General features: G+C 54.2%; 119 protein-coding genes (1 of these 119 cut by a window edge). 22 read left to right on the top strand and 97 right to left on the bottom strand.

Annotated elements, in window-relative coordinates; translation table 11 throughout:
• Window positions 1-72: 72 nt before the first annotated feature.
• The 11 genes from sigF to IAE55_RS07050 all read right to left on the bottom strand — a co-directional run bounded on the left by sigF (window position 73) and on the right by IAE55_RS07050 (window position 8,556).
• Entirely contained in the window at window positions 73-828 is a 756-nt protein-coding gene (gene sigF / locus IAE55_RS07100) for an RNA polymerase sporulation sigma factor SigF (RefSeq protein ID WP_089548075.1), read from the bottom strand.
• 11 nt (window positions 829-839) lie between these two features.
• Window positions 840-1,301: an anti-sigma F factor gene (gene spoIIAB, locus IAE55_RS07095; protein WP_076170048.1), complete on the bottom strand. Its 462-nt coding sequence runs from the start codon at window positions 1,299-1,301 to the stop codon at window positions 840-842.
• On the bottom strand, window positions 1,298-1,651 hold the full coding sequence (spoIIAA, locus tag IAE55_RS07090) for an anti-sigma F factor antagonist (RefSeq protein WP_076170047.1): 354 nt from the start codon (window positions 1,649-1,651) through the stop codon (window positions 1,298-1,300). Before spoIIAA ends, spoIIAB begins: the two co-directional genes overlap by 4 nt.
• Before the next feature lie 91 nt (window positions 1,652-1,742).
• Window positions 1,743-2,930, bottom strand: coding sequence for a D-alanyl-D-alanine carboxypeptidase family protein (locus IAE55_RS07085; protein WP_116229665.1), 1,188 nt, complete (start codon window positions 2,928-2,930; stop codon window positions 1,743-1,745).
• Window positions 2,931-3,200: 270 nt separating this feature from the next.
• A complete protein-coding gene (locus IAE55_RS07080) occupies window positions 3,201-4,025 on the bottom strand; it encodes a purine-nucleoside phosphorylase (RefSeq protein ID WP_200631479.1) in 825 nt (274 codons plus the stop codon).
• Between the two features lie 14 nt (window positions 4,026-4,039).
• A complete protein-coding gene (gene xerD, locus IAE55_RS07075; RefSeq protein ID WP_200631477.1) occupies window positions 4,040-4,954 on the bottom strand; it encodes a site-specific tyrosine recombinase XerD in 915 nt (304 codons plus the stop codon).
• Between the two features lie 93 nt (window positions 4,955-5,047).
• Window positions 5,048-5,281 (bottom strand): DUF4227 family protein, encoded by a 234-nt coding sequence (locus IAE55_RS07070; protein WP_105444655.1) that lies wholly within the window; start codon window positions 5,279-5,281, stop codon window positions 5,048-5,050.
• 185 nt (window positions 5,282-5,466) lie between these two features.
• Entirely contained in the window at window positions 5,467-5,934 is a 468-nt protein-coding gene (fur, locus tag IAE55_RS07065) for a ferric iron uptake transcriptional regulator (RefSeq protein ID WP_076170043.1), read from the bottom strand.
• 93 nt (window positions 5,935-6,027) lie between these two features.
• Window positions 6,028-6,678 (bottom strand): stage II sporulation protein M, encoded by a 651-nt coding sequence (spoIIM, locus tag IAE55_RS07060; protein WP_089548079.1) that lies wholly within the window; start codon window positions 6,676-6,678, stop codon window positions 6,028-6,030.
• A gap of 55 nt (window positions 6,679-6,733) precedes the next feature.
• Entirely contained in the window at window positions 6,734-7,924 is a 1,191-nt protein-coding gene (locus IAE55_RS07055) for an endonuclease Q family protein (RefSeq protein WP_200631710.1), read from the bottom strand.
• A 47-nt stretch (window positions 7,925-7,971) separates the two neighbouring features.
• On the bottom strand, window positions 7,972-8,556 hold the full coding sequence (locus tag IAE55_RS07050; RefSeq protein WP_234489335.1) for an NUDIX domain-containing protein: 585 nt from the start codon (window positions 8,554-8,556) through the stop codon (window positions 7,972-7,974).
• 125 nt (window positions 8,557-8,681) lie between these two features.
• On the opposite strand from IAE55_RS07050, the gene mciZ reads away from it, so the two are divergent.
• Both mciZ and IAE55_RS07040 read left to right on the top strand, forming a co-directional pair.
• Window positions 8,682-8,834, top strand: a complete 153-nt coding sequence (mciZ, locus tag IAE55_RS07045; protein ID WP_105444653.1) for a Z-ring formation inhibitor MciZ — start codon at window positions 8,682-8,684, stop codon at window positions 8,832-8,834.
• Window positions 8,835-8,992: 158 nt separating this feature from the next.
• The gene (locus IAE55_RS07040) at window positions 8,993-10,213 is read left to right on the top strand and encodes a tetratricopeptide repeat protein (protein ID WP_200631476.1); all 1,221 of its coding nucleotides are present in this window, start codon (window positions 8,993-8,995) and stop codon (window positions 10,211-10,213) included.
• 131 nt (window positions 10,214-10,344) lie between these two features.
• On the opposite strand, the gene IAE55_RS07035 is transcribed toward IAE55_RS07040, so the two are convergent.
• Window positions 10,345-11,472: a tripeptidase T gene (locus IAE55_RS07035; protein WP_145947597.1), complete on the bottom strand. Its 1,128-nt coding sequence runs from the start codon at window positions 11,470-11,472 to the stop codon at window positions 10,345-10,347.
• Window positions 11,473-11,568: 96 nt separating this feature from the next.
• Here IAE55_RS07035 and prli42 point away from each other — a divergent pair, with 96 nt between their 5' ends.
• Entirely contained in the window at window positions 11,569-11,670 is a 102-nt protein-coding gene (gene prli42, locus IAE55_RS34340) for a stressosome-associated protein Prli42 (protein ID WP_105444651.1), read from the top strand.
• On the opposite strand, the gene lipB is transcribed toward prli42, so the two are convergent.
• From lipB to lpdA, 5 genes are all read right to left on the bottom strand, one after another.
• Window positions 11,656-12,375 carry a lipoyl(octanoyl) transferase LipB gene (gene lipB, locus IAE55_RS07025; protein ID WP_145947596.1) on the bottom strand — a complete coding sequence of 240 codons (720 nt, stop codon included), beginning with the start codon at window positions 12,373-12,375 and terminating at the stop codon, window positions 11,656-11,658. The genes prli42 and lipB overlap by 15 nt on opposite strands.
• Window positions 12,376-12,425: 50 nt before the next feature.
• On the bottom strand, window positions 12,426-13,802 hold the full coding sequence (locus IAE55_RS07020; protein ID WP_200631474.1) for a dihydrolipoamide acetyltransferase family protein: 1,377 nt from the start codon (window positions 13,800-13,802) through the stop codon (window positions 12,426-12,428).
• Window positions 13,803-13,828: 26 nt separating this feature from the next.
• Window positions 13,829-14,815 (bottom strand): alpha-ketoacid dehydrogenase subunit beta, encoded by a 987-nt coding sequence (locus IAE55_RS07015; RefSeq protein WP_089548084.1) that lies wholly within the window; start codon window positions 14,813-14,815, stop codon window positions 13,829-13,831.
• On the bottom strand, window positions 14,815-15,846 hold the full coding sequence (locus IAE55_RS07010) for a thiamine pyrophosphate-dependent dehydrogenase E1 component subunit alpha (protein ID WP_200631472.1): 1,032 nt from the start codon (window positions 15,844-15,846) through the stop codon (window positions 14,815-14,817). The genes IAE55_RS07015 and IAE55_RS07010 overlap by 1 nt, the downstream gene beginning before the upstream one ends.
• A gap of 134 nt (window positions 15,847-15,980) precedes the next feature.
• Window positions 15,981-17,402 (bottom strand): dihydrolipoyl dehydrogenase, encoded by a 1,422-nt coding sequence (gene lpdA / locus IAE55_RS07005; RefSeq protein ID WP_200631470.1) that lies wholly within the window; start codon window positions 17,400-17,402, stop codon window positions 15,981-15,983.
• 215 nt (window positions 17,403-17,617) lie between these two features.
• Between lpdA and IAE55_RS07000 the strand changes: the two genes are divergently transcribed.
• Entirely contained in the window at window positions 17,618-17,917 is a 300-nt protein-coding gene (locus IAE55_RS07000; RefSeq protein WP_076170032.1) for a DUF2627 domain-containing protein, read from the top strand.
• A gap of 49 nt (window positions 17,918-17,966) precedes the next feature.
• Here the strand turns inward: IAE55_RS07000 and IAE55_RS06995 are convergent, their stop codons facing one another.
• Both IAE55_RS06995 and IAE55_RS06990 read right to left on the bottom strand, forming a co-directional pair.
• Window positions 17,967-18,293, bottom strand: a complete 327-nt coding sequence (locus IAE55_RS06995) for a hypothetical protein (protein ID WP_145158414.1) — start codon at window positions 18,291-18,293, stop codon at window positions 17,967-17,969.
• A gap of 123 nt (window positions 18,294-18,416) precedes the next feature.
• On the bottom strand, window positions 18,417-18,629 hold the full coding sequence (locus IAE55_RS06990) for a hypothetical protein (RefSeq protein WP_145023824.1): 213 nt from the start codon (window positions 18,627-18,629) through the stop codon (window positions 18,417-18,419).
• Between the two features lie 199 nt (window positions 18,630-18,828).
• Between IAE55_RS06990 and IAE55_RS06985 the strand changes: the two genes are divergently transcribed.
• Window positions 18,829-19,434: a thymidine kinase gene (locus IAE55_RS06985; RefSeq protein WP_084203876.1), complete on the top strand. Its 606-nt coding sequence runs from the start codon at window positions 18,829-18,831 to the stop codon at window positions 19,432-19,434.
• A 67-nt stretch (window positions 19,435-19,501) separates the two neighbouring features.
• On the opposite strand, the gene IAE55_RS06980 is transcribed toward IAE55_RS06985, so the two are convergent.
• The 29 genes from IAE55_RS06980 to IAE55_RS06840 form a co-directional block, all read right to left on the bottom strand.
• A complete protein-coding gene (locus IAE55_RS06980; protein ID WP_105444645.1) occupies window positions 19,502-19,714 on the bottom strand; it encodes a DUF3006 domain-containing protein in 213 nt (70 codons plus the stop codon).
• Between the two features lie 5 nt (window positions 19,715-19,719).
• Window positions 19,720-20,613, bottom strand: a complete 894-nt coding sequence (locus IAE55_RS06975) for a ComEC/Rec2 family competence protein (protein ID WP_105444644.1) — start codon at window positions 20,611-20,613, stop codon at window positions 19,720-19,722.
• A 59-nt stretch (window positions 20,614-20,672) separates the two neighbouring features.
• Complete coding sequence (locus IAE55_RS06970) at window positions 20,673-21,512, bottom strand: stalk domain-containing protein (RefSeq protein ID WP_200631468.1); 840 nt, start codon at window positions 21,510-21,512, stop codon at window positions 20,673-20,675.
• 285 nt (window positions 21,513-21,797) lie between these two features.
• Window positions 21,798-22,601: a sporulation transcription factor Spo0A gene (spo0A, locus tag IAE55_RS06965; RefSeq protein WP_200631466.1), complete on the bottom strand. Its 804-nt coding sequence runs from the start codon at window positions 22,599-22,601 to the stop codon at window positions 21,798-21,800.
• A gap of 184 nt (window positions 22,602-22,785) precedes the next feature.
• Window positions 22,786-24,111, bottom strand: coding sequence for a SpoIVB peptidase (spoIVB, locus tag IAE55_RS06960; RefSeq protein ID WP_105444641.1), 1,326 nt, complete (start codon window positions 24,109-24,111; stop codon window positions 22,786-22,788).
• 103 nt (window positions 24,112-24,214) lie between these two features.
• A complete protein-coding gene (gene recN / locus IAE55_RS06955; RefSeq protein ID WP_200631464.1) occupies window positions 24,215-25,951 on the bottom strand; it encodes a DNA repair protein RecN in 1,737 nt (578 codons plus the stop codon).
• A gap of 42 nt (window positions 25,952-25,993) precedes the next feature.
• Window positions 25,994-26,443, bottom strand: coding sequence for a transcriptional regulator AhrC/ArgR (ahrC, locus tag IAE55_RS06950; RefSeq protein WP_105444639.1), 450 nt, complete (start codon window positions 26,441-26,443; stop codon window positions 25,994-25,996).
• Window positions 26,444-26,473: 30 nt separating this feature from the next.
• Window positions 26,474-26,956, bottom strand: a complete 483-nt coding sequence (locus IAE55_RS06945) for a hypothetical protein (RefSeq protein WP_076170176.1) — start codon at window positions 26,954-26,956, stop codon at window positions 26,474-26,476.
• 187 nt (window positions 26,957-27,143) lie between these two features.
• Window positions 27,144-28,001, bottom strand: coding sequence for a TlyA family RNA methyltransferase (locus IAE55_RS06940; protein WP_105444638.1), 858 nt, complete (start codon window positions 27,999-28,001; stop codon window positions 27,144-27,146).
• Window positions 28,002-28,037: 36 nt separating this feature from the next.
• A complete protein-coding gene (dxs, locus tag IAE55_RS06935) occupies window positions 28,038-29,945 on the bottom strand; it encodes a 1-deoxy-D-xylulose-5-phosphate synthase (RefSeq protein WP_105444637.1) in 1,908 nt (635 codons plus the stop codon).
• A gap of 118 nt (window positions 29,946-30,063) precedes the next feature.
• Window positions 30,064-30,990, bottom strand: coding sequence for a polyprenyl synthetase family protein (locus tag IAE55_RS06930; protein WP_181153020.1), 927 nt, complete (start codon window positions 30,988-30,990; stop codon window positions 30,064-30,066).
• Entirely contained in the window at window positions 30,962-31,225 is a 264-nt protein-coding gene (gene xseB, locus IAE55_RS06925; RefSeq protein WP_076170021.1) for an exodeoxyribonuclease VII small subunit, read from the bottom strand. The genes IAE55_RS06930 and xseB overlap by 29 nt, the downstream gene beginning before the upstream one ends.
• A complete protein-coding gene (gene xseA, locus IAE55_RS06920; protein WP_145158404.1) occupies window positions 31,215-32,579 on the bottom strand; it encodes an exodeoxyribonuclease VII large subunit in 1,365 nt (454 codons plus the stop codon). The genes xseB and xseA overlap by 11 nt, the downstream gene beginning before the upstream one ends.
• Window positions 32,580-32,592: 13 nt before the next feature.
• On the bottom strand, window positions 32,593-33,450 hold the full coding sequence (folD, locus tag IAE55_RS06915; RefSeq protein ID WP_200631462.1) for a bifunctional methylenetetrahydrofolate dehydrogenase/methenyltetrahydrofolate cyclohydrolase FolD: 858 nt from the start codon (window positions 33,448-33,450) through the stop codon (window positions 32,593-32,595).
• 63 nt (window positions 33,451-33,513) lie between these two features.
• Window positions 33,514-33,957 carry a transcription antitermination factor NusB gene (gene nusB, locus IAE55_RS06910; protein ID WP_076170018.1) on the bottom strand — a complete coding sequence of 148 codons (444 nt, stop codon included), beginning with the start codon at window positions 33,955-33,957 and terminating at the stop codon, window positions 33,514-33,516.
• 165 nt (window positions 33,958-34,122) lie between these two features.
• The gene (locus tag IAE55_RS06905) at window positions 34,123-34,356 is read right to left on the bottom strand and encodes a DUF2273 domain-containing protein (protein ID WP_076170017.1); all 234 of its coding nucleotides are present in this window, start codon (window positions 34,354-34,356) and stop codon (window positions 34,123-34,125) included.
• 15 nt (window positions 34,357-34,371) lie between these two features.
• Complete coding sequence (gene amaP / locus IAE55_RS06900) at window positions 34,372-34,911, bottom strand: alkaline shock response membrane anchor protein AmaP (protein WP_076170174.1); 540 nt, start codon at window positions 34,909-34,911, stop codon at window positions 34,372-34,374.
• Between the two features lie 78 nt (window positions 34,912-34,989).
• Window positions 34,990-35,397 (bottom strand): Asp23/Gls24 family envelope stress response protein, encoded by a 408-nt coding sequence (locus tag IAE55_RS06895; protein ID WP_076170016.1) that lies wholly within the window; start codon window positions 35,395-35,397, stop codon window positions 34,990-34,992.
• A gap of 121 nt (window positions 35,398-35,518) precedes the next feature.
• A complete protein-coding gene (gene accC / locus IAE55_RS06890) occupies window positions 35,519-36,862 on the bottom strand; it encodes an acetyl-CoA carboxylase biotin carboxylase subunit (protein WP_145023808.1) in 1,344 nt (447 codons plus the stop codon).
• 28 nt (window positions 36,863-36,890) lie between these two features.
• The gene (accB, locus tag IAE55_RS06885) at window positions 36,891-37,373 is read right to left on the bottom strand and encodes an acetyl-CoA carboxylase biotin carboxyl carrier protein (protein WP_145158400.1); all 483 of its coding nucleotides are present in this window, start codon (window positions 37,371-37,373) and stop codon (window positions 36,891-36,893) included.
• Window positions 37,374-37,521: 148 nt separating this feature from the next.
• Complete coding sequence (locus IAE55_RS06880; RefSeq protein WP_200631460.1) at window positions 37,522-38,421, bottom strand: SpoIIIAH-like family protein; 900 nt, start codon at window positions 38,419-38,421, stop codon at window positions 37,522-37,524.
• A gap of 49 nt (window positions 38,422-38,470) precedes the next feature.
• Window positions 38,471-39,109, bottom strand: a complete 639-nt coding sequence (gene spoIIIAG / locus IAE55_RS06875; protein ID WP_105444633.1) for a stage III sporulation protein AG — start codon at window positions 39,107-39,109, stop codon at window positions 38,471-38,473.
• Between the two features lie 16 nt (window positions 39,110-39,125).
• Complete coding sequence (gene spoIIIAF, locus IAE55_RS06870; RefSeq protein WP_200631458.1) at window positions 39,126-39,890, bottom strand: stage III sporulation protein AF; 765 nt, start codon at window positions 39,888-39,890, stop codon at window positions 39,126-39,128.
• 15 nt (window positions 39,891-39,905) lie between these two features.
• Window positions 39,906-41,096 (bottom strand): stage III sporulation protein AE, encoded by a 1,191-nt coding sequence (gene spoIIIAE, locus IAE55_RS06865; RefSeq protein WP_105444631.1) that lies wholly within the window; start codon window positions 41,094-41,096, stop codon window positions 39,906-39,908.
• A 17-nt stretch (window positions 41,097-41,113) separates the two neighbouring features.
• On the bottom strand, window positions 41,114-41,503 hold the full coding sequence (gene spoIIIAD, locus IAE55_RS06860) for a stage III sporulation protein AD (RefSeq protein ID WP_076170009.1): 390 nt from the start codon (window positions 41,501-41,503) through the stop codon (window positions 41,114-41,116).
• 12 nt (window positions 41,504-41,515) lie between these two features.
• Window positions 41,516-41,719, bottom strand: coding sequence for a stage III sporulation protein AC (gene spoIIIAC / locus IAE55_RS06855; protein ID WP_076170008.1), 204 nt, complete (start codon window positions 41,717-41,719; stop codon window positions 41,516-41,518).
• 14 nt (window positions 41,720-41,733) lie between these two features.
• Window positions 41,734-42,252, bottom strand: a complete 519-nt coding sequence (spoIIIAB, locus tag IAE55_RS06850; protein ID WP_076170007.1) for a stage III sporulation protein SpoIIIAB — start codon at window positions 42,250-42,252, stop codon at window positions 41,734-41,736.
• On the bottom strand, window positions 42,245-43,288 hold the full coding sequence (gene spoIIIAA, locus IAE55_RS06845; protein WP_234489333.1) for a stage III sporulation protein AA: 1,044 nt from the start codon (window positions 43,286-43,288) through the stop codon (window positions 42,245-42,247). The genes spoIIIAB and spoIIIAA overlap by 8 nt, the downstream gene beginning before the upstream one ends.
• A gap of 78 nt (window positions 43,289-43,366) precedes the next feature.
• Complete coding sequence (locus IAE55_RS06840) at window positions 43,367-43,636, bottom strand: YqhV family protein (protein ID WP_373309594.1); 270 nt, start codon at window positions 43,634-43,636, stop codon at window positions 43,367-43,369.
• A gap of 367 nt (window positions 43,637-44,003) precedes the next feature.
• Between IAE55_RS06840 and IAE55_RS06835 the strand changes: the two genes are divergently transcribed.
• Window positions 44,004-44,741, top strand: a complete 738-nt coding sequence (locus tag IAE55_RS06835) for a 2-phosphosulfolactate phosphatase (RefSeq protein WP_105444629.1) — start codon at window positions 44,004-44,006, stop codon at window positions 44,739-44,741.
• Window positions 44,742-44,817: 76 nt separating this feature from the next.
• On the opposite strand, the gene IAE55_RS06830 is transcribed toward IAE55_RS06835, so the two are convergent.
• From IAE55_RS06830 to IAE55_RS06810, 5 genes are all read right to left on the bottom strand, one after another.
• On the bottom strand, window positions 44,818-46,071 hold the full coding sequence (locus IAE55_RS06830) for an aspartate kinase (protein WP_105444628.1): 1,254 nt from the start codon (window positions 46,069-46,071) through the stop codon (window positions 44,818-44,820).
• Between the two features lie 312 nt (window positions 46,072-46,383).
• Window positions 46,384-46,941 (bottom strand): elongation factor P, encoded by a 558-nt coding sequence (gene efp, locus IAE55_RS06825; protein ID WP_105444627.1) that lies wholly within the window; start codon window positions 46,939-46,941, stop codon window positions 46,384-46,386.
• A gap of 40 nt (window positions 46,942-46,981) precedes the next feature.
• On the bottom strand, window positions 46,982-48,058 hold the full coding sequence (locus tag IAE55_RS06820) for a M24 family metallopeptidase (RefSeq protein WP_076170003.1): 1,077 nt from the start codon (window positions 48,056-48,058) through the stop codon (window positions 46,982-46,984).
• A gap of 50 nt (window positions 48,059-48,108) precedes the next feature.
• Window positions 48,109-48,555: a type II 3-dehydroquinate dehydratase gene (gene aroQ, locus IAE55_RS06815; protein WP_116229636.1), complete on the bottom strand. Its 447-nt coding sequence runs from the start codon at window positions 48,553-48,555 to the stop codon at window positions 48,109-48,111.
• 81 nt (window positions 48,556-48,636) lie between these two features.
• Entirely contained in the window at window positions 48,637-49,146 is a 510-nt protein-coding gene (locus tag IAE55_RS06810) for a YqhR family membrane protein (protein ID WP_240913293.1), read from the bottom strand.
• Window positions 49,147-49,275: 129 nt separating this feature from the next.
• Between IAE55_RS06810 and IAE55_RS06805 the strand changes: the two genes are divergently transcribed.
• Window positions 49,276-50,271 carry a DUF1385 domain-containing protein gene (locus tag IAE55_RS06805; protein ID WP_076170001.1) on the top strand — a complete coding sequence of 332 codons (996 nt, stop codon included), beginning with the start codon at window positions 49,276-49,278 and terminating at the stop codon, window positions 50,269-50,271.
• Window positions 50,272-50,277: 6 nt separating this feature from the next.
• The gene (locus IAE55_RS06800) at window positions 50,278-50,598 is read left to right on the top strand and encodes a hypothetical protein (RefSeq protein ID WP_076170000.1); all 321 of its coding nucleotides are present in this window, start codon (window positions 50,278-50,280) and stop codon (window positions 50,596-50,598) included.
• 85 nt (window positions 50,599-50,683) lie between these two features.
• On the opposite strand, the gene IAE55_RS06795 is transcribed toward IAE55_RS06800, so the two are convergent.
• From IAE55_RS06795 to mntR, 3 genes are all read right to left on the bottom strand, one after another.
• Window positions 50,684-51,604 carry a patatin-like phospholipase family protein gene (locus IAE55_RS06795; RefSeq protein ID WP_105444624.1) on the bottom strand — a complete coding sequence of 307 codons (921 nt, stop codon included), beginning with the start codon at window positions 51,602-51,604 and terminating at the stop codon, window positions 50,684-50,686.
• Window positions 51,605-51,683: 79 nt separating this feature from the next.
• Window positions 51,684-53,267: a family 10 glycosylhydrolase gene (locus IAE55_RS06790; protein ID WP_145158392.1), complete on the bottom strand. Its 1,584-nt coding sequence runs from the start codon at window positions 53,265-53,267 to the stop codon at window positions 51,684-51,686.
• Between the two features lie 263 nt (window positions 53,268-53,530).
• Entirely contained in the window at window positions 53,531-53,956 is a 426-nt protein-coding gene (gene mntR, locus IAE55_RS06785; protein WP_076169997.1) for a transcriptional regulator MntR, read from the bottom strand.
• Between the two features lie 203 nt (window positions 53,957-54,159).
• Here mntR and splB point away from each other — a divergent pair, with 203 nt between their 5' ends.
• Complete coding sequence (splB, locus tag IAE55_RS06780) at window positions 54,160-55,230, top strand: spore photoproduct lyase (RefSeq protein ID WP_145158390.1); 1,071 nt, start codon at window positions 54,160-54,162, stop codon at window positions 55,228-55,230.
• Here the strand turns inward: splB and IAE55_RS06775 are convergent.
• From IAE55_RS06775 to IAE55_RS06740, 8 genes are all read right to left on the bottom strand, one after another.
• Complete coding sequence (locus IAE55_RS06775) at window positions 55,227-55,940, bottom strand: cytochrome c biogenesis CcdA family protein (protein ID WP_076169995.1); 714 nt, start codon at window positions 55,938-55,940, stop codon at window positions 55,227-55,229. The two genes, splB and IAE55_RS06775, sit on opposite strands and share 4 nt — an antisense overlap.
• Window positions 55,941-55,953: 13 nt before the next feature.
• On the bottom strand, window positions 55,954-56,757 hold the full coding sequence (locus tag IAE55_RS06770; protein ID WP_200631705.1) for a metal ABC transporter permease: 804 nt from the start codon (window positions 56,755-56,757) through the stop codon (window positions 55,954-55,956).
• Between the two features lie 56 nt (window positions 56,758-56,813).
• Entirely contained in the window at window positions 56,814-57,521 is a 708-nt protein-coding gene (locus IAE55_RS06765) for a metal ABC transporter ATP-binding protein (protein ID WP_438822515.1), read from the bottom strand.
• A gap of 76 nt (window positions 57,522-57,597) precedes the next feature.
• A complete protein-coding gene (locus IAE55_RS06760; RefSeq protein ID WP_105444736.1) occupies window positions 57,598-58,557 on the bottom strand; it encodes a metal ABC transporter substrate-binding protein in 960 nt (319 codons plus the stop codon).
• Window positions 58,558-58,810: 253 nt separating this feature from the next.
• Complete coding sequence (gene metG / locus IAE55_RS06755; RefSeq protein ID WP_145158388.1) at window positions 58,811-60,793, bottom strand: methionine--tRNA ligase; 1,983 nt, start codon at window positions 60,791-60,793, stop codon at window positions 58,811-58,813.
• Between the two features lie 447 nt (window positions 60,794-61,240).
• Window positions 61,241-61,522, bottom strand: a complete 282-nt coding sequence (yidD, locus tag IAE55_RS06750; RefSeq protein WP_200631457.1) for a membrane protein insertion efficiency factor YidD — start codon at window positions 61,520-61,522, stop codon at window positions 61,241-61,243.
• A 4-nt stretch (window positions 61,523-61,526) separates the two neighbouring features.
• The gene (locus IAE55_RS06745; protein ID WP_145158381.1) at window positions 61,527-61,994 is read right to left on the bottom strand and encodes a Fur family transcriptional regulator; all 468 of its coding nucleotides are present in this window, start codon (window positions 61,992-61,994) and stop codon (window positions 61,527-61,529) included.
• Between the two features lie 140 nt (window positions 61,995-62,134).
• Entirely contained in the window at window positions 62,135-63,112 is a 978-nt protein-coding gene (locus IAE55_RS06740) for an ABC transporter substrate-binding protein (protein ID WP_200631456.1), read from the bottom strand.
• A 300-nt stretch (window positions 63,113-63,412) separates the two neighbouring features.
• Here IAE55_RS06740 and IAE55_RS06735 point away from each other — a divergent pair, with 300 nt between their 5' ends.
• Both IAE55_RS06735 and IAE55_RS06730 read left to right on the top strand, forming a co-directional pair.
• On the top strand, window positions 63,413-64,426 hold the full coding sequence (locus tag IAE55_RS06735) for a FecCD family ABC transporter permease (RefSeq protein WP_200631455.1): 1,014 nt from the start codon (window positions 63,413-63,415) through the stop codon (window positions 64,424-64,426).
• Window positions 64,423-65,481 (top strand): FecCD family ABC transporter permease, encoded by a 1,059-nt coding sequence (locus tag IAE55_RS06730; RefSeq protein ID WP_234489330.1) that lies wholly within the window; start codon window positions 64,423-64,425, stop codon window positions 65,479-65,481. The genes IAE55_RS06735 and IAE55_RS06730 overlap by 4 nt, the downstream gene beginning before the upstream one ends.
• 148 nt (window positions 65,482-65,629) lie before the next feature.
• Here IAE55_RS06730 and IAE55_RS06725 read toward each other — a convergent pair whose 3' ends face one another.
• From IAE55_RS06725 to IAE55_RS06695, 7 genes are all read right to left on the bottom strand, one after another.
• Window positions 65,630-68,116 carry a copper amine oxidase N-terminal domain-containing protein gene (locus IAE55_RS06725; protein ID WP_145158373.1) on the bottom strand — a complete coding sequence of 829 codons (2,487 nt, stop codon included), beginning with the start codon at window positions 68,114-68,116 and terminating at the stop codon, window positions 65,630-65,632.
• A 287-nt stretch (window positions 68,117-68,403) separates the two neighbouring features.
• A complete protein-coding gene (gene nagZ, locus IAE55_RS06720; RefSeq protein ID WP_200631454.1) occupies window positions 68,404-70,017 on the bottom strand; it encodes a beta-N-acetylhexosaminidase in 1,614 nt (537 codons plus the stop codon).
• Window positions 70,018-70,062: 45 nt separating this feature from the next.
• Window positions 70,063-70,851, bottom strand: coding sequence for a response regulator transcription factor (locus IAE55_RS06715; protein ID WP_234489329.1), 789 nt, complete (start codon window positions 70,849-70,851; stop codon window positions 70,063-70,065).
• Window positions 70,826-72,673, bottom strand: a complete 1,848-nt coding sequence (locus IAE55_RS06710; protein ID WP_089548110.1) for a cache domain-containing sensor histidine kinase — start codon at window positions 72,671-72,673, stop codon at window positions 70,826-70,828. The genes IAE55_RS06715 and IAE55_RS06710 overlap by 26 nt, the downstream gene beginning before the upstream one ends.
• Before the next feature lie 25 nt (window positions 72,674-72,698).
• Window positions 72,699-73,526: a carbohydrate ABC transporter permease gene (locus tag IAE55_RS06705; RefSeq protein WP_200631453.1), complete on the bottom strand. Its 828-nt coding sequence runs from the start codon at window positions 73,524-73,526 to the stop codon at window positions 72,699-72,701.
• Window positions 73,526-74,410 carry a carbohydrate ABC transporter permease gene (locus tag IAE55_RS06700; protein WP_076169984.1) on the bottom strand — a complete coding sequence of 295 codons (885 nt, stop codon included), beginning with the start codon at window positions 74,408-74,410 and terminating at the stop codon, window positions 73,526-73,528. The genes IAE55_RS06705 and IAE55_RS06700 overlap by 1 nt, the downstream gene beginning before the upstream one ends.
• 126 nt (window positions 74,411-74,536) lie before the next feature.
• Window positions 74,537-75,922, bottom strand: coding sequence for an ABC transporter substrate-binding protein (locus IAE55_RS06695; RefSeq protein ID WP_181153019.1), 1,386 nt, complete (start codon window positions 75,920-75,922; stop codon window positions 74,537-74,539).
• Window positions 75,923-76,168: 246 nt separating this feature from the next.
• Here IAE55_RS06695 and IAE55_RS06690 point away from each other — a divergent pair, with 246 nt between their 5' ends.
• Together IAE55_RS06690 and IAE55_RS06685 are read left to right on the top strand one after the other, a co-directional pair.
• A complete protein-coding gene (locus IAE55_RS06690; RefSeq protein ID WP_145158365.1) occupies window positions 76,169-76,885 on the top strand; it encodes a Crp/Fnr family transcriptional regulator in 717 nt (238 codons plus the stop codon).
• A 436-nt stretch (window positions 76,886-77,321) separates the two neighbouring features.
• The gene (locus IAE55_RS06685; protein WP_089548113.1) at window positions 77,322-78,206 is read left to right on the top strand and encodes a hypothetical protein; all 885 of its coding nucleotides are present in this window, start codon (window positions 77,322-77,324) and stop codon (window positions 78,204-78,206) included.
• A gap of 62 nt (window positions 78,207-78,268) precedes the next feature.
• On the opposite strand, the gene infC is transcribed toward IAE55_RS06685, so the two are convergent.
• The 9 genes from infC to IAE55_RS06640 form a co-directional block, all read right to left on the bottom strand.
• A complete protein-coding gene (gene infC, locus IAE55_RS06680) occupies window positions 78,269-78,751 on the bottom strand; it encodes a translation initiation factor IF-3 (RefSeq protein WP_089548114.1) in 483 nt (160 codons plus the stop codon).
• A gap of 129 nt (window positions 78,752-78,880) precedes the next feature.
• Complete coding sequence (locus IAE55_RS06675) at window positions 78,881-79,609, bottom strand: hypothetical protein (RefSeq protein ID WP_116229621.1); 729 nt, start codon at window positions 79,607-79,609, stop codon at window positions 78,881-78,883.
• A 133-nt stretch (window positions 79,610-79,742) separates the two neighbouring features.
• Window positions 79,743-80,462: a hypothetical protein gene (locus IAE55_RS06670; RefSeq protein WP_200631452.1), complete on the bottom strand. Its 720-nt coding sequence runs from the start codon at window positions 80,460-80,462 to the stop codon at window positions 79,743-79,745.
• A gap of 165 nt (window positions 80,463-80,627) precedes the next feature.
• Window positions 80,628-80,948 carry a winged helix-turn-helix transcriptional regulator gene (locus IAE55_RS06665; RefSeq protein WP_076169977.1) on the bottom strand — a complete coding sequence of 107 codons (321 nt, stop codon included), beginning with the start codon at window positions 80,946-80,948 and terminating at the stop codon, window positions 80,628-80,630.
• 273 nt (window positions 80,949-81,221) lie between these two features.
• On the bottom strand, window positions 81,222-81,953 hold the full coding sequence (locus IAE55_RS06660) for a ThuA domain-containing protein (RefSeq protein ID WP_145023765.1): 732 nt from the start codon (window positions 81,951-81,953) through the stop codon (window positions 81,222-81,224).
• A 12-nt stretch (window positions 81,954-81,965) separates the two neighbouring features.
• On the bottom strand, window positions 81,966-82,934 hold the full coding sequence (locus tag IAE55_RS06655) for a sugar phosphate isomerase/epimerase family protein (protein ID WP_089548117.1): 969 nt from the start codon (window positions 82,932-82,934) through the stop codon (window positions 81,966-81,968).
• Between the two features lie 62 nt (window positions 82,935-82,996).
• A complete protein-coding gene (locus IAE55_RS06650; protein ID WP_076169974.1) occupies window positions 82,997-84,091 on the bottom strand; it encodes a Gfo/Idh/MocA family protein in 1,095 nt (364 codons plus the stop codon).
• A complete protein-coding gene (locus IAE55_RS06645) occupies window positions 84,084-84,851 on the bottom strand; it encodes a sugar phosphate isomerase/epimerase family protein (RefSeq protein WP_105444613.1) in 768 nt (255 codons plus the stop codon). Before IAE55_RS06645 ends, IAE55_RS06650 begins: the two co-directional genes overlap by 8 nt.
• A 49-nt stretch (window positions 84,852-84,900) precedes the next feature.
• Window positions 84,901-85,950, bottom strand: coding sequence for a Gfo/Idh/MocA family protein (locus IAE55_RS06640; RefSeq protein WP_200631703.1), 1,050 nt, complete (start codon window positions 85,948-85,950; stop codon window positions 84,901-84,903).
• 155 nt (window positions 85,951-86,105) lie between these two features.
• On the opposite strand from IAE55_RS06640, the gene IAE55_RS06635 reads away from it, so the two are divergent.
• From IAE55_RS06635 to IAE55_RS06625, 3 genes are all read left to right on the top strand, one after another.
• A complete protein-coding gene (locus IAE55_RS06635) occupies window positions 86,106-86,954 on the top strand; it encodes an AraC family transcriptional regulator (RefSeq protein ID WP_145158354.1) in 849 nt (282 codons plus the stop codon).
• Between the two features lie 179 nt (window positions 86,955-87,133).
• Complete coding sequence (locus IAE55_RS06630; protein WP_200631450.1) at window positions 87,134-88,309, top strand: glycosyltransferase family protein; 1,176 nt, start codon at window positions 87,134-87,136, stop codon at window positions 88,307-88,309.
• Between the two features lie 75 nt (window positions 88,310-88,384).
• Entirely contained in the window at window positions 88,385-89,458 is a 1,074-nt protein-coding gene (locus IAE55_RS06625) for a glycosyltransferase WbsX family protein (protein ID WP_145158348.1), read from the top strand.
• A 100-nt stretch (window positions 89,459-89,558) separates the two neighbouring features.
• On the opposite strand, the gene IAE55_RS06620 is transcribed toward IAE55_RS06625, so the two are convergent.
• From IAE55_RS06620 to IAE55_RS06610, 3 genes are all read right to left on the bottom strand, one after another.
• A complete protein-coding gene (locus IAE55_RS06620) occupies window positions 89,559-89,867 on the bottom strand; it encodes a hypothetical protein (RefSeq protein ID WP_145158345.1) in 309 nt (102 codons plus the stop codon).
• Between the two features lie 16 nt (window positions 89,868-89,883).
• On the bottom strand, window positions 89,884-90,825 hold the full coding sequence (locus IAE55_RS06615; RefSeq protein WP_186381896.1) for a Gfo/Idh/MocA family protein: 942 nt from the start codon (window positions 90,823-90,825) through the stop codon (window positions 89,884-89,886).
• Window positions 90,826-90,917: 92 nt separating this feature from the next.
• Window positions 90,918-91,604, bottom strand: coding sequence for a TerC family protein (locus IAE55_RS06610; protein WP_076169968.1), 687 nt, complete (start codon window positions 91,602-91,604; stop codon window positions 90,918-90,920).
• Window positions 91,605-91,944: 340 nt separating this feature from the next.
• On the opposite strand from IAE55_RS06610, the gene IAE55_RS06605 reads away from it, so the two are divergent.
• A complete protein-coding gene (locus tag IAE55_RS06605) occupies window positions 91,945-92,559 on the top strand; it encodes a TVP38/TMEM64 family protein (protein ID WP_145158342.1) in 615 nt (204 codons plus the stop codon).
• Window positions 92,560-92,643: 84 nt separating this feature from the next.
• Entirely contained in the window at window positions 92,644-93,609 is a 966-nt protein-coding gene (gene msrA / locus IAE55_RS06600; protein ID WP_105444608.1) for a peptide-methionine (S)-S-oxide reductase MsrA, read from the top strand.
• Window positions 93,610-93,739: 130 nt separating this feature from the next.
• On the opposite strand, the gene IAE55_RS06595 is transcribed toward msrA, so the two are convergent.
• Complete coding sequence (locus IAE55_RS06595) at window positions 93,740-94,528, bottom strand: lipid II flippase family protein (protein ID WP_200631702.1); 789 nt, start codon at window positions 94,526-94,528, stop codon at window positions 93,740-93,742.
• Window positions 94,529-94,659: 131 nt separating this feature from the next.
• Between IAE55_RS06595 and IAE55_RS06590 the strand changes: the two genes are divergently transcribed.
• Complete coding sequence (locus tag IAE55_RS06590; RefSeq protein WP_145158339.1) at window positions 94,660-95,133, top strand: DUF2188 domain-containing protein; 474 nt, start codon at window positions 94,660-94,662, stop codon at window positions 95,131-95,133.
• 151 nt (window positions 95,134-95,284) lie between these two features.
• Here the strand turns inward: IAE55_RS06590 and IAE55_RS06585 are convergent, their stop codons facing one another.
• A complete protein-coding gene (locus tag IAE55_RS06585) occupies window positions 95,285-95,989 on the bottom strand; it encodes a YitT family protein (protein WP_200631448.1) in 705 nt (234 codons plus the stop codon).
• Between the two features lie 653 nt (window positions 95,990-96,642).
• Between IAE55_RS06585 and hmpA the strand changes: the two genes are divergently transcribed.
• The gene (gene hmpA, locus IAE55_RS06580) at window positions 96,643-97,845 is read left to right on the top strand and encodes an NO-inducible flavohemoprotein (protein ID WP_145158333.1); all 1,203 of its coding nucleotides are present in this window, start codon (window positions 96,643-96,645) and stop codon (window positions 97,843-97,845) included.
• A gap of 288 nt (window positions 97,846-98,133) precedes the next feature.
• On the opposite strand, the gene IAE55_RS06575 is transcribed toward hmpA, so the two are convergent.
• Complete coding sequence (locus tag IAE55_RS06575; RefSeq protein ID WP_105444605.1) at window positions 98,134-98,631, bottom strand: Crp/Fnr family transcriptional regulator; 498 nt, start codon at window positions 98,629-98,631, stop codon at window positions 98,134-98,136.
• Window positions 98,632-98,976: 345 nt separating this feature from the next.
• On the opposite strand from IAE55_RS06575, the gene IAE55_RS06570 reads away from it, so the two are divergent.
• Window positions 98,977-99,360, top strand: coding sequence for a hypothetical protein (locus IAE55_RS06570; RefSeq protein ID WP_200631446.1), 384 nt, complete (start codon window positions 98,977-98,979; stop codon window positions 99,358-99,360).
• A gap of 134 nt (window positions 99,361-99,494) precedes the next feature.
• On the opposite strand, the gene IAE55_RS06565 is transcribed toward IAE55_RS06570, so the two are convergent.
• From IAE55_RS06565 to IAE55_RS06530, 8 genes are all read right to left on the bottom strand, one after another.
• Window positions 99,495-100,409: a hypothetical protein gene (locus tag IAE55_RS06565; protein ID WP_200631445.1), complete on the bottom strand. Its 915-nt coding sequence runs from the start codon at window positions 100,407-100,409 to the stop codon at window positions 99,495-99,497.
• A 16-nt stretch (window positions 100,410-100,425) separates the two neighbouring features.
• Entirely contained in the window at window positions 100,426-101,787 is a 1,362-nt protein-coding gene (locus IAE55_RS06560; protein WP_076169958.1) for a nucleotide sugar dehydrogenase, read from the bottom strand.
• Window positions 101,788-101,856: 69 nt separating this feature from the next.
• Window positions 101,857-102,663, bottom strand: a complete 807-nt coding sequence (locus IAE55_RS06555; protein ID WP_116229606.1) for a response regulator — start codon at window positions 102,661-102,663, stop codon at window positions 101,857-101,859.
• A 49-nt stretch (window positions 102,664-102,712) separates the two neighbouring features.
• A complete protein-coding gene (locus tag IAE55_RS06550) occupies window positions 102,713-104,080 on the bottom strand; it encodes a glycosyltransferase family 2 protein (RefSeq protein WP_181153018.1) in 1,368 nt (455 codons plus the stop codon).
• Between the two features lie 43 nt (window positions 104,081-104,123).
• Entirely contained in the window at window positions 104,124-105,317 is a 1,194-nt protein-coding gene (locus tag IAE55_RS06545) for a HEAT repeat domain-containing protein (protein WP_200631443.1), read from the bottom strand.
• A gap of 36 nt (window positions 105,318-105,353) precedes the next feature.
• Window positions 105,354-107,588, bottom strand: a complete 2,235-nt coding sequence (locus IAE55_RS06540) for a hypothetical protein (RefSeq protein WP_374954715.1) — start codon at window positions 107,586-107,588, stop codon at window positions 105,354-105,356.
• Window positions 107,589-108,457: 869 nt separating this feature from the next.
• Window positions 108,458-108,958, bottom strand: coding sequence for a hypothetical protein (locus tag IAE55_RS06535; RefSeq protein ID WP_200631441.1), 501 nt, complete (start codon window positions 108,956-108,958; stop codon window positions 108,458-108,460).
• On the bottom strand, window positions 108,955-110,223 hold the full coding sequence (locus IAE55_RS06530; protein ID WP_145947548.1) for a DNA polymerase IV: 1,269 nt from the start codon (window positions 110,221-110,223) through the stop codon (window positions 108,955-108,957). Before IAE55_RS06530 ends, IAE55_RS06535 begins: the two co-directional genes overlap by 4 nt.
• A 303-nt stretch (window positions 110,224-110,526) precedes the next feature.
• On the opposite strand from IAE55_RS06530, the gene IAE55_RS06525 reads away from it, so the two are divergent.
• Entirely contained in the window at window positions 110,527-111,201 is a 675-nt protein-coding gene (locus IAE55_RS06525) for an SOS response-associated peptidase (RefSeq protein WP_105444601.1), read from the top strand.
• Window positions 111,202-111,327: 126 nt separating this feature from the next.
• On the opposite strand, the gene IAE55_RS06520 is transcribed toward IAE55_RS06525, so the two are convergent.
• The 3 genes from IAE55_RS06520 to IAE55_RS06510 all read right to left on the bottom strand — a co-directional run.
• Complete coding sequence (locus IAE55_RS06520) at window positions 111,328-111,714, bottom strand: cupredoxin domain-containing protein (protein WP_105444600.1); 387 nt, start codon at window positions 111,712-111,714, stop codon at window positions 111,328-111,330.
• A 41-nt stretch (window positions 111,715-111,755) separates the two neighbouring features.
• Window positions 111,756-111,947, bottom strand: a complete 192-nt coding sequence (gene tatA, locus IAE55_RS06515; RefSeq protein WP_105444599.1) for a twin-arginine translocase TatA/TatE family subunit — start codon at window positions 111,945-111,947, stop codon at window positions 111,756-111,758.
• Between the two features lie 64 nt (window positions 111,948-112,011).
• On the bottom strand, window positions 112,012-113,255 hold the 3' portion of the coding sequence (locus IAE55_RS06510) for a GMC family oxidoreductase (protein WP_145159430.1). Its footprint extends 436 nt past the window's final position; 1,244 of the gene's 1,680 nt are visible here — the last part of the coding sequence; its start codon lies beyond the right edge, outside the window; the stop codon is at window positions 112,012-112,014.

Raw genomic sequence — 113,255 nt, 5'->3', positions numbered from 1 at the left:
TACTTTCTAGTCCGATTTGCATCGCTGCCCAAAAAAAGGAACCGCCTTCCTTTACGGAAGACGGTTCCTTGTTCACTGGGCAATCTGATCGCGGATCAGCTGCAGTATTTTTTTCTCGAGGCGCGAAACCTGTACCTGGGATATCCCGAGCCGGGTGGCTACCTCCGATTGGGTCTGGTCGCGGTAGTACCTTAAATAGACGATCAGCTTTTCCCGCTCCGACAGGCCGTCGATTGCTTCGTTCAGCGCCAGTTTATCAAACCAGCGTTCCTGGGATTCGTCGGCGATCTGGTCCATCAGCGTGATGGGATCCCCGTCATTTTCGAACACGGTCTCGTGGATCGAGGTCGGCGGCTTGTTGGCCTCTTGGGCGAACACGACTTCCTCCGGCGTTACCCCAAGCTCCTCGGCCACTTCCTTGACGGTCGGCAGTCGGTCCAGGTGCTTCGACAGCTCGTCCCTTTTCTTGCGTACCTTGTTGGCCATTTCCTTCAGTGACCGGCTGACCTTCAGCGTTCCGTCATCGCGGAGAAAGCGCTGTATCTCGCCGATAATCATCGGAACAGCATAGGTGGAAAACTTGACGTCATAGCTTAAATCGAATTTGTCGACCGATTTCAGCAGGCCGATGCATCCGATCTGGAACAGATCCTCGGGTTCGTACCCCCGGTTCATAAACCTTTGCACGACAGACCAGACGAGGCGGATGTTGCAGTTTACCAGCGTATCGCGGGCCAAGCTGTCCCCGGTCTGGCTGAGTGCGATCAGACGTTTGACTTCGGCATCATCCAAATAAGTCTGCGAACCTTTCTTCACATCAGCATCCATGCGCCCAACCCCTAATTATACAAAGCTTTCTTAGATTCGATCCTCTTCTTCATCTTGATTGATGTTCCGGAACCGGGCTCGCTGGATACCTCGAATTCATCCATAAAGTTCTCCATGATCGTAAAGCCCATGCCCGACCGTTCCAGCTCCGGCTTCGACGTATACAGGGGCTGCTTGGCAAGCTCCAGGTCTTCGATGCCTCTTCCCCGATCCTCCACGGTCAGAGTAACGGTATCTCCCACAATTTCCGCAGTGATCGTGACGATCCCCTCGGGATCGCTGTCGTACCCGTGAATGATGCTGTTGGTCACCGCTTCGGAAACGACCGTTTTCAGGTCGCTCAGCTCATCCATGGTCGGGTCCAGCTGTGAAATGAAGGCGGCCACCGTCACACGGGCGAACGATTCGTTTTCCGACTTGGCTGCGAACTGCAGCGTCATGAAATTGCGTTCCATGGCCTTTTCTTTACTCATGACACGACCTCCAGACCCGAGAGCGCATGACCCTCGTTATCGTAAATGGGCATAATTTTGAACAAGCCGGACATATCGAGCAGCCGGTAGACGGTAGGATTGACGTCGCACACCGCCATTTTGCCGCCCTTGGCCTTGATCAGCTTATACCTTCCGAGGATCACACCCAGGCCTGAGCTGTCCATGAACTGTAAATTTTTCAGGCTGAGCACCAGATGGTCTGTCAGTCCGCGCTGGATCGTCTCATCCATTTTCATGCGGACATGGTCAGCCGTATGGTGATCGAGCTCTCCCGATAAGCGCACAATCAAGATGTTGCGGTGATGCTCCATTTCCACTTGCAGATTCACGTTTGCTCACTCTCCTCCCTGTCATGAACAACGATTTCTACGGAGTAAAACCGGATTCCTGCATCACGACAAAACTAGAAGAAAACCGCTATCAATCTACAAGAAACAATTTTGATGTCGTCCGTTTGAACAGCTTCCACCATCCGGCCTTGCCCACCGTCTCCGGCGATTTCAGCTCAAATTCCTTCAGCACCTTGCCGCCTTCGTAGACGACCAGTTTACCGAGAACCTGTCCCTGCTGGACCGGAGCCTTGATCTCCTTCGGTACGACCATTTCGTGGCGGATGTCTGCTGCCTTGGCGTTTTTCTTTGTCAGAACGCTGTAGGTTTGTCCGGCCTTCAAGGTCAGTTCCTTCGTATTGCCCTTGTTCACCTTCACCGTACCCATCACGTCACCCGGGTTGAAAATGGTGTGCGTGCTGTACTGGGCAAACATATAGTCGAACATTTTGGACACTTCTTCGTTCCGCGTCTTGGTGTTAGGCTCGCCCAGCACCACGGCGATCGCTCTCAGGTTGCCGTTCTTGGCCGTAGCCGAGAGGCAGAACTTCGCCTCGGAGGTATACCCCGTTTTGAGACCGTCGGCCCCAGTATAGAAGCGGACCAGCTTGTTCGTATTCACGAGCCAGAAGGGCTTTTCGGAATCTTTTCGCAAATAGTCCTGATAGGAGCCGGTGTATTTCGTAATTTCCGAATGCTTCAACAGTTCACGGCTGATCACCGCGATATCGTGCGCCGAAGAGTAATGGTTCTCGGCAGGAAGCCCGTTACAGTTCACGAAATGGGTATCCTTCAGCCCCAGCTCCTGTGCCTTGTCGTTCATCATTTGGACAAAGGCCTGCTCCGTGCCGGCGATTTTTTCGGCCATCGCCACCGAGGCATCGTTGCCGGAAGCCATTGCGATGCCCTTGAGCATTTCGTTGACCGTCATCTCTTCACCCGGCTCAAGGAATATTTGCGAACCGCCCATAGACGCCGCATATTCGCTCGTCCGGACCATATCGGTCATTTTCAGCTTGCCCTCGTCGATGGCTTCCATGGTCAGCAGCATGGTCATAATTTTCGTAATGCTTGCTGGCGGAAGTTTATCATGGCTGTTCTTCTCATAAATGACCGTTCCTGTATCCGCATCCATAAGGATGGCTGACCTAGCATTCGCCGCCAGCTCCACGCCCGGAGCCTGACCGCCTTTTGGCGCTTCCTCGGCATACCCCAGATAAGGCAGCGCCACCGTGGACAGCCCGAAGGACAGCGCGAGCGCCAGTATCGTTTTTTTCAAAATAAGTCCCCTCCTGACCTATTGTATAGATTGAACTAAAGCTTTTTCATTGAACTTCCTGTTATTAAGGCCTGATACGGCCTATAACTTTCATTTCTTTAGTTCATTTCTATATGGTTCAATTGAAATGGTTACTGTCTTTCAGTTTCGTCAGGATCACAGGAAAATATTCCATGCCAGGGGCGGCTTACGCCGAATTATTTTTGATACACGCAAAAACCCCCGCAGGAGTCTCCTGCGGGGGCTGCTTTGAATAAACGGCCGTGCATATTACATATGAGGGATGACCGCAAGCACTAGGCCGAGGAACTTCTCGCGGACTCTCTCGGTCGTTTCCATGACCTCTTCATGGGACAATGGCTGGTCCAGAATGCCTGCCGCCATGTTGCTGATGCAGGAAATGCCGAGCACTTCCAGGCCGGCGTGCCGGGCCACGATCGTCTCCGATACCGTCGACATGCCGACAGCGTCTGCACCGATCGTACGCAGCATGCGGATTTCGGCCGGCGTTTCGTACGTCGGTCCAAGCAGGCCGGCATATACGCCTTCGCGAATCGGAATGTTCTTCGACGCAGCCGTGTCCTTCAAGAGCTGACGGAGCCGCCGGCTGTACGCCTCGGACATATCGGGGAAGCGGACGCCAAGCGCCGGTTCGTTCGCGCCGATGAGCGGATTTCGGCCGGTCAGGTTTAGATGGTCGGTCAGGACCATCAGGTCTCCCGGTTCGAAAGCCGTGTTGATCCCGCCGGCAGCATTGGTCACCAGCAGGCTCTTCACGCCGAGCTCTTTCATGACCCTTACCGGGAAAGCCGTCACTTCCGGGCCGTAACCCTCATACATGTGGAAGCGTCCCTTCATTAAGACGACACTTCGTCCTTCAATCGTACCGAGCAGGAGCTCTCCCGCATGGCCTTCCACCGTCGACACCGGAAAATGAGGGATATCCTCGTAGGCAATGGATATGCCGTCCTGGATCAGGTCAGCCAGTATTCCGAGACCGGAACCGAGTATGAGGCCCACTTCCGGTTGAACGCCTCCCTTGCTCTGGATAAAGGCGGCTGCCTCTTGAATTTGCTTCAGCTGTGTCGTTGACATGCGTATAATCTCTCCTAATCGGTATTGGAATGATCCCGTCCACGGGGATGGTGCTCTTCATAAACGTCCTTCATCGTTCTTTTCGTGCTTGTGGTGTACATTTGGGTCGTCGCCATATCGGCATGCCCCAGCATCTCCTGTACGGAGCGCAGATCGGCTCCGTTCTCCAGCAGGTGTGAGGCAAATGAATGCCTGAGCGTATGCGGCGTAATCTCGCCTTCGATCTCCGCATCGGCGGCGTATTTTTTCAACACCTTCCAGAATCCTTGGCGCGTCAGGCGGCTGCCGGTCAGGTTCAGGAACAGGGCTCTGTCGTCCGAGGAGGTTTCCCGTACGAGCGGATCCCGCATTCCGGTGATATACTCCTTGACCGCCCCGGCCGAAATCCCATTGATCGGAAGCACCCGTTCCTTGCCTGCGCTGCTTGTGCAGCGGAGGAAATGCATGTCCAAATTGACATCGTCCACGTTCAGGGAGATGAGCTCCGATACTTTCAAACCGGTACCGTAGAGCAGCTCCAGCATGGCTTTGTCCCGAAGCCCCTGCGGCGCGGTAACATCGGGAGCTTCCAGCAGCCGGTTCACTTCCCCGATGGACAGAACTCTTGGAGGCTTCTTCTCCAGCCGGGGAGCGTCGAGTCCAAGACTCGGATCCTGCCGGATGACGGATTCCCGGATCAAATAATGAATAAAAGACCGTACGGAAACCAGCTTGCGGGCGAGCGTCGCCGGGGCCATGCGCTCCTGCTTCTTCAGGTTCAAATACATTTGGATATGCGTCCGTTTGACCTGATCCGCCGAGTTCAGCCCTCGTTCCTCTACAAATTCCACAAACTGACGGACATCACGGGTGTACGATTCAAGTGTGTTACTGGACAGCCCTTTCTCCTCACGGATGTACCGAATGAAGGGCTGTACGTACTGCATCATGTTGTGAAACAGCTCCTTCGGGTTCTTTTTGGATTGACGTATCTTCGTCCTGTTCTACTTCGACAGCAGGGCGGACGTCCCCTGCCGGAGGCATTATTCACCATACCAAAAATAAAAACGGAGCCTGTCCCCCATCCGTTCACCGTTCTGCTTCCCGTCACCGGACTGGAACGCCTTGACGGCATGACCCTCCGGAATGCGGTAATGGTCAACCGGCGTGATCCAAGCGGTGAACAGGGTCAGCACATGGTAGAACATATAGGCCAAAGAAACAAACACGATCAGAAACTTTAGCACGGACAGCCATTTTCGCAGCGGAATGATCATCCCGGAAGCACCTCACATTCTTGAAGGAGACGCCTCTCCTTCCCGTTCATCCTTGCTATATCCAGCATATGAACGTTTGTCCTTATGTATGCCCCAGGACGCCCCGACCAAAAAAGCCCCCTTCCGGCAGCATGCCGGGCAGAGAGCTTTGATCGTCAAGATCATATTATAAAATCGTTGTATGATTACTTGTCATCGCTGCCGCCGTTGTCTTCCTTCGCCTTACAGCGGTAGCATACCCCGTGGAAATCAAGACGGTGGTCCGAGACGGTGAAATTGAATTCCCGTTCAACCCGCTCTTCCAGCGGTCCAAGCCAGTCCTCGCGGATCTCATCCATGCTCCCGCATTTCACGCAGATCATATGATGATGGTGATGCTTGGCCGTATCGGTGCGTAGATCGTATCTGGCTACACCGTCGCCAAAGTTGATCTTCTCGACGACATGCAGCTCGCTCAGCAGCTCCAAGGTACGGTACACGGTTGCCAGACCGATTTCCGGAGCCTTTTCTTTCACAAGCATAAATACGTCTTCCGCACTCAGATGGTCTTCTTCATTCTCCAATAATACTCTGAGGGTAGCTTCCCGCTGGGGTGTCAGCTTATAGCCCTGGGATTGTAACTGTTGTTTGATTTTATCGATCCGTGCTTCCATTGTCTCCCTCCCCACAGGAAAATCTCTGCACCTATCTATAACCGCTTCTCTCATTATATGGGGAGTTGCCAAACAAAGTCAAACGCTTTTGCCTCACATGCCGGAGATGGCCGGAGCGTGGATCAGCATGGGCGTCACCCATCTCATCATCGTGGGAGTCACCCAGGTTTCAAATGAGGAGATGCCGAGCATGATCAGGCCCATGACGAGCGTCATCCCGACATACGATGCAAATGGGCGGGTAATGTTGCCCGGACGCTGGAGCATCACCCGGTTTTTAATAATATGAAGCGAAAAGGCGATCGCCGATACGCTGCAAACGATCAGCACCGGAATGATAAGCAGGTTCGGCGGAGCTACCGACACCAGCGCAAACAGCAGACCGTGCCACGAAAACTGGCCGACCAGGTAGCCAACCGTAAAGCCGACCAGAACGCCTTTCAAAAAATCGAGGATCAGAATGCCCGGCAGGCCGATGACCGACAGGCCGAGAATCCAAATCAGACCAACCCATTTCAAATGCAGCCCGGCGATGTCCCAGTAGGAGTGCGCAGGCTGTCCGGCCTCCGCTCCCTGATTAACGGTTACGAAAAAATTGCCCAAATACCGTCCCAAGTCCTGCTGCTGTTCAAGGGAAAGAGCATTGACCATGAGCGCGCCGAAGATGACTCCAACCAGAAACAGTACGGCGACAAAAATATACAGGATGTTTTGTTCTTTCAGGGCATGGCGGAAAGCTCGCATGCAGTTTCTCCCCTTTCCAATCGCATACCCTTACTGTATGAAGGCAAGTCCCAAACTATGTCTTGGACACGGACGACCCTTCCACTTTCCCGTAAGTTCCCCCTCCGCCTGAGGTCAGCTTCAGGGTGCCGTTTCTGGCCATGACGATCATCCGCGCCAAATCGGTGCCCACAACCTCGGCAATTTCTGCTTCACCCGCATGGTGGAGAATCGACATTTCTGTACCGAACCCCTCCAGCAGCTGCTTCATTTTGGCCTTGCCGAGACCCGGAATGAACTCAAGCGGAACCTGGTAATGATATGCCGGCCGGAAGGCAGGCATGTACGGCTCTTTGCGGTCGGCGATATCGAGGATCCGGTCGAGCACCCCCTGTACCCGCTTGGTGCTGCCGCAGAACGGGCAGCCTGCGCCCCCATGTTCGATGTCCAACACGCGGCTGCAGCCATGGCAATAGGTACGGTGGTACTTGCCCAGACGCGGATTGAGGCCGTAGTTCCCTGTCACGCACCTGCCGTCCACCCTCTCCATCGCCTTGCGGAATTCGGCAAAGGTCGGCTCCGCCAAACGGATCCGGTTGTACTCGCGGGCGATTTTACCCAGGGAATGGGCATCGGAGTTGGTTACAAACGTATACGGATCGAGCTCCGATATCAGTCCGGCCATTTCCGAATCGGAGCTCAGCCCAAGCTCGATTCCGCTCACAAGCCCCGGGTCGAGCACATGCTCCATTCGCGGCGTCATGCTGCCGTACAGGCCTTTATGCGGAGTAAAAACGTGGGCGGGAATCATGATGCCTCCCATGTCGTACACCTTAGCCTGCAGCTCCCGTCCGGAAACGTAAATGCGCTGTGAGCTGAGGTTTACGTTTTTCATATGGCCTGACATCCAGGCCGTAAAGCGCTTCATCGTAGACAGGTCCGTAAAATAAACGAGCAGATGCGCAGCGCCCTTACCCTGTTCATAGATTTCAATTTCGGAGCCCAGAAGAATCGTGGTTCCCCGGTAGGCGATCCCACCGCCCTGCACTTCATTCATTTCACCGGATTCCAGGCAGTCGATAATGTCCTTCTGGACGACCGGCGAGTGGCAGTCGATAATGCCTACCAGCTCGATCCCTTTGCGCTCCGACGCTTCCTTGGCGATGTTCGCGAACGTCAGATTGGAGCTGCCGCTGATTTTGACCGCATGCCCGTCGTTCGTCCTGCCGATATGGATGTGCAGATCCGCAAAGTATTCGCTCAACATATCCGACTCGTATGCAAGCTCTTGGTGACTGACACGTTCCGGACTGCTCATACGCGGAATTCACCCGTCAGCTTGTTCAACTTCCAGGCGTACACCGCCATAAGTGTCTTAGCGTCGCTGATCCGGCCTTGCGAAATCGCCTCCAGCGCCTCTTCCATCGTCAATTCCAGCAGCTCCACGAACTCGTCTTCATCCGGCGCCGCATCGCCCCCTTGAAGATCATGTGCCACGTAGAGGTGGATCACCTCATCGGCAAACCCGGGAGAAGTATAAAAGGAGTGAAGCAGCTCCAGGCGGCCGCATGTATACCCCGTTTCCTCCACAAGCTCACGCTTGGCGGCTTCCATCGGGTCCTCCCCTGGCTCCAGCTTCCCTGCCGGGATTTCAAGCTCGCACCGTCCCATGGCCTGGCGATACTGGTCGACCAGAATCATCCGGTCATCCTTGATGGCCAGAACAGCTACCGCACCGGGGTGGCGGATGATTTCCCGTGAAGCCGTTTTGCCGTCGGGAAGCCGGACCTTGTCAATCTGCAACGATACGACCTTTCCCTGAAAAATAGATTCGGTGGACAGGGTCTCTTCCTCGAGATGTTTGGACGGTTTCTTCATATGTGGCAAAGACTCTTTCATTCTATGATCCTCCTTATTGTACGTGCTCAACAACCTCTTATATTTAAAACCTAGCATTTTTGGCCATGCTGACACATATGGTCTTATTATAACAAACTTCACCCCAAGGAAAGAGGGATCCCTTCATGAAAAGTTACCGTACAGCGAACTCGGTCCATATGGTAGGACGGGCCTGGCAGATTAAAATCATGCTCCGCCAATTGCAGAAGGAATGGAGCCCCGACACGCCGCTGCAGCACATTTTGCAATCGCTCGCGTCCTCCCGGCGGGATCATTAAGGGACGGATGAATCTTTATCCTTTAATATCCCCCGAAATTCCCAGGTTTTTCGGATATGATCTAAAAACGATAAGCGATTTAACTTTTTAAACATTTTTTTAGCATTCCTGCCAACTATTCACTCACCAGGTTGTTCTATATATTGGAGGGTACATTTATGACCAAAGATGAATTGATGACGCTGCTGCAAGCCTACCCGATTTCCCCGTCCCTGCATTTTAAGCTGGGATTATGGTATAAATCGCGCGGACACAACAGTGAGGCGATGACGCACATTCGGACGGCTCTGACGCATGCACATGATAACTCCGGAAGTTTGCCCCATGCTGAAAGCTTTGACGAAGCGCAGGGATGGCTCGAGTACGGAAGGCTCTTATATGCAAGCAGCCGTACCGAGGAAGCCGAAGAAGCTTTCCGCCGGGCGGTCAATCTCGGACAGCATCATCGGAAAACGCTCGCGGAATGGGGAGCACTGCTCTACGATGCCGGAAAGACAGATGCGGAAATATGCCGGCGCCTTCTGGAAATGGTCCCGCTCTCAGACACGACCGAACTGCAGGTCGGCCAAACGCTGGCGGATCTGGGCGCGTACGAGGAAGCCTTTGGCATCCTAAGCCGTTATACGGATGACATACGGTTCAATGAATCCGTTCAACTCATTTATATTTTGTGCCTCATTCACACCCATCAATTCAAGGAAGCGCACGCGCGGCTGACGCAGCGAACGATGGACCCGGACAAGGTCGTGGTCAAGTCCGCTTCCCATTCCGTTACCGCATCCCATGCGGCATATTTGTGCTGCCGTGCGCTTCAGGAGGGCCTTGGATTGCCCGAATTGTCCAGGTTTAACCGGCTGGAAACAGCCAAGTCCGCGATCGTGCTCGGCATGGTGGACATGGGGATGTCCCTTCAGCCCGAACCCTCGTTCCATGAATCCAGCGAATTGATTTATACCCTTTACCGGGAGGGCTATATTGAACAGGCCAAAGCGCTCCTGAACAAACTGGAGGGAATTCCGACGCACGAGAGAAGCCAGAGCTCGCTCGAACTTTGCTTTATCGCCGCTGAAATGCTGTACGATCAAGGTGACTTCGCCAAAGCAGCGCAGCTGTTCGAGTCGATCTATGCAACGGATCCGTCCCACTCCTTGGCACGGTTTGCGGCAGCCTCCTGCTTCCTGGAGGAGACCCGCAGCTCTTTGGATCACAGACAGGAACGTCAAGTGATCGGAAGTGAACTGTATTTTCAAATTGACGAATATTTGACGAATATCACCCTGGCTCTGCAAATTATCCAATCCACCAGCTGGCATACGGTATGGACCCCGGCACAGCGCAGAAATCATCCTGCCGCGGATCGCCGGCGTTATGTTCACTAACTTGTGAGCCTCCCCGTTATCGTTGGCCCGTGAAGAAGGATGAGCCCAGCAAAAAAGCTGTTCCAGCGCGGTTTGCCGCATGCATGGAACAGCCTGTTTGTGCAGGTTCATTCTGCTGTATAGAGTTAAAGCTATGATTTGACAGTTTCCTGAATGATGCTGAGCACCATTTCAGCCGCTTTGACCATATCCTCCGCACGGATCCGTTCCTTCGTCGTATGTATGTCCTCATAGCCGATGGCTAGATTCACCGTAGGAACTCCGAGCCCGTTGAAAATGTTGGCGTCGCTGCCGCCGCCCGAACGGAACACTCTTCCGCTCAGTCCAAGGCGCTCAATTGCACGTTTGGCCAGGCTCACCACAGGATCGTTTTCGTTGAAATTAAAAGCGGGATACACGATTTCGCTCCGGAACTCACACTGGGCGCCGAACTCGCGGACGGTCGTTTCGAGCGCTTCCCGCATGTGGGCGATCTGCTGATCGACCTTTTCCTGAACGATGCTTCGCGCTTCCGCATCAAGCTGGACAAAATCGCACACCACATTGGTCGCTCCACCACCGGAAAATTTACCGATGTTGGCTGTCGTCTCCTGGTCGAGCCGGCCAAGCTTCATTCGCGACACCGCTTTGGAGGCGACCTGAATGGCGCTGATTCCGTCTTCCGGATTCACGCCGGCATGCGCCGATTTGCCAAAAATCTTCATTTGGATTTTAGCCTGGGTTGGTGCCGCAACGGCAATCGATCCGACCTCTCCATTGGAATCGAGAGCAAATCCAAGCTCGGCATCCAAATGCTGCGGATCCATCGAACGTGCTCCCAGCAGTCCAGACTCCTCACCGACGGTAATTACGAATTGGATCTGTCCATGGGGAAGCTGCTGCTCCTGGATAACGCGGATCGTCTCAAGCAGAACCGCCAGGCCCGCTTTATCGTCCGACCCCAGAATCGTCGTCCCGTCACTGCGGATCCAACCGTCTTCTCCCAGGACTGGCTTGATCCCTTTGCCCGGGGCTACGGTATCCATGTGGCAGGTGAACAATAGCTTCGGAGCTTCCGCGCCGCCTTCCCCCTTCCAGGTCACGATCAGGTTGCCGGCGCCATGTCCGGTTTTGGCCTGGGAATCGTCTTCAACAACCTCCAGTCCAAGCTGCGTAAATTTCTGCTTGAGCAGCGCGGCGATCTCCGCTTCATGGCCTGTTTCGCTGTCCACCTGAACCAATTCCATAAACTCCTGTATCAAACGGTCTTGTTTAATCAATGGACTTTCCTCTCCTTCGGCGTTAAGTTACAATAGTACATAGGTTGTCCCGGCTCGACATCGAGCCTTCATTAATGATGAATAAAGGAGCTATTTATGCAACGAAAAAAATGGTTTCGCGTTTTTGTATACCTCATGCTCATTGCCATGGTCGGATCCGTCGTCTTTGGGCTCGTCGAGTCCTTAATAGCCCGCTGAATTCAGCGGGCTTTCCTCTGCCCCTTGGGCTGAAACGGCCTCAAATCCGAATACCTCGGTAAAGAACGGAACAATCTCCTCCGCCACCTGCTCGACCGCGATCGGCTTTCCAATACAGTCCTCAAGCGACGTTACGCCATACTCCTGAATTCCGCACGGTATAATTCCCTGAAAGCCTTCGTTTTGAATGCCGGACGTTATGTTGAAGGCAAACCCATGGCTGGTCACGAACCCTCTTTGGTGTTTGCATTTGTTGAATTTGACCCCGATAGCGCAAATTTTCAGATCGCCTACCCAGACACCCGTATATTCGGGCTTGCGGCCAGCCTCGATCCCGTAATGCGCAAGGTAATTGATAATGACCTGCTCCAGATTACGCAAATAGCCGTGCAGATCCAGTCCTTCCTTGCCCGCCAGCAGCAGCAGCGGATACCCGACCAGCTGCCCCGGACCGTGATAGGTAATGTCGCCGCCGCGGTCGATTTCAAACAGTCCGATGCCCTGCTGCTCCAGCTGTTCCTTGCTGAGCAAGAGATGCTCCGGATGCCGCTGCGATCCGATCGTATACGTCGGTGGATGCTGCAAGAGCAGCAGGGTTTCCTGCTGCTCTCCAAGGTCTATGCGGCCGACGATGCTTTTCTGCAAATCCCAGGCCGCACCATAATCCATCATCGGCGTATAGGATACTTCAAGTTTGGTTGTCATGACTGCTTCACGCCCTTTCAGATGATGACCAAGCTTTCAAAGACTTTTCATTAGTAAACTTTGGTATCCAGCGTATAGCCCTCCACGTTTTCCTTCACGCGCTGCAGGAAGCGTCCGCAGATGACTCCGTCCAAAATCCGGTGGTCCAGCGACAGGCAGATATTCGCCATCGAACGGACGGCGATCATGTCATTGATCACGACAGGCCGCTTCACGATCGATTCGAAGGTTAGGATGGCCGCCTGCGGATAGTTGATAATCGGGTAAGACAGGATCGAACCGAACGAACCGGTATTATTCACCGTAAAGGTGCCTCCCTGCATATCCTCCAGCTTGAGCTTGCCCTGACGCGTTTTGGTCGCCAGTTCTTCGATTTCACGGGCGAGACCGGCAATGTTTTTCTGGTCGGCCCGTTGAATAACCGGCGTCATGACGGAGTCTTCCGTCCCGACGGCGAGGGAAATGTTGATGTCCCGTTTCACAATGATCTTGTTGACCGCCCAGACCGAATTCATGATCGGGTAATCCTTGATCGCATTGACCACAGCCTTCAGAAGAAACGCCAGATAGGTTAAATTATAGCCCTCTCTGCGCTTAAATTCATCCTTCAATTTGTTGCGCAGCAGCACCAGGTTGGTTACGTCGACCTCGATCATCGTCCAAGCATGCGGAATTTCTGACACACTTTGGCGCATGTTCGTCGCAATGGCGTTACGGATCGGGGTGACGTCGATCATCGTCTCGGCGCGCCCGTTCTGGTCCTCGAGTTCCACAGCCGGAATACGCGGCGACTCGGTCATATGCAGACCTGACTGCCGGCTGGAAGCCGGCGGAACCGGGATGTACTGCTCCGGACGGACCGCAGGATTGGCATGCGGCAGCCCTACGAACGGAGAATGAACCTCTTTCTTCGCCGGAGCTTCGGCAGCTCGGCCGGTTTCCACTGCCTCACCGCCGTTTTCGATATAAGCAAGGACATCCTTGCGGGTAATCCGTCCACCCATGCCCGTTCCTTGGACGGCGCTCAAATTCACGCCATGCTCGGCTGCCAGGCTTTGCACCGCTGGAGAATACCGGCCGCGCATCGACTGGTCTCCAGAGGCTTCAGCCTGTACTGGGGCCGGTGTAGTACGCGGCTCCGCCTGCGGCCGTTCCTCCGCCGGAGCCCCTGCAGCGCCTGCCGCCGCAATGCGGCAGATGACCTCGCCGACGGCGACGGTCTGGCCTTCCTCGGCGACCCATTCTCCCATAATCCCGTCCACGGTGGACGGGATTTCCGCGTTGACCTTATCGGTGATGACCTCACAGATCGGCTCATACTGTTCCACTTTATCGCCAGGCTGCTTCAGCCATTTGGCGATGGTGGCGGACACGAGCGATTCTGCCAGCTGCGGCATCACCATATCGGTAAACTTTTGATTTGACATATTTTCACTCCTTCATACGGCAATTCTCAATAAACCGCCAGTTCGTGCATGGCTTGCTTGACCTTATCCTTGCTCAGCATAAAGAACTTCTCCATCGGCGGACTGATCGGCATGGCCGGTACGTCCGGACCACACAGCCGCTTGATCGGCGCATCGAGGTCGAACAGGCATTCTTCCGAAATAATAGCGGACACCTCGGCGCCCACACCGCCCGTTTTGTTGTCCTCGTGTACGATCAGCACCTTGCCGGTTTTGCGGACCGCCTCAATGATGGCGTCACGGTCCAGCGGCTGCAGGGAGCGCAGATCCAGAATATGGGCCGAGATGCCTTCTTCTTTCTCCAGCTCTTCGGCGGCTTGAAGGCAGAAGTGCAGCGGCATGCTGTAGCCGATGACCGTAATGTCGGTCCCCTCGCGCAGCACGTTAGCTTTGCCGATCGGTACAGTATAGTCGTCCAAAGGCACGTCGCCCTTGATCATGCGGTAGCATTTTTTATTTTCAAAAAACAGCACCGGGTCCGGATCGTTGATCGCAGCTTTCAGCAGTCCTTTCGCGTCATAGGCGGTAAAAGGCGCTACGATTTTCAAACCGGGGGTGCCGAAAAAGATCGATTCCGGGCATTGGGAATGGTATAATCCCCCGAAAATGCCTCCGCCGATCGGCGCACGAACGACGACCGGACAGCTCCAGTCGTTGTTGGAACGATAGCGGATTTTCGCGGCTTCACTGATAATTTGGTTCGTTGCCGGCAGCATGAAGTCGGAGTACTGCATTTCCGCGATCGGCTTCATGCCGACCATGGCCGCGCCGATCGCAACGCCGGCGATAGCGGATTCCGCCAGCGGCGTGTCGATGACCCGCTCCTCGCCGAACTGGTCCTGCAGGCCTTTGGTCGTCGTGAACACGCCGCCTTTAACGCCGACATCCTCACCGAGGACAAACACGTTTTCGTCTTTTTCCATTTCTTCTTTCATTGCCAGACGAATCGCATCGATATATTCCATTTCGGCCATTAGTATACCCCCTCTTCGCTATCGCCAGCATACACATGCTTCAGCGTATCCTCGGGTTTCGGGAACGGAGCATTGTCCGCCGAGTCGGTTGCTTCCTTGATCTCAAGAGCCAACTGCGCTTGCAAGTCCGCATCCTTTTCTTCATCCCAAATGCCGCAGCTGATCAAATATTGTTTAAAACGGACAATGCCGTCTTTTTTCCAGTTCTCTTCTACTTCTTCTTTGGTCCGGTACGCCAAGTCGTTATCCGAGGTGGAGTGCGGAGACAGGCGGTACATCATGGCTTCGATCAGTGTTGGTCCTTCGCCGCGGACAGCGCGTTCGCGCGCTTCCTTCACGGCTTTGTAGACCGCGAGCGCATCGTTGCCGTCCACCCGGATGCCCGGAAACCCATAGCCGAGCGCCCGGTCGCTGACTTTGCCGCTGATCTGCTTATGAAGCGGGACCGAAATGGCATACTGGTTGTTTTCGCACATAAAAATCACAGGCAGCTTATGAACGCCCGCAAAGTTGGCTCCCTCGTGGAAGTCCCCTTGATTGCTCGATCCTTCGCCAAAGGTTACAAACGAAACGATATCCTGTTTTCTCATCTTGGCGGACAAAGCTACGCCTACGGCGTGGGGCACTTGGGTCGTGACGGGGCTTGAGCCCGTTACGATCCGAAGCCGCTTGCTGCCAAAGTGTCCGGGCATTTGCCGCCCGCCGCTGTTCGGATCCTCAGCCTTCGCAAAAGCCGACAGCATCAGCTCGTACGGAGTCATTCCTACCGATAAAACAAGTGAATAGTCGCGATAATAAGGCAAAAAGTAGTCCTTTTCCCGATCCAGCGCAAACGCCGCAGCGACCTGGGCCGCCTCCTGACCGATTCCCGATACGTGAAAGTTAATCTTGCCAGCCCGCTGCAGCAGCAGGTTACGCTCGTCAAATTTGCGCCCGAGCATCATATATCTGTACATGTCGATGACTTGGCCGTTGGTGAGTCCAAGCTGTTCATGCTCATGTGGCGTGTGAACAGTACCCTGATCATTCATGGGAGGTACCTCCTTATTTTAGAGCCTGCAGTCTGTCCCTGATCTACTATTAAAACCTGGTACTAAGACTTGGCTTAACCCTATTATAATCATAACTGCGGTGAAAAGAAAAGAACCGATTCTAAATTTTGGTCTTACATTCCGATGGATTTGCCGTCAACAGCCAGCATCGCCTCTCCCAAAATTTCCGAGAGCGTCGGATGCGGATGCACCATCTGTCCGATCTCCCAAGGGGTTGCATTCAGAAACTGGGCCAATGCCGCCTCGCTGATCAGGTCGGTCGCATGGGCTCCAATCATTTGCACGCCTAAAATGTCGTTTGTCTTAGGATCAGCTACTACTTTTACGAATCCTTCCTTGCTCCCCTGTACCAATGCCTTCCCGATGGCCTGGAACGGGAATTTGCCGACCTTAACCTCGAATCCGCGGCTGCGGGCTTCCTTCTCGGTGATGCCGACGCTGGCCACTTCGGGTCTTGTGTACACGCATTTTGGAATCAGATCCGCATCCCCCGGGTGAACTTCTTCACCTGCCAAATGGTTGACGGCCGCAATTCCTTCATGGCTTGCCGCATGCGCGAGCTGCAGTCCGCCAATGACGTCGCCGATGGCATAAATATGGGATTCGCCGGTTTGATAATGTTTATTGACAGCTATAAAACCGCGCTCCACCCGGACATCCGTGTTCTCCAGACCAATGTTCTCCACATTCGCATGGCGGCCGATCGACACAAGCAGCTTGTCCGCTTGAAGCCGTTCGGTTTTTTCCCCAACACGCACATCGATGTGCACCTGATGATCCGCTGCTTCGTATGTCTCCGTCTGCAGCTGGGCCCCGGTAACCATTTTGATGCCCCGGCGCGAAAACGACTTCTGAAGCTCACGGGCCACCTCTTCATCTTCTGCAGGCAGCAGCTGGTCCGCCGCCTCCACGACGGTGACCTCCACGCCGAAATCGTTCAGCATCGAAGCCCATTCAACACCGATCACGCCGCCGCCGACGATGATGATGGACTTCGGAAGCTCCTCCATTTGTAGTGCCTCGTCGCTGGTCAAAATATGTATTCCGTCGGGTTCAAGTCCAGGCAGCACTCTTGGACGGGAGCCTGTGGCGATAATCAAATGCGTCGGAACCACCGTCTCCATCTCCCCATCCGCAAGCTCCACAGCAACGGCACCGCTTTTCGGCGAAAAAATGGAAGGACCGATGACTCGCCCTTTTCCATGAACCACCTGAATTTTATTTTTGCGCATCAGGTACTGAACCCCTTGGTGCAGCTGATCTATGATCGCTTCCTTCCGCGCCTGAACCTTGGGAAATTTGAGTGCGGCCCCTGCTGTTTCGATACCGTAGCTCTCGCTTTCTTTGATCTCTGCGTATACTTCCGCGCTCCGCAGCAAAGACTTACTTGGAATACAGCCGCGGTGCAGGCACGTTCCTCCCAGCTTGTCCACTTCGATAATAACGACTTCCTTGCCCAGCTGAGCTGCGCGGATTGCAGCCACATAACCGCCCGTACCGCCGCCCAGAACGGCTACGTCACATGATATTGTCATTGTCCATCCCCCATCTTAACATGTTTATATTGAAACCATTTGGCGCATAACTTATGACAAGTTGTGCCCGGAGTAAGAAGCACTCCATCGCTTTTATATTGTACTCGGTTTTCACCGCATTACAAAATGTTATCACATGTCCGGAAATAGACAAAGATTCGCCGGACGAGTTATGATATAGTGGACTAAAACAGGCCAACAGGAAGGGATTTTTCATGAAACTGATTATTTCCCGCTTTATCGCCATCCTGATCCTCGTCATTCCGGGACTGGCGGCAATGACCGGATTTTTGTTTATGAAAGATGCGGTATTCGAATATTATTCACTCCACGGCGATGCAAGCGTCGCCCATCCGTCGTTTGCGTGGGGACATTTTGTGCTCGGCCTGCTCCTGTTCGTGGCAGGGATGAGCTTTCTCGGCGGCTGGATTCTGTTCCGGGACCGCAAACGAAACTATGTAGGGCCACGTTTCAAGGAGAAGCGCAAGCCCAAACCGCCCGTACAATCTTCATAATGCTGGATTCCATGACCAGGAATCGAACAAAGAACCCCGGACTGCAGATTTATCTCAGAACGGGGTTTTGTTGTTGGTCCGACTCCTCATCGGATTCGCTCGCGATTATGTTAAGGACAGTATCCTCCTTCACCAATCCGTACTCCGGATTCCCCAGCACCGGAAGATTCGTCAGCATTCTGCTCGTTAAGACGACCTTCAGCTCGTTATCGCGGTTATAAAGCACAGATTCGACCACAAAGAAATTGTTCAGTAATCCCGCAATGATGGCGATTTGCTGCGGGCTCAATTTCGGCGGGGGCACGCCGGCTTTAGCGTACTTTACAACCGGCTTTGCCGGCTTGCGCCGTTTCTTGTTATCCGTGGACCGGTTCACCCAATCACCCCGCTTCAATGTATTCCTGCTTACTTTAGGATATAGCGGATCGTGCGAATTGGTGTATCCCAATTTGCCGCGAAAGCTGCAGCAAGCGACTAGACATGAACCGGACCGGATAAATTATTCGTACAGCGCCTCTCTCAGCTTGGTGGACATCCGTGATTCCTTCGATGAAGATTTCAGCAGGGTGAGCCGCAGTTTATGGTTTTGCTGAACCGCTTCTTCGAGGTCCGCGAGCAGACTGCTGACCAGTTCTTCCACTTGCGGATCCTTGCCGAGCTCTGCTGTCAGTTCAGCGATCCTTGCTTTATAAGCTTCTATTTTTTCCTGCATGATGCCGTCTCCTCCAAATGCTCATTCGATCCTTCTTCTATTAACCATACCACGGCCAAACGCCTGCACGCCACTTTCGGTTATTTTTGTAGCCATGTCCGTTTTAATTGTGGTACTCTATAAAAGTCGCAATTTTTCGTGTTTTGTCATCATATAGAACATGAACGGGTTATGCTAACGGGAAAGGAGCAGGCTGAACGTGAATAAAGGACGGATTACCGTAATTACGGGACCCATGTTTAGCGAAAAATCGGGTGAACTTATCCGCCGGTGCCAAAAACTGATCCAATACGGGCGGAAAAAGCTGGTGGCTTACAAGCCCGAGGAGGATCAGCGCTACGCGAAGGACGAAATCGTAAGCCGGATCGGATACCGGCTGCCAGCCATCTCCATTCCGCGGCAGTTGACCGCTGACATCACCGCCAAAATCTTGGCGGAAACCGCTGACGCGGATGTGGTCGCTTTTGATGAGGTTCAGTTCTTCAGCAAGCCGATCCTTGGCCTGGTGGAAGAGCTGGCATACAGCGGGAAGCATGTCATCGTGGACGGACTGAATCTGGACTATCGCGGAAAAGAATTCGGCTACATAGGCGGGCTGCTGGCCATGGCCGACGACATCCAGCTGCTGACCGCCTTTTGTGCGGTATGCGGCAGCCCGGAAGCCGTGTTCACACAGCGGATTGTCAACGGCCACCCCGCTCCGCTGGGCTCGGTAATCATGATCGGGGATTCCGATGATTACGAGCCGCGGTGCCGGTGCTGTTTTGTTCCACCGCATAAGGTCAGTGCCAAAGGAAGTGCCTGATCATACAAAAAAACTCTTCGGGATGATGAGCATGATCGATCAGCACATCATCCGGCGAAGAGTTTTTTTATGATTCCCAAACATCGTCCATCAGCTTTTTGATTTCGTCCGTGCGCCGTTTAGTTGCAGCCGGATCGGTCACCCATTTTCCGTCCTTCAGTTCCACAGCGTCTCCTACCTTCACTTGAGGATCCACTTGTTCACGGGGTACGGCCTGGATGTTACCGTCCACTTCAATGCGGCAATACGGTCCTTCATAGCCTTCGACATATCCCGTCATCGTTCTCACCTTTCCGTTCGGAATGTCACCTTCTGCCCATTCGACTCCGCTTCAATCGTTCCCTGAAGATCGTTACGGTATACCTTGACGCCCTGCTGCTTCAGCCGGTTTAGAATGACGCTTTTCGGATGGCCGTATGTATTGCCTGCACCTACCTGTATAACCGCATACTTCGGATGAACCCGTTTGAGAAATGCGAGCGTGGTCGACGATTTGGAGCCGTGGTGCCCCACCAGCATGACATCCGCCTGCAGATCCGTTCCGGCGTCAAGCATATCCCGTTCGCTGTCCGACTCCGCGTCACCGGTCAACAGAAAAGAAGTGCGGCCGTACGTTATTTTCACCACAGCGCTCATGTTATTCGAGTCGTCATAACTTTTGCGGGGCGCCAGCATATCGACATGAACCTCATCGTCCATATCCCAAGAGATCCCGGCCTTAGCCGTTTGTACCTTCAGTTTGGCATTTTTTACGGCACGCAGAACGGATTCAAACGTTTTCGTATTGGCCTGTGCTTTCGGCATATAAATGCGGCCCACCGGAATGTGGTTAATGACCGCATCCAGCCCGCCGATATGGTCGGCATCCGGATGAGTTCCGATGACCGTGTCCAGCTTGGTGATACCGTATTGCTCCATATATTGCAGCATCAGCTCTTCTTTGTCATTGTTCCCGGCATCAATCAGCATCGTTTTACCGGAAGGGGAAATAATAAGCTGAGAAGCTCCCTGCCCTACATCCAGAAAAACGACCCGAAGGTTACCCCCGCCGGTGCTCGCTGGGGTGCTGTTGTTCTCCGGTGCCGCCGGGTTGATCTCCAGACTGCATCCGCTCAGGATCAGCAACGCCGTGATGACGCCTGTCAGCAGTAAAGTGGTTATCTTGGATGTCTTCATCATCGTTCCTTTCACGGCTGTAGCCTTAACAAGTTAGTAATAACTGCCAGAACGTTATCTTATCACGAACCGTACTCGGGGTACAAGGCTAACTGAGCATCACCTGCTTGTAGAAGACCGTTTTTAAACGTGTAGCTTAAGGTTAAATCGCCGATAAATTCGGCGGGGGACACCTGCACGGCCGTAGTCGCTTTCAGGGTATTCCCCTCAAGGGTATAAGTCATAACGCTTCCGATCCCCGGCGGGTGCTTTACAGGGCCGGACTGCAGTTTGGATATAGGGATGACCGTCCGCTCGCCGCGAATATCCAGCTCAATTTGCTTGTCCGTCACTTTACTGTCGAACTGTTTTAAAAACGCCGTATATGCATCCTCTACAGGTATGGGTTCCGCTGTTTGGGCATACACGAGCGGATTGGAAGTATAAACGCCGGTTCCATATCCTGTCGTTAAAATGATAACAATATCCTTCTTGCCGTCACCCGTCAAATCGGCTCGATCGATGATTGGAGCATAGCTTGGATTGTCCACATTGTACCCAGGGATGTGACGGCTGAAAGTCTGAGTCTTCAGCGTTAAGTTTTCATAGGTTCCCGATTCGCTGGCATCTCCGCTGATCTGTATCGTCTGGTCATCGGATTGTGCAAAGGGGACCTGTTTCTTGTCGTCAATTCGAACCGTGTTGCTTTGGCTGTCATAGGTGACTTGTTTGCCAAAAAGCTTTCCGAAGGTTTGCAAGGGTATCATAATTTCATCATCTATGTGAACGGGTGCCGCTTCAGTCACCCGCTCGGTTCCGTTGAGCATCACTTTGATGGGGTCCGGTTTCGCCATGACCATAATTGACGTTGCCGACAACACCATCGCAGCCGTGGTGGCAATGATCCATCCTTTTGCTTTCAATGTTAAACTCCTTCCCGTATTCGCCCAGCAAGGTTTCCAATTTTTGATAATAACATAAGTGTAAATTTAATCAGGCTTGATATCCAGATAAAACTTTGTAACTATATGGAATGAACGAAGAAACTGCAAAATTTTAGTTCAATTTATATATCATTACCCTTTTCAAAATGAAAATAATGGATATCGGAATTTTTTTGGAACAGATGGATCTTCATCAAATAAAAAAACGCCATACTATGATCATCGTCATAGTATGGCGTATTCTTTAGGTTGATGCTATTCCTTTCACGACACCTTATGCTCAATGCGCAGCTTGTCGGCCACCATCGCGATAAACTCGCTGTTGGTCGGCTTCGATTTGCTGATGTTGATGGTGTAACCGAACAGATGGCTGATCGAATCGATGTTGCCGCGCGTCCAGGCCACCTCGATCGCATGACGGATCGCCCGCTCGACCCGGGATGGCGTCGTTTTGAACTTTTCGGCGATCGCCGGATACAGCGTTTTGGTAATGGCACCGAGAATTTCGATGTTGTTGTACACCATAGTAATCGCTTCGCGCAAATATTGGTAACCTTTGATATGGGCCGGAACGCCGATTTCATGAATGATGGACGTAATATTGGCGTCAAGGTTTTTCCCTTTCGCCATCGGAACCACATTGGATTTGTTCATTGATACCGTCATATTGCCTGTCGTGATATGCTGCTGCCCCACGAGCTGACGAATACGGCTGGCTAGAACCTCCATGTCAAACGGCTTAAGAATGTAGTATGAAGCACCGAGTTGTACCGCTCTTTGGGTGATGTTCTCCTGGCCGAAAGCAGTCAGCATAATGATTTTAGGCTGCGTGGACAGATTCATCTCGCGCAGTCTTTCGAGAACGCCCAATCCGTCCAGATGCGGCATAATAATGTCCAAAATCAGCACATCCGGTATTTTTCTCGATTCACTGATCATATTTAGCACTTCCTCGCCATTATAGGCGATTCCCGTTACCATCATATCGTCTTGCTCGGTAATATATTCCGCAAGCAAATTCGTGAATTCCCGGTTGTCATCCGCCAACAATACCTCTATTTTTTGCACTGGCTGCTTCCTCCTTAGAATCGTATTCCCTTATTTTTCTGCAGAGATAAGTTTTCGACACCCAGCATTAAATTCCTTCTGTCGAAAATTATTTTTGTTTATTTTTTTACCTTGTTGAATTATAATTAATATTTTCATCCATTATTCTAACTATTTCGCGATGAAACGACAAAAAGTCTTAAGGCTACACGGCCTTAAGACTTTTTTGAGTACTTCTCGATTGAGGGAGAACTCCGGAATCCTGAAGCATCCACTCGATGAAACATCCGTAACCGGACCGCGGATCGTTAACGAACACGTGGGTCACCGCTCCGACCAATTTGCCGTCCTGCACGATTGGGCTTCCGCTCATCCCTTGAACGATGCCCCCGGTCTTCTCCAGCAGCCGCGGATCAGTAATTCGGATGACCAGTCCTTTGGTGGCCGGTGATTCCTGCTTCGCCACATGTACAATATTGACCTTGAAACGTTCGACCTGCTGCCCATCCACCACAGTCAAAATTTCGGCCGGGCCTTCTTTAACCTCCTGGGCGAATGCTACCGGGATGCCTTCTTTATACAAGCTGTGCTCCGGATTCTGGTTCATCTTGCCGAAGATTCCGAAATGCGTGTTGCGCTCAATATTACCGAGGATTTTACTTTCCTTGAGAAAATGCGCTCTCTTCTCGCCAGGCTCGCCATCTTGGCTCTTCGATATCGAGGTTACGCTGGACTGCAAAATTTCACCGCTGCCGACGGAAATCGGCGTCTGCGTGTTCATATCCGTAATGACATGGCCCAGAGCCCCATAAACGCCTTGATCGGGAGCATAGAAAGTTAACGTTCCGACGCCTGCGGCTGAGTCGCGAATATACAGTCCTAATCGCCACACCCTGTCTTCCAGGTCATATGCGGGGGACAGCTTCGTGCTCATCTCTTTGTTTCCGCGTTTGAATTTGATTTCGACCGGTCGCTTGCTTTTGCCCGCCTCTTCGACTACTTTGGCAACTTTTGCGACATCGTCCATCGGAATCCCATTCATGTGGGTCATTAAATCACCCAGCTGGATTCCGGCATTCTCACCAGGGGACACCTTTGTATCGGCATCCACGCTGACCAGGTGATGCCCAACGACCAAAATGCCCGCCGATTTCACCTTCACTCCAATGGTTTGTCCTCCCGGTATAACCTTAAGTCCGGGTACGACATGGATCTGAACGGTTTTAAAAGGGATGGTTCCGAATAATTTCAAGGTTACTTTCGCCATTCCGCTGTGCTGCGGCGTCAGCTGCAATGGACGCCCTGGAGTCACCTTGGCGGTGACGGCGGAACCGTTGAGATGCAGAACGCCCGGACGGTCGACGGTAGCTTGGGCTGTCACCGGCATGGAGAGCGCTTGTGCCGTTCCCGCAAACATCCTGATTTCATTCGGGATGGCGGCCAGGCTTTGTACCGGCTCTGTTGTTCCTAAAAAACAAAGAAAGAAGACAATGAAAAGACCGAGCATTTTATTCCTGAGGCTGGAGTTCAATGGCTGTCACGCTCCCTTTTGCTTCTTTCGCTTGACGAAAGGTGGTCGCCAATTGCGTACCTTTAAGATTACCCCGCCTCTAGGCTTTTATTACTGTCAATCATTACTCTGGTGCGGATTTGACGGCTTTCCGCTCGTCCGCCAGCTTCAGCATTTCTTGGGCATGATGGAGCGTTTTCTTCGTAATTTCCACCCCGCCGAGCATCCGGGCAAGTTCTTCAACCCGGCCCTTCGTCGAGAGCTCTTCCACGTGCGTCATTGTACGTCCTTCATCCACATTCTTTTCGATTAAATACTGATGATCCGCCATGCAGGCCACTTGCGGAAGATGGGTAATCGAAAACACCTGGCAGGTCTCAGAGAGCTTGTTCAGCTTCTCGGCGATGGATTGTGCCGCTCTTCCGCTGACCCCCGTGTCCACTTCGTCAAAGATCAGGACCGGAATGCGGTCATGGCGGGCAAAGATGCTCTTCATCGCCAGCATCATCCGGGATAACTCACCGCCTGACGCGATCTTGCTGAGCGGCCGCAGCGGCTCGCCCGGGTTCGGGGATATCATAAACTCAGCGGTATCAAGTCCCTGTCTGGTGAGCCGGATCTTCCGGCCGTCGACCTCGAGCCCCCGCGGATCATCAAGCCGCTCCAGACGGACTTCCAGCGATGTTCGCTCCATGTGCAGGTCCTTGAGCTCGGCCTCGACCTGTCGGGCGAGATCCGCAGCACACTGCTGCCTTGCTTCGCTTAGCTCCAGCGCGGATTCAACCAGTCCGTTCAGCAGTCCTTCCCTTTGGGATTTCAGCTGCTCCAGACGCTCGTCCTTGTTCTCCAGCAGGCTCGTTTCCTGCAGGATCGATTCGTAATAGGCCAGAATCTGCTCCACGCTGTCCCCGTATTTACGGCGGAGTGTGGAGATGAGATCCAAACGCTGCTCCACCTCTTCCAGCCGCTCAGGGTTAAACTCCACCTGATCCCGGTAATCCCGGAGCTGAAAGGCAGCGTCCTCCAGCTGGTAAAAGGCGGACTGCAGCTGCTCAAGTACCGGCCTCAGACCCTTCTCATCATACTTCATGACGTCTTCCAGACGGGAAATGGCCGTGCTGATCACGCTGATTCCCTGATGCCCGTTCAGCAGCTCATAGGATCCCGATACCGCATCCATCATTTTCTCGCTATGGGATAGCTTGACCCTTTCTTCGCCCAGCCATTCATCTTCTCCGGATTTTAATGAAGCGGCTGAGATTTCTTCCAGCTGGAAACGATATAGATCGAGCATCTGATACGCTTTCTGGCTGGATTCCATCAGCTCCCGGAGCTCCTTCTCCACTTTGGAGAACGCCGCATACCGTTCCTGATATTCCCGTTTGATCGGTCCGATCAGCGTATCCCCATAAGTATCCAGCAAGCTGAGATGCCTGTCTGCGCGCAACAGGTTCTGATGCTCATGCTGGCCATGTATGTTGACCAGCTGCTCGCCGACTTCCCGAAGCATCGTCAAGTTAACGAGCTGCCCGTTGATTCTTGACGTGCTTTTGCCCTGAGACGTCAGCTCCCTGCGGATGATTAAATGCTCTTCATGACTTCCTCCGACACCGATCTTGGCCAAGGCCTCCCACACGGGATGGCCTTCCTGCAGCTCGAACATCGCTTCAATCTCCGCCTTGTCGCAGCCGTAGCGGATCAAGTCCGCCGAGCCTCTTCCTCCGGCAATCAGCCCCAAAGCATCGATAATGATGGATTTCCCGGCACCAGTCTCCCCGGTCAGGACGTGAAAGCCGGGATGAAAATGGACGTCGACGGATTCGACGACCGCCAAGTTTCGGATACTCAATGTTAAAAGCATGATAAAAAGCGCACCTCCGCTAAGGCAAATCTATAATTTGTACTATGAAATAAAGCTGTTGATCATCTGGACCAGCCGCTCGCTGTCCTCATTCGTCCGGCAAATGATCAGCGCCGTGTCATCGCCGCAGATCGTTCCCATGATTTCGTTCCATTCCATGTTATCCAGCAAGACGGCAACGGCATTGGCCGTTCCCGGAAGGCACTTCATGACGACCAGGTTGTTCGTGTAATCGATGTGCACGAAATTGTCCACCAGTGCGCGCTTAAGCTTCTGGATCGGATTGTAGCGCTGATCCGTCGGCAGTGAATATTTATACCTGCCGTCATCCATCGGCACCTTGATCAGCAGCAGTTCTTTGATGTCCCTGGACACGGTTGCCTGTGTCACCTGAAAACCCGCTTCACGCAGAGCCTCCACCAGCTCGTCCTGGGTCTCGATCTCCCGCTGGGTGATAATCTCGCGTATTTTGATATGGCGTTGTCCTTTCATAGTGGCCTCCCAAATGTTAGTTGCTCATATTTAATCATCATAACCATTCCAGTCCTCTTCATCCCAATCAAAATGAATACGCCGGATTTCCCCTTCGTCGGCATCGACGAAGAGCACGCCGCCTGAGCCCGGATACAGCAGAAAATAGGGCAGCAGACGGTCGCGCAGACCGGATCCGGTCCATTCCAGGGGCAAACGCCTTCTGGCGACTTTCACAAGGTACAATACCTCGTCATCGTCCCTCACGACATAATCGATAAACAGGCGGCTGTGATATTCCTCCCCGTCCGCCTCAAACAGCAGCGGGATCTTGATTTTGCCGCCGATCACTTCATAGCCTGCCTCCTCCAGCAGATCTACCGCGGGATGGTCATGTATCTGTTCGTTAATCGGCATTTCCGGTACGCGGGCAGGCAGAGGGTTAAACAGCCATGATCTCAGACCGTACGCGATCCAAACGATCAAGAGCACGCCGATCAGCACCATGACCAGCAAGTCTGCACGTCCCTCCATCCTCATCACCTCGCCTTGGTATTCGCGGAAATGCGGAAGAATCCCTTTTTTAAATGTATAAAAATCCGTTTTTCGAATGTATAAACGCATATAAACAAGCTCATTATAACCCAAACAAACGTTCTCATCAATCGTTATTCCAAAGTTTTTGTGTCAGTAGAATGATGACCGTCCCTACAAAAAGAACTCATCCCTTGGATGAGTTCCCTGTAAACGTATGGCGTGCCTGCGCAACTACATCAGAAACCAAAGCCTGCAGCTCTTCTTCGGCTACAGGTTGTCCGGCTGTATCCGATGGGCTCGCGGGCACATGCCAATGAGCGAGAAATTCGATATTTCCTTCACCGCCGGTGATCGGCGAAAACGTTAGTCCTTTTAGAATAAAGCCTAACTCAGCGGCAAAAGACAGCACGTTCATCAGTACCTCGCGGTGAACTTCAGGTTCCCGGACGACGCCGGACTTTCCGACCTTCTCCCTGCCGGCTTCAAACTGCGGCTTAATCAGCGCGGCCACGTCGGCCGGTTTGTTCAGAAGCGCCATCAGCGGGGGCAGGATGATGCGCAGCGAAATGAAGGATACATCGATGCTGGCAAAATCCGGGGAAGGGCCTTTCAGATCCTCGGGCGTCATGTAACGGAAGTTGGTCCGTTCCATCACGCACACCCGCTCGTCGTTTCGCAGCGACCAATCCAGCTGATTGTACCCGACATCAATGGCGTACACATAGCCGGCTCCGTTCTGAAGCGCGCAATCGGTAAAGCCGCCGGTGGATGACCCGATATCCAGCATCGTTCTGCCGGTCAGATCGATCCCAAAGGTTCGGAGCGCCTTTTCCAGCTTCAAACCGCCGCGGCTGACATAAGGATGCACCGCTCCCTTGACCCTAAGCGGCGTATCGCGCGGAATTTTAGTCCCCGCCTTTTCGACCGGTTCTTCTGCGGCTAAGACCAGCCCGGCCATAATCGCCGCTTTGGCTTTTTCCCGGCTCTCATAAAAGCCCTGCTCAACGAGCAGGACATCGATTCGTTCTTTAGGCAAATTCATCGTTATCTCCTGACTGCACGGCGATTTCGGCGTCCATTAGGAAGGAAACTGGGTTTTGCCGATCTCGTAAGGATGCAGGGACATCAGCTTCTTGATCTCGCCGACTACTCCTGCCGCCGTAAGACCGGTCTCCTCCCGCTGCTCCTTCACGCTGCCATGCTCGATAAAGCGGTCGGGCACACCCATCAAGGACACTTTCGTGTCAAATATATGCTTCGAAGCATAAAACTCCAGTACGGCACTGCCCAAGCTGCCCGCTTCGCTGGCTTCCTCAAGCACCACCATATTCGTGCCGTTCTCGGCAAGCTCCAGCAGCATTTCTTCATCCAGCGGCTTCATGAACCGGGCGTTGACCACCTGCAGATGAATACCTTCCCGTTTCAGCTGGTCCGCTGCCTCAAGCGCAACCTGAACCATCGGGCCGCAGGCCAAGACGGCGTATCCTTCGCCTTCACGGACGGTTTCCCATTTGCCGATCGGAATCGGCACAAGCTCCTCGTCCAGATGAACCCCCAGGCCGTTAATCCGCGGGTAGCGGTAAGCAATCGGTCCGTCGTTATACTCCAGGGCGGTTTTCATCATATGTCTCAGCTCGTTTTCATCCTTCGGCATCATCATGACCATATTCGGAATGTGGCGCATAAACGCGATGTCAAACACACCCTGATGCGTCTCACCGTCATCCCCTACGTAGCCGGCCCGGTCGATGGCGAACATGACGTTGGCGTTGTGGCGGCAAATATCGTGAACGATCTGGTCATACGCACGCTGCATGAACGTGGAATAGACGGCGAACACCGGCTTCATGCCCTCCATCGCCAACGCGGCGCACATCGTCGCCGCGTGCTGCTCCGCAATGCCGACGTCGATCATGCGGTCCGGAAACCGTTCGCTGAACGGAATGAGACCGGAGCCTTTGGGCATTGCAGGCGTGACAGCGATGATGCGGGAATCCTGTTCACCTAACTCGATCAGCGTCTTGCCGAACACGTCGGTGTACATCGGATTTCCTACCGATTTAAGGACTTGGCCAGATTCGATTTTGTACGGCGTAATCCCGTGCCATTTATATGAATCCGCTTCTGCGGGTTTATATCCTTTGCCTTTGGTGGTAAGCACATGCACGAATACCGGTCCGCGCACGTTGTCGGCCTGCTTGAACGTTTCGATCAGCTTGTGGATATCATGGCCGTCCACCGGTCCGAGATAAGTTAAGCCCAGCTCTTCGAACAGCACGCCGGGAACCATCATGTATTTGAGGCTTTCCTTCAGCCTGGATCCGGTCTTGGCCAGCATGCCGCCGATCGCCGGGATCTTCTTCAGCATCATCTCAAGCTCGTCTTTTGCACGCAAATAATGGCGGTCCGAGCGGATTTTGCTCAAATAGTTATGCATGGCGCCGACGTTCGGCGCAATCGACATCTCGTTGTCGTTCAGAATGACCATCAGGTCCTTCTGTTCATGTCCGATATGGTTCAAGGCTTCGAAAGCCATGCCGCCGGTGAGCGCACCGTCCCCGATCATGGCGATCACTTTGTTGTTTTCCCCTTTTAAGTCCCGGGCAACGGCCATGCCGATAGCCGCGGACAAAGAGGTGCTGCTGTGCCCGGCTTCCCAGACGTCATGCTCGCTTTCGCTTCGTTTGACAAAGCCGCACATCCCCTTGTATTTCCGCAGCGTGTCGAACTGATCCATTCGGCCCGTCAGCATCTTGTGAACGTAGGCTTGATGTCCTACATCAAAAATAAATTTATCGCGCGGGCTGTTGTAGCAATAGTGCAGGGCCAGCGTGAGTTCCACCACTCCCAGATTTGATGCGAGATGCCCCCCGGTGACCGACAGCTTCTCAATCAGAAATTGACGGATTTCGGCCGCCAGAGAAGTGAGCTCGTCAACCGATAGTGATTTCAATTGTCCTGGCTCGTTAATTTGTGGAAGCAGCACGGCAATCTCCCCGCTTTCCTTCGTAATTAGTGATATGGTTATCCATGACATTCTTCCATGATTAGATTCTTTTCGCCATTATATCATAAAATGCCCATCATACATAAAGCATCATGCTCTAATGGTCCCTGTGCATTAAATAATCGGCGATCTCCAGCAGGCGCTCCGGATCCTGAAAACCGGCGTTCAAGACAGCCGCTTTGGCTTCACGGGTCAGTGACTCGACCTGCTGCTGCGAAGCTTCCAGACCGATAAAATAAGGATATGTCACCTTCTCCTGCTTGATGTCGCTCTGTGTCTTCTTACCCAGTTTTGCCTCGTCTCCAACCAGGTCCAGGATATCGTCCTGAATTTGAAAGGCGAGCCCCAGGCGGCTGCCAAACGTACGCAGCGCTTCCAGCTCGCGCTCCGAGCCTCCGGCAATCCGTCCGCCGGCAAGGAGGGAGAAAATAATCAGATCGCCCGTCTTGTGCTGGTGGATATACTGAAGATGCTCCAGATCCGTGACTCCCTGCTCCCCTTCCATATCGGCCGCCTGTCCGCCAACCATGCCTCTTGGACCGGCCATCTCCGCGAGGTCCTGCACAATGGCCAAAATCGGGGCCGCATCAATGCCATGCTTCGCCGAGATTCGTGCGATCGTGTAAAAGGCATGCGTCAGCAGGGCGTCTCCGGCCAGAATGGCGGTAGCTTCGCCATATACTTTATGATTGGTCAGTTTGCCCCGGCGGTAGTCATCATTATCCATAGCCGGCAAATCATCATGAATGAGCGAGTAGGTATGTACCATTTCAACGGCGCATGCCGCATCAAGGGCCGCCTCCCCGTTGCCTCCGAGCGCTTCGCAGGCTGCAATCACCAGCAGCGGACGGAGCCGCTTTCCTCCGGCCATCAAGGAATACGTCATGGATTCCTTTAAGGAAGAAGGAACCTGCCAATGATGCGGCAGGCTGTCCTCCAACGAGGCGGTTACTTTCTCGGAAATCTGCTGCATGTATTCCTGGAACGAAACCCGGTCACTCAAAAACTTCACCGCCGCTCTGATCGAGCTGTCCGCCGCCGAACGGCTTCTTGCGAAGCTCCCCATCCTCTTCAACAATCATCTCGATTTTCCGTTCCACCTGTTCGAGCTTCTGCCCGCACAGCTGGGACAGCTTCATCCCCTGCTGGAACAGCTCGATCGCCTTTTCGAGCGGAACGTCGCCGTGCTCCAGTTCTCCGACGATATCCTCGAGCTGAATCATTGCGTCCTCAAAGCTGAGCTCTTTTTCATTCCCCATGTTCCTGTGCATCCTCCTTCAGTTCCCATACCTGGCAGGATAACTGGCCGTCGTTCACTTTGATCTGGACCACGTCGCCAGGCTGTACCTCATGAATCGATTTAATTAAACGCTTCTCCTGCTCGTCATAAACGAGGCTGTAGCCGCGGGCCATGACTTTCAGCGGACTGAGGGCATCCAGTTGGCGCACGCCGGAAGTAAGCTGGGATTTCTTGTCTTTCAGTATGTTCTGCATCGACTGAAGCAGCTGCCGGCGCGCCGCATCGTTGCGGCTCCGGGCCCCTGTGAGCTGCTCCTGCGGATTGTACCGCATCAGCGCATGGTACATGCGGCTTCTCTTTTCCCGGTTCAGCTGCACCCGGGAACGCAGGTTGCCGCTAAGCCGCTGGCGCAGCATATCCAGGCGCTCCGCATGCTGCAGCATGTAGCGCCGCGGATGCAGCAGCACGGGCGAGCGCTGCAGTGACGCCAGCTGCTGGCGGCTGCGCTTCACCCGCTGCTGAAGCAGCTGGAGCAGCAGCCGTTCCCGCTGCTGCAGCCGCGCCTTCAGCTCGCCTGCATGCGGCACGGCCAGTTCCGCGGCCGCGGTCGGAGTCGCCGCTCTCAGGTCTGCGGCGAAGTCCGCGATCGTGAAGTCGGTTTCGTGTCCGACGGCCGAAATGACCGGTATATGCGAGGCGCGGATCGCCCGCGCGACCATTTCTTCGTTAAAGGCCCACAGCTCCTCCAGTGAGCCGCCGCCGCGGCCGACGATCAGCACGTCCGCTTCATCCAGCTCGTTCATCGTGCGAATGGCCTTCACGATCGAAGGAGCGGCCCCTTTTCCCTGGACCAGGACAGGGGCGAGAATGATCCGCGCCCGCGGGTAACGCCGCTCAAGCGTCGTCATAATATCGCGTACTGCCGCACCTGTCGGCGACGTGATGACGCCGATCGTCTCCGGAAACTCCGGAATCGGCCGCTTGCGGTCTGCAGCAAACAGCCCTTCTTTCTCCAGCTTTTCCTTAAGCTGCTCATAAGCCAAATACAGGCTGCCGATCCCGTCGGGCTGCATTTGGGTGGCATAAAATTGGTACTGCCCATCCCGCTCGTATACCGTAACATTCCCTCTAGCGATGACCCTTGAGCCCTCCTTGGGTCGAAACGGCAGCCGCTGGTTGTGGGAGGCAAACATAATCGCTTTGATGCGGCTCCCTTCATCCTTGAGCGTGAAATACATATGCCCGCTGGAATGGTGGGTAAAATTCGATATTTCCCCCCGGATCCAGACGTCGGACAGCAGACTGTCCGAGTCCATCTTCATCCGGATATAACGGTTCAAGTCCTTGATTGAAAAAATACGCTGCGGCTCCATGGCATCCGCTCCGTTATGCCAATCCGTGATGGCGTTTGGCCGCGATCAGGGTGTTCTGCATCAGCATCGTAATCGTCATAGGTCCTACGCCGCCAGGCACCGGCGTGATCGGGCCCGATACTTCCTTAACGCTTTCGAAATCCACATCTCCGGCCAGCTTGCCGTTCTCCAGCCGGTTCATGCCCACGTCGATGACGACGGCACCCGGTTTGACGAAGCTCGCATCGATGAAATTGGCCCGACCGATCGCAACGACCAGGATGTCAGCCTGACGCGCAATATCCGCCATGCCGATCGTCCGGGAGTGGCACATCGTCACGGTCGCGTTTTCGCGCTGAAGCAGCAGCGAAACCGGTTTGCCGACGATATTGCTCCGGCCGATGACGACGGCATGCTTACCGGCCAGCTCTACACCCGCACGCTTGATCAGCTCGATGACACCTGCCGGCGTGCATGGAAGAAGGCTGTCATCTCCGATGACCAGATTGCCGACGTTTACCGGATGGAATCCGTCAACGTCCTTGTCTACCGCGATCGCGTTAATGACTGCCTTCTCGTCAATATGTCCGGGAAGCGGCAGCTGGACGAGGATGCCGTCAATGGTGTCCTGCTTGTTCAGCTTGTCCACCAATGCAAGCAAATCCTCCTGAGTCGTCGAAGCCGGAAGCCGGTGAACCTCCGAATAGTATCCGAGATCGTGGCACGCTTTTTCCTTGTTTCGCACATAAACCTGGGAAGCCGGGTCTTCTCCTACCAGCACGACGGCAAGCCCCGGAGTGACGCCTTTGGCGGCCAGCTCCTTGACTTCGGCGGCAATTCCGGCCCGGATATCCTCAGAAACCTGTTTTCCATTGATAATAGATGCTGTCATGTCGCTCTCTCTCCCCTATGTTTTAGATTGGCAAAGCGGACGGCTAAGCGTCCTTATGCAAGACTATGACTTCAATTGATCCAGCTCGCGGATCATGTTCCCCAGAACTCCATTAACAAACTTGCCCGAATCCTCGGTTCCGAAATGCTTGGCCAGCTCGATCGCCTCATTGACGGCAACCTTGGCCGGCACGTCGTCGCGATACAGCATTTCATAGGCGGCGAGGCGGAGGATTTGGCGGTCCACTTTGGAGAGGCGGCTCATTTGCCAGCCCTTCAAATAATTTTCCAGCAGGTCGTCCACCGCTTTTTTGCTGCCCCAAATGCCGTTTACGAGCCCCAGCACAAATTCCTTCAGTTCCGCTTCATCGGTGATGGTCCGCTCGGTATCATTTTCTTCGGCGGCATCCTCCAGCAGCATTTCCAGCGCTTCTTCGCTTGTTGCTTCGTTCATTTCCATCTGATACAGGCACTGAACGACCAGCTCCCTGGCTACACGTCTTTTCATCATGTTCCTCCTAGAACCTTGAAATTTCCTCTTGTCCTTATTATGGGTCACCGCGGGAATAAAAACATCGTGATTTGCACAAAAAAAACCGTGAGCATGTCAATCTCCAGAATATGGGCTTCAAGAAGCTGCAGCTCTTTTTCCGGAGAAAGGCATATCACGGGTTCATTTGAACGGGCGCCAGCGCTCGGAGAGCCACTGACCCATTTCCCGCCAGCGGAAAAAGGAATCCATCCGAAGATCCTTCCTTTTGCCGGCAGAATATCCTATGAACACTACCAATGCAAAGAACAACATATCCCAAAAACCCGCAAACAAATAAATAAAACCGAAAAAAATACCGCCGGCAATACCGGTAATCCGTCCTTTGTGACTCTCCCAAATTTCTTTCCAGATCACTCGGAGAATTCACCTCTATTCCACTCTACTCTTGATCACTGGTGCATGGGCCACATTCGCTATATATACCGCCACGTTAGAGACCGGAATGCCTGTCGTTTCCTGAAGGTGATCATGAACCTGCTTCTGCACGTCGGTGGTCATGGCCGGGATGGACACATCGCCGTCAACGACGGCGCGAATCATGATTTCAAGGCCCGCTTCCGTCACATGGATCCTGGCCTTCAGGTCCTTGACGCCCCGCACCCGCGAAGCCGCCTTGAGGCACAGGTTCTCGATCGTCTCCACCGAGATCTGAATGTCGCCGAATTCGGTCCTCTGGTCAATGGAGTGGACATGCGTTCTGTCCGGGCGAATCGAGATATAGAAGAAGCGGATACTGAGTAAAAAGAGGATCACCGCCGCCACGATGACCGTCAGCTGAAGCTCGGCTGTGTTCAGCAGTTCATCCGGAGACGGAACCAAATCACTCATGAGGAGGATGGCAAATACACATATTACTCCGATACTCAAGCTGTAAATAAACAGCAGAAGTCTGTCCAGTATCTTAGCCACGAACAGCACAGCCTCCTTAAATTAGAGTAAACCCTCGACATTTCGCGTGTCGGGGGTTATGGTGACCAATTGAATCCTTTATTTTACGCGCTGACTGTAATCAACGTCTTCGGCTCTCTCCGCGTTTTTGAAGTAAACATCATGGATATGCACATTGACTTCAATGACCGTAAGGCCTGTCATCATTTCGATGGAGCGTTTGACATTGCGCTGGATTTCCGTCGCCACTTCCGGCAGGCGGTTTCCGTACTCGATAATAACCGAGACGTCCACAGCCGCTTCGCGCTGGCCGACTTCCACCTTCACGCCTTTGGACAAATTTTTGCGGCCAAGCAGCTCGGCGATGCCTCCGGCAAATCCGCCGCTCATGCCGGCGACGCCCTTCACTTCCACCGTAGCCAGACCCGCGATCACTTCAATCACTTCAGGTGCTATTTGAATTTCACCGATGTCCGTACGTTCAAATTCACTCGGTAATGTGCTCATCCCTGAATCAACACACCTTTCAGATAATATATAAAACCGCTTCAGACGAAAGCAGGATTGCCCCTAATCATTCATACTATACCATTTGGGGAACTTTATGACAAACAATCCGAAGCAGGCGTCAGATTTCGTTTTCCTCCAAAAACTTGATGTCAAAATCGCCGCGGTTGAACACCGGATGCTCCATCAGCTTCTGATGGAACGGAATGGTGGTGTGCACGCCCTCGATGACGAATTCGGACAGCGCCCGCTTCATCTTGGCAATCGCCTCCTGACGCGTCGGCGCCCATACGATCAGCTTCGCGATCATGGAATCGTAGAACGGAGGAATGCTGTAGCCCGGATAAGCCGCGCTGTCCACCCGTACACCAGGACCGCCCGGTGGCAGGTAAAATTGGATTTTGCCCGGAGCCGGCATAAAGTTGCGGTCCGGATCTTCCGCGTTGACGCGGCATTCGATCGACCAGCCGTTAATTTGAACGTCTTCCTGCGTAAACGACAACGGGTGACCTTCCGCGACCGAAATCATTTCTTTGATCAAATCCACATTGGTAACCATTTCCGTAACCGGATGCTCCACCTGAATGCGGGTGTTCATTTCCATGAAGTAGAACTGGCCGTCGTTGCCGAGCAGAAACTCGAGCGTGCCCGCACCGGAGTAGTTAACGGCAAGGGCGGCGCGGACTGCGGCTTCACCCATCCGCTGACGAATGTCGGGGGACAGCACCGGACAAGGCGCTTCCTCGATCAGCTTCTGGCGGCGGCGCTGCACCGAGCAGTCGCGTTCGCCCAGGTGAACGACGTTGCCGTGGTTGTCGGCAATCACTTGAATCTCAACGTGCTTCATGCCGGTCAAATATTTCTCCAGATAAACGCCGGCATTGCCGAACGCCTTTTGGGCTTCCTGCTGTGCCGCCGTGATTTGCTTAATCAGCGCCTGCTCGTCCTCAGCGATACGGATTCCTTTTCCGCCACCGCCGGCCGTCGCTTTGATGATCAATGGGTAGCCGATGTCCCGGCCGATCATTACCGCCTCATCCAGATCCTCAACCAGGCCGTCAGACCCCGGAATGACCGGCACGCCGGCGCTCTTCATCGTCTGCTTCGCAACCGCTTTGTCGCCCATCTTGTTAATGGCGTCAGCCGAAGGTCCGATAAAGGTAATGTTGCAGGACTCGCAAATTTCCGCGAAATCGGCATTCTCGGCGAGAAATCCGTATCCCGGATGAACGGCGTCGCACTCCGTCAACGTGGCGACGCTCATAATGTTGGTGAAATTCAGGTAACTGTCTTTCGAAAGCGTAGGGCCGATACAATATGCCTCGTCCGCCAAACGGACGTGCAGCGCTTCCTTGTCGGCCTCCGAATAAACCGCAACGGTGGAAATGCCGAGCTCGCGGCAGGCCCGGATAATCCGGACTGCGATTTCACCGCGGTTGGCAATCAGAATTTTTTGAAATTTCATGCAAGTAACCTCCTCCATTGTGCGGTGCCTATTCCGACTTCACCAGAAACAGAGGCTGCCCGAATTCCACCAGTTGTCCGTTCTCCGCAAGAATCTCGACGATGGTGCCTTTTACTTCTGCTTCGAGCTCATTCATCAGCTTCATCGCTTCAATAATGCAAACCGTCGTTTTCTCGTCAACGCGGTCACCGACGCTGACAAACGGCGCGGCGTCCGGAGAAGAGGCTTTGTAGAATGTTCCTACCATCGGGGAGACGATTTTATGTAGTGAGGAAGAAGCTGCATCCGGTGCTGGGGCCTGCGCATTATCGGCGGGTGCCTGTACGTATTGCGGAGCCTGCTGTGCGGCAGGGGCCTGTACAAATTGAGGCGCAGCCTGAACGCTAACCACTTCGGTTTTGCCCGGCTTGCGGATGGAAAGGCGTGCTCCTTCTGATTCAAGTTCAAGTTCATGTACGGAGGTCTCATCGACCAGCTTGATCAATTCTTTTATCTCGTTCAATTTAAACATTCGCAATTCACTCCTTCAGCTGCGTGGAAGCCGTGGCTTCGGACAATTCATACACATAACGATAAGTATTATAACATAATCGGAAGAAATGGAAAGAGTCCTGGGCTGTCCCGGACTCTTTCGACGATATTTCTGTTTTTCCGCCATTTTACTCGGAGACGACTTTCACGCTGACTTTGTCCTGGGTCACTTTCAGCTCTTTCATCACCAGCTGAACGATGCCCGCTGCCTGCTTGGCATCCATTTTGTCGCTCAGGACGAGCACTTGGTACTTGTCGTCATTTTCCTTCACGAATGCGTTCGCAAAGGAGAATTTTTGCTCCAGCTCTTCCTCGATGCCTTCGATGATCGTCTCTTTGTTTTCGAGCGCCTGCAGTTCCTGGCTCGCCTTGGCCGAAGCTTCGCTGTCCTTGCTCATGTCATTGATCGCCGCCATCAGGTCGTTTGTTTTTTGAGCATTCGTCTGCGACCGCTGCCATTGAAGAGATTCGAGCATGCTGCTGCCTGTCGAAGCCTGTGAAGCCACTTCCTTCAGGATCTCATCGTCCGTTTTCTCCGTGCTTGCGGTTGTCTTGCCGGCGTCTGTTTTACTTGTGGATGCCGTTTTATCGTCCGCAGCCTTGTCGGTTGCCGCTGCGCTCTTTTGTCCGGCGTCAGCCGTATCCTTGGCTGTGTCTTTGGCTGCGGCGTCCTTATCGGCCGTGCTGCCAGCAGCGGCGGTATCCTTCGTCGCATCCTTAGCCGCGTCTTCCTTCGACGTATCCTGGGCTGTATCCTTCGCGGCGGAACCGTCGGCCTTGCCCGCATCCGCGGTCTTGTCACCCGATTGGCCCGATGTCACAACTTCGTCTACGACAACCCCGTTGTCTTTGCTGCCGGCCGAGGCCGTCGTCTTAGCGTCTTTGTCGGTCTTGCTGTCCACCTGCTGGCTGTCAGCGACAGGCGTCTTCGACGTCCCGGAGTCCTCGGTAAACAGATAATAAGCGGACAGGACTACCATCAAACTGAGCATCGACACCAACCAAATCGTTTGTCTTTTACTGTTCATTCGTTAAATCCTCCTCATAAGTCAACTGGATTATATCGGGGAAATCGGCTTACCCCTGCTTGCGCGGAACGACGGAGATCCGGTAATCCGGTACGTTCAGGCCTTTTTCCACCGCGTCCACAATCAAGTTGCGAACCACTTCGTTCTCTGCACCTTTGGCTACGATCAGCACCCCGCGAATTTGCGGCTTTACCTTTTTCGTAATGATCGGCGTCTGCGTTCCCGACTGCTCGTAGGTGACGATCTCGCCATCCCGGGTATACTGGGTCGTATGGCGCTGACCGCCGTTCGCGTCGTTTTCTTCCGACTGCTGCTGGGAGTCTTTCACATTCCGTTGATAGACGATCTCCTCCGTGGAATCCACCGTGACCATGACGTCCACCGTGCCTACGCCAACGATTTTCTCCAAAATGTCCTTCATCCTGCCTTCGGCCGCTTCCTCAATCGCTGCAAAGTCCGAAGTCTGACCTGCCGAGCTCTGGAACGTTTCCTGGGACTCAGCCCCAGCCGGAGGCTCCCTCCCTATATTTTCGTTATCGAGTTTCTTCACATTGACAAAGGAGTTGAACAGCACGATTGCCACCCCGATCAAGCCGACGATAATCAGCCACCTGAACGTATGTACTCGCTTCGTCCCTCCCTGTCCGCCCCCCAGCCATTGCTCAAGCTTCTTCAGCCACTTCCCCATCGTTTCACCTCCGCCTTCATAACCGGGACTCCTGCCCGGATCCGCTTCGTACCGTGATTACTTCCGGATCGATATTCCATTCGCTTGCCAGCAGCTTGCGGACTTCGCCGGCGCTTTTGTCATCCACAGCGCCTGCGGCCTCCTGCGCTTGATCCTCGACCGGATCGGAATTTAGCTGATCTGTTCCTGCCTGGTTCTCATCCGGCTCGATCGTGACCTGTACGTGAACCGGCTTCACCGGCTCGATCTGAATGCCGCTCTCCCCCTGGGTGCTGCCCGAACTGCTCGAACCGCTTTGCGAATGCCTCATTGTAACGGTCACCGCGCTAATGTAAGGCTGTGACTGGCCGGCTCCGGAATTCGGATCATCGTTAGACTGCGGCAGTCCCAGCACAACCTGCACGTTCGCGGGTTCCTCGCCGGTTTGCTGCTTGATCTGTTCCTTCATGGTGGAAGCCACCTGCTCTCCCGCCCACTGGAGCGTTTGTTTCTGCTGCCGATGCTTGATCTGTTCGGCCTCGTCCATAATCTTCTTGAGGCTTGTTTTGGAGCCGCCGCCTCCCGGCTGCCGGTCCATCTTGCTGATCGCTGCGCTCAGCTTGTCGAGCGGGTCGTCGGTCACGATCCGGATCAGGGGATTCAGTAGGGTGACCAGCACGAGCAGGCTCAGGACCAGCTTGACGTATCGTTCCATGGATCTGCTTGGCAGCAGCATATCAACGAAGGTGGCGAGCAGCACAACCATGATGACTTCTTTCAGCCAGTTTCCAAGCCATTCCACGGGCTTCCCCTCCCTTCACCGCATCATGACGGTCACGTTGCCAGCCGTCAGCATGATGGTGATCGCCAGGAAAAACATCAGTCCGACCGCCGCCAGAGCGGCAAAGACGTATATCATGCTTTTGCCGATCGTGTCCAGGCAGGCAGTGATCGGGGAATCGCCGAGCGGCTGCATGATGGCTGCCGATACTTTGTAGATCAGCGCAAGCGTCAGGATTTTGATGGCCGGAAAGGCACAAAGGAACAGGATGATGATGACGCCTGCCAGACCGATGGAGTTTTTCACCAGCAGCGATGCCGAGATCACCGTGTCCGTCGCATCTGCAAACATTTTGCCGACGACCGGAATGAAGCTTCCGGAGACGTATTTGGCCGCCCGGATCGTCACCCCGTCGGTGATGGATCCCGTGATTCCCTGCACGGAGATAACGCCGAGAAAGATCGTCAGCAGCACCCCGAGCAGCCCCACGCTGATGTTGCGCAGCAAGTTCGCCATCTGCGTCAGCTTGTACTTATCCGACAGCGAGCTGACCAGATGAAGCACGGCTGAGAAGAAGAGCAGCGGAAACACCATGACGTGGATCAACGTTCCGATCGTATTGATCATGAAGATGATCAGCGGATGCGTAACCGACACGGTGACGATGTTGCCCATCGAAGCCAGCAGCGCGAATAGCAGCGGTACCATCGCCATCATGAAGTCGATCATCCGGTCGATCGCCTCTTTGGCATAACCGATCGCGACGTTGAAGCTGTTGATGGCCAGCACGATAATAACCATATAGCATAGGGCGTATGCGACTTTGCTCACCGTTTTCCTCTCAAAAGCCGCCTGAAGCGTCTCCAGAATCATGCTCATGATGCTCAGGATGACGATCGTGACGAGCAGCTTGCCGTTGTACAGCACCTCATGCCACATAAAGGTCCCTGCCGCGGTCAGCACCGATTTGAGACTGAAGCCGCTGCCGCCGGGAAGGAGCATATCCATGAAGGATGGTGTTTTCTGGTCCGGAAAAAATCCCCCGTATTCCTTCATCAAGGTGTCCCAGTACTTCTCCACCTGATCCTTCGGCAAATTCTCCGCCTGGCTCTGGATCAGCTGATCCGTTGGTGAAGCCGCAAAGACCCGGGTGATTCCTGCCACCATGAACACGATAAACAAAATAACGATGTGCATCTTGTCCGGCAGCCTCTGCAGTCCCGGCATGTCTTCACCCCTCTCCTTCAGGCTGGCAGCAGCTTAAGCACCGTTTCGATGATAATGCCGATAATGGGGATAGCAAGCACCATGATCAGCACCTTGCCCGCGAGTTCGATTTTGGAAGCGATGCTTTCCTGCCCGGCGTCTCTGACGAGCTGCGCCCCGAACTCGGCGATATACGCGATCCCTATAATTTTCAGTATCGTTTTCAGGTAGATCATCTGGACTCCCGATGCCTCGGCCAGCCGCTGGAGCTCCTGGATCACCATACCGATTTTGCCGATCAGGAACATGAAGATCAGCACGCCGGTCGCGGCGGCCAGGACGAAAGCGAACATCGGCTTGTGCTCCTTGATGACGAGGATCAGAATCGTGGACAGAAGCCCAAGGCCTACCACTTGAATAATTTCCATGGTTAGCAACCCCTACTGGAACAAAAAGATGGTTTTGATCTCCTGCAGCAGGTTATCGAGCAGCCGGACGACCATGAACAGCACCACGACAAAACCAATGACCGTCACCCAATGAGCCATATCCTCTTTTCCCATTTGCTTCAGCACTGTGTGAATCATGGCAATGATGATGCCGATTCCCGCAATCTGGAAAATTGCGTTCACTTCAAAGTTCATTCCTAGGCACCTCGCTAAAAGATCAAAATAACGATCAATGCTCCGATGAGCAGCCCGAGACTTTTACTGATCTTCTCGTATTTGGCCTGGTCGTCCCTGGCTGTTGCTTCTTCATGCTTCAACTGCTCGACGGCCAGCTGGATGTGCTTGATTTGGTCCTGCCGGTCGCTTGTCCCGAGCGTGAAGCTGAGCTGATGCAGCACCTCGCGTTCAGGTGCCTTCATGGAGGTCCGCTTCCAGTTCTCATGGAGAGAACGCTGGAGGCTCTCCTGGGCGGTCAATCCTGTGGCCGGTCCCATCTCACGTGCTGCATTCAGAAAAAAGGTATGGAGAGGCTCCCGCATTTGATCCGCTATTTTGCGAAGTGCTTCCGGAAGTGGGGTAAATCCATAGGTGATTTCGGTCGACAGCCGCTGCAGAGCCAGGATCAGCTCCCGGATCTGCTTCGGCCGGCTGGCAAACTGCCTGGCCTGATGGAATCCGGCCAGTGTGCCGGACAGCAGAATCAGCACAGCGCCAAAAAGTTTAAGCAAGGAAGTTCACCTCTCTCTGGCTGCCCGTCTGAAGCTGCAGCGGCCGGTGCTGCTGGTCGAGGATCCGGCAGCTTAACCCTTGTGCCTTCCTTTTTAAAAGAACGTACCTCTCAAACATTCCGGTTTCCATGAGCCCGGCCAGGGCAGGCCGGTGCTTCAGCTCTTCGATGCCGCCGGCATGCGCCGTGGCGACGACCGTAATGCCCGCATGCAGCGCCTCCGTCACCGATTCGGCATCCTCTCCCCGGCCGATCTCATCCACCATCAGAACGTCCGGTGACATGGACCGGATCATCATCATCATGCCTTCCGCTTTCGGACAGGCATCCATCACGTCAGTGCGGGGTCCGACATCAAAGCTCGGCACGCCTTTGAGACAGCCGGCGATCTCGGAACGCTCGTCGACGATGCCCACCTTCATCCCCGGCAGGCTGGATTTGCCCTGCCCGGGCAGCCCGCTGCTGATCTGTCTCGCCAAATCCCGCAGGAGGGTCGTTTTGCCCTGCTGCGGTGCCGAGAGCAGAAGCGTATGCCGAATCCTGTTTCCTTCCCTATCGATCAGAAAGGGGAGGATGCCGTCAGCGGCACCCTTCACTTCCCGGGCAATCCGCACATTGAATCCGCTGATATCGCGGATATGCTCGACATGTCCGGCGTGAAGCACCGTTCTACCTGCCAAGCCGATGCGGTGTCCGCCGGGAATGGTGATAAAGCCTTTGCGAAGCTCTTCCTCCATCGTGTACAGCGAATGGTTGCTGATCAGATCGAGCAGCCTTCGGCTGACCTCCCGCTGCGGCTTGTACGCCTTGTCCGCATCCAGCGTCAGCGTGCTTTGTTCCGTAACATAGTGGTGTGAGCCTGCGCCGTTGATCTCCAGCGGCCTTCCTTCACGGATGCGTACCTCCTCCACGACGCTCAGAATATGGTGAGGGAGCTGGTGAAGGATCGATTTGACCGGCTCCGGAAATAACTCCAGCCAGTTTGGATTTGTAATAGGACCACCCCCGTGCTGCCTTTCTCCTGCAAGCTTGTTCAACTTCTGATGGATAAACTACTAGATGTTTTCTTACTTATGTCTATGCTTGGCCCCTAAATTTATGACCACTGTAATCTATCATTTTTTGAGAATGCCGATTAAGAGACAGGACACGCCGAAAAAGATCCACGCCATCTTTCCCCAGGAGAGCTTATCAGCCACGCCGATGAGCCCGATGGAAGTCGTCAGGATGAGCACCGTCGGCCCGACGAATGCCAGCAGGGAATTGACCGCCAGCGCCTTATCTACCTGAGCGAGCTTTAGCATCAGCAGCGCGGCGGCGATTTCCAGACTTCCGGAGATAAAACGCAGCGTAGCCATGCTGAGCACGAACTTGTCCACTAAAATGACCCCCTTTTGCGAGATTGTACTTCTAACCTCATAGATATGCGGGACTCTCTTTTTTTAGTTGTCTTTTACAAGAAAGATACGGAAAATAACTTGGCAAAAAGGAGCTGCCGCACTGATTATCAAAAGAGTCAAGTCAAAGCCTCTATTTAATAACTCCTATATTCGGAACAAAATGCTCCGGGCTTGCATATATTGTTTGGTGAAATACCTATCCGCTTGTCAGTTGCCTGGGTTGGATCCGTCTGCAGACAAACTGCCTGCATCCGGCCGACCAAGAGAGGACCGTTCAACCATCGGCATCTTCAGGGCTAAGCAGCTGAAAGAGGTGTCGTATTATTTACAGATGCATAAGGAGGATTTATCCATGCGGGTGGATGTCATTGCCAATGTGGACGAAGTAAGATCGGAGGAGTTTGTGCACAAGAGCGCCGTTGTGATTGACGTGCTGCGGGCAACCAGTACGATGATCACGGCTCTGGCCCAAGGCGCTACCGGGCTGATGCCCGTGGAGACGGTTCCTCAAGCCCAGCAGATGCGGGGAGACCAAACGTTTGTCGGTGGAGAACGGTATTATAAAAAAATCCCCGGTTTTCAAGCCGGGAATTCGCCGCATGATTATATGACCCCTGAGGTTGCCGGAAAGCTGGTGGTGCTGACCACATCGAACGGGACCCGAGGGCTGCTCAAATCCCATAAAGCCGCCAGAATATTTGCCGCTTCATTTATGAATGGGACGGCCTGTGCGTCAGCGCTGTTATCGTTCGGGAAAGATGCCATCCTGCTGTGCTCGGGATGCCGCAACGATTTTTCGCTGGAGGATGGCCTGTGCGCGGGAATGATCATCGATGCGATGGAGTCCATTTCGGAAGCGCCGCTTCAGCTGAATGATCTGGGCCTAGCGATGAAGCATGCGTACCGGCAGTGCAAGGGATCCCTGTTTGAAACCGTAATGGAAGGATGCGCGGCGAAGCAGCTGGTCAAGCTGGGATTTACGCATGACGTCGAATACTGCACAGGGATCGACACGGTCCCTGTCGTGCCGTATGCCAAGTCGGAAATGATCCTGACGCCGTTGTTCGCAATTGCTGCGGACCGCGGATAATCCGAGCCGCGCTGAAATAAACAAAGCCGCCCCCTGCTGTGGGGACGGCTTTTTGTATGAGTATTTGCATTCTGACCTAGCGGCGGTCCTGTGGGCCTCCCACAAACACCTGCGCATCGGTATCGAGGTTGTAGGCGGTATGAAGCGCACTGACGACCTGCTCCAGATTGCCGCCTTCGATGACGCAGGACGTTTTAATCTCGGACGTGCTGACCATTTTAATGCTGACGCCCTGCTTGGAAATGACATCGAACATTTCGGCGGCAACGCCGGGATGGCTGATCATGCCCGCACCTACGATCGATACCTTGACCAGATTGTCTTCCGAGGTGACTTCACGGTACGGAAGGGTGGATCTCAAATCCTTGATGACTTGAAGTGCCTGGCCGCTCTCCGACAGAGAGGTGGTAAAGGAAAAGTCCGCCTTGCCGTCCTGAACGCCGCTCTGCACGATGATGTCCACGTTGATGCCGGCGCCGGCGAGCGCTCCGAACACCGTGGCAAGAACGCCGGGAACGTCTTCCACTCCCAAAATACTGATTCTGGCCACATTTTTATCATAAGCGATACCGCTTACCACTACTCCCTGCTCCATGCTGGTTTCCTCCTTCACAACCGTGCCTTCATTATAGTTAAAACTGGATCTGACGACGAGCTTCACCTGGTGATGCTTCGCGTACTCCACCGCTCGCGGATGAAGAACGGCCGCCCCCAGGTTGGCCAGCTCCAGCATTTCGTCATAAGAAATTTCCTCAAGCTTGCGGGCGCATTTCACGATTCGCGGATCGGTCGAATAAATGCCGTCCACGTCGGTATAAATCTCGCACACATCGGCGCTAATCGCCGCAGCCAGCGCAACGGCTGTCGTATCGGATCCCCCGCGGCCGAGCGTCGTGATTTCCCCTTCTTCGGTCATGCCCTGGAATCCGGCCACGATCACGATGTTTCCTTCCTGCAGGGCTCCAATCACCCGGTCCGGAACGATATCCATGATTCTCGCTTTGCCGTGCACCGGCTCTGTCCGGAATCCCGCCTGCCAGCCTGTCAGCGAAACGGCGCTGCGGCCGAGCTGATGAATGGCCATCGACAGAAGCGACATGGAAATCTGCTCCCCGGTGGTCATCAGCATATCCATCTCGCGTGCAGGCGGATTTGGATTGAGCAGCATCGCCTGATCGATCAAATCATCCGTCGTATCCCCCATCGCGGAAACGACTACTACACACTGGTGTCCTTCGTCCTGTTTCTCGACGATACGTCGGGCCACGCGCTGCATGCGCTCAATATCTCCGACGGAACTGCCTCCGAATTTCATGACGTACAGTGACAACTTCGATTCACTCCCCACTCATTGTACAACTGGGCATTATGCAATCATTTCCCACGCCGGTAAAACCGCCCGATCCTATTTCTATATGCGATCAGCACCCTTTTCGCCAATAGACTGGCCATGGTGAAAAAAGCAGGATCTCATGTTGCAAAATGCTGACAACTGTCTAATTTTACGCTTTAAACTAGTATAATACGAAAGTATGCCCGATTGTTAATGTTTTTTCATGGGATTATACAAAAAATCCTCCTTTCAGAAGGAAAGGAGGATCGGCTTAGCCCTGTCGGGTGTTAAGCAATTCTATCGCCGGCTTTACGCGCGGGAGATATATTTGCCTTCACGGGTGTCGATCAGAAGCACATCGCCTTCATTGATGAACAAAGGCACCTGAACGTTCAGGCCGGTTTCCAGCTTCGCGTTCTTCGTCGCCCCTGTAGCCGTATTTCCTTTAATGCCCGGCTCGGTTTCAACAACCTTCAGCTCGACGCTGGTCGGCAGGTTGATCCCGAGAATTTCGCCCTGGTAGCTGACGATATTCACGTTCATATTCTCTTTGAGGAAGTTCAGTTCCCACTCCAGCTGATTGCTGTCCAGCGTGAACTGGTCGTAGGTTTCGTTGTCCATGAACGTATGCTCTTGACCGCTTGCATACAGATAAGAAACGCCGCGGTTTTCGATGATGGCACGGCCGATCGTTTCACCTGCGCGGAATGTGCGCTCAACGGTGTTGCCGTTGCGGAGGTTTTTCAGCTTCGAACGTACGAAGGCTGCCCCTTTACCCGGTTTAACGTGCTGAAAATCGAGAACGGTAAAGATGTCGCCATCGACTTCCACCGTCAGACCTGTTTTAAAATCGTTAACTGAAATCACTGAAATGCCCTCCTAAAGGTTTAAGTATATATTGCATTTATCACGCCGGTAATACGGTGAAATCTTTAGACGAATGCGTCAAGATCACAATTCCCGTCTCCGTGATCACAATATCGTCTTCAATGCGCACGCCACCGAGACCCGGCAGGTAAATACCCGGTTCCACGGTCACGACCATACCCGGCTTAAGTACATCGTCGCTCAGCTTGGACAGGCGAGGCATTTCATGAACCTCCATGCCGAGGCCATGCCCCGTGCTGTGGCCGAAATTGTCGCCGTAGCCGTACTTCGTGATGATATCGCGTGCAAGCGCGTCCGCTTCGCGGCCGGTCATCCCCGGCTTGATGTTCTGAAGTGTGTGGAGCTGGGCTTCCAGCACAATGTCATAAATTTCTTTAAGCTTCGGATCCGGATCCCCGATCGCAATCGTCCGCGTCAAATCGGAGCAGTATCCGTCAAGCAATGCGCCGAAATCGAACGTGATGAGCTCGTTTCCGGCAATCACCCGTTCGCTGGCAACGCCGTGCGGCATGGCGGAACGCTCTCCGGATGCGACGATCGTATCGAAGGAGGATGAAGTGGCACCGTGGCGGCGCATGTAAAACTCCATCTCCAGGTCGACTTCCCGCTCCGTCATTCCCGTCTTGATAAACCCGAGAATATGCTTGAACGTATCGTCGGCCAAGTCCGCCGCTCTCTGCATCACCTTCAACTCTTCTTCATCCTTGAAGATACGAAGCTTCTCCACAAGGCCGGAAACCGGCACGAGTTGGATTGGCTTAAGCTGCTCCGCGTAAGCGGTGTATCCGGCAAAAGATACGTCATCCTGCTCGAAGCCAAGCTTGCCGATGTTTGCGGAAATCAACAGCTCCTTTACCGTTTCCGTGACCTTCGGCCCGTGCTCGACGATCGTAAATCCCTTCGCTTGCTGCGGTGCCTGGGTCATGTAACGAAAGTCGGTCAGCAGGTACGCATCATGCAAAGTGATGAGGACGTATCCCGATGAACCGGTAAATCCCGTCAAATAACGGCGGTTAATGGAACTGGTTACAAACATGGCTTCCACATTGGATTGCTGCATCGCTTCACGCAGCTTGTTCACTCGATTGATGCTCATCGTTACACTCCTCTCTCATGTACAGCTTTCCCCGGGGAAAGAGGCAGCGACTACTGTCCCTGACTTTCCAAGTGGCGCAGCAGTGCCATCATGCCGAGTTCATAGCTGACAGCGCCGAATCCGGCAATTTGACCTACGGCCACGGGAGCAATCACGGAAGTATGGCGGAACGTCTCCCTTGCGTGAATGTTCGACAAATGGACTTCCACCGTCGGAATTTTAACGGAACTGATGGCGTCCCGGACGGCATAGCTGTAATGAGTCAGCGCGCCCGGATTCAGAACGATGCCGTCGGCATGACCCAGCGCGGCGTGGATCCTGTCAATGATATCTCCCTCATGGTTGGACTGATAAAATGTGACGGACACGCCCAGGGCCTCCGCTTTCTCAAGCAGGCCTTCTTCAATCGACGCAAGACTTTGAGAGCCGTACACGCCAGGCTCCCGGAGTCCGAGCAGATTCAGGTTCGGTCCGTTGATCACCCAAATGGTTCTCAAAATGGTATTCCCACCCTTTGTCGTCAAATAACCATCTGCTATTTTAACATAGGGGATGTCTTCTTGAGAAGTTTTTTTGCTCTAGTGCGCCTTCGCCCTGCCGGGTTCCCGTTTGCGCTCATCCGTAAATTCGAAAGCCGCTGTGTATCCGATGAACAGTCCCCACAGCAGGTACAAGCAAAATTCGGTGATGATCGTGTTCCAGGTCAGATGGTTGAGACGATTCATCATACCGAGTGCGGGACCCGCCACAAACAGGACAGCCCACCAGCAGATACCGTATACAATACCCGGCCACGGACCGGCCAGCTTCCGGAACAGCAGCGTATAGATGACCGCCGCGACCATGGAAAACGCAATAAAAAAGAGCCAGCCAAGCAGATCTCCTGACCCGCTTTTCAAAAAAGAATGCTTGAAGAAAGGCTCGGCCAAAAAGGCCGGGATGACGATGGTGAAACGCAGCCAATGGAAAACCCAGTGGACCGCCCCCCAGAGCAACCCGGCAAAAAAGCCGAGCTCCAGCGAAAAGCTGAGCGGATTGGTATGGCCAGTATTCGTATGCTGTCGGATGGCAGCTCCCTGTGAACTCACTTTGAATATCACCCTTTTTGTTTTTCTTAGTATGTTCATTTGGGCCCGGGGCTAATCCAACTAGAAATCGCACGGGAAATTCGTTACAATAAAGGCATCACAACTAATCATTCGGGGAAGGTGAATTGTTTGTCGGAGCAATCCAAAACGGTCAGCTACGGTGGCCAAGCCGTCATTGAAGGCGTTATGTTTGGCGGTAAGCACGTCAATGTCACCGCTGTGCGGCGGAAGAATCAGGAGATTACATTTTTGGAGGTGCCGCGCGAGGATAAGCCTTGGGTCGGCAAATTGCGCAAAATCCCTTTCCTTCGAGGTATTGTCAGTATTATAGATGCAAGCGCCAAAGGTACGAAGCACCTGAATTACTCGGCGGAATCCTACGCGGATGACGAAGTGGAGCCGGAGGAGCGCGCCAAGCAAAAGCAGAAAGAAGAATCCGGCTGGAGCTTAGGGATGATTATCGGCGTTGCCGCAGTCGGCGTGCTTTCGTTTCTCGTGGGCAAGCTGGTGCTGACGCTGGTGCCTGTATTTTTAGAGAATTTCATTTTCGGCAAGATGTTTGACAACTATATCCTGCATAACCTTATAGAAGGCGGCATTAAACTGCTGCTGCTGCTCGTTTACCTATGGGGCATTTCCCAGACCCCGGTGATCAAGCGGTTGTTCCAGTACCATGGAGCGGAGCATAAGGTGATCAGCACCTATGAAGCGGGTGAAGAGTTGACGGTAGCCAACGTGCAAAAGCACAGCCGTCTGCATTACCGCTGCGGCAGCAGCTTCATGATGCTGACGATCGTACTGGGCGTACTGATTTATTCGCTCGTTCCGTGGGATAATATGACGCAGCGGGTTCTGCAGCGGATCATTCTGCTTCCGGTCGTCATCGCCATTTCGTTTGAGTTTCTGAAACTGACCAACGCGCTTCGCGACGTACCGGTGCTGCGGTATCTCGGTTACCCGGGCCTTTGGCTTCAGCTGTTGACGACGAAGGAACCGAAGGATGACCAGGTTGAGGTGTCCATCGCCTCCTTCAACCGCATGCTTGAGCTTGACGCCCAGATGGAGAAAGCTCCCGGGGCGGAACAACCTGTGAGAAACGGAGTCTTGGATCCCCTGAAAGGATGAGATGACATGAAAAGGCAGGCTGTAATTTTCTGGATTGCCATTGTACTGGCAGCCATCGGACTGCTCGGCAACATTTTGTTTGGCGGTGCAGGATCGCTTATGAATTTGCTTGTGCCCTTGATCGTGTTCGGTGTCGTTTTCCTGCTGTACAAATTCCCGCCTGCCCGTTACAACAAGCGGCCCAAGGTTAAGCCGTCCCAGCGGACGATGGAGAAATACAATGCGTCCAAACGCGGTCAATCTTCGGCCAAGCGCAAAAATTACCCTTTCCAGGTGATTGAAGGCTCAAAGGGTAAGAATGACGATCAACAACCGAAATACCACTAAGCGCAGTTTGAACATATCAAAAACAAGGCATTCGCCCCTCCTTCTAATGGAGGACCAGCGAATGCCTTTTATTTTTTCTTCGATGTCACGGCTTCCAGCCCGCAAAAAACTTTTTCCCTGCCTGCATGCCGGACTCATACAGCTGCTGGCTTTCTTCCGGTGTAATATGAAACTGCGTCGTTCCAACGCCGAGAGTCGGAATTTTGATCGTCCGGAAACGGTTTTCCTGCTCGATATACCGCTCATCATGAGCGGACAGCATCGTTTCAAACATCGCCTGCAGCATGCTGATCGGCCCGCGGATCAGATGCGGCTTGTTTGTCGTCCTGCCGACCATTTGAAATCCGATCGTCGGAACCGGCTTCTGCCCGGCCCCTTCCGCAGCGTCGTCAAAGAGCCACAGCGGGAAGTTGCTGAGCAGCCCTCCGTCTACAATATAGACAAACTGGTCGACGAACGATTTTCCCCTTGCCGCTTCGCCCGTCATTCTCAGCATGACCGGATCAAAAAAGTACGGAATGCTCGTACTCATCCGGATGGCCTTGGAAACCGCAAACCTCGACGGGTTGGCGCCCAGCTTGCCCAGGTCTTCGGGGAGCACCAGAATGCGCCCGTTCGTAATATCCGAGGCGATGATCATCAGCTTGCCTTGTGGGATATCCGCAAACGTCTTGACCCCTTTGGCCGCCAAAATATGGTGGATCCAGACTTCGAGCGCTTCCCCTGAATACAGCCCTTTCTTCAGCAGCAAGCGCGCGGCGGGTCCGATCACTTTGGTACTGAATATGGGCGCGCGGTGAAGAAAGGACTCAAAAGGGGTCGTCTTCACGATCTCGCTCATCTCGTCTGCCGAAAACCCTGCCGCCAACAGCGCCGCCACAATGGAACCCGACGAGGTACCCGCCACCCGGTTAAACACAACGCCGGCTTGCTCCGCAGCCTTGACAGCCCCCGCCAGTGATATTCCTTTCACTCCGCCGCCCTCGAACACCGCGTTGACGATCATAATAAAACCCCCGTGTCTCAATATCCCACAGTAAGATATGAGCACGGGGGTTCATTCATGACAAGGTTCTATGAATTTATCATTGCTGGTAATAGGCGGTCAGTGCCTGAACGATGCCAAGCGGATTTTTGATCAAATCCTTGGCGCTGTAAAAAATGCTGCCTTTGACTGCATCGTATTTGGTATTGTATTGAAGCTGGTTGATGATCTCCTGCGCCGACTGCCATCCAGCCTCAGCGGTTCCCAGCTTGTACGGGGCATGGCCGATATAGAGATCCACGCCGGTGCCCTGCACTTCTTGCGCCCACCAGTCGACGAGCTTGTCGTACTGGGCGTTCTTGAAGGACATGCTCCAATAAATTTGCGGTGCCACGTAATCGATCCAGTGCTGCTTCACCCAGGTTCTCACATCCGCGGACATGGAGTCGTACGCCGTAACGCCCGCTTTGGTATCAGAACCCGTCGGATCGGTAGACTGGTTGCGCCATACGCCGAACGGGCTGATGCCAAACTGAACGGCTGGCTTGGACGCGTGAATCGATTGGCCCAGCTGCTGCACGAACTGGTTAATGTTATCACGGCGCCAATCCGCTTTGCTCAAGCCCTGCGTATTGTATGCCTTGAAAGCAGCATCATCGTTAAACGTTCCGCTCGACGGATAGAAATAATCGTCCAGATGAACGCCATCGATATCGTACTTGCTTACCACTTCCATCACGACGTCGATAATATGCTGTCTCGCCTCCGGAATACCCGGGTTGATGATCAGCTGGTTATTGACGGATACGACCCAGTCGGGATGCTGAACCGCCACATGATTGGCCGCCAGCTTGCTTGTGGTCGTGTCCAGATTCGCCCGGAACGGATTGAACCAGGCATGGAACTGCATCCCCCGCTTGTGGGTTTCCTCGATCATATACTGGAGCGGATCATATCCCGGATCCTTGCCTTGAGTGCCGGTAAGCACCTTCGACCACGGAACCAGATCCGACGGATACAGCGCATCGCCGGCCGTCCGAACCTGGACGAACACCGCGTTCAGCCCCATGGCCTGCAGCTTGTCGAGCAGAGCGGTATATTCCTGCTTCTGCTGCTCGATTTTGCCGTAAGAGGACGTTGTCGGCCAATCCAGGTTGTACACGGTCGAGATCCAGGCTCCCCGGAGCTGGCTGGAGCTGCTTCCCCCGCCCTCAGCAGGCGGCTCGGTAGGTATGTAAGCACTTGATGTTAAGGTAATCGTTCTTGCCACCTGGTCCCAGTCTACCTGCAGACCGAGCTGTTCGCCGACAAAACGGAGAGGGACCAGCACGCGGCCACCCCGAAGCTGCACGGAGGCATCAAGGGCGACAGAGGCTCCATCCACCAAAGCCGTCTTTTTGCCGCTGGTCAACGTAATCGTATGACCTCCGCCCGAAATATCAGCGGTTTTCGCGCTTTGTTTCCATGCGACGGCCGCCCCCAGCCCTTCGCTGATCACGCGGATCGGAACCATCGTCACATTCACTTTTGGCATGATGTACGGAGGGATATCGCTGACCAGCTGCTTCCCGTCCAGGACCATTGTGATGTTGTTTGCAGCCTTCGCCTGCTGCCCCGTAAACGGAATCAGCAGCACCAACAGCAGCGATGCCACAATCCACCTATGAAACTTCCGAAACGCCATTCTACTAATCCTCCACTTTTGATAGATTTGCGGGTAAAAAAATCGGTCATTCGCGCTCTATCTAGAGATCACTAGCCGGCATCAGACAACCTTGGAATCATGATCTGCTGAATAAAGCGCAAACGACCGATCGGGCAGAAAAGCTGTAACCTTTGCTGCGTGTGCAATCCGGGTTTTGCCAGTCTTAGCCCTAAAAATTACCGGATTACGTGCTGGGAATGAAAGAGGCACCTGTCGTTTGAGGGTGCGGACAGATGCCTTGTTTACGAATCGCTGACCAATTCATTATGAATGTTCCGCAGCTCCTCCAGACGCTGTCCATCCCGGCGGAAATACTCCACCAGCGTCTCGATACGCGTTATGGAATCCCAGCTTAAGTGATGCTCGATGCCTTCGACATCTCCATAAATATTTTCCTGCTGAACTCCGATCATCGTCAGGAATTCCTCCAGAAGCTGATGCCGGTCAACCAGGCGTTTGCCCATTTTCTTACCTTTGCTAGTCAGAACAAGGCCTCGGTATTTTTCATAAATCAAATATTCGTCCTTGTCCAATTTCTGGATCATTTTGGTAACGGATGAGGGATGAACCTCCAAGCCTTCGGCAATGTCCGAAACACGCGCGTATCCCTTCTCGTCAATCAATTTATAGATACGCTCCAAATAATCCTCCATGCTGGGCGTTGGCATTATATTCCCTCTTTTCTGTAATAAACGTCAATCATCTGGCCCGATTACCTGCTCTTGTAATGATACATGTTCTCAAGAGGACTTGGCAAGTCCTGCCGCCTGTCGCGCTTCCCATCCTGGTCAGTAATTGCCACGGGTTGCCCCTGCTACCCGCACACATACTAAACCGAAGCACTCATATTTTCCTCGAAAGGAGCCGTTCTATGGGTACTGGCGTTAAAGAAAAACCCAGGCGGACGCTGCGGCCGACCAAGCCGTTTGTCCCCGATCTTGTTTATTTTGAACCGGATGCGCTGAACTATCCCAAAGGCCAGCACATCATGGAATGGGTCAAGTCCAAAGACATCCCTTACCGTATGACCAGCTCTCATAACCGGATCACCAATTTACCAGGCGAAACCGATCAGGAAAAATACAGGAACGCCAAACGAACGCTCGTCGTCGGCGTGCGGAAAACGCTGAAGTTCGACCAGTCCAAGCCTTCGGCTGAATACGCCATCCCAATCTCAACCGGGTGCATGGGTCACTGCCATTACTGCTATCTGCAGACGACGCTCGGGGCCAAGCCCTATGTCCGTGTCTATGTGAACACACCCGATATCATTGGCGCCGCCAAGCAATACATCGAGGAACGCGCGCCGGAAATCACCCGGTTTGAAGCCGCTTGTACTTCTGACCCGGTGGGACTGGAGCATATTACGGGCTCCCTCGCGGAGCTGATTACCTTCATGGCTGGCGAAGAGTTCGGCAGACTCCGGTTCGTGACCAAGTATCATCATGTCGATCCGCTGCTCTCGCTGAAGCATAACGGCCATACCCGCATCCGGTTCAGCATCAACTCGGACTACGTCATCCGCAACTTCGAGCCGTCCACTTCGCACTTCGAGGAACGGATCGAGGCCGCGGGAAAGGTCGCCAGGGCTGGCTATCCACTCGGTTTCATCATCGCCCCGATCATTTGGTATGACGGCTGGCAGGACGGCTATGCCGAGCTTCTGAAGCGTCTGGCGGATACGCTCCCGACCGAGGCAACGAAGGATTTGACGTTCGAAATGATTCAGCACCGCTTCACGAAAACCGCCAAAAACATCATTGAGCAGCGCTATCCCAAAACCAAGCTGGAGATGGATATCGCGAGGCGCAAGCAAAAATGGGGACGCTGGGGCCAATTCAAATACGTGTACCCGGATGAACAGCAAAACGCCCTGCGCGAGTTTATCACAGAGCGGATTTTTGAGCACTTTCCGGAAGCTACCATCGACTATTTCACCTAAAACTTAAGCCATTCGGGCGTGATGGCCTGCAGCCAAATCGTAATTTTGGTCATTTGATTCGTGAACAGCAGTACACCCATAAACAGCATGAGCGCCCCACCGATTTTCATCATCATCCCCGAGTACTTCACAATCCACTTGGTGGACCCGATGAAGAAGGCAAGCACAAAAAATGGAATGGCAAATCCGACGGTATAGGCCGTAATCAGCGGAAACCAAGCACCGGGTTCGGTCGTTGCCAAAGCGATGATCGCCGCCAGGATCGGGCCAACGCAAGGAGACCATCCGGCAGAAAAGCCGATCCCGAAAATAAAAGAACCTATGTAACCTGCGGGCTTGAACTTCAGATCCATCTTAAACTCGCGCATCAAAAAGCGCGGCTGAAAGATGCCGATCAGAAACAGCCCCATCAAAATGATTAACAGCGCCGACAGCTGGCGGATCAGATCCCGGTTGTTGTTAAAGAAGCTGCCGAACAAGCCGGCTCCGACCCCGAGCGTATAGAATACGGCGGAAAAACCTAAAATAAAGGCCAGCGTATGACTCATCGTCCGGTAACGGACTTCTTTTTTGTTCTGCTCCGTCTTCAGCGTCTGTACCGACATCCCGGTAATGTAGGAAATGTAGGACGGATACAGCGGCAGGCAGCACGGAGAAATAAAGGAAGCCAGTCCGGCGAAGAAGGCAAGCCATATATTCAAGTTTGACAAGGACAAGTACCTCCTACGTTGATAATCCCTTCTTGCCCACCATCGTCAAGATCAGCAGCGCAATCAGCAGCAGCACGATGGTTGCTCCCGGAGCCAGGTTCCAAACGCCGGCAATCACAAGTCCCCCCACAACCGCAATCTCCGAAATGACCACCGACAGGATGACGGAAGATTTGAAGCTTCTGGCGATCAGGAGGCTGATAGCGACAGGAATGGTCAGCAGTGCCGATACGAGCAAAGCGCCGACGATTTTGATGGCCGTGCTGATGACGAGGGCCGTCAGGACGGTGATCAGCATGTTCATCATGCGCACAGGCAGACCGCTTACGCTTGCGGCGTCCTCTTCAAAGCTCAGCAGGAAAAACTCTTTGAAAAAGAGCGTAATAACGACCACGACGACCAGCGTCACAGCCCCTACCACGTACAGATCCTGGGTATCCAGCGTATAAATGCTGCCGAACAAATAGCTCATCACATCTGTATTGTAACCCATCCCGAGTGTGAAAAACAAAGAAGCCAGCGCAACACCGCCGGACATAATGATCGCTATCGACAGCTCGGCATAGCTTTTATAAGCTTTTCTGAGCTTTTCTATCGCAAAGGAAGCCAGAACCGCAAATACAAGACCTGCCCCCAGAGGATACAGATTAATCAGAAAACCAAGCGCCACCCCGGCGATCGTGACATGCGCCAGCGTGTCCCCGATCATGGACAGGCGCCGCAGCACGAGAAAAATGCCGATCAGCGGTGCGGTGATCCCGATCAGCAGACCGCCGGCAAGCGCCCTTTGAAAAAAATCACTGAGGATAATTTCTATAGCCAACAATAACGACTCCTTCGGATGCTTTTAATATGTTGTAAACGATCGTGCTTTTATGACAATGAGTGCTGCAGGTCCTGAGCCTCGCAGTCCTGAATCTCATGGGAATGTCTGACGAAAAATTCGATCTTGCCGTTCTTCTGCTTCGGCTTCTCGCCCAAATATCCCTCGATCATGTCCATATCGTGCGACACCATCAGCAGCGTCATATGATGATGCCTGTGCATGTGGGTAATCAGCTCGAAAAATCCGGCCTGCGTCTCCGCGTCAATGCCCACCGTGGGCTCGTCCAGTATGAGCAGATCTGGGTTGTTGATCAGCGCCCGCGCCAGAAAGGCGCGCTGCTGCTGACCGCCGGACAGCTCACCGATCCGTTTGCCGGCGATGTCTTGAATCCGCATCACCTCAAGCGCATCGTCACACTGCTGCTGCATGTGTCTGTTTACCCGGCGGAACAGGTTTTTGTTATTGTACAGCCCGGAAAGGACCACCTCGCGAACAGTAGCCGGAAACAACGGGTTAAACGAATTTTTCTGCGGGACATAGCCTACCCGCTCCCAGTCTTTGAACCTGCGGATCGGCTGGCCGAACAGCCGGATGCTGCCCTGGCCGCTGGGCAGAAGGCCGACGATCATCCGCAGCAGCGTCGTCTTGCCCGCCCCGTTGGAGCCGATAATGCCGACAAAATCGCGTTCTTTCACGGTAAAGTTCAGATCGTGGATGACTTTTTGGTCCCTGTATGAAAAGGAGATGTTCTCCATCTCGATAATCGGTTGATGACAATCGTCAATCATCGGCGTAAACATGCGAAATCCGCCTTTCTGTTAGTTGCTTCATTTATTGTAATGCGAGAATGAGATTATGCAAATTTTTGTCCATCAAGGTAAAATAGTCGTCGCCCTTCTCCTGCTCCTCCTTCGTCAGTCCTTCGAGGGGATTCAGGACGGACACCGTCGCTCCGGTCTCGGAAGCCAGCGTTTTGGCCAGCCGGTCGGAGACCAGCTCTTCGAAAAAGATATATTTGATTCCTTCCGACTTCACCAGGTTCGACAGCTCCACCAAATCGCGGGCCCGGGGCTCGGCATCCGGCGACAAGCCCATGATGGGATGCTGCTCCAAGCCGTAATCGCGGCACAAGTAGCCGAAGGCCTGATGGGATACGACGATTTTGTGATGCGGAACCTGCGACAGCTCCGTCTCGAACTTGCGGTCAAGCTCCTGCAGCTTCCGGCTGAGCTCTGCGTACCGCGCTTCGTAAGCCTGCGCATGCTGCGGATCGGCCTCCACGTAGCTGTTCTTGATGTTCTCGGCCATAATGATGGCCGATTTCGGGCTGACCCAGGTGTGGGGGTCGATGTGATGCTTGTGTCCGGTCCCCATGCCCTCGCCTTCGAGATCATGCCCGCCGTCTTCTTCGCCTTCGATCAGCTGGATGCCCTGGCTGACCTCAACGGCCTTCACCTTGGAGTCCCGGTTCAGCCCTTTCAGAAAATTCGGTACCCAGCCTTCGAGTCCGGCTCCGTTATATAAAAACAATTGCGACTTGGACGTGTTCACGATATCCTGGCTCCGCGGCGTCCAATCATGCGGTTCAACGCCCGCCGGCAGTAAATTGATGACGTTGGCGTCCTCGCCGCCGATTTCCTTGGCAAACTCATAAATCGGATAGAACGTCGTAATGACATTCACTTTATCCGGATCCAGCTGTGCGTTCCCTGAGTTATCGCAGCCGGCAAAAACCAGCATGGCCATCAGAAGAAACGAAGGCGCCAGAATCCGCTTGATCACATTTCTCATATTCACAGATGTACGCTCCCACTAATCGTAACTTTTACTAATAAGATTATGAATGGGCTTATTTTATTTGTCAACCTTGGGTGCAAAATTACCAAAGGAAAGCGAACGATACCTGCCGTGGAGTTCTTTGGAGCTTGTCGTGTCTCCCAAGAGATCGATATAACTGGACGACAAAAAGACGGAAGCCCGCTGCTAACGGGATTCCGTCTTCCTATCGACCATACTTACTTATAGGTGCACTATACTTCGCGCCCTACTTCACGACCGCTCCGTTCGGCATGCTGTCCGGCACCGTCGCTAGCGTCAGCTGATCGCCTTGGGATGCCGCCAGAATCATGCCCTGCGACAGCTCGCCGCGCAGCTTCACCGGCTTCAGGTTGGTGACGCAGATGACCTTGCGTCCGACCAGCTCTTCCGGCGTATAGAACTTCGCGATGCCCGACACGACCTGCCGCTGCTCGAAGCCGAGATCCAGCTGCAGCTTGAGCAGCTTGTCGGCTTTCTTGACAGGCTCGCAGGCGATAACCTGAGCTACGCGCAGTTCGACCTTGGCAAAATCCTCAATGCCGATTTCTTCCTTCAGCTCAGGCACTTCCTGCGGAGCAGCCGCTTCGGCCGCCTTGCCGGCTTCCGCTTCCTTCGCGGGAGCTTCGGATCCGGTCATTGCCTGCTTGATGTACGCCACCTCTTCTTCCGCGTCCAGGCGCGGGAAGATCGGGTTGCCCTTCACCAGCTGCGTTCCTTCCGGAATCAAGCCGAACGTCTTGCCGCTGTCCCATTCGGTCAGCTCGCCTTGCTGAATGCCCAGCTGCTCCCAAATCTTCAGCGGAGCCTGGGTCAGGAACGGCTGCAGCAGGATCGAGCCGATCCGCAGGCTTTCGACGAGGTGGGTCATGACAGACGCCAGCTCTTCGCGTCTCGCCTCATCTTTTGCCAGCGCCCAAGGCTGCGTTTCATCGATATATTTGTTGCTGCGGCTGATAAACTGGCCGATGGCCGTCAGCGCAACGGAGAACTCCATATTTTCCATCGCTTCTTCAACTTTTCCGTAAACATCCTTGGCCGCTTCCTCGAGCGACGCGTCAAACGGAGTTACGCCGGAGCGGTACGCAGGAACCCGGCCCTCGAAATATTTGTCGACCATCGCCACCGTACGGTTCAGAAGGTTGCCGAGGTCATTGGCCAGATCGGAGTTGACGCGCTCCACGAAGCTCTCCGGCGTAAACGTGCCGTCCGCGCCGAACGGAACCTCGCGCAGCAGGTAATAGCGGAGAGCGTCCAGACCGTAACGGTCGATGAGCGTGACCGGATCGACGACGTTGCCTTTCGATTTGGACATCTTGCCGTCCTTCATCAGCAGCCAGCCGTGAGCAAACACTTTCTTCGGCAGCGGCAGGTCCAGTGCCATCAGGATGATCGGCCAGTAGATCGTATGGAAGCGGACGATTTCCTTGCTCATGAGATGAACATCAGCCGGCCAGTATTTGTCGAACAGGCTCGTGTCTTCCGAGCCGTACCCCAGCGCGGTGATATAGTTCAGCAGCGCGTCGATCCAGACGTAAACGACGTGTTTCGGATCGCTCTTCACCTTGACGCCCCATTCGTAGGTCGTACGGGATACCGCCAGGTCTTCCAGTCCCGGCTTGATGAAATTGTTGATCATTTCGTTCTTGCGGGATACCGGCTGAATAAAGTCCGGATGGTCCTCATAGTATTGGAGAAGCCGGTCCACATATTTGCTCATCCGGAAGAAATAGCTCTCTTCCTTCACGCGTTCCACCGGCCGGCCGCAGTCCGGACATTTGCCGTCTACGAGCTGCCGTTCCAGGAAAAACGATTCATCCGGCGTACAGTACCAGCCTTCGTACTCGCCCTTGTAGATATCGCCCTGCGCCTGCAGGCGTTCGAACACTTCCTGAACGACCTTCGTATGGCGCGGTTCCGTTGTCCGGATAAAGTCGTCGTTGGAGATGTCGAGCTTCTTCCACAGCTCCTTGATCCCCGCCACGATGTCGTCGACGAACTGCTGCGGCGTTTTGCCTGCTTCAGCCGCTTTGCGCTCGATCTTCTGACCATGCTCGTCGGTTCCTGTCAAATAGCGCACATCGTAGCCGCGCAGCTTCTTGTAACGAACCATCGCGTCGCCGGCCACGGTCGTGTATGCATGCCCGATATGCAGCTTGTCGCTGGGATAATAGATCGGCGTCGTCAAATAAAATGTTTTCTTGTCAGCCATCGTTCATCTTCCTTTCCAAAATCGGCGTTCCTGTATCTTCTGTGTGAACACAAAATAACCCCACGAAGTGGGGCTTTTGCTGTGATACCCTGTTCAGGTACTGTGCGGGGGCCCCGAGGATACAAAAAACTCCCGCCCCTAATGGGACGAGAGATTCCTCACGTGTTACCACCCAAATTCCCTGCGCCTTCACAGGCGGCAGGCTCCATCAGTACCGGCCTGTCTCAGCCGCGCACTGTCCATTATCGCTGGATCACGCCGCTCCCTTACGCATTCTCTAATTAAGAATGCTGCTCGAAAGCGGTTCCTCCCGGACCATCTTCGGAGACTTCGCTTATACCGGCTCTCAGCTGCCCCGGCTCTCTGCAATAAGCTACCGTTCTCGTACTCATCCGTTCCTCGGAAATGTCATATATTCCATAATATACTGAACCCGGATGCCGCGTGTCAAGTCAGGTGTCCCTCGCTTTCGGAAGGATGAGGGGCGCCTGCGGCCCCCTTCTCCTTCCGCGGGGGAACCAGATCCACGCCCCCCGGATGAAACGGATGGCACTTGGCGATCCGTTTCATGGCGAGCCAGGATCCTTTGGCGGCCCCGTGCACCTCGATCGCTTCCATTGCGTACGCCGAGCATGTCGGGTAGAAACGGCAGGTCGGCGGTTTTAACGGCGAAATGTATTTGCGGTAAATGACGATGGGACATTGGACGATTCTTCGGGATACGCCCATGGCATTAATGCTCCCCGCTGCGCCCGGACACCGGATTGACACTCAGCCCCGCATCCGCAGGCTGCCGGCAGTCTTTACAATATCCGAATACTTCAAATTTATGCTTCACGACCTGAAATTCATCGGGCGTATCCGTCATCGACACCGGGCAAAAGCTGATCGGATACGTCTTCTCGCATTGCAGGCAGATCATGTGATGATGGTGGTGGTCTTCGCTGCAGCTGGCTTTGAATTTGACTCCGTCCTCAAACACGATCTGTTCGAGAACGCCAAGCTCCTGCATGACCCGCAGATTGCGGTATACGGTATCGAAACTGAGTCCGCTGTATTTTTTGCCCATAAACTCATAGACATCCTTGGCTGACAAATAACCCGAATGTTCACCAAATAATTTGGCGAGCGTCTTGCGCTGGTCGGTTATGCGCAGTCCCTGCTCGGACATGGCGTCAATAATCTTCTCCGTCGAAAGCATACGCTCATCCTCCCATTCTATGCTTAAAGCCGTAAGCCACTCTTGTTTACAACATTTGTCTACTATTAATAATGCCTCAAATCCGGGCCTCCGTCAATGAAGCAGGGGACCCCTGACGGAGCCCCCTGTGCGCTTAGATTTTATTTAAAGTAGGATGCCAGCTGGTCTAGCATCAGATTGGCCGCAAGGACCCCGCCTGCGGTGTTCCAGATGGCGTCGTCCACGCGGTGCGCGTTGCCTTTCTTGACCACCTCAAGGTTTTTCCAAAGTTTGTCTTCGGTCCATTCCTTCTCCATCTTGCTGCCTTCGCCGTCGCCGGTTTCATAGGTAAAGTAGAACAAAATGTCGCCGTTCATGTCCGGAATGCGCTCTTTGCCGACATCGTCGGAGAATCCGGGATTATCCTGCACCGCCGGACGGGCGAGGCCCACTTCCTTCAAAATGATGCCGGAGAACGTATCGTTATAGTAAATCCGTGCCTTGCCCGGCATAAACCGGACCATCGACACTTTCGTGCTCAATTTGTCGCCGATCTGCGCTTTCACGTCAGCCACATGCTTATCATAGTCGGCCAGTACCTGGTCGCCCTTCTCTTTCTCATCGACCGCATCGGCCCACAGCTTGAAGTTATCCTTCCACTCACCGCGGAGCGTTTCGGAAAATACGGTTGGAGCGATGGCGGACAGCTGCTCATAAATTTTCTCCTGGCGCATTTTCGTGCCCAGGATGAGGTCCGGTTCGAGCGCAGCGATCGCTTCCACGTTCGGCTGGCCCTCGTCGCCTACATTTTCTACGCCCTGCATTTGATCCTTAATATGCGGATACCATGGATCGCCGGTCCAAGATTTGACGGCACCCACCGGTTTGATGCCCATGGACAGCAGTGCCTCGGTTCCTTCGTTGGTCAAAACGACGATTTTCTTCGGATGTGCGGGTACTTTGACCTGCCCCATAACCGTCTCTATCGTGCGGTCTGCATCGTTCGCAGCTCCCGCTTCCGTACTGCTCTCTCCTGTACTTCCGGAAGCGGTGCTGCCGCTGCCGCTGTCTTTGCCGCATGCGGACAGTACCAGCACAGCAGCCAACAGCATAAGTATAAGGCCGTTCCATTTTCTCATAAGTAAAAGCTCTCCCCTTCTAATCTCCTGATAATGATTCTCAGTATCGTCCTAATCCTAATTCATAGCGCCTGTAATGTCAATAAACTTCCTGTATGGAAGTGCAAATAACAGATATTGAAATTGAGAATCAGCCTCATTGACAAGCCTATGCGCTCCACTTAAACTTTAATATGTTACTTAGAATGAACTAAAGAAATGAATGATATAGGCCGTATCAGGCTCTTATAACAGGAAGTTCAATGCACAACTTTAGTTCAATCTACTTATTTACAGCCTGATTGAAAAGAGGGGTATGCCGTGCAGCCGGAATGGTTACATAGATCATCTGCCAAATGGACCGGTTTGATCGCAGGGCTCGTCCTCCTGCTCTTATGTGTTGCTGCGAGCATCCTCTTAGGCGTGCACAGCACCAATTGGAGGGAAGTTGTCGAAGCCTTTACTTCGTTTAATGGAAGCAATGAGCACATTATCGTCCGGGACGTCCGCGTGCCGCGCGCGCTGATCGCCGCCTTCGTCGGCGGAAGCCTGGGAATTTGCGGCGTGCTGCTGCAATCCCTGACCAAAAATCCGCTTGCGGATGCTGGGATATTCGGCATTAATGCCGGCGCCTCCCTGCTTGTCGTAGCTTCATTTGTCCTGCTCGGCGTCAGCTCGCTCGCTTCCTTCACCTGGATCGCTTTCCTCGGGGCGGCTGTCAGCTGCCTGTTCGTATTTATTCTCGGCTCCGCCGGGAGGCAAGGCTTAACGCCGCTGAAAATCACGCTCGCCGGGGCGGCCATTACCGCCTTCTGCAGCTCGCTGACCAACGGCATGCTCATCATTAGCGGCCGGGCCATGGAGGAAGTGCTGTTCTGGATGTCCGGTTCCGTTGAAGGACGGAGCCTGAGCATTTTGCTGGGGCTTCTGCCTTACATGCTTGCCGCCTGGGTCGTCGCCCTTCTCATCGCGTCGTCCGTCAACACGCTCATGCTCGGCGAGGATGTAGCACGCAGCCTGGGCCAGAAAACCGTACTACTCAAGCTGACCATGGGACTGCTTATCGTCGTGCTGGCAGGCAGCTCGGTCGCCGTCGCCGGACCGATCGGGTTTGTCGGGCTCGTTATCCCGCATATCGCCAGAGCCCTCGTCGGCCGGGATACCCGCTGGCTGGTCGCCTACAGCGCGCTGCTGGGCGGCATTCTGCTCCTTCTTGCGGATATTGCGTCCCGCTTTATCGCCATGCCCAAGGAGATCCCCATCGGCGTCATGACGGCGATCTTCGGAGTGCCATTCTTCATCCACGCTGCGAGAAAGGGGTTGCTTCGCCAATGAGCCGTTCATCCAGACCGAAAGGCCCCATCAGCGTCCGCATGGGCGGGGATGCGGTTTCCTTTCTCACATCGAAGCGCCAGATTGCCATCCTGTGCATTCTAGCCATTGTCCTTTTACTTGCGGTCATCATCAGCATCGGCTTCGGCACCAAATACGTGAATCCCTGGGAGGTGACCCAGGCGATCTTCGGCCAAGGGAACAAGCTGGACGTTGTGGTCGTGCAGAAGCTCAGGCTTCCCAGAGTCATTGTCGGTGCATTGGTCGGGGCCTGCCTCGCCATGTCCGGGGCGATCACGCAGGGATTGATCCGTAATCCGCTGGCTTCTCCGGACGTCATGGGCGTCACGAGCGGCGCCTCTGTCGCGACGACGGCCATCATTACGCTGATTCCGTCGGCCAGCGTCTTCTGGCTGCCGCCGGCCGCCTTTGTCGGCGCCGCGCTCACCACGCTGCTGATTTATGTGCTCTCGTGGAAAAAGGGCGTCAACCCGCTCATGCTGGTCCTGATCGGCGTCGGCATCGGGGCGGTCGCTTCGGCCATCTCCACGATGCTGCTCGTCACAGGCCCGACCGACGTCGCCCAGAAAGCCTTCAACTGGCTGCTGGGCAGCGTGTACGGCAGTTCCTGGAAGCATGTCAACATGATGCTGCCCTGGTTCATCGTGCTGGGCGTGCTCAGCCTGATCTTCGCCCGACGCATCAACATGCTGCAGCTCGGCGACGACTTGGCCGCCGGGGCCGGCAGCCGGGTGGAGCGCGACCGGACGATCCTGCTCTTCACGGCCGTCGGGCTTGCCGGTGCGGGCATCTCCGTCGGCGGAGCGATCGGCTTTGTCGCCCTCCTCGCCCCCCACATCGCCCGGAAGCTGATCGGATCGTCTTACGGCTCCCTGCTTCCGGCCAGCGCTCTAAGCGGGGCCATCATCGTTGTCGTGGCGGATGTCCTCGCCCGCAACCTGTTCAACCCGCTGGATATTCCGGTCGGCGTGTTTACATCGGCTGTCGGCGCGCCGTTCTTCATATTTCTGTTATGGAAGAGCCGCAGCTCTTCCTAGTGCAATACGGCAGCGAATGCATTATAAAAAAGACAAAGAAGACCCCCATCTACCGCAGCTGCAGTGGATGGGGGTCTTTTCATTGCCTATAAGAATAAGAAAGAATAATTGCTGTCTTCCGTAAACATGATCCGTTTACCGCTTTCGTTTACTGCTTCATCTGAGGCATCGGCATCAGGAGCAGGTTAATCGGCAGGTTGCTGCCCGGCGCCGCCGTGTACCAAATTTCTACGCTTTGCTCATAGTTTCCGGTACGGTACAGAACGCTCGTTTCGTTCGGGGCGTTGACATCCTGGGTGTTGTTCGCTGCCTGAACCTGTTGGCCGTTAACCAGAAAAATGCCGTTGTATACGCCGCCGCGAGGGTTAAGCGTAATCAGCGTATTCGGAGCGACGTGGTTCAGCTTGATTTTGTACAATACACCAAAGTTGCCTGCATTCGAAGCTTCGGTTCCATAGATCCCGTCCAGTCCCTTCAGGTTCGGATCGATGTTATTGTCGCCGAGAACGATACGTGTCTCGGTGCTGCCAAGCACTTCGTCGGTCGACATGTTCACGACGGAATTCGGATACGTGCCCCGGTTGTGTACGTCGCGGTCAAGGGCCGGAAGGAATGGCAGCGACTGCAGCGGATCCTTCGTGGCGTCGAGCATAATGACGCTGTATTTTACCGGATAGTTGCTGAATGCGTCCGCCAGAACGGAAATGCCTTCACCCGGCTTCATTTTAATGTTGTTGATGTTCGTCATAATGACCTTGCTCTCGCCAGGGGCGAGGGTGATATCCTGACGGCCCGAACCGCTCGTCATGGAATCAAAGTAGCGCATCACGGATGCTCTGCCGTGGCCCGTCGCATACGGGCTAGGTCCCCCCATGCCGAAGTTCTGGATGTTGATCGTGCTGCTCATATCCAGCATCGTGTTGGTGGCGATGACGTAAACCTGCATGTTTTTATTCGTAGCATTGACATGGTGGAGCATAAACCGGGTGCTTCCGAGCGCCGTTTCCTGATACAGGAGGCCTTCGGAATATACCGTCTCCGGACTGTTGCTGCGGATCAGCGTGGCTGGATCGGAAGTTGTCGTAAAGGTCGCCGTTTTCCAGCTAGGCACCGATCCGCCGTTGAACGTAAATTTGTCTCCCACCGGCGTAAAGAGCTTGTTGAAATCGTCTTCGGTGTACAACGTTTCGTTCGTAATGACGACGGTTTTCTGGAATTCGCTTACCGCGCCGTGTTTGTCCGTTACTTTGAGCCGGATCGTCTGCGGTCCAGGCTGGAAGAACGCCTTGCGGTCGTTCAGCCATTCGCGGCTGACGATCGCGTCTTCATCATCCGTACTCTGGTCGGTAATGGTGATCAGTTCACCCATTTTGTATTGTTCTTTGTCGGTTGTAAAACTGGCCACCGGCGGCTCGTTCGGCTTGATCACGTTCACCGTGATGCTGTACGGATCACTCCACTGTCCGCTGGAATCCTGAACATAGTGAGTCACTGTATGCGGTCCGGCTTCTTGGAAAATGTCCTCTTTCCCTTCCCAGCGCTCGTCAACAATTGGCAGTCCGTTTGGAGAGGTCGCTTGGGAAATGTAGTTCACCGTCGTCTCACCTGCAAAAATTTCAGTTGGACCAACGCTGAACGTGGCTACCGGCTTCGTCGACAGGTTCAGAATGACGCGCTTTCCGGGCTGGTCGACCGTGTAAGGAATGCCAAGCGCCTGTGTGATCGACGTGAGCGGGACCATAAACGTATTTTTGTACTGATACGCAGGGCCCTTCATCGGTTTCGCCGCTCCGTTAACACGGTAGCTGCTGCTGTTCGTTTTGAACCGGAGCTCGTTGTTATCTTTAATAATAATCGTTTCTTTCGTCTTGGCGTCATATGTCAGCTTCAGGCCGACGCGCTCCACCATGGCGCGGATCGCCACGTAAGATACGCCGTTCTTGACGGCCATCGGCTGGCCGGCCAAGTACAGTTTGCCGTCCTGGTACATTTTGTTGCTGTTCATCATGAGGATCAGCTGGCCGGCCTGACCGGTTGTCGTGCTTCCCGTCGCCGTAATTCCCTGCGGATCGGTAGTTGTTGCCGTGCCGCCTGCCGTACCTTCGGACTGTCCTTCGTTTCCTTGCGTGCCTGCATTTTGGCCGTCCGCCGCTTGGCCACCGTCATTCGCGTTCCCGGTGCTGCCATCGGTTTGACCGGAAGTACTTGTTCCGTCTGTCGTGCCGCCGTTCTGGTCAGCGCCTTGCCCAGTGTTACCTGTGTTTCCGGTCGTTCCCGCGGTTCCCGAGCCTGTGGAGTCTTGGCCGGAAGTTGTCGTAGTGGTGCTTGTACCGCTTTCAGTTCCCGTCGTGCCTTTCGTTCCCCCTGCATTTCCGGTTGTACCCGTCGTGCTGGACGTGCCTGCAGTTCCTGTTGTTCCGTCCGTGCTTGCAGCGCCCGAATTGCTGGAATTGCCAGTATTGTTCGTGCTGCTCGTGATGTTATTGGTGACTGCGCTTGCCGCTGCATTGTCTACACCTTGGACCGTTCCCGCATTTTGCTGGACCTGTACCGCGGTTTCCGCGCCGGCCGGCAAGACCAGAGCGGTTTGTGATGCAGCTAACACTGCAATCATGGTCAATTTCTTGAAATTCATCTCCAGACTCCTTCTACTCCCATTTTTAAATCACGTTCTCTTCTAGCGAGCCTCCCGACCCCATACAAAAAAAGAGGCTGAAGCTAGTTCCCCCCGACATCAGATCCATCAAGCTTATTTTTTTTCTGATATCATTGAAAAGACATAGTATTAGACGCTTCATTCCCCGAAAAGTTGCTCTCGATTTTACAGATCTGCAAAAGAAAAAAGGAAGGATATCCCAAATGGACATCCAACCTTTGGTAAATCTATACCGCATACCTTTTTCTTGCGGATTATCACGCTCACTAGGACGCCGTGGTTTGACTGCCAAGGCTAACCGGCAGCGTCCCTCCGGCCTTAGCATGCCCCGTTAGAATGGAAGCCAGCCCTTCCATAAAATAAGGCGTATTTTCGTAGCAGCACAGGTATGCCGGCGAGGCCGGTACCGCCGCCAAATCGTACGGGTTGCGCGTGGAGGCCACCACGAGCCGCTGCGGCTGAAGCGCGATCAGCCCTTCGACGAGCCTGCGCTGACCTGAAGGAAGCTCGCTGCCGGCCGTGTATGTGGCGACGACGACCTGACGATATCCTTGGGCGGCGGCCAGCACCTTTTCGACCTCGTGCAGGTCCGGCTCCGCGCTGATCGTCAGCTCATTTACGTCCTGTATGTATTCCGACAACGCCTGCCCGAGGGTCTTCGCTTCCGTCCATGGCTCATCCACCTGTGTTTCCGAGCGGAGCTCCGGCCACACGACAAGAACCCGCTGGTCCTCCTGAAGCGGAAGCTGGGCTTCGTCTTTGACGAGCGTAATGCTGCCCGCTGCCACTTCCCTCAGCAGCCGTTCAGTTTCCGGCTTTTCGTGCCGTTCAAGAAAGGCTGGCGTGCTTTCATGGGTACCCGAAGGCTGCAGCCGCTTCTCCTTCAGCTTCAGGACCCGGTTCACGGCAGCGTCAATAACGCTCTCCGGAATTCTTCCGCTGAGCACAGCCGCCGTGACCACTTCAATCGCTTCGATTTGATCCTGAAGCGTATGGCTGACCAGGACGATGTCCGCTCCCGCTTCCACGGCAAGCACCGCGCTTTCGCCCACGCCAAAATGCTTGGCAATCGCGTGCATTTCCAGGCAGTCGGTCACGATGACGCCCTCGTAACCGAGCTGCTCGCGGAGCAGGCCGGTGAGCACCGCTTTGGACAGCGTCGCCGGAACCGCCTCCTTCTCGATGGCCGGGAAGACGACATGTGCCGTCATAATGACGTCCACCCCGTCCCGGATCGCCCGGACGAACGGCTTCAGCTCCACCTCGCGCAGCCGCTCCATGCCTTGCTCTACCGATGCCAGCCCCAGATGGCTGTCGACGCTGGTATCGCCATGCCCCGGAAAATGCTTCGCTGCCGCCGATACGCCGTGCTCCTGGTACGCCCGAATGGCGGCCGAGCCGTGCTCAGCCACCTGCTCCGGATCTTCGCCGAACGATCGGACGCCGATGACCGGATTCCGCGGGTTGTTGTTCACGTCAAGCACTGGCGCGAAGTTCATATTGATCCCCAGCGCATGCAGCTCCTGGGCACTGATGGCGGACACCCGGTAGGTAAAATCCGGGTTTCCGGTCGCCCCAAGTGACATGTTTCCCGGAATGCGGCTCACCCTGCGATGGTCGATGCGGGCCACCATGCCGCCTTCCTGGTCGATGGCGATCCACAGCGGCAGCTTCCCCTGCTTCGCAGCCATCTCCTGCAGGGAGGAAGACATCGCGGCCACCTGTTCCGGCTCGCCGATGTTCCGGCGGAAATAGATGACGCCGCCTACATGGTACTCTTCGATCAGACGGCGGATTTGCTCATCCGGCTCCTGCGCGTGGAACCCGCAGATGAACATTTGCCCGATTTTTTGCTCAAGCGTTAGATCCGATACTAACATGACATGCCCTCTCCCTATTCATATATTGCTCCGCCGATACGTCAGCTACCCCGCCGTTCTTCCCTTCGTCTGGTCACGGAATTCGGACGGTGTCAGCCCGGTATGACGCTGGAACACTTTGGTAAAGTACCTCCGCTCCTGGTAGCCGATGCTGCTGCCGATTTGCGTGATGCTTTTGTCGCTGTGGGTAAGGAGATATTTAGCGGTTTCGATCCGCTTCCCTGTCAAATATTCGACAAAGGTGACGCCGAGATGATTTTTGAACAGCAGGCAAAAATAGCTGCAGCTGATGCCCAGGTGTCCCGCCAGCTCCTCGATGCCCAGATCGCTGCCCAGCCGCTCGCCGATATAAAGAATCGCTTCCGACATCAGCTGCTGCGGGGTCTTTCTTGCCCCACTGTCGCTGCTGTCCTCCTCAATCCGGGCGACGGTCACCTGGAACGGATCGCTGCGCCGTTTCCGGAGAATATCCTCACGGGCGGAGCGAATCGTATTCTCGAGCTCCTTGTAGTGGATCGGCTTGCAGATGTACTCCCTGACATTATACTTGATCGCCTGCCGGGCATACTCAAATTCCTGATATCCCGTCAGCAGAATGATTTCGGCGGCGGATCCGCCTTTGCGCAGCTCGCCGATCAGGGTCAGTCCGTCCATCACCGGCATGCGAATGTCGCACAGCACGATATCGGGGGTATGGAGACTGCAAATGTCCAGCGCCTCCTGTCCGCTCCGGGCGGTGTACACCTGCATCTGCATGTCGTTCCACGGAATAACGCTCTTCAGATTGTTCAGAATCGGGGCTTCATCATCAACCAGCAGCACGTTCAGAATCATCCATGTCCCTCCACTCGTTGTCTGGTATGATACATTGGATTATCGTTCCGGTGGTCCCGGACGAACAAATGAACAACCCGTATACATCGCCGTAGTGAATCCGGATGCGGTCGGCCACGCTGCGTACGCCGAGTCCCCTCCGCTCGTGGTTTACCTGCATATCCTTCGCTTCCGGCGGTTCCCCGCCATCGCTCTTCATGTATTCAAAAGCCGCCAGCTGCCGCGGACTGATGCCGATGCCGTTGTCCTGTACCTGCAGAACGAGCCGGCCGCGCTCTTTCCAGCAGGACACATAAATCATGCCCTTATAGCCGATCCCTTCAAAGCCGTGCTGGATGCAGTTCTCGACGAGCGGCTGCAGGGTCAGCTTCAGCACGCTGCGGCTCCGCAGCTCCGGCGGAATATCGATCTCATATTCAAACAAATCCTGAAACCTGAATTTCTGGATTTCCAAATAGCTCTGCAAATGCTCGATTTCCTGGCCAAGCGTAATCTCCTCATTGTCCTGGATGCTGATCCGCAAAATGTTGCCAAGCCGGTGAACCATTTCGCTGACCTTCTCCCCTTCGTTCTGAACCGCAAGGACGTTGATCGACTCGAGCGTATTGAACAGAAAATGCGGCTTGATCTGGGCCTGGAGCACCCGCAGCTCCGCCTTCGCCTTCTGCTTCTGCTCCTTCTGGATCTGTTGGAACAGGCCGTTGACCCGTTCAACCAGATCGTTAAAGCCCTTTGCCAGAATATGCAGCTCGTCTTTGCCCCGGTGATGCACCTGGACATTGAAGTCCCCGCCTTCCACTTTACGCATGAAGCGGACGATGACCGCGATCGAGCCGGTAATCCGGTTCATGAAGACCATGTTGAAGGTCACCGCCGCCAAAAGGCAGACGAGCGTAATGCCGATAAACCATTTGGCAAAGACCAGCGTTTCCTGTGACAGGGAGCTCCACGAAGTGACGGAAACGAGACTCCAATTGTATTCTTTCATATGATAAATCGAAACGATGCTTTTTTCCCCGTTAAACGCCGTCTTGAAGCTCTGAAAATCACCGCCGAACTTGACGTCCCTCTTCATCACGGACTGGATGGGCTGGCCGTCCAGCACTTTATTCGGATCATACAGAATAAGTCCTTTATCGTTCACGAGCATAAAATCGGTGGACTGCATATCTCGGTTTAAAGACAGGTTGCGGAAGATCAGCTCGATATCCCAGTTTTTGATTTGGGTCACCAAAATCCCGATATTTTTAAAATAGCTCAGCTCCTTGATGAGCCGAATTTGTGTAAACACCGGGTCGGATCCGGTGATTTCCGGGTATTCATGCGGTCCGAGCCATTTGGGGACCCCGTTCAAGGCCATAACTTCTTGATATAACGGATGGGCTTTAAACTCTTCGAATGACAGCGTATTAAAGTCTTCTTTGGTGAAAATAGAGACCGTGCTCGACGGCCCGCTGCCCTGCAGGTTGTACAGATAGGCATAACTGATGGCAGGATGGTTGTACAGCAGGCTCCGGAAGTTGCGCTGGCTGTTGTTCAGGTTCAGCTGCTCGGCATCGTTCAAATCCTGTTTGGTCGGGTCCTTGGCGATGAGCGCCATATGAAACACCGAGGTCGCGATGCCGTTATCCGTCACGTTGTCCATCTGCTTCAGCACGCTGTTGATGCTGTAGCTGATGGCTTTAAGGGAATATTCCGTCTGCCGGCTGTATTTGGTCTCAATCGAGTGAGAGGTCACCATAAAGGTGACGACGCCCAGCACGCACAGCGGAACGATGATCAGTGTAACAAATGCCGTAAACAATTTTACCCGCAAATTCATTGGCATTCATCCGTTTCTTCGCATGTTATCCCTTAACACTGCCTGCTGTAACACCTTCAATGATTTTCTCCTGAAGGATCGCGTAAATCACGATGACCGGTACGACGCTGTAGACGATGCCGGCTGACATCTGCGCGTAATTCATCTGGTATTGATCCCGGAACTGCACCATCCCGACCGGGAGGGTCCGCAGCGAATCATCGGAGAGGAAGTAGTTGGCTAGCAAAAATTCGTTCCAGTTGCCGAGGAAGTTCACGATAAACACCGTAACCATGGCCGGAACCGTCAGGGGTACGACAATTCTAGCAAATATACCCTGGGCTTTCAACCCGTCCATGACGGCTGCTTCCTCGATTTCGCCGGGCAGGGACCGCATGAACGCCGCCAGAATGATGACCGAGAACGGGAGCGCGTTGGCGATGTACGGAATGATGAGCGCCAGATGCGTATCCAGGATCCCAAGCTTGCGCACGAGCAGATAAATCGGAAGCATAAGCGCGTTGTTCGGGATGAGCATGCCGACCAGGATCAGGCCGGACAGCAGCGCGCTGATTTTGAAATGCCGCATGCGGGTGATCGCAAACGCAAACATCGCGGCGATCAGGATCGATACGACGGCCGACAGAATCGAGATATACAGGCTGTTGAAAAAATAGGTGCTGATCTTGGCGTTGACCCATGCCTCCACGTAATTACCTAGCGCAAACTGCTTTGGTATGCCGAACGGGTTCAGGGCGATCGCATTGTTATCCTTTTTGACCGAAGAGAAAAGCACGAACAGGAACGGAAAAAGAATAACCAATAAGTAGGCCATCAGGACGATGTGGGGCAGCAGTTTTTTGAGCCTGGTCATCAGTATTCAATCCTTTCGCTGCGCCTTGCAATCAACAGTTGGTACAGGGCGGTCAGTATTAATGTAAAGACGAAGATGAGAACAGAAATGCTGTTGCCGTACCCGTATTTGAAGTTGGTAATGGCATATTTGATCATGTAGGTGGCCATCACGTCGGTCGAACCCGCCGGTCCGCCCTTCGTCATGACGATGACGATGTCCGCGGCTTTCATCGCACCGGCGATGGACAGCATAATGACGACGGAGATGATCGGCTTAATGAGCGGCAGCGTAATGGAGAACGCCCGCTGTACAGCCGTTGCGCCGTCGATGGCGGCGGCTTCGTCCAGCTCGCGGGGAATGGAAATAATGGCGGCGAGCACCATGACGATATAAAAGCCGGTCCACTGCCAGGCATTGGTAATCAGGATGGACAGCATCGCGTATTTTTCGTCGGACAGCCAATATAGCGGTTCGATGCCGAACACTTTCAGGATATTGTTCAGCAGCCCGATGTTCGGCTCATAAATAAATCCCCAGAGGATGCCGATCACGGCCGTGGACATGATCGAAGGCAAAAATACCGCCGTCTTGTACAGCCCCTTCAGTTTTTTGACATGGGCGATCAGAAGCGAAAAAAAGACGATCAGCGGCACTTGGATCCCGCAGGAAAACAAAATGAAATAGCCGTTGTTTCGGACCGCGGTCCAAAACCGCTTCTCCGTCAGCGCCTTCACGAAGTTGTCGAAGCCGATGAATTTCGGATCGCTGGATACGCCGTTCCAGCTCGTCAGGCTGTAACGGATCGAGCTTACAATCGGATACAGAAAAAACATGGCAAACAAAATCAAGCAGGGAAGAATAAACAGGACGTAGAGCGCAGGATTCTTCAATGCTTTGTTCATGGAGTTCCTCCCAACGCGGGCGCTTGGTCGTCCGCCCGAAAAAATGTCATGCTCCCTCAGACTTGAGGGGGTTGAGTAAAAAACAGGTGCCCCGGTTTGACCCGAGGCACACCGCATCAGTTGCCGTTATTCTTCCAGGGAATTCGCTTCCTCTTGTGCCTTCTGGAGCGCTTCGCCCATCTTCTCAGGCGTCGTCTGGTTGCCGATCAGCTTTTGAATCTGAATGTTGCTGATTTCCGTCGTCACGTCAGCCTGTACGAGCGAATCGAATGCCGGGAAGGAGGATTGGGCCGTGTTCAGCACGTCGACGATTTGCTTCATCAGATCGTCGGTAATGCTCGACTCCAGCACAGATGCGTCCAGCTTCATGGCCGGCAGGACCCCGTCTTCCACCAAGCCGCGGATCTGCATTTCCTCATTGAACATGTTCTTGATAAAGGCTTTCACCGCTTCCAGCTTGCGCGGATCCTTGGCGACAGCGGACGAGAAGCCGTAGCCGTTGTTGACGTCGCGCATCAGCGCCGTCTGATCGCCTACGCCGCCGTCCACCGGCGGAAGGTTGAAGAAGCCGACTTTACCGATCATGCCTTCGCCGGATTCCCCTTGCTTGAACACCGAAGACTTCCACGTTCCGTCATACATCAAAATGGCTTCCCCGCTCGTAAATTGGGTCGTGTACTCGGCGTATTCAAAGCCCAGCTCGCCCTTTTTGAAATAGCCCTTGTCGACCCATTCCTTATGCTTCGCAAACGCCTTGACCATGTTCGGGTCGTTCCATTTGGCTTCGCCGGTAGCGAATTTGTTCGTAATGTCCGGTCCCGCGTAGCGCGACCACAGATGGTTGGTCAGCATCAGCGGCACCCAGCCTGCCTTGGAAGCTGCCGCCATAGGCACCTTGCCGTCGGCCTTGATCGCGGCCAGCTGCTCTTCCAGCTCGGCGAACGTTTTAGGCGGCGCCCAACCCTTTTTATCGTAATACTCCTTGTTATAGAAGAAGCCTTCGCCAGATCCGCCGATCGGCAGTCCGTAGACTTTACCTTCGTAAGTGAACGGCTCGAGCGAGCTGAACTTATCCTTGATCCCCAGCTCCTCAATGATCGGCGTCAAATCAAGCAGCTTGCCCTCTTTGGCGTACACTTTGGAATCGGGGCTGCCGAACAGGTCGAAAATATCCGGCGGATTGCCTGCCGCCATTTCGCCGCGCAGCTTCTCTTTCCGGTTGACGTCGGATTCCACGCCATCCAGCTTGAACGTTAACCCTTCGATTTCGCCCTCCGTCTTTTTTACGACGTCCTGCAAAATGGCAAAACGCTTCTCTTTGTCCTGGCCAACCTGCGTATGTCTCAGTGTCAGCTCGAACGGTTCGGCCTTTTGCGCTTCCTCCGTCTTCGGCTCCGTTCCCGATGAACCCCCGCCCGTCTCTCCGGCCGATTTGTTATCGCTTCCACAACCGGATAACGCGAGCGACGCCGCAAAACATAACGAGATCAGCAGCATCAAACTTCTTTTCATCTTCATCTGCTTAAGCCCCCTTAGCAATCTGGTTTACATGCTTAATTATAAGAAGCGGCCGCCAGATCCGTAAGGAGAATATTCCGCTAATGCAGGGGGAAAATCCTCTACACCAAGTGAAAATAATCACATTGTTAGAAATTTGACACTTTTCGCCGGCCCGGCGCGCACTCAGCCGCTCGTATTCCCGCTATAATATGGATAAAGGCAATCACATTACAGAAAGCCAAAAAGGGGAAATGAACGATGAGCACACTGCCTGCACTCGAGGACACGGTCCGGAATACATGCTGCTTCTCGGACGCCAACTTCACACGGATGCTTTCCATGATGACGGAAATAAAGATGCCTGCGGGTTCCCACCTGTTCTGGGAAGGGGATGCTGCCGACAGATTTTACTATATCTACAGCGGATGCGTTAAATTAAGCAAATCCTCGGTCGAAGGGAAAGAGCTTATCGTCTATATGTATACAAGCGGCGATATCGTCGGCCAGGCCGACCCGATCGGCAGCCGTACGCACAGTTATACCGCCGAGGTGCTTGAGGACAGCGTCGTCGGCGTGATCGACCAGCAGGATATGGAATTCCTCATTTGCCAGGACGGCGCTTTTGCGATGGACTTTATGAAATGGATGGGCAACCATCACCGCCTCACGCAGACCAAGTTCCGGGATCTCATGATGTACGGCAAGCCCGGCGCGCTTTGTTCGACACTGATCCGGCTCGGCAATACGTATGGAGAACATGCCGGAGGACGTATCATCATCCATAAAAAGCTTACCAACACGGATCTGTCGAACCTGATCGGAGCTACACGCGAAAGCGTCAACCGGATGCTGGGCGACCTCCGCAGATGCGGTGCGGTGGACATTGTGGACGGCCTGATTGTCATTAACGACATTTCTCATCTGCAGGGCATCTGTCACTGTGAGTATTGCCCGAAGGAAATATGCCGGATTTAAGAGAAATCATCGCTTCCCTCTGCGTGCAGCGCAGGGGGTTTTTCATTGCGCTAAAAGGAGGCTGTATCCCTTCGATTCCTTTCTCCCCCTCTAATTATTCTCTTTTCACCCTTCCAAATACCTATATTCATTAAAGCGCTTTCTTCATATACTATTAAATGATTCTTAAGACCTATATATAATGCGGAATAAAGAACCGATCAATTGGATAGCACCTATTTCCAAGGACTCATCCACTACGCAGATCTACCTATTATGTCGTGGGCCTGCTATCAGACTACAGATCCTTGTAAGGAGGACTGAGATCCGCCAAAACCAGGAACATCATAAGTATTACCCGCTGCCAGATCTGGTCATAAGGAATCGTGTTTGTCGTGAAAGAGGGTCCATCGAATCAGGTAGTACCGCACATCACATAAAGGAGTGTACGATTGTCATGTCAAGTAAATATTCATTGCGTTCAGGATGGATTGCCGCCTTCGTTGTATTATGGTTTGCCGCGGGTCTCTTCCCCGGAAATGAGGCTAAAGCGGAAGGTTACACCAAAGCCACCTGGCTGTGGAACACGGTGCTGATCAAGACGGAAGCCAAGGAGATGCTGAAATTTTCGGCCGATCACGGCGTCCGTACGATTTATCTCCAGACCAACAGCGATATTCCTGCTTCCTACTATAAGAGCTTCATTAAACAGGCCGGAGCTTTGGATATCCGGGTCGATGCGCTCAGCGGCGCCCCGTCCTGGGGACTTACGTCGGAACGTTACAAAATCACAAGCTTCCTCGATTGGGTGAAGGCGTACCAGAACGGCGCTGCAGAGGACGAGAAGTTCCAGGGCGTTCATGTCGACATCGAACCCCACGTGCTGCCTCAATGGAAGTCGGACCAGACCTCGGTCATCCGCCAATGGCAGGAGAACGTCCAGTATTTAACCGATAATGTGCGTGAAATGAATCTTCCAGTTGCCGCCGATATTCCGTTTTGGCTCTGCAACTATACGACAGCGGACGGAACAAGCACGCTGAGCCGCTTCATGATCAGCCAATATGACGCCGTTGCGATCATGTCCTACCGGGATACCGCCGACGGCATCTACAGCACCGCCAAGCGCGAACTGGAAGAGGCGAACTATCTCGGCAAGCCGGCCTTTGCTTCTGTCGAAACGAAACCGAGCAGCGAAGGCGAATTTATTACCTTCTATGAGGAAGGAAAAGCTTATATGGACTCCCAGCTGGGCAAGCTGCAGCAATTGGCGCAGGTCAATACCTCATTCGCAGGGGTGTCCGTTCACGACCTCGACGGCTGGAGATCGCTTAATGACTAACCCGAACCGCAGAAAAGCCCCTGAGTGCCTGAATAAACGGCGCCCGGGGGCTTTGTCTTTATTTATGCGACCGGATCGATCTGTACGGCAGCCTGCTTGCCGCTCACCTGGATGCCTGTTTTGGCGCGGCCCCACTCCTTTAATTCCCGAACCAGGTCCTCCAGCAGGACCTTGGCGGCGGCGCCCTCCTTGCCCTGCACCCGGACCACCAGCATGACGGCATTTCCCGCTTGTAATATTCGCGCGGCCTGCTGCTTCTTCGTATCCAGATCGTGCTCCTCGATGTTCGGGGTCAGCCGGATCTCCTTCACCTTTACTACCCGGTCGGAAGATTTGGCTTTGGCTGCCTGGGCTTCCTTCTTGGCGTCGGCGGCAGCCACCAGCCGGCAAGGCGGCGGACTGCTCATCAGCGACGTGCAGACGAGGTCTACTTTCAGCTTGCGGGCCATGGCCAATGCTTCCCTGGTCGGGACGATTCCGATATCCTCGCCGTTCAAGCCGGTTAATTCCACCTCAGAAGCCTTGATCTTCTCATTCATCCACATAGGGGTACCCTTCCTTTTACACACGACATGTATCATTTAAACCAGACGTTCATTTCACATTCGCTGTCTGCCCAATTCGGGCTTGTCCATTTGCTTGTCCGTTTGCTTGTCGATTTGCTTGTTTTGCTATTATACGCTTGCCCGTTCCAGCCTGATTTCCACTTCATCCTGCGGCGTCAGCTTCATCTCCAAACCGCTGTCCACCAGTTCCTTCCCGTTCACCTTGACGACCCACTTCTCCACCGATTTGGGACTGTACCCCTGGACGGTGTCTACGTACATTTTATTGTCCGTCAGCTTCACGAAACCGCTGTGCGCCATAACGTCTCTGACGCTTTGATTATTGGTGTACGGAAATACATAAGAATGCGTCATATCAGGCTTCATGGACCCGCCGTCCAGCTTCAGCACGGTAAATTCGGGAGCCTTTGCATCTTTCCCGTCCTTTTTGGGATCAGCGTACTGAATGTTGATGGAAATTTCGTCATGGTCCTGCAGCACGGTGTCGAGATTATCTTTGCCCAGCTTCTTGCCATTGATTTCAAATGCCCACTCAAATAAAGGATCCAGGGACACCTGGCTGATCGTCAGGACGCTGCCGTTGTCGCTGAAACCGACGATGCCGCTTCTCTTCAGCCCTTCCCGGACCGTCACGCCCTGCTGCAAATATTGTCGTAAATTTTGGATGACCGCCGGTGAGAAGAAGCCGTCTTTTTCCGAGAGAGAGACCTCCCCATTGACGTCATTCGAATAAACGTTGGCCGATGCCTCCTCCTGGTCGGCTTGTTTGCAGCCTGTCAGCAGCAGTGTTGCTATGATCAACATGATGAATGCAGCGTGTAAAACCGGCTTCCTCATCGAATAACCACCTTTGCTTCCGCAATCTCGCAGGACTCTTCCAAAACGCAAATAGAGCCCTCCCCTGAGGACTCTATTTTACCATATTCGAGCCGGGCCCGCATAATCCGCGCATTCCGGCAGATGTTTCCTATTAATCGATAAGAGGCTCCATGAACGTCCGTGTGCCGTCGGTATTTTTCAAATAAGGGCCCAAACCGAGAAAATTCGCCTGATCCACGTATACGCCTGTCATCCACGTGCCTTCCAGCACCTCTCCCCCAAACTGCAGCATTAGCGGCGGAGCTGAAATATATTCCTGGTAGATCGGAAATTTCGTGTTGTGTTTCTTGTAACTTTTGCCAAGCTGGATCAGAGGGGCTTCATGGACATAGGTAGGCACAAAATAAGTGGAGATGACCTCCAGTTCTTCTTCTGTGAAAAAAGGAGTGTCGCCGAGAAAGGGGTGAAACATGGTGATTTCTTCGTATTGGGACCAGATGATGACCTGCAGCAGCATGCTCTGATGCCGGCCGTTATGAAAGATGTATTCATGCTTGGACGTTCCGTCCGAGGCATGATTTGCATCAAGACTCTCGACATTATGCCGCTCGCAGCCGATGCATTTCCAGCCCGTAGGACCTTGAATCCATTTCTGAAAAATCGTACTGCTCTTGTCTTTGTCTTCGTCGGCAGGTGACGCCTGAGCAGGCCTGTCTAAGGTCCAGCGTTTCCAAATCGATTCCGGCCAATACCGGCTCAGCATGCTGAGTGTCTTGTCGTAAATGCCCCGAACCTTGACCGAAGCGCTTTCAAGCTCGTGTACATCGTCCTTGCCGTACCCGATTCCCTGGGAGAATATGATCTTCCTCATCGTCATCCGCCTCCTTATACGCCGAAAAGGCAGTTTTTTACCAATTATACTACAGACTCCGTCATTTGGTGCAAGTCTTTTCCTATAATTAACAAAAACCCTCCTTAATGGAAGGAAGGTTTGTCGTTAACGGGGTTCCCGCAGAACCGTACCTTACGGACGGTTTTACAGCTCAACCCACTGTTCTGCCCACTCTTGAACCTGCTCCATAACGGGACGCAGCGCTCGGCCTTTATCCGTCAGCTCATATTCGATACGGACAGGCGTTTCGGGATAAACGTGCCGAACCAGAATTCCTTCCGTTTCCAAGTCTTTCATGCGTTCGGACAGCATCTTATCGCTCATCGAAGGAATTAATTTCGATATATCCTTGAACCGTTTCGGACCATCCATCAGGGAAAAGACGATCAAGCCGTTCCAGCGTTTTCCTAATATGGAGAAAGCATTTTCGAATCGCGGACACATGTTAAATTGTTGTTGATTCATGATCTTCACCTCTTTACAGAATCCATGTAAACAGTTACGTCTCATGAACGCTTACATTAAGTTAGTATATTTCATTTTACCACATTTTTGCGCAAAATGAAACAAGACAACTGCTGGAAAGCTCCGCAAATGTTCTTTCCCTTTCAAAACGGGACTCCCGATTCCTTGCTGATCCCATGATTTGCAGATCATCCGAAAATCATGCATGCTCTGCAAGCAAGCAAAAAAGCGGCGGTTGGACCGCCGCTTTAGGCTGATACGCCTTGCGAAAGCTTACAATACTGCCGCCGGCTTCAGCTCTCTGACCGGCTGCATGTTGCCGAATACCGGAGCCGACGTTTGGAGAGGATATGCCCAATTGATCGCGTTGGCGATGACTTTCAGGATTTCCGGCTGGTAATAGGTCGGGAACGTCTCATGGCCTGGACGGAAATAGAAGATCTTCCCTTGGCCTCTGCGGAAGGTGCATCCGCTTCTGAACACTTCGCCGCCTTCGAAATTACTGATAAACACGAGCTCATCCGGAGCCGGAATATCGAAAAATTCGCCGTACATTTCCTCATGCTCGAGAATAATCTTGGCGTCAATGCCCATGGAAATCGGATGGGACGGGTTCACGTTCCAAATGATTTCCTGCTCCCCAGCTTCTCTCCACTTGAGGTCGCAGGAGGTTCCCATCAACGCTTTAAACGGTTTGGAGAAATGGCCGGAGTGCAGCACGATGAGTCCCATGCCGCCAAGCACGCGTTTTACGACACGCGCCACCACTTCGTCGCTGACCTGGTCGTGGGCCATATGGCCCCACCATACGAGCACGTCCGTGGCATTCAGCACTTCTTCGGTCAATCCATGCTCCGGCTGGTCCAGCGTCGCCGTTGTAATCGCAAAGCCGTTGCCGTCCAGCCCTGCGGCCAGTGCGGCATGAATGCCTTCCGGATAGACTGCCTTCACTTCGTCGTGAATATTTTCATGAACGAATTCGTTCCAAATGGTTACATTAATCAATGGTTTATCCCCCTAGACCCACCACATCTCACCGAGTGGCTCTTCAATAAGTACTTGCTGCAGGTTTTGAACGGCTTTGGAGAAGCCTTCTTCAACAGACATCAGGCCGTCTTCATGCTCGATGCTGACGACATAATCATAGCCGACGAGGCGCAGTGCGCTGATAATGTCAGCCCACGTTTTCACATCGTGGCCGTAGCCTACGCTGCGGAACTGCCATGCGCGGTCCAGCATGTTCGTGTAGGACTGCATATCGGTCAGGCCGTATTTGTTAACATTGATCGGATCGATCACGGTATCCTTTGCATGGAAGTGATGGATCGCACCCTCACGGCCCAAAATGTGGATCGCCTGCACCGGATCGATACCCTGCCACCACATGTGGCTCGGATCCAAGTTGGCGCCGATCGTTTCGCCGGCAGCTTCGCGCAGGCGGAGCAGTGTCGCAGGTGTATGCACCGAGAATCCGCCGTGGAGCTCAAGCGCGATTTTTACGTTATGCTCTTTGGCAAACTTCGCTTGTTCGGTCCAGTAAGGGATGACTTTGTTCTCCCACTGCCATGCGAGCACTTCCTGATAATCGTTTGGCCAAGGCGCTACCGGCCAGTTCGGATATTTGGCATCCTCATGGTCGCCAGGGCATCCGGAGAACGTGGTGACCACTTCTACGCCCAATTTTTCAGCCAGCAGCACCGAGTTCACGAAATCCTCGTGGTCGGCCTGAGCCAGATGCTTCTGCGGATGCAGCGGGTTGCCGTGGCAGCTCAGCGAGCTGATCGTCAGACCGCGGGACTCGATTGCGTCCTTGAATTGCTTCAATGCGGCTTCGTCCTTCAGCAGCTCCGCCGGCTTGCAGTGCGCGTTGCCGGGATTGCCCCCTGTTCCGATTTCAACAGCTTTCAATCCTTTGGAGACGACATAGTCCAAAGCGTCCTCCAGTTTGCGTCCACCAAACAATACCATAAATACTCCCAGTTTCAAGTGTACTCCTCCTCATTCTTGGTTATCGTAGCTATAAATAATTGCTTCTATGCAAAGGATGACTATTCCTCAAAATAAACGGCTTTGCCTGTTTTGGCAGACTCGTAAATGGCTTCCAGAATCTGCGTGACCACATAGGCCTGCTCCGGCTTGACCACCGGCTCTTTATCCTCCAAAATGGCTTCGAGCCACAGGCGCTGCTCCTTGTCGGCATCGGTCTCTGCCGACCCGGAGTAGAAGGCTACGCCGCCGGCGTTCAGATCCACCGTAGTTTCATAGAGGCGGCTCATTTTCTCGCCGTTGATGCGCAGGCCGTCCTTCATGTCGGCCCCGCCTTCCGTGCCGGCAAGAACCGTCTTCGCTTCCCCGGTTTCCACGACGTTCAGCGCCCAGCTGGACTCCAGCACGATCGTTGCGCCGTTCTGCATCGTGATGAAACCGAATGCGGAATCCTCTACCTTGAACTCTTCCGGGTTCCACGGGCCGAACGCGTTGGCCGCATTCTCTTTATGGCCCAGCTTGTGGAAGGTGCTCCCGAGCACGCTCTTCGGCTTATAGTTGTCCATCAGCCACAGCGTCAGGTCGAGCGCGTGGGTGCCGATATCGATCAGCGGTCCCCCGCCCTGCTTCTCTTCGTCAAGGAACACGCCCCAGGTCGGAACAGCACGGCGGCGGATGGCCAGCGCTTTACCGTAATAAATGTCACCGAGCTCCCCGTTCTCGCACAGCTCCTTCAAGTATTGACTGTCGTTGCGGAAGCGGTTCTGGTAGCCGATCGTCAGCTTCTTGCCGGTGCGCTTGGCGGCTTCCACCATCGCTTTGGCCTCGGCGGCCGTCTTGGCCATCGGCTTCTCGCACATGACATGCTTGCCGGCTTCCAGCGCCGCCACCGAAATGACGGAGTGGGAATCGTTCGGCGTACATACATGAATGACGTCGATGCTTGCGTCCTTCAGCAGTTCGCGGAAATCTGTATACACTTTGGCGCCTTCTGCGCCGAATTCGGCAGCGGCCTTCTCGGCGCGCTCCTGCACGATATCGCAGAACGCAACCATTTCCGCCTGAGGCTGCTTCTTGAGACTCGGCATATGCTTGCCGTTGGCGATTCCTCCGCAGCCGATGATGCCGATTTTCAGGGTTTTGCTTGAGCTAGACATTTACGGGTCCTCCGTTTCTGGCATAAGATTTGATCCATTCCATGCTGGCTGCAATGCTTTCGAGCGGTGGTCTTTCACAGAAATCCTGCTCCACAACGATCCATTCCACGCCGGCTTGGTCCGCTGCTTCGGCTACGGCTTCCAGGTTGACTTCGCCTGCGCCGAGCTCGACCGTCTGCGGCGTGCCGTCCTCTTTCCGCTTGACGTCCTTCCAGTGCACAATCGGAAGGCGTCCCGCATACTTCTCGATGTACTCCACCGGATCGTAGCCGGCAAAATATACCCAGCACGTATCCAGCTCCACCTTCAGCAGGTCGGCGGGCACCGCTTCGTACATCGCGTCGAACACCGTTTCCTCGCCGCGTGTTTCCGTAAATTCAAAATCGTGGTTATGGTACAGCAGTGTGGCCCCCTGCGCGGCGCATTTCTCGCCGATACGCTTCAGGTTGTCAAACACCTCGTCCCACTCGCGCTGCTCCTCACCAAGGTAAGGAACGATCAGGCTGCTGCTGCCGATCTCCTTGTTATAGGCGATTTCCTCGTCCAGTGCGTTTTGCATCCGGTCATACGGCGTATGGGTCCCGATGGCGACCAGACCGTTCTCGTCCAGCAGCTTCTTGACCTCGGCGCTGGAGCGTCCAAAGAAGGTGTGGAATTCCACGCCCTGATAACCCAGCTCTGCTACTTTCTTCAACGTACCCTCAAAATCCTTTTCCATTTCTTCACGAACCGTATATAACTGCAGGCCAAGCTTCAACATATTGGTTCACCCCTGTGTTCGCTTATAGGTCATCTTATTGAGATGACCGTTATTCATGGCTGCTCGCAAGTACGACATGGCTGCCGCTGATGGATGACTCTTCAAAAGCATACATGGCTTCCAGCACGTGGTAGGCCAGGTTGCCGTTGGCCCGGTGCTTGCGCCCTGAGCGGATCGCTTCGACCATGTCGTTTACACCGCGGCCGCGTTCGTTCTGGGTGCTCTCAAAAACGGGCGTCAGCACTTCCCATTCGCTGGAACCGCTGCGGCGAAGCTTGACGTCGCCGTTAAAGAAGTTCGGATCCGGCAAGCTGAGCGTTCCTTCCGTACCGTAAATTTCAATCCACGGCAGATTGGCCTCGGCTTTAATATCAAAGCTGGTTATCATCGTGGCGATGGCGCCTTGTTTAAAATCGATGGTGCCGGCCAGATGGGTCGGTGTCTGCACCTGAATCTGCTGGCCGCTCTTCGGCCCCGAGCCGATGGTCCGCATCGGGATCTGGGCACCTACCGAAGCGCTGATCCGGCGGATCGAGCCCAGCAGCTCAACCAGCGCCGTCAGGTAATACGGACCCATGTCCAGCATCGGACCGCCGCCCGGCGCGTAGAAAAATTCAGGATCCGGATGCCAGCCCTCCGGGCCGCCGCCCATCATAAATGCGGTTGCCGCCACCGGTATGCCGATCTTCCCGGCTTCGATTGCCGCTTTGGCGGTCTGCACGCCTGATCCGAGGAACGTATCCGGCGCGCTTCCGGCGCGCAGGCCTTTCTGCTCGGCCAGTTCAACCACGCGCTTGCCGTCCTGCAGCGAGGTTGCCAGCGGCTTCTCCGCGTATACATGCTTGCCGGCTTCAAGCGCCGCCAAATCGATGGAGGCATGGCTGCCGGGAATCGTCAGGTTGATGACGAGCTCAATCTCTTTGTCACCGAGCAGCTCATCCACGGTGTATGCGTTTGCAATCCCAAACTCTTCAGCCCGCGCTTGGGCGCGTTCAGTCACCAGATCGGCAACCGCCACCACTTCAACAACCGGGCTTTTCTTTAAATTCTCCAAGTAAATAGCACTGATGTTGCCGCAGCCGATAATGCCGGCTTTCATTTTGTTCTCCACGAAAGTCACTCCTTACGATGCTGAATGCGTATTCAACAATCTAGTAACATGGTATTCCGAATTTATTTATATTAAAATGAATTATATGATCGAAACATGAACAATCTGGTCATTATTTTTTTGATTGCAAAGGGAGCCCTATCATGTCCACCCAAGATTCAGTGCACATTTATACAGCAGGATTTTCATTTCATCATAAACCGTTCTACATGAGCGAGATGGACGGCGTTAAAAATTACCTCATGCGTCTGCAGACCGACGGAAGATGCCGCGCACGGGTAGACGGTGAGCTTGTTCCCGTCGAATCGGGCGATCTGTTGATTTATTCCCCAGACGAGCCGTACGAGCTGTTGATCGGCGAGGAGCCGAACGCTCAGGGCGAGCTTGCCGTAGAAAGCGGCGACTATCATATTTTCTTCGGCGGGGAATGGATCGACCAGTGGTGGGCCAAGCAGAAACGGCCGACGCGCATCCGCGTCCCGCTTAACGAGAGCCTGCTCGGCCTGTTCCGCCAGATCGTGCTGGAACAGCGAAGAATGTCCAACCCGTATCCCGAAATATCAGGATACTACATGCGGATTTTATGCCTCGAAACGGACCGCCTCCTAAGCGAGCATCCCTCCACGACCCCGAGAACGTACCTGGCTTACCGCATGAAGCATTTTATTGAAGAACACGCCTCGTTATCCTTCAAGCTGGAGGATGTCGCTTCACATGTCGGCATCAGCGTCTCGAGGGCGGTCCATCTGTTTAAGGAAGCCTTCGGGACGAGTATTATGCAGTATACGCTGGACGTCCGGCTCGAAATGGCCCGCGAGCGGATCGTGTTTAGTCCGATGTCGCTCGAAGACATTGCGGAAACTTCGGGATTCGGCAGCTATACGTATTTCCACCGGGTATTCCGGTCCAGGTTCGGCAAGTCGCCAAAGGAATACCGCATGGAGAACAGGGAGCAGATCCAGACCGGGATCGGCGTCCGTTCGCCGAACTAGAACATCGGATAAGACAGGCTGAAGCCGGCGCGGATAAGCGCCGGTTTTTTTGTGCTGCCTGCTTCAGCATCCGCCCTTTTTTCCCTTTTTGTGTCAGTTGTCCGTGGGGCAGCTTTCACGATACAACCATACACTGGTATGACACTATGCTAAGGCGCTGAGGAGGGAAATCAAACGCCATGAACAAAAAAAGGAGCCGAGAGCGATCCCGCCGCACCCAGATCCGTTTGCATCCCGTTACCGAGCAGCGCATCGCCAAAATGGTGGTCCGCGTGCTGAAGAAAAACGGCGGAGGAACACCGCAGGTACCGGCTCCCCTTCCCGGCGCGGCAACAAGTCTGCCAGGCCCTCCCGTTTCTGCCGAAACGAAAACAGCCCCTTCCGAACAACCGGACGCGGCGCCAAACGTTCTGGTTGAATTGGACGGAGCACGCACCCCCCCGGGCCCGGTGGATATCAAACAAATGAAAGTTCTTGTGCGGTCGCTGCTCTCGGAAGATAGCCATTGGCATACCGAACAGTCCATTCTTGACGGGCTCAGGCTGGTCACACAGACGGCCGCTCCCGTGAAGCACCTCTGTAACCTGCCCGCAGGACTGACTGCCATTCCGTTCGATCTCCTGCTGGTGCTTGGCAATCCTGATGCGAACTTTTTTGACGAATTGCGGGATCCGGTCCTGTCCGGCTCCCCAGCAAAAGCGGTCTGGCTGGCGGATGCCGCCGCGCCTGCCGAACAGTTGCCTTCGATTGCGGATGCATTCGACCTCGTATTCACGCAAAATATCAATCACATTCCTCTATACCGCTATATGGGCTGCAGACAGATCGTATATTTGCCTTTTGCCGCGGATCCATCCGTGTATTTCCCCAAAACCGTGAACATCGCTTATCAATCCGACATTCTGTTCATTGGAAATGCGGATCCGCGTACCCGGGAGATGTTCGCCGGCATGAAGCCGCTGCTCGCGGACAAAAAAGTGTTTGCCATGGGCTTAGGATGGCAGCCCGAAGACGGCGTAACCTGCGTGCGGCCGCTGGCCGATATCCAGGAATATTATAACGGGGCCACCGTAATCATTTATGCACAGCCGGAGCCCGGGCAGGTTTTGGCCATTGGCGCGTGCGGAGGCTTTCTGCTGGCGGAGAACAATCCCAACCTATACGAGTACATGCGGCCGGACGAAGATATCGTCATCTTCCGCTCCGCCGGCGACCTGCAGGAAAAACTCGGCTATTATTGGGACCGGCCCGAGCTTATGCGGTACGTGTCGACCAACGCTCTGTACGGCAGCAAATACCGCAATTCGTGCCTGCAAATGGTGCTGAAGCTGCTCCATCTCGCCGCCCGGCGCTAAGACTGCACCCCATCCGGGCAGCCTGCAGGGATCAGGATTGAACCGCCGCCGAAGTTGTATGGGAGGTAAGTCAACTTGAAGCTTATCGCGTTTTTACTTCCGCAGTTTCACCCGATACCCGAAAACGATTTGTGGTGGGGAGAGGGTTTTACCGAGTGGACAAATACCCGAAAGGCCGTCCCCTTGTACCCGGGGCATAAGCAGCCCAATGAGCCCTTCGATCAGTATTACTACGATTTGACCGACCCTGCCGCCCGGATGTGGCAGGCGAACACCGCCCAGTCCTACGGGATTTACGGCTTTTGTTATTACCACTACTGGTTCAAAGGCAAGCGGCTGCTCGAAAAGCCTTTTAACGAAGTGCTGCGGCTGGGTGAGCCCCGGATCCCGTTCTGCCTGTCCTGGGCCAACGAGCCGTGGACCCGGAGATGGGACGGCGGTGATCATCACCTGCTGATGCCGCAGGATTACGGGGATGAACGTGACTGGGAAGAGCACTTTTATGCGCTGCTGGATGCCTTCCGGGATGAGAGATACATCCGTGTTCAAGAGAAACCGATGTTTATCATCTATCGGCCCGGTAACATCCCCCGCTGCGAGGAGATGATCCGGTTATGGAACGATTTGGCCCGGGGAAACGGGCTTGAAGGCATCTATTTTGTGCGCACGCTAGGGGGGTTCCCCCTTCCCAACCAAGCCGGCTTCGAAGCAAGCCTGGAGTTCGAACCGCACTATACGTTCGGTCACAGCCGTTCCCAGCAAATCTGGAGCTATGTCAATACGTACGGCGGCGATCCGCACATCGCAGTGGATTATGATCATGTCTGGGAAAACATATTGAACCGTTCGCCTCATCGTGCCGGGGAGATGATTTTCCCGGGCGCTTTCGTCAACTGGGACAACACCCCGCGGCTCGGCGCCAACGGGCAAAGCAGCATGGGGGCTTCCCCGCGCAAGTTCGGCTGGTATCTGGCGAGACAGATCGAAAGGGCAAGCCGGCTGTACCGCAGCGAGTTTCTGTTTATCAACGCCTGGAACGAATGGGCGGAGGGAGCTTACCTTGAACCGGACCGGCATCACGGCTATCAATATTTGAAGGCGGTGAAAAGTGCGCTGGAAGCATCCGCGAGTTATATCGGCCGCAAATAACGCTCTCCCGCCCTATGAGCAAAGAAGCCATGCCCCGGATATGGGGCATGGCTTCTGGGCTGCTTTAACCATTCAATGCTGCAGCCAAAATTGCTGGTGCTTATTTTTTGGATCTCGCCGTGATCGTTTCGGATACGACAAACGCCAAGTCTTCGTTGCCGAACAGCGACAACACGCCAAGCACAGTATCGTCCGGAATCGGCCCGGCCTCCTCTTTAGGTACGGTCAGGTCCAGCACCCGCTGCAGTCGTTCGTTATCACCCTGCTGCGGGTACGCCTGCCGGTACAGCTCCAGGGGGTCCAATCCGTGATTGACGCACCACTGGGCAAAAACCAGGATCATCATATCCTCATCCTGCCTGTAGCTTTCCACGATGCCTTCTTCCAGCGACTTCTGCCGTTCATCCATTGTCAGTTCCCCCCTTCTACTGCTCCGCCAGTCTCGATGCCAGCTCATGGCTGCGCATGACCCGCTCGGCGCGAATAGTACAGTCTTCCGGAGAAGTAAGATGCTCCAGAAAATGATCTACGGCCCCGCTGAAGCCGCGCCGATGCAGGATCGTATCCCAGCTTCCAAATTCGCGGGTCTCGGGCGGCCTTCCCTGCTCACACAGAACCGCACGCTCCAGATTAACGACTTCCGCCGACCGGCCGCTTCCGTGCAGCTCGAGCTTCTCCATATCCGCCCCGGCCTGCCGGATCATACTGTACCTTCCTGTGACGTTCCGGCCGAGGCCCAGATCGCCGGAGGTGTACAGCAGCCGGCCCTGTTCATCTTCACTTAGATGGTGATGAAGCAGCTCGTAGTCACTTCCGCCCAGCCAGAGCAGCAGGTCCAGCATATGGATCAGATCGTCGTAAATCGTGTCGCTGCTGCTCCCTTTCTGCAGGGTGGTCCGGTGCTTGGCTGCGGCGGCCTGGACAAATCCGCCGGTCTCCTCGACCCATGCCTTTGCCCGCACATATAATGGAGCAAACCGGCGGTTAAAGCCTACCGCGAGCAGCAGTCCTTTCTTTGAAGCCAGGGCGGCCAGTTCCCTGGACTTGGCGAGATCCGTCGTCAGCGGCTTGTCGACATAGACGGATACCCCGCTTTCCAAACAGGCTTTGACCACGTCATAATGGGTTTCTGTCGGGCTGTGGACAAAAACGGCATCCAGGTCCCATGACAGCAGTTCTTCCAGATCGGTCGTCCCCTGAGGAAACCGGTAAGTCTGCGTCACGCGCTGGACCGTAGCTTCGGAGCGGCTCATCACCCCGGCAACCTCCACCTTCTCGTGGTGGGCCAGCAGCGGAAGATATACCTTGTGGGCGATATCACCGAGCCCCGCCAGCGCAACCTTCCGCTTACGGTTGATTACATTCATGCCTATGGTCCACCTTTCTTCAATCCAACGAACCTTCCGGACATGCCGGACAGATACCCATTATACCGCTTTTGGCCGGCAAATTTAAGCCGTTACATCGACTCTGCCGCCCGGTTTTCCTTCTGCTTTTTCTTTTTGGTCATCAGTCCCAAAGCAACGACGGCGGCAATGACCACCACTTCAAACCCGTACTTCAGGATCGGGCTGGCAAACCAGTCGTGAATCAGCGGCTCTTCCACCAGCATTTTGGATGCCGTCCAGGCGAGCACCGCCGCACCGATCGTAATAATGACCGGGAAGCGTTCCGTCAGCTTCAGAATAATCGTGCTGCCCCATACCATAATCGGCACCGAAATCGCCAGTCCGATAATGACGAGCAGGAAGTCTCCATGGGCCGCTCCGGCTACCGCCAGCACGTTGTCGAGGCCCATCATGGCATCGGCGATAATGATCGTGCGGATGGCCGCCCACATTTGGTTGCCTGCGGATATGTCATGCTTTTTTTCGTCAATCAGCAGCTTATACGCGATCCATACGAGCGCGATTCCCCCGACAAGCCGCAGTCCCGGAATCAGCAGCAGCTGCACGACGAGCAGCGTGGCGATGACCCGGATGACGACAGCGCCCACGGTCCCCCAAATAATGACTTTTTTCTGGTCTTCTTTTTTGACGTTCCGTGCGGCGAGCCCGATTACAATGGCGTTATCGCCGGCAAGAACCAGGTCAATGATGACGATGGACATGAGCGCTGCCCAAAATGCCATAGTAAACAATTCCATACGATTTCCACCTTTCTGTTGTTTGAGATAGAATGATTAGTCGCCGCACTAAAAAAAGCGCCCCTTACCTTCATTAGGTAAAATGGCGCTTTTTGCCCACCAAAAAAGACCTTTACCTAATGAAAAATCAGGCAAAGGTCTCGCAAAACAACATAATCGTTGCCAATAAAGCCGGGGATACCGATCCCGTAATGACGACTTTATTGCATGAGCTACTCCCCTTTGGGAACTATTCACTTGTTGGAACCATTATAACAAAACTCTAAGGCAATTACTATGATTTTTATTCATTAATTTTTGGTATGATGGAGATTATAGGCTAAGTGGAAAGGAAATCACGATGAAAAAATGGCTGCTGCTCCTCTTGTACATCCTTCTGCTCGTTTGGGCTTTCCTGTACCGGGACGCGATCATGGAGGCGCTGGGCGAAAGGCCGTCATTCCTTCTGCTGGTCGGAATAGCCGCCCTGGTCGCCCTGTTCCCTGTCGTTCCCTATAAGCTGGTCATCGCGGCGCTCGGCTACGCTTACGGTACCCTGTGGGCAACGGTCGTCTCATGGATCGGAACGATGCTGGCGGCCACGATTCTGTACGGACTTGTCCGCTACCTGTTTCGGGACCGGGGCAGGAGGTATTTGGAACGGATCAAGCCGCTGCAGACTTTCACCGCATTCATTGAAACGCATCCGTTTGTCAGTATCGCCGCCGCGCGGGTTATTCCGATCGTTCCGCAGATGGCGGTCAATATATTCGCCGGGGCCGCCGCGCTTCCCTTCTGGAGCTACACCGCCGCTTCCGGGATCGGCAAAGTGCCGGGCATCCTGTTATATGCCTACCTGGGCGGCAATCTATCTGCGCACCCGTGGATCTCCGCCGCTGCGGCCTCAGCTTATGTCCTCTTGCTCGGACTGATCGCGGTAATGTACCGCCGCCTCTCCCGCACGAGACCGAAATAACCGGGCACCTTGGTTCCCTTGCGCGGATGGATTATAATGGAGTTGTACACCTTACTTACGATTTGAAAGAAACGGAGTGATATCATGAGCGACGTACAGCCAGTTGAACATAAAGCCACTTTTGCGGGTGGATGCTTTTGGTGCATGGTAACCCCGTTTGAGGAGCTGCCGGGCATCGTCAGCATCGTGTCCGGATATACCGGCGGCCATAAGCCGAACCCGACTTACGAGGAAGTATGCTCTGAAACGACAGGGCATGTGGAAGCGGTGCAGATTACGTTCAACCCGGACATTTTTCCTTATGAAAAGCTGCTCGAGCTATTCTGGCAGCAGATCGATCCAACCGATGCGGGCGGGCAGTTCTACGATCGCGGCTCTTCCTACCAGACCGCTATTTTCTATCACAGCGAGGAGCAGCGCGAGAAGGCCGAAGCGTCCAAGCAGGCGCTCGAAAGAAGCGGCCGCTTTGACAAGCCGATCGTTACGCCGATTTTGCCTGCCGGCCCGTTCTATGAAGCGGAAGATTACCACCAGGATTACCACAAGAAAAACCCGGGACATTACAAACGGTACCGGAAAGGATCGGGCCGCGATGACTTCCTGGAGAAGCACTGGGCTCCCAAGATAAACAAGGAAGAGCTGAAACAGCGCCTGACACCGCTTCAATACGAAGTCACCCAGAACAACGCCACGGAGCGGCCGTTCCAAAACGAGTTCTGGGATCATCACGGCGACGGCATTTACGTCGACATCGTGTCCGGCGAGCCGCTGTTCAGCTCCACGGACAAGTATGACTCGGGCTGCGGCTGGCCGAGCTTTACCCGGCCGATCCGCGACTACTCCATTAAAGAGAAGCTGGACATGAGCCATATGATGGTACGGACCGAAGTGCGCAGCAAAGGCTCGGATTCCCATCTGGGCCATGTTTTTGACGATGGGCCGGGGCCGGATGGCCTCCGCTACTGCATCAACTCCGCGGCGCTTCGCTTTATTCCGAAGGAAGACCTGGATAAGGAAGGATATTCCGAATATAAAGTGCTGTTTGAATAAACGGCACTGCCGTTCTATTTTGAGACCAGCAAGTGATAGGCGCTGGGTTCGTTCTTTATACGAAAAGAGGGTAAGGCTCGCAGCCTTACCCTCTTTTTCATGCGCGTTCCTTTTTTCCGGCTGCTTTTGGTCAGCTGGAGATAAGCCAGCCGATCCAGAATGCGCAGGGAACGAGCAGGAGCTGGGCAGCAATCGTCCCGGCGCAGCGGGATACGAGCATCAGGCCGAGCACCTGATTCATCCGCCCCAGACGCGACTCTCCCCGCAATGTCCGGTCCGACAGCAGGGCGATCCGCGGATCGACGAGCAGCGTCAGCAGAATCGTCGCCACCCCGTTGATTAGACCGGAGGAGGTCGATGCCGCCAGCCGGGATTCCGGCCATAGATAGGCGGCATACAGCGCGGACAGCACGCCGACGGTATAAATGGCCGTGACGGCCATATTGATCGCCATCAGGCGTCTGGGCAGGCGGCCTTGAAACAGACTGCGCAGCATATGGAGATTCGGCAGCTTGACATACGCCGCCCCGTTCTTCCATTTTCGCCCGGTGGTCAGCTGCCTTACCATTTGCGGGATGGAACCGGCAGCCTCCAAATGGACGACCAGCCGCGAGCAAATCCGCACCACGCTTGGAAACAGCAGCATAGCTGCGGCTGTACCGGCTGTGGCGGCGGCGATGATCCAATGCAGCCTCGACTCCAAATGAAAGGAGGCCGACGCCAGCGCCTTGTCCACCATGCTGCCGACCATAGGTCCCTGCGCCATGTTGGAAGTCCCCGACACGATCACAAGCAGCCCCGACAAGGACAAGGCCAGCGTAATCCGCCGGCTGCGCAGCCCGCCGAGCCGCAGAGCATAGGAAAGGCTGTCCACGGTATGGATGATCCCCGTCAAGAGCAGCACCAGCAGCATCTGCATGATCACGATTCCTCACTCCTTTATTCTCAATCTTTTCCATTATAATGCATATCGGGCGGATGAACATCGTTTGATTCGCGCGGCGCCGGGTAATATAGGGGTAAACGAGAACTGGTTTGGAGGGATGGACAATGCCTTGGAATAAGCATGATTACCCTGTATCCATGAAAAACTTGGAGCCTCGGGTGCGGAATAAGGCGGTCGAAATCGCCAATGCGCTGCTCGAGGAAGGCTATGAGGAAGGGCGCGCTATTGCCATCGGCACCGCTCAGGCGGAAAAGTGGAATGAGGACCACCCTGCCGGTGAGGAAAAGCAATCGAAGCATGCATCTGGCCGTTCGGATGACGAGCGGGACGAGCATGACGAGCACGCCGGCAAGACTTCCCGGTCCCGCAGCGGCCGGGGCGGCGATGCCGACGTCCATGTCGTCACCCATGAGGACGGATGGGCGCTCAAGGTGGAAGGTAAAGACAAGCCCTTGTCGACTTTTGGATCGAAAAAGGAAGCCATGGACGAGGCGGAAGACTACGCCTCGAAACACGATGTCCATGCCATCGTTCACGGCAAAGACGGCAAAATCGAGAGCAATCGAAGTTATTCGTAATGCTGTTCTTGCCAGCGTTCACGCAAGACGGCAAAATCGAGCGATTCGTGGTATGTCTTCGCGGGGAGGCTCCATACGGTGCCCCCCGCCCTGCCATACCTGCCATAAACAGCAAACCGCCTGATTCCCTAAGGAACCAGGCGGTTATCTATCAGTGGACACTCCGAACTTTGTGAACGGGTTTGGCTGCAGGCTGTTTCTGCCCCGCGGTCATCTTAGGTGCGGCATCTCCCACTGCCGGCGAGGTAAGATGCGCACGAAACGAGACCGTATACGTAATCATTTTCCCTGCAATGCTCACGGCCAAAATCGTAAACAACGTTTCCTGCAGAGGCAGGTAGAACAAGGATACGAGCAGGACGGCCGCATCGAGCAGAATAAATACGGTGCCGACTTCAAGGCCGGTGAGACGGCTGAGCAGCAGAGACACGATATCGTCGCCGCCTGTCGCTCCTCCGAACCGCAGTACCAGTCCGGTCGCAAAGCCGGACAAGACGCCTGACAGCAGCGCTGCCAGCAGCAGGTTGCCGTGAAGATTGATGTCAAGCGCAGAGTAGCGTTCCATCAGATCGTAAAAAACGGAAAACGAAACGGTCGCCACAAGCGTGTTCACAATAAATTTGCGTCCATTCAGCAGCAGCGCAACGAGGATCACCGGAATATCCAGGATCAGCACAGTCACTGCCGGGTCAAATCCGAATGCGTACTTGCCGAGCAGCGACAGGCCAACGAAGCCGCCCTCGGACAGATGATTCTGAAAATTAATGTGATAATACGTAAATGCCAGCAAAAAAGTACCTAACATCATAATAGCGATTGGTCGAAGCGTTGAAATTACATGGTCTTTCTTCCTCATACAGGTTACCCCTCATCGTAGTTAGTTGGTCAGGGACGCGACTAACTTCCGCGGGAAGAAACCTGTAGGACCGAGTCCTTCGCATCTTAAGCTTCCTTCTTTCGCGAGAAGTTTGTCACAACCCAATATCCGGGCGCTTGTTCTCTACGATGGAAGCTAAGTGTAAGAGAGATCATAACGTTTCCAAATCGTCCTTTGGGGAATGTTCCTTCGGGGACACATGGTATCCTGATCCTTTCTTTTGTTTGATAACTTCTATACTTATTATACCACAGTTGCACTGCCTGCTAAACAGCTTGCTGAGGAGAATGCGTTAGAAACGTCTTTCGTCGTGCATTCCAAGAAGCCGGACCGCTTTTATATGATAGTTTTGGTTGCGTTATAAGAAAACCAGTCTCCGAAACTTATAATTTTCTTATATCTAAAAGAAGGGCTTCTATGCCGCAGGCGCTGTCATTCAGATTTCAGGAATGATACCGTGATACCGTGTCATATCCTATGCCCTATTCCGTCGGATCATGTATTCAGAACGTAAATTCAAGTTCACACAATGTCAATTTTTTATGTGACTGAAATCACAATAAAGGGTAATCGGCTTTTCTATACTTAACTTATGAAATCGTTAAATATTACGTTGAAAGAAGGAGCCCTTTATGCTGAGCCAACAAACCATTGATACGATCAAATCGACCGTTCCGGTACTGGAAGTACACGGACAGGCCATTACATCCGTCTTTTATAACAATCTCTTCAAGGATCATCCAGAGCTTCTGAACATATTCAACCATGCCAACCAGCGCCAAGGACGGCAGTCGGCCGCCCTGGCGGGCGCCGTCTATGCCGCGGCCGCGCATATCGATCATCTCGAGGATATCATTCCAGCCGTCAAGCAGATCGGGCAGAAGCACCGGGCGCTGCAAATCAAGCCGGAGCATTACCCGATCGTCGGACAGTATTTGCTTGGGGCCATCAAGGAAGTTCTTGGCGATGCGGCCACGCCGGAAATTCTCGAAGCCTGGAAAGAGGCTTACGGCGTCATTGCAGACGCATTTATCAGCGTGGAAGCGGAAATGTACCGGGAAGCTGAAGCCGCACCGGGAGGCTGGTCCGGTTTCCGCCCATTCGTCGTGGAACGGAGAGTGAAGGAGAGCGAAGTGATCACTTCGTTCTATTTAAAACCGCAAGACGGCGGACCGATCGCCTCTTATTTGCCGGGACAATACATCACGGTCCGCGTTCAGCCTGAAGGCCAGCCGTATACGCAGATCCGCCACTACAGCTTGTCCGCTGCGCCGGGCGGTTCTTCCTACCGGATTTCGGTGCGCCGCGAAGATGCCGCGCCAGGTAAACCCGCAGGCGTCGTCTCCAACTATCTGCACGAGCACGCCCAAGAAGGCACCGTCCTCGAAATCAGTGCACCGGCAGGCACGTTTACGCTGGATCAGACCCAAGACATTCCCGTCGTGCTGATCAGCGGCGGGGTCGGCCTGACGCCAATGGTCAGCATGCTGGAGACGCTGCTGAAAGAACAGCCGGCCCGTAAAGTCACTTATGTTCACGCCGCGATTAACGGAAGCCATCATGCGATGAAGGAGCATATCGCCGAGCTTGAAGGCGCGCATCCGCAAATGTCCTCCTACCTTTGCTATGAGACACCGCTTGAGGGCGACAGCTGCCATAAAACCGGATATATCGACGCTGCATGGCTGCGGCAAATCGTCGATCCAAACGCTGATTTTTACTTCTGCGGCCCGGTTCCGTTCATGCGCACCGTCTACAGCGCCCTTAAGGAGCTGGGAATCCCCGCAGAGCGGATCCATTACGAATTTTTCGGCCCCGCAGGCCAGCTCGACTAACTTATCGGCGGCGGGCCACGCTCGGTTAGCTTATCAACTGGCAGCATAACCCGCCTATCGGACTACGGCGTCATTTGAGGCCAATGTAACGCACGGATTGGTCAATGCAATGCGCTGAGTTAGCTAATGCGAATCGTTGATTTAGCCAATGTGATTTCCAAACCGGCCAATACGATTTACTAAAATGCACAAAGGGGCTGCCCCCAGGTTCAGAGAACCTGAATGGGGCTGCCCCTTTGTTTGTTTACCGGACCGTTCGCGTATGGCGGATGGCTGGATGGCGTTATGTTAATGCCCTCGAAGCAGCCGGTTGATCGTTTCCCTGCGTACACCGATCAGCTGGCCGATCTCCTCCTGGGTCAGCAGCTCGGTAAAGTGGATACCGTGGGCGTAGCTGTCCAGCCAATCGGTCAGCAGCGCCAGCCTCTCGGCCGGAGTCCCGACGGTTAGATGGTCGATCCGCTGCTGCATAAAGCGCACCTTTTCCTGCAGCAAAAGGGCGATTTCAAGCGCCTTCTCCGGGTGCTCACGGAGCTCGCGGTACCACTCCTCTGCCGGAATTTTCTCGACTTCGCTGCGCATCAGGGCCGTTGCCGTACCGTGGATATCCTTCGGGGTGATGAGCGAATGGTGAGGCACCGTTTCCCCCGGATAAAGCACATTAAACAGAACGCTGTTCCCGTTTTTATGGAGCCGTGTTACCTTGAACAAACCGCTCTTGATATGGTATAAAAACTCCCCGCTGTCCCCCTGTCTGAATAATATTTCTCCTTTGTTCAAAAACATGATTCTTCCTCCAACCTAAAGTTCCGCGATTCCAAGTTTCTTTTGTTCAATGCCGCTTCTGCGAAGCTAACCAGGGTCTCATCGCAACATATAAAATTTTGGCCTCTGTGGAGCTGACAACCGTTCCCCGGCTATCATTACTGCTCCACACTTTCCCGGTTGTGGTAAAAATTCTAAGAGTGCATTTGATAAACGCTTCTCTTTATTATACCAAATCCACCCGTCCGGACCGAAACGCTGCGCGCTTCCATAAATTCGTTATTGCCTTCCCGGATACTTTTGCCTTAACATGAGTATAATTAGAACGTATGTTCCTATACTGTTAGTAAGGAAGTGCCATGCCTCATGAAAGCATCCCTCTCCCCTCCGGCCCCCTCGGAAGAAGACGGCCGTCTGGTCAAAGCCTACCTGCTGCACGTGGTTTTGCTTGATGCGCTGGAGCAGGACGTTCGCCTGATCGGCACTGTCCCGCTGAAGATGGCACAGCTGTATATCCGGGCCCTGTCGTCCATCCAAGATCAGATTATAGCGAGCCTGACATCGATCCGCCGCGAGATGAAGGCCCGCGGCATTCGGGTCTACGAGGAAACCCGGACCGCCAAGGGCATTGAGGCGTCGTACCTGTGCCGCGGATACCAGCGGCGATTCGCCATGCTCTGGACGTACGTGCAGGCGGAATCGGGCCTCGTGCTCAGCCGTTATCTCGGCATCCGGCTGCCGGATGCCTGAAGTGAAGCCCCCGGCACGTGGGGCCTTTTATATCGGTGTTCGATGTACATTCAACCTTGTGCGGTGCCGAGGCTGCTCTCGATCCACGAAAAAAAGCGTGCGAATGGTTTCCCTCTTCGCACGCCTGATTCCATTTACTGATTGGACTTCTCGGGCTTCTCGTCCGAAGCCGCTGAAGCGATTTTGTCCTGCCAAATTTCATAATGGTGTACCGCCAGTCCGGCAAAGGAAGGATGGCTGTCGCCCAGACTGTTCACAGACTTCATCTCTTCCTCCATCACAGGCACGGCCTTGCCAAAAAACGTGATGTGCGAACCTTCTTCGGTGTCACCCAGCTCCATGCCGATCCATACCGATTTACCGAGCTGGTCCGCTTCATCCAACTGCTCGCGGGCCACATCGTAAATCTTCCGTCCACTGTCCCGGTACGACATGACGGCGACGGCATCAAACTGGCTGATCATCCACCGGCTCAGGTTCCCGCTGCCGTTGGCATCCTTAACGTTGCCCAGCCAGAAGGGAACGGCCGCACTCATGTACAGGCCCTTCTCCTTGCCCTGGGCTACCCATTTTTCCACATTGCTGCTCCATTCGCGCACTACGCCGTCCTGATCCTTCTCCCAGCGTCTTAACTGATAGGGCTCCACATCCAGCTGGATGCCGGCAAACTTCTCGCTTGGGGCTGCTTTTGCATTATAATCAAACACCCACTGCAGAAATTGATCCGCCTCCCTGCGCTGGCGTTCATAGGCCCAATCGGGCTGCCCGTCCAGCGCGTGCACGGCAATGCCTTCCTCATAGGCTGCCGCAATAAAGCGGCGGTAGTCCTCATCGCTAACCTTTTTCTGAACCTGAAGGAAGATCGTGCCTACGTTCTGCTCCCTGCAGAATGCTATAATTTTGCCGGGATCCTTGATCAGCTCGGTATCCCACAGCCAGGTCGCTTTTTGATCTTCCATTGTTGACGATTTTAACAGGAGAGGCAGGAGCAGCAAGCCGCAGATGACTAGGATCACCGGGATTTTCGCTTTTTTGAGCAGCTCTCCCAAACCATCCCCTCCTTTATTATACGATTAACGCCACATCCGGCTCTTCCACGTGCTGCACCGAATGTCCGATTTTATAAATATGAGGCAGGGTGTAGTTTTTGAATGCATTGCGCGTATCGATGATCGGCACGCCCATCGCCGCGATTTCCCCGTAGTCGAGTCCGCTGTGGTTGGTGATCAGCACCATGCAGTCGTATTTTTTAAACTGCGCCGGATCGTAGGCTACGCTGTGCACGGTCTCGCCGTGTTTGTCGCGGAAGCTGACAGCGTACGGATCGTAGTATTCCACGTTCGCGCCGTTCTCTTTGAACAGTTCGTATACTTCAAGCCCTGGAGATTCGCGCAGGTCGCTGATGTCCGGCTTGTAAGCCATGCCGAGGATGAGAATCGACGATTTCTTGATGGACTTCGCGTATTCGTTCAGAATCGTCGACGTCTTGCCGATGACGTAATATGGCATGTTGTCGTTGGTCGACTGTGCCAGCTCGATAAACTTGCTGTAGAAGCGGAAGCCTTTCGCCTTCCACGACAGGTACATCGGATCGAGCGGAATGCAGTGTCCGCCGATGCCAGGACCCGGATAGAACGGCATAAAGCCGAACGGCTTGGTCGCTGCTGCGTCGATGACTTCCCAAATGTCGATGCCCATGCGGTCGCACATCATGGCCATTTCGTTGATGAAGGCGATGTTTACGCTGCGGAACGTGTTTTCCAGCAGTTTGGACATTTCGGCCACTTTCGGCGAAGTGACAGGCACCACCGTCTGTACATACTGGGAGTAGAGCGCCGTTCCCAGCTCCAGGCAGGCCTCGGTCGTACCGCCGATAACTTTTGGCGTATTGAAGGTGTTGAAGCGCACATTGGAAGGGTCCACCCGCTCCGGAGAGAAGCAGAGGAAGAAGTCCTCGCCCACCTTGTAGCCGAGCGCTTCGATTTCCGTCTGGATCAGCTCTTCGGTCGTACCCGGGTAAGTCGTGCTTTCCAGGGTAATCAGCATGCCTTTTTTCATGTGCAGCTTGATTTGATCCACAACGCTCGTAATGTAGGACGTATCCGGATCCTGGTTTTCGCTGAGCGGTGTCGGCACGCAAATGCTGAGCGCGTCGATGACGGCGATCATGCTGTAGTCCGTCGTCGGCTTGAAGCGTCCGCTAGCCACGACCGCGGCCAAGTCTTCGGAAGAGATATCGGTGATATAGGATTCGCCCTGATAGATTTTATCGATTTTCGCAGGATCCACGTCGATACCGATTACGGTGAAGCCCTGCTTGACCATTTCCACGGCCAGCGGAAGTCCTACGTATCCCAGTCCTACTACGCCCAATACGGCCTTTTTGGTTTTAATTCCTTCCAACAACTGCTCATATTCGTGATTCACAAGCACTCAACCTCCATTAGATGTAAGTTTTGGTCTGCTGCTAAGTAACGCTCAAGAAAAGCGGATGATTTAGTGAAAGCACCGGTGTATACGGGCATCCAGCTCTACCGGAGAGAAAGGCTTGGTCACATAGTCGTCTACTCCGTGTTTAAAGCACTGGCTGATGGTTTGCTCCACGCGCTGTTCGGTCAGCACGACGATTTTCGGCGTGTTGTCGACCGGCAGCTGCTGGATTTGGTGAATGAACGGCAGCCCGTCAATCCCGTAAAGGTTGAGCTCCGTCAGCACTAGATCCGGCTCCCATTTCTCGATCAGCTCCAGGGCGGACGTGCCGTCATGAGCGGCAAGCGTCTCGTAGCCCTGCATTTTCAGACGAATCTGGAGAAACTCGCGGACGGTGGCGTCATTGTCGACGATCAAAATTCTTCCGGCCTCTTCCGCAGCCTCCTCTTTCGTAAATATATGAATATCGGACGATGTGCTGAGCTTTGTGGACTCAGCCATCTGTTTGAGAACGCCAGGCGTAGGTTCGACCTGCCCCGGGAATACGGTCAGCGTAATCCGCGGATCGGCATCCTTCACCGTCTCCTGCAGCTGCTGCTTCAGAAGCAGCGCCTGGTAATGGGCCGCATCCAGCGTAAGTCCCGGCAGCAGAATCGCCAGCGTCCGGGTTTGCGCATCCTTCAGCACCTCATAGTCGAGCCCGGAACCATGCTGCAAAATCTCCCGAACCCGCTCTTCCAGCTGCGGGGGGTTCGCACTGCTGTACAGAAACATGATTCCGCAAGTGTCCGGCGACGTTTCCTTCAAACGTTCTCCCAGATGGTGGTACACATCGGTCGTCTGTTCTCTCTGTAAAGTTACGGTTTGCGGCATAATCCACTCCCACCTCTCTCAAATGTATAAATCTTTGAATCGGGGCCCATCAGGCCGTTTTGCTTTCTTCGCTCCAGCTTTGCCGGGTCATCGTTCCCCAGGAATTGTTGTTCTGGAGATACTGGATATGTCCTTGGACGCGCCACAGCACGCCGAGCTGATGGTATCCGAAAAACTTCAGCGCGGAGAACAGCAGCATTTTCCACAGATCGGACAATTTCTTGTATCGCCGGAAGGCGATTTCCTCCAGGATGATGGCACCGACGCTGAGCAGATAGCCGCTCAGGAAGTTCAGAAGGAAGAAAGTCAATAGAATGCGCCAGTGAGTCATGTCCAGCAGCGTATATCCTACCAGAGCCAACAGGCCCGTGATTCTAAAATAAGGGTTTAACGTTTCAAACAGGACGTTGTAAGGCATCGTGATCATACCCATGACCTTGTACTTCGGATTGAACAGCATTCCGCGATTCTCGATCATGTTCTTCAGATTTCCCCGCCCCCAGCGCTTGCGCTGGTTGGAGATGATCTTGTACGTATCCGGTGCCTGCGTCCAGCAGACCGCTTCGGGGCAAAAGGCCACCTTGTACGGAATTTTATGGCTGAGCATATACCGGTGAAGCTTGATGATGATGTTCATGTCTTCTCCCGGATAACCGCCGCGGTACCCGCCGACAGCAATGACATAGTCCTTGCGGAACAGCCCGAATGCGCCGGAGACGATGATCAGGCCGTTCATTTGGCTCCAGCCGATCCGTCCGCCCAGGAAGGCTTTCATATACTCGATGGACTGGAACATCGGCCAGATCTTGCGCGGCAGCGACACTTTCTGCACCGCACCGTTCTCGATCAGACAGCCGTTGGCAATACGCACGTCGCCGCCGATCGCCACCATTTCCTCCGGATTCTCCATGTACATGCGGGCCATGCGGATCAGGGCGTCCTTCTCCAGCAGCGAGTCCGCGTCGATGGAAGAGATCAGCGGATAATGCGACAAGTTGATACCTGCATTCAGCGAGTCGGCCTTGCCGCCGTTTTCCTTATCTATTACAAACAGGGAGGGATAATCGGGATTATGATAAACGCCTCGAATCTCCTGCGTGTCGATCGTCCCCCGGAACTCCGGATTCGGCATTTTCTTCAGCCGGAACTCCTTGATGAGCACATCCACCGTATTGTCGCTGGACCCGTCGTTAATCACGATGACCTCGTAGGTCGGATAGTTAAGCGTCAACAGGCAGTTGACGTTCTCGCTGATGGTCAGTTCCTCATTGAAGGCCGGCACCAGCAGTGATACCGGCGGCACCAGCTCCGAGCCGGACAGCGTATTGTAATTGGAATATTTGGACCTCCGGTAGATGGTCCCGATGTTCCGGTACGACAGGATCATAATGGTAAAGTACAAAATGTTAACGATCATGACGTAATACACGGCGACCATGCCGTAATACATTAGTATGTCTCTAAGCAGAGTAATCCCCTCCTACAGCGGCTACCCCGCCAACCCGTTTGGCCGGCTGCTTCACGCCGAAATAACGGTCGTACAGAAGCCGTTTCTTGTTGTAAGCCACCATTTGTTCGATCGCGCTGTGCTCGCGCTCCTTTTCCATCACCAGCTCGATCCGGTGCAACGCAGCCTCGCGCTGGATGCCGGCGCCGGTCAGCGCGGCCTGGCACAGGGCCTCAAAGCCGGCTTCTCCCAGCTCCGCCAAGCTCTCGGCGCTGTTATAGCGCACCTTCCAGCTGGAATCGCGGAGCGCATCGGTCAGCAGCGGAATGCTGCCTGCGGCGTGCAGCTGGCCAAGCGCTCTGGCCGCCTCGGCCCGGACTTCCCAGCTTCGGTCGCTCATCAGCTGGGCGATCGTATCGTCCTTGAGCGCTGGATTCGTCGTGAGATACAGCTTGACCGCTTCGGCGCGAACGTCCTTCTCTTCCGCACCGACCAAACGTCCCAGAACCGGCATGACTTCCGGTACAGCCTGTCCCCACATGGCCACCAGTCCCACCTTGACCAGCGCGGAATCGGAGTCGTTCAGCAGCTTGAGCAAAATCGCACTTGAATCGAGCCCCGTCTCCAGCATAATATCCGCCGCCAGGTTATGGATCGGCTTGCCGTGAGACAAGAGGGCGCGCAGCATCTGGAGCAGATCCTCGCTGTTATCCGCCGCTTTCGCAATGGAGCGGGCCATAACGATCGACAGCGAGCTGTATTTGCGTTTTTGCAAGATGTTCTGCAGCAGCGGCACCGCCTCCGACGCGCGCATGCCTCCCAAACGGTAGGCCGCCTCCAGCCTCCGGCCGTACCGGATGCTGCGGAGTGCTTTCAGGTCCTCCTCCACAAAGCCGGCCTCCCGGCACAGCTCGATCAGCTTGAGACGGTAATCGCCTTTAAACTGCTCGATCCACTCGATAAATTTATCCTGAATCACTCTCTTCTCAAGCTTCTTCAGCTTGCCGGGCGGAAGCCTCAATTCGACATTGTCCTGCAGATTGGCTTGAACGTACACAAAGTAGTCATGATGCTTCTTCGCATACGCTTCACGGTTCCGAAGTTCCCGGTTATGCGATATTTTCATCTGGAGCAACAGCAGAATCCCTAGGGCAATCAAGCCGAGGCACACATAGATGAAAATATAGGCAACGGTTAAATGAAACATGTTAGCAGGTTCCTCCTTTTTAGAAAGTCAATTCTCCTACTCCTTTTTCTCTTTAGGGCCGGAAATTTTCGTAAAAGCATCCTTCATGATGTAATAGCTCTGCTTCAACTGTTCACTGTACTGCACCGTGTCCCACTGCTTCCAGGTATACAGCGGCAGGCTCTGCACGTTCAGCGTCTTCTGGTCTCCTCCGGGCCAGGACACGCCGCTTCCGTCACGCTGGACGATCCACGGAATAAGCCGTATCCCGTCGGTTGTGGTCGTGCCGAAGTAACTCCGTTCCTTCAGCGGACCGTAGTCGATCACTTGCAGGGAGCTCGGATCCGAGAAGCCCAGCAGCATCCACGGGATTCGCATCTCTATCGAATCACCGCTGTACTGCCAAGAAGTCAGCGAGTCGAACGTCTCCTTGCTGCGGTCCGTCGTCCCTCTTTTCAGCGTACCAATCGTCTTGTCGATGAACGGATGCGAAAACCGCGTATCCGGCGGATTCATGAGCAGGCTGATCGCCAGCTTCCATGGATGGAACGGTGCCGTGTTTCCTGCCTCGGCCTCGGGCAGCATCCAATAACCGTCTTTGCCGTACAGCCGCTGGTGAAAATCATAATCGGCCGCGATTTCCACCTGGGACTCCTCGTCCTTGCCGATTTCGATCAGCGTCTCGGGCGCCCCGCCTTCCAGCTTCCTCCCGGGAAGCTGCTTCGCGGACGGCTGGTTGCCGCCTGTGATCGTGTCGGCACCGATGTAGAGCTTCGACTTGGCCGGATCAAATGGATGATCCAGCTTCATGCCGATGTACAGGTAGCCCTCATCATGCGTAATTTTCATATCCTGGACTCCCGGGATCTTGCCCTGCCAGTGCTGTACTTCCCCTTCCGGGAGCCTGTCCCAGTCGGTGAGATTGCCGTCAATCGTAATCAGCTTCTCCTTGCCCGGCAGCATGCCGAGCAGGCCGAACATTTTCTCATTGGTCAGAACGTTGATCCAATAGGACCTCCGGTCTTCAGGCAGCTCCATCGGCATCGTGTTCCAGGTTTTCTTGAACCATTCGTCCTGCCACATGAACAGGATGGCCCCAGCGTAGCCTTCGTCGTGAATGTCTTTGGTCAGGGATGCATCGATCTCTCCCTGCTCCTGTTCGTTATGGCCGCCCTGGTCGCGCCCTCCGGCGCCAAAATGCGACACGCCGACAGAAGAAGGAACACCGTACTCCGTGACCATCAGCGGCATGTCCTTATACTTGGCCTTTAGCTGACGGAGATAAGCTTTGTAGGTATTGTAGTTCCCCTTGTCGTCCTTGATCGTCTGGAGCGTCGAATCCGTCCGGAAAAAGTCCGGGTAATACGGATAGACGTGATAGGCTGCGAAATAACCGCCTTTCCAGCCGGTAGGCTGAACATGCCGGGCATCAACGCTCGCCATGTCTTCCTCGAACAGCGGTTCGCCAGGGTGGCTGAGCACATCGGTCGTGACCCAGTTCGTGAAAGTCACGGGATGCTCCCAACCGTAATGCTCCTCCTGCTCGGCCGTATAGTCAAGCAAGCTGGCCAGCCAGTTTTCGAACGGAGCCGCGTCTTTCGTACCCGAAAAATACTTGCCCTGATAGGCTTTCACGTCGCTGTGCACCTTGTTCGTATTTTTGACCATACCTGGATCCCATTCGGTTCCAAGATGCCATGCCATCAAGTACTTTCCGGCATTCGCCTTGTACTCCCCGCTTGCCGAACCCTGCTTCTGCGGAATCGTGACATCGCCGTATACCGCGGCAACCGCCTTCTTGATTTCCTCTTTGAACTGTTTCGTAATATCCCCCGAATAGGCGTCCTGCTGCTCGATCAGCTGTTCTTCAGGCGACCAGATCCCCTGCATAAAATACAGAGGGTCGTCCCCCTTATCTTTGTTGTACTTGACGAGAGCCTGATAGAATACGGGCTGGTGAATCGTGTAGACCCGTATGACGTTAGCGCCCATGTCGTCAATTTCTTTAAACCAGCGCAGATAATCTTCCTCGGTCGCCGGCAGCTCCCCCGGAAAATGTCCCGGCACCGTGGCGCCAAGATTAACGCCTTTAACGAATATCTCTTTCCATGTCCCGTCCTTCTCGTACTTCAGGAAACGGTCCCCCTGGGTTTTAAACGTAAATCTCGTACCGTCCGGATCTTTGTAGGCCGCAGCCGTCGGGTTCTTCAACATCAGTCCCGCCGCCCCGCCTCCGGCTATGAGAACCGCAGCCGCCGTGATCCAAATAAATAGTGTTTTACGTCTGATCATCGCCTCTTCGTTCCCACCTCGTTTTCGATTTTTGCCTCATCGGTCCGGGGCTTGGCCTTCGCCTAAATCTAATTTTTAACTATTCGGCCCCGATCTGTAAACTAGGCTAGTAGTTGGAAATTTCCCACCCCGCCGACCTAGCCCGCCACTCCCTCGTGCGGACCATAGAGCCCTGCCATCCCCTGTCAGCCGGCCCCGTTACGAATGACAAAGAAACGTTAACCAAGCCTTGAGCCGACAGGTTAACTGGACATTTATACGCCTCAAAATTGCTAAAGTTGTGGTCTTTTTAACAGCTTTATCCATAAAGATTACAAAATTGATACCATAGTCCGATAAAGCGACAGCGAAAAACCGCGTCACATCAACGTTTGCCAATTTATGTCACATCACAAAAATGAGAACGTAGTCCCGTGTAGGACCTCCTGTCTTTTTTTCACCAAATCATTCCAATTACTGGATTCCAATTACCAGACTTTTCGTTCATTTTTATGGTCCTTCCTCCCCGTTCCCCCGCTCCTTTGTAACTAGGATCATCGGGCAGGTTTTTCAAAAATCAATCGCTATGGGGGCTTTTTTTAAAATCGCAATTTGTTGAAATTTACCATTGGCGGCCTTTCCCCCGCCGAATTGCAAAACGTATGATCCCCCGGATTTCCAAAATAGGAAACAGGCCCCATTCCGTTCCTGGGCGTTCCACTCCCATACCTACCCTGGATCCCGGCGGCTGAACCTGGTAATTTCTGCTGTACGCTTCCTATCCATCGTTATGGCCACAGCGGCCTGGATGTCCGCCGATCCTGATCTCCCCAGGTACGGCACGGCCAAAAGCCCGTTGTCTCCCAGACAAGACAACGGGCTCCATTCGGTTATTTCTGCTTATGATCCTGCAGACGGGCGTACAATGCCGTAATCAGCCGGTCCGAGTACCGTCCGATTCTTACGCTGACCTCCGTGCGCATATAATCCCGCGTGATCGTGAAGGTATCCTCATACCCATGAAACGAATACCGGTACCAGATCATCTCGGTGTCCTTTCCCTCCTGGGTCAGATCGATGCGCTCATCGAGCATGGTTTGCTCCACCTTGGACAAATCCTTCTGGATGTCCTGCAGCAGGACCTGGGCCACCTTCGAATAAAGGTGCTTCAAGGCCTCGCTTGACGCCTCGATCGCCTGGATCCGCTTCTTCACGATCGATATCATGACCGGAAGCAGGATTCTGTCCCGCATCAGCCCCAGGTCCTCCCTGCGGGGCGGCCGGTGCTCCTCCGGCTGCTGCGAGCGCCGCTTCAGCAGTTCCTCCCGGTGCTGTGGCAGCATCATGCGGCTGGATTCCCAAATCCCGTTATTCTCAAGCTTCTTGCTCATTTATAATGCCCCCCGATTTTCATGGACCGCTCCGCCGCCTGGCCGGCGCCCGTAAGGGAAGAGGCTCTTACGATCGCCATGCTGCCGTACCGCTGCTTGATATGGTCCGTCGCCTTTTCCAGAGCCCGCAGCCGCTCCTGGTCTTCAAACAGCGTCAGCTGGTAATTCCGGTCGTCGCTGAGCTCGCTCAGCATGACCCCGGCGCGCCTAACGGGCATGCGGTCCCAATGCTTATAAAAAATCGTTTTTACGGCTTCATACACCTTGTTCGTGTTGTTCGTGGGATCCGGCATCTTCATTTGCCGGGAAAAGCCTGTCGGCGCGTCATAAGGGCTGCACATGCAGCTGACCGTGACGACCGAGCCCATATATCCCTTCCGGCGGCAGTCGCGGCATACTTCTTCCGTCAGCTCCAGCAGGATCGTGTCGACCTCCTTGGGGAGGGCGTAGTCCCGGGGCAGCGTCATCATATGCCCGACCGATTTGGGAGGCTTGTCGAACGTTTCCGGGGTCACCTTGCTGTCGTCCATGCCGTTGGCGGTGCGCCACATCACTTCGGCCTGGATATCCGACTGCTTGCCGAACCGCGCCCGGAATTTATCCTTCAGCTGGGGAAGAGGCGTTCTCGCCACATCCCCGATCGTCGTCATGCCGAGCTTGGCAAAATGGGCCGTCATGCGCGAGCCCACTCCAAACATTTTATGGACCGGCTCCGGCCACAGATTCTTCTCGATGTCGGCTTTGGGCAGTATAAAAATGCCCTCCTTGTTCTTCTTCGCCCAAATGTCGGTGGCGATTTTAGCCAAAATTTTGTTCGAGCTGATGCCGACCCGCACCCAGACTCCCGTCTCCTCCATCACCTTCTGCTGGATTGACTTGGCAATGCTCACGGGGTCGCCGAAGAGAGCCAGGCTGCCGGTCACGTCCAGAAACTGCTCGTCGATGCTGAATATTTCGACCAGATCGGTATATTCCTCGTAAATCCGGGTAATCTGAAGCGAGACATCGATATAATGCTGCATTCTTGGACGCATAATGACGAGATCCGGGCACTTCTTGAGCGCCTCCCCCAGCCGTTCGGCGGTGGATACCCCATAACTCTTGGCGATCGGGCATGCGGCTAGAATGATGCCCGATCTGCGCATCGGGTCTCCGGCAACGGCGAGCGGCCTGTCTTTATACTCCGGATGATCCGCTTTCTCTACGCTTGCATAAAAGCTCTGACAATCGGCCAAAAATATAATTCTCTCCTTTGATCTGCTCAAGCGCACACACCCTCCACATCCACTTTGGCATTTCGTTAAACCGGTTTGGGCCGGGCAGCTCCGAGAAGCTCTAGCTCCCTAAAGACCGCTCGTCGAAAAAAACGATCCGGGCCGCTTCCCTCTCCACGAAGCAATGCTCACTCGGTAAGCGAACGTATATTCGTATTATATACCAAACACATGTTCTCTATGCAAATGTATTTTTTGACAGCCTTCCCTTCCTACTGGCAGACAGGCTGGCGTAAACCGGCATCCCGCGGTACACTGTTTACAACGATCATTCCACAAAAGGGGGAGTGCCTGATGTGCGGCCGTTATACACTGACCGTGTCGATGGAAGAATTGATGCTGCGCTATGAGCTTGAGCTTGCGCTGAACTTTCATCCCCGTTATAATATCGCTCCGGCGCAGAACGTACTGGCCGTCATTCATGATGGAAGCAGCCTTCGCGCCGGTCAGCTTAAATGGGGGCTGGTCCCGTCCTGGGCTAAAGACAGCAGCATGGGGAGCAAGATGATCAACGCCAGAAGCGAAACGCTGGCGGACAAGCCGGCCTATAAGCTGCCTTTTGCGAGGAAGCGGTGCCTGATTCCCGCCGACGGATTTTATGAATGGATGAAAACCGACAGCGGCAAAGTCCCTTACCGGATTACCCTCCGGGGCGGGGGTATCTTCAGCATGGCCGGCCTCTACGACACCTGGCTGCAGGAGGACGGCAGCAAGCTGAGCACCTGCACGGTCATCACTTCCGGGCCCAATGCGCTGATGGCGCCGATCCATGACCGGATGCCTGTCATTTTGCGCCCGGAGGACGAAATGGCCTGGCTGGACCGCGGGCAGACGGACGTAAACGCCCTGCAGAAGCTGCTCGTGCCCTATCCTGCCGAGGAAATGGAAGCTTACCCGGTCTCAAGGACGGTCAATTCGGTTAAAAACGATACGCCCGATTGCATCGAACGGGTGCCGGAAGGCGCGTAACCGTATATATGCAAAAAAAGCGCCGCCTTGCGCGAACCTTTACGGTCCGGCTGGGCGGCGCTTTCTGGATTCTGCCTCCTGTATCGTCAGAAGGCTGTCCGGTGCTCCATCATCTGCTAAGCCAATTTATTCAACAATCAGGGTCCCCTTCATATCACTGTGGCCGGCACCGCACATGACGGAGCAGTGGAACTCATGCTCACCTGCTTGATCGGCGGTAAACTCTGCAGAGCTTGGCTTCTGCAGGTCCACGTTGAAATCGGGAATGGCCAGACCGTGGTTTCCATCTTTGTTCTCCAGCGTAATTTTGACTTTTTCGCCCTTTTTGACCTTGATCTCGGATGGCTCAAACTTAAAGTTTGACGCCGTCACCTTGATTTCCTTCACGCCGTCCGAGCCGCCGGAAGACGAAGACTCGTCCGACGAGCCGCTCCCGCTTCCGCCGCTGCTTCCGCAGGCGCTAAGCACAAAAACCAGCAGCAGCGTAAGTCCTATAAGCATCCATTTTTTCATGTTAAATCCCTCCATTTAAAATAAATAAGTATGTTGTTCTGTTATCCTTCCTGGCGGCGCCCCGCATCTTGCTTCTCCTCATCCTCTTCCGTCAGATGCCGCGCAGAGCTGCGGAATTCGTGAAGCGTCGTCCCCACCGCCTTGCCGAGCTGCGGCAGCTTGGACGGCCCGAACAGCAGCAGGACGAGCAGCAGCAACAGCAGCAGCCCCGGTATTCCGATCGTCGAAAGCATGGTCGATCCCTCCTTTTCCATGAAGTCGCATGGCCGTCACGCAGTAGCCCGAAAGCACTGCTGTTCAGACAAGCATGCCTCCCTGTTTCAAATACTTCTGGATCCCTTCTGCCGCCCGGTAGGCAAGCGCGCCGACGGTATCGGTCGGATTGTAGCCGCTGTTATGCGGAAATGCCGAAGCACCTACCACAAACACGTTTTCCGCTTCCCACATCTGCAGGTAACTGTTCACCGCCGACGTTTCCGGGTCCGCGCCCATAATGACCCCGCCGGTATTGTGGGTGGATTGGTAAGGAACGATATTGTAAGGATCTAGCTTGTCCTTGACCTCCACATGGGAAGGACCCATCTCCTTCATGACCTCACCGGCCTTGTCTGCCAGAAACTTCGTCAGCTCACGGTCCTGATCTTCAAAATCAAACGTAATCCGCAGCAGCGGTTTGCCGTAAATGTCCTTATAGGTCGGATCGAGATCCAAATAGTGGTGCTTCCAGGGCAAGCTTGCCCCCTGCGTCGCTACGGTCAGCACGCGGTTGGCGTACTTCAGCGTGGTCTTCTTCCATTCCTTGCCCCAGGTCGGCGTGCCCTGCGGCGCCGGGTTGTTTTCGATCGGGCGCAGGCCGTTCTGGCTGATCCGGATGCCCGCCCCGTGCAGAAACTTCAAATCGGAATGGTCAAAGTTATCCCCGTTGAAGTCGTCGAACTCCATCCCGAGCGCCCCGGCACCCATGAACGTGCTGAATTCCTCATCATCGTAAAAGCCGACCGCGTGCCCGGAGTTGACCTGATACGCATAATTCCGGCCGATCGTTCCCCGGCCAGTTTTCCGGTCATAGGGCGTTCCGAGCTTGGAGCTCAGCAGCAGGCGCACGTTATTCAGCACGAAGCTGCCGAGAATGACCACATCCGCCGGCTGGGTCACCTCTTCCCCGGTCACCGTGTTGATGTACACTACCCCGGTCGCCTTTTTGCCGTCATGGAGAATTTCGGTCACGTTTGAGAACGTGCGCACCTCCAGCTTGCCGGTGGCCATTGCCGTCGGGATCACTGTCACGACCGGATCCGCCTTGGCGCCGTACTCGCAGCCGAACCGCTCGCAAAATCCGCAGTACTGGCAGGCCGCACGGGAGACGCCGTCCGGGTTTTTGTAGTTCTCGCTCAGGTTGGCCGAAGGGATCATGTACGGATGGTACCCGAGCTTTTTGGACGCCTCCTCGAACCTTTGCAGGATCGGCGTTTTTTTCATCGGCGGAGTCGGAAACGGATGGGACCGTTTGCCAAGCATCGGGTTCGCTTCCGATTCCCCGG

Origin of the sequence: Paenibacillus sp. S28 (assembly GCF_016624415.1) — a bacterium.
Classification (GTDB): Bacteria; Bacillota; Bacilli; order Paenibacillales; family Paenibacillaceae; genus Paenibacillus_AQ; species Paenibacillus_AQ favisporus.
The sequence above is the reverse complement of the archived record's forward strand: the minus strand, read 5'-3'. Positions and strand labels throughout refer to the sequence as shown.

What these genes read in the sequence shown, in the direction of transcription:
- sigF (WP_089548075.1), bottom strand. Translation starts at nt 828, where the DNA reads ATGGATGCTGATGTGAAGAAAGGTTCGCAGACTTATTTGGATGATGCC.
- spoIIAB (WP_076170048.1), bottom strand. Translation starts at nt 1,301, where the DNA reads ATGAGTAAAGAAAAGGCCATGGAACGCAATTTCATGACGCTGCAGTTC.
- IAE55_RS07080 (WP_200631479.1), bottom strand. Translation starts at nt 4,025, where the DNA reads ATGTCAACGACACAGCTGAAGCAAATTCAAGAGGCAGCCGCCTTTATC.
- xerD (WP_200631477.1), bottom strand. Translation starts at nt 4,954, where the DNA reads ATGATGCAGTACGTACAGCCCTTCATTCGGTACATCCGTGAGGAGAAA.
- IAE55_RS07070 (WP_105444655.1), bottom strand. Translation starts at nt 5,281, where the DNA reads ATGATCATTCCGCTGCGAAAATGGCTGTCCGTGCTAAAGTTTCTGATC.
- fur (WP_076170043.1), bottom strand. Translation starts at nt 5,934, where the DNA reads ATGGAAGCACGGATCGATAAAATCAAACAACAGTTACAATCCCAGGGC.
- spoIIM (WP_089548079.1), bottom strand. Translation starts at nt 6,678, where the DNA reads ATGCGAGCTTTCCGCCATGCCCTGAAAGAACAAAACATCCTGTATATT.
- IAE55_RS07055 (WP_200631710.1), bottom strand. Translation starts at nt 7,924, where the DNA reads ATGTTGAGCGAATACTTTGCGGATCTGCACATCCATATCGGCAGGACG.
- IAE55_RS07050 (WP_234489335.1), bottom strand. Translation starts at nt 8,556, where the DNA reads ATGAAAGAGTCTTTGCCACATATGAAGAAACCGTCCAAACATCTCGAG.
- mciZ (WP_105444653.1), top strand. Translation starts at nt 8,682, where the DNA reads ATGAAAAGTTACCGTACAGCGAACTCGGTCCATATGGTAGGACGGGCC.
- IAE55_RS07040 (WP_200631476.1), top strand. Translation starts at nt 8,993, where the DNA reads ATGACCAAAGATGAATTGATGACGCTGCTGCAAGCCTACCCGATTTCC.
- prli42 (WP_105444651.1), top strand. Translation starts at nt 11,569, where the DNA reads ATGCAACGAAAAAAATGGTTTCGCGTTTTTGTATACCTCATGCTCATT.
- lipB (WP_145947596.1), bottom strand. Translation starts at nt 12,375, where the DNA reads ATGACAACCAAACTTGAAGTATCCTATACGCCGATGATGGATTATGGT.
- IAE55_RS07020 (WP_200631474.1), bottom strand. Translation starts at nt 13,802, where the DNA reads ATGTCAAATCAAAAGTTTACCGATATGGTGATGCCGCAGCTGGCAGAA.
- IAE55_RS07015 (WP_089548084.1), bottom strand. Translation starts at nt 14,815, where the DNA reads ATGGCCGAAATGGAATATATCGATGCGATTCGTCTGGCAATGAAAGAA.
- IAE55_RS07010 (WP_200631472.1), bottom strand. Translation starts at nt 15,846, where the DNA reads ATGAATGATCAGGGTACTGTTCACACGCCACATGAGCATGAACAGCTT.
- lpdA (WP_200631470.1), bottom strand. Translation starts at nt 17,402, where the DNA reads ATGACAATATCATGTGACGTAGCCGTTCTGGGCGGCGGTACGGGCGGT.
- IAE55_RS07000 (WP_076170032.1), top strand. Translation starts at nt 17,618, where the DNA reads ATGAAACTGATTATTTCCCGCTTTATCGCCATCCTGATCCTCGTCATT.
- IAE55_RS06990 (WP_145023824.1), bottom strand. Translation starts at nt 18,629, where the DNA reads ATGCAGGAAAAAATAGAAGCTTATAAAGCAAGGATCGCTGAACTGACA.
- IAE55_RS06980 (WP_105444645.1), bottom strand. Translation starts at nt 19,714, where the DNA reads ATGACGGGATATGTCGAAGGCTATGAAGGACCGTATTGCCGCATTGAA.
- IAE55_RS06975 (WP_105444644.1), bottom strand. Translation starts at nt 20,613, where the DNA reads ATGATGAAGACATCCAAGATAACCACTTTACTGCTGACAGGCGTCATC.
- recN (WP_200631464.1), bottom strand. Translation starts at nt 25,951, where the DNA reads ATGCTTTTAACATTGAGTATCCGAAACTTGGCGGTCGTCGAATCCGTC.
- ahrC (WP_105444639.1), bottom strand. Translation starts at nt 26,443, where the DNA reads ATGAAAGGACAACGCCATATCAAAATACGCGAGATTATCACCCAGCGG.
- IAE55_RS06945 (WP_076170176.1), bottom strand. Translation starts at nt 26,956, where the DNA reads ATGGAGGGACGTGCAGACTTGCTGGTCATGGTGCTGATCGGCGTGCTC.
- IAE55_RS06940 (WP_105444638.1), bottom strand. Translation starts at nt 28,001, where the DNA reads ATGAATTTGCCTAAAGAACGAATCGATGTCCTGCTCGTTGAGCAGGGC.
- xseB (WP_076170021.1), bottom strand. Translation starts at nt 31,225, where the DNA reads ATGGGGAATGAAAAAGAGCTCAGCTTTGAGGACGCAATGATTCAGCTC.
- xseA (WP_145158404.1), bottom strand. Translation starts at nt 32,579, where the DNA reads ATGGAGCCGCAGCGTATTTTTTCAATCAAGGACTTGAACCGTTATATC.
- folD (WP_200631462.1), bottom strand. Translation starts at nt 33,450, where the DNA reads ATGACAGCATCTATTATCAATGGAAAACAGGTTTCTGAGGATATCCGG.
- nusB (WP_076170018.1), bottom strand. Translation starts at nt 33,957, where the DNA reads ATGAAAAGACGTGTAGCCAGGGAGCTGGTCGTTCAGTGCCTGTATCAG.
- IAE55_RS06895 (WP_076170016.1), bottom strand. Translation starts at nt 35,397, where the DNA reads ATGAGCACATTACCGAGTGAATTTGAACGTACGGACATCGGTGAAATT.
- accC (WP_145023808.1), bottom strand. Translation starts at nt 36,862, where the DNA reads ATGAAATTTCAAAAAATTCTGATTGCCAACCGCGGTGAAATCGCAGTC.
- accB (WP_145158400.1), bottom strand. Translation starts at nt 37,373, where the DNA reads ATGTTTAAATTGAACGAGATAAAAGAATTGATCAAGCTGGTCGATGAG.
- IAE55_RS06880 (WP_200631460.1), bottom strand. Translation starts at nt 38,421, where the DNA reads ATGAACAGTAAAAGACAAACGATTTGGTTGGTGTCGATGCTCAGTTTG.
- spoIIIAG (WP_105444633.1), bottom strand. Translation starts at nt 39,109, where the DNA reads ATGGGGAAGTGGCTGAAGAAGCTTGAGCAATGGCTGGGGGGCGGACAG.
- spoIIIAE (WP_105444631.1), bottom strand. Translation starts at nt 41,096, where the DNA reads ATGCCGGGACTGCAGAGGCTGCCGGACAAGATGCACATCGTTATTTTG.
- spoIIIAD (WP_076170009.1), bottom strand. Translation starts at nt 41,503, where the DNA reads ATGGAAATTATTCAAGTGGTAGGCCTTGGGCTTCTGTCCACGATTCTG.
- spoIIIAC (WP_076170008.1), bottom strand. Translation starts at nt 41,719, where the DNA reads ATGAACTTTGAAGTGAACGCAATTTTCCAGATTGCGGGAATCGGCATC.
- IAE55_RS06835 (WP_105444629.1), top strand. Translation starts at nt 44,004, where the DNA reads ATGCGGGTGGATGTCATTGCCAATGTGGACGAAGTAAGATCGGAGGAG.
- IAE55_RS06820 (WP_076170003.1), bottom strand. Translation starts at nt 48,058, where the DNA reads ATGAGCATCAATCGAGTGAACAAGCTGCGTGAAGCGATGCAGCAATCC.
- IAE55_RS06800 (WP_076170000.1), top strand. Translation starts at nt 50,278, where the DNA reads ATGAAAAGGCAGGCTGTAATTTTCTGGATTGCCATTGTACTGGCAGCC.
- IAE55_RS06795 (WP_105444624.1), bottom strand. Translation starts at nt 51,604, where the DNA reads ATGATCGTCAACGCGGTGTTCGAGGGCGGCGGAGTGAAAGGAATATCA.
- IAE55_RS06790 (WP_145158392.1), bottom strand. Translation starts at nt 53,267, where the DNA reads ATGGCGTTTCGGAAGTTTCATAGGTGGATTGTGGCATCGCTGCTGTTG.
- mntR (WP_076169997.1), bottom strand. Translation starts at nt 53,956, where the DNA reads ATGCCAACGCCCAGCATGGAGGATTATTTGGAGCGTATCTATAAATTG.
- splB (WP_145158390.1), top strand. Translation starts at nt 54,160, where the DNA reads ATGGGTACTGGCGTTAAAGAAAAACCCAGGCGGACGCTGCGGCCGACC.
- IAE55_RS06765 (WP_438822515.1), bottom strand. Translation starts at nt 57,521, where the DNA reads ATGGAGAACATCTCCTTTTCATACAGGGACCAAAAAGTCATCCACGAT.
- IAE55_RS06760 (WP_105444736.1), bottom strand. Translation starts at nt 58,557, where the DNA reads ATGAGAAATGTGATCAAGCGGATTCTGGCGCCTTCGTTTCTTCTGATG.
- metG (WP_145158388.1), bottom strand. Translation starts at nt 60,793, where the DNA reads ATGGCTGACAAGAAAACATTTTATTTGACGACGCCGATCTATTATCCC.
- yidD (WP_200631457.1), bottom strand. Translation starts at nt 61,522, where the DNA reads ATGGGCGTATCCCGAAGAATCGTCCAATGTCCCATCGTCATTTACCGC.
- IAE55_RS06745 (WP_145158381.1), bottom strand. Translation starts at nt 61,994, where the DNA reads ATGCTTTCGACGGAGAAGATTATTGACGCCATGTCCGAGCAGGGACTG.
- IAE55_RS06740 (WP_200631456.1), bottom strand. Translation starts at nt 63,112, where the DNA reads ATGAGAAAATGGAACGGCCTTATACTTATGCTGTTGGCTGCTGTGCTG.
- IAE55_RS06730 (WP_234489330.1), top strand. Translation starts at nt 64,423, where the DNA reads ATGAGCCGTTCATCCAGACCGAAAGGCCCCATCAGCGTCCGCATGGGC.
- IAE55_RS06725 (WP_145158373.1), bottom strand. Translation starts at nt 68,116, where the DNA reads ATGAATTTCAAGAAATTGACCATGATTGCAGTGTTAGCTGCATCACAA.
- nagZ (WP_200631454.1), bottom strand. Translation starts at nt 70,017, where the DNA reads ATGTTAGTATCGGATCTAACGCTTGAGCAAAAAATCGGGCAAATGTTC.
- IAE55_RS06715 (WP_234489329.1), bottom strand. Translation starts at nt 70,851, where the DNA reads ATGATTCTGAACGTGCTGCTGGTTGATGATGAAGCCCCGATTCTGAAC.
- IAE55_RS06710 (WP_089548110.1), bottom strand. Translation starts at nt 72,673, where the DNA reads ATGAATTTGCGGGTAAAATTGTTTACGGCATTTGTTACACTGATCATC.
- IAE55_RS06705 (WP_200631453.1), bottom strand. Translation starts at nt 73,526, where the DNA reads ATGACCAGGCTCAAAAAACTGCTGCCCCACATCGTCCTGATGGCCTAC.
- IAE55_RS06700 (WP_076169984.1), bottom strand. Translation starts at nt 74,410, where the DNA reads ATGAACAAAGCATTGAAGAATCCTGCGCTCTACGTCCTGTTTATTCTT.
- IAE55_RS06695 (WP_181153019.1), bottom strand. Translation starts at nt 75,922, where the DNA reads ATGAAAAGAAGTTTGATGCTGCTGATCTCGTTATGTTTTGCGGCGTCG.
- IAE55_RS06690 (WP_145158365.1), top strand. Translation starts at nt 76,169, where the DNA reads ATGAGCACACTGCCTGCACTCGAGGACACGGTCCGGAATACATGCTGC.
- IAE55_RS06685 (WP_089548113.1), top strand. Translation starts at nt 77,322, where the DNA reads ATGTCAAGTAAATATTCATTGCGTTCAGGATGGATTGCCGCCTTCGTT.
- infC (WP_089548114.1), bottom strand. Translation starts at nt 78,751, where the DNA reads ATGTGGATGAATGAGAAGATCAAGGCTTCTGAGGTGGAATTAACCGGC.
- IAE55_RS06675 (WP_116229621.1), bottom strand. Translation starts at nt 79,609, where the DNA reads ATGAGGAAGCCGGTTTTACACGCTGCATTCATCATGTTGATCATAGCA.
- IAE55_RS06670 (WP_200631452.1), bottom strand. Translation starts at nt 80,462, where the DNA reads ATGAGGAAGATCATATTCTCCCAGGGAATCGGGTACGGCAAGGACGAT.
- IAE55_RS06665 (WP_076169977.1), bottom strand. Translation starts at nt 80,948, where the DNA reads ATGAATCAACAACAATTTAACATGTGTCCGCGATTCGAAAATGCTTTC.
- IAE55_RS06650 (WP_076169974.1), bottom strand. Translation starts at nt 84,091, where the DNA reads ATGTCTAGCTCAAGCAAAACCCTGAAAATCGGCATCATCGGCTGCGGA.
- IAE55_RS06645 (WP_105444613.1), bottom strand. Translation starts at nt 84,851, where the DNA reads ATGTTGAAGCTTGGCCTGCAGTTATATACGGTTCGTGAAGAAATGGAA.
- IAE55_RS06640 (WP_200631703.1), bottom strand. Translation starts at nt 85,950, where the DNA reads ATGAAAGCCGGCATTATCGGCTGCGGCAACATCAGTGCTATTTACTTG.
- IAE55_RS06635 (WP_145158354.1), top strand. Translation starts at nt 86,106, where the DNA reads ATGTCCACCCAAGATTCAGTGCACATTTATACAGCAGGATTTTCATTT.
- IAE55_RS06630 (WP_200631450.1), top strand. Translation starts at nt 87,134, where the DNA reads ATGAACAAAAAAAGGAGCCGAGAGCGATCCCGCCGCACCCAGATCCGT.
- IAE55_RS06620 (WP_145158345.1), bottom strand. Translation starts at nt 89,867, where the DNA reads ATGGATGAACGGCAGAAGTCGCTGGAAGAAGGCATCGTGGAAAGCTAC.
- IAE55_RS06615 (WP_186381896.1), bottom strand. Translation starts at nt 90,825, where the DNA reads ATGAATGTAATCAACCGTAAGCGGAAGGTTGCGCTGGCGGGGCTCGGT.
- IAE55_RS06610 (WP_076169968.1), bottom strand. Translation starts at nt 91,604, where the DNA reads ATGGAATTGTTTACTATGGCATTTTGGGCAGCGCTCATGTCCATCGTC.
- IAE55_RS06605 (WP_145158342.1), top strand. Translation starts at nt 91,945, where the DNA reads ATGAAAAAATGGCTGCTGCTCCTCTTGTACATCCTTCTGCTCGTTTGG.
- msrA (WP_105444608.1), top strand. Translation starts at nt 92,644, where the DNA reads ATGAGCGACGTACAGCCAGTTGAACATAAAGCCACTTTTGCGGGTGGA.
- IAE55_RS06595 (WP_200631702.1), bottom strand. Translation starts at nt 94,528, where the DNA reads ATGCAGATGCTGCTGGTGCTGCTCTTGACGGGGATCATCCATACCGTG.
- IAE55_RS06590 (WP_145158339.1), top strand. Translation starts at nt 94,660, where the DNA reads ATGCCTTGGAATAAGCATGATTACCCTGTATCCATGAAAAACTTGGAG.
- IAE55_RS06585 (WP_200631448.1), bottom strand. Translation starts at nt 95,989, where the DNA reads ATGAGGAAGAAAGACCATGTAATTTCAACGCTTCGACCAATCGCTATT.
- hmpA (WP_145158333.1), top strand. Translation starts at nt 96,643, where the DNA reads ATGCTGAGCCAACAAACCATTGATACGATCAAATCGACCGTTCCGGTA.
- IAE55_RS06575 (WP_105444605.1), bottom strand. Translation starts at nt 98,631, where the DNA reads ATGTTTTTGAACAAAGGAGAAATATTATTCAGACAGGGGGACAGCGGG.
- IAE55_RS06570 (WP_200631446.1), top strand. Translation starts at nt 98,977, where the DNA reads ATGAAAGCATCCCTCTCCCCTCCGGCCCCCTCGGAAGAAGACGGCCGT.
- IAE55_RS06555 (WP_116229606.1), bottom strand. Translation starts at nt 102,663, where the DNA reads ATGCCGCAAACCGTAACTTTACAGAGAGAACAGACGACCGATGTGTAC.
- IAE55_RS06550 (WP_181153018.1), bottom strand. Translation starts at nt 104,080, where the DNA reads ATGATCGTTAACATTTTGTACTTTACCATTATGATCCTGTCGTACCGG.
- IAE55_RS06545 (WP_200631443.1), bottom strand. Translation starts at nt 105,317, where the DNA reads ATGTTTCATTTAACCGTTGCCTATATTTTCATCTATGTGTGCCTCGGC.
- IAE55_RS06540 (WP_374954715.1), bottom strand. Translation starts at nt 107,588, where the DNA reads ATGATCAGACGTAAAACACTATTTATTTGGATCACGGCGGCTGCGGTT.
- IAE55_RS06535 (WP_200631441.1), bottom strand. Translation starts at nt 108,958, where the DNA reads ATGAGCAAGAAGCTTGAGAATAACGGGATTTGGGAATCCAGCCGCATG.
- IAE55_RS06525 (WP_105444601.1), top strand. Translation starts at nt 110,527, where the DNA reads ATGTGCGGCCGTTATACACTGACCGTGTCGATGGAAGAATTGATGCTG.
- IAE55_RS06520 (WP_105444600.1), bottom strand. Translation starts at nt 111,714, where the DNA reads ATGAAAAAATGGATGCTTATAGGACTTACGCTGCTGCTGGTTTTTGTG.
- tatA (WP_105444599.1), bottom strand. Translation starts at nt 111,947, where the DNA reads ATGCTTTCGACGATCGGAATACCGGGGCTGCTGCTGTTGCTGCTGCTC.